103 protein-coding genes, 4 pseudogenes and 1 riboswitch (1 of these 108 running past the window's edge) are annotated in these 115,343 nt (G+C 45.3%); of the genes and pseudogenes, 47 read left to right on the forward strand and 60 right to left on the reverse strand.

Going from position 1 to position 115,343, the window contains the following annotated elements:
* Positions 1-394: 394 nt before the first annotated feature.
* Positions 395-919: a DUF3087 domain-containing protein gene (locus tag AK965_RS03790; protein WP_099078357.1), complete on the reverse strand. Its 525-nt coding sequence runs from the start codon at positions 917-919 to the stop codon at positions 395-397.
* A 158-nt stretch (positions 920-1,077) separates the two neighbouring features.
* Here AK965_RS03790 and trmY point away from each other — a divergent pair, with 158 nt between their 5' ends.
* Positions 1,078-1,677 carry a tRNA (pseudouridine(54)-N(1))-methyltransferase TrmY gene (gene trmY, locus AK965_RS03795; protein ID WP_099078358.1) on the forward strand — a complete coding sequence of 200 codons (600 nt, stop codon included), beginning with the start codon at positions 1,078-1,080 and terminating at the stop codon, positions 1,675-1,677.
* A 77-nt stretch (positions 1,678-1,754) separates the two neighbouring features.
* Here trmY and AK965_RS03800 read toward each other — a convergent pair whose 3' ends face one another.
* The gene (locus tag AK965_RS03800) at positions 1,755-3,098 is read right to left on the reverse strand and encodes a TldD/PmbA family protein (protein WP_099078359.1); all 1,344 of its coding nucleotides are present in this window, start codon (positions 3,096-3,098) and stop codon (positions 1,755-1,757) included.
* On the reverse strand, positions 3,098-4,483 hold the full coding sequence (locus tag AK965_RS03805) for a TldD/PmbA family protein (RefSeq protein WP_099078360.1): 1,386 nt from the start codon (positions 4,481-4,483) through the stop codon (positions 3,098-3,100). The genes AK965_RS03800 and AK965_RS03805 overlap by 1 nt, the downstream gene beginning before the upstream one ends.
* A 345-nt stretch (positions 4,484-4,828) precedes the next feature.
* A riboswitch (TPP riboswitch) is annotated at positions 4,829-4,939 on the forward strand.
* 110 nt (positions 4,940-5,049) lie between these two features.
* Here AK965_RS03805 and thiD point away from each other — a divergent pair.
* The 5 genes and pseudogenes from thiD (at position 5,050) to AK965_RS03830 (ending at position 8,199) form a co-directional block, all read left to right on the forward strand.
* Positions 5,050-5,922, forward strand: coding sequence for a bifunctional hydroxymethylpyrimidine kinase/phosphomethylpyrimidine kinase (thiD, locus tag AK965_RS03810; protein WP_172438062.1), 873 nt, complete (start codon positions 5,050-5,052; stop codon positions 5,920-5,922).
* Positions 5,922-6,062 carry a hypothetical protein gene (locus AK965_RS03815; protein ID WP_119464194.1) on the forward strand — a complete coding sequence of 47 codons (141 nt, stop codon included), beginning with the start codon at positions 5,922-5,924 and terminating at the stop codon, positions 6,060-6,062. Before thiD ends, AK965_RS03815 begins: the two co-directional genes overlap by 1 nt.
* Positions 6,063-6,251: 189 nt before the next feature.
* Positions 6,252-6,977 carry a phosphatase PAP2 family protein gene (locus tag AK965_RS03820; RefSeq protein WP_099078361.1) on the forward strand — a complete coding sequence of 242 codons (726 nt, stop codon included), beginning with the start codon at positions 6,252-6,254 and terminating at the stop codon, positions 6,975-6,977.
* Positions 6,978-7,131: 154 nt separating this feature from the next.
* Complete coding sequence (locus AK965_RS03825; RefSeq protein WP_099078508.1) at positions 7,132-7,650, forward strand: GNAT family N-acetyltransferase; 519 nt, start codon at positions 7,132-7,134, stop codon at positions 7,648-7,650.
* A gap of 41 nt (positions 7,651-7,691) precedes the next feature.
* Positions 7,692-8,199: pseudogene (locus AK965_RS03830) on the forward strand (HAD family hydrolase).
* Here the strand turns inward: AK965_RS03830 and AK965_RS03835 are convergent.
* Positions 8,102-8,389 (reverse strand): hypothetical protein, encoded by a 288-nt coding sequence (locus AK965_RS03835; RefSeq protein WP_099078362.1) that lies wholly within the window; start codon positions 8,387-8,389, stop codon positions 8,102-8,104. The pseudogene AK965_RS03830 and the gene AK965_RS03835 sit on opposite strands and share 98 nt — an antisense overlap.
* Before the next feature lie 486 nt (positions 8,390-8,875).
* Here AK965_RS03835 and AK965_RS03840 point away from each other — a divergent pair, with 486 nt between their 5' ends.
* From AK965_RS03840 to AK965_RS03855, 4 genes are all read left to right on the forward strand, one after another.
* Complete coding sequence (locus tag AK965_RS03840) at positions 8,876-9,049, forward strand: hypothetical protein (protein WP_099078363.1); 174 nt, start codon at positions 8,876-8,878, stop codon at positions 9,047-9,049.
* 219 nt (positions 9,050-9,268) lie between these two features.
* Positions 9,269-11,116, forward strand: a complete 1,848-nt coding sequence (locus tag AK965_RS03845; RefSeq protein WP_099078364.1) for a M3 family metallopeptidase — start codon at positions 9,269-9,271, stop codon at positions 11,114-11,116.
* Positions 11,117-11,151: 35 nt separating this feature from the next.
* The gene (locus AK965_RS03850) at positions 11,152-11,388 is read left to right on the forward strand and encodes a putative quinol monooxygenase (RefSeq protein ID WP_099078365.1); all 237 of its coding nucleotides are present in this window, start codon (positions 11,152-11,154) and stop codon (positions 11,386-11,388) included.
* A 211-nt stretch (positions 11,389-11,599) separates the two neighbouring features.
* A complete protein-coding gene (locus AK965_RS03855) occupies positions 11,600-12,085 on the forward strand; it encodes a VOC family protein (protein WP_099078366.1) in 486 nt (161 codons plus the stop codon).
* 115 nt (positions 12,086-12,200) lie between these two features.
* Here the strand turns inward: AK965_RS03855 and AK965_RS03860 are convergent, their stop codons facing one another.
* The gene (locus AK965_RS03860; RefSeq protein WP_099078367.1) at positions 12,201-12,461 is read right to left on the reverse strand and encodes a CZB domain-containing protein; all 261 of its coding nucleotides are present in this window, start codon (positions 12,459-12,461) and stop codon (positions 12,201-12,203) included.
* 13 nt (positions 12,462-12,474) lie between these two features.
* Between AK965_RS03860 and AK965_RS03865 the strand changes: the two genes are divergently transcribed.
* A complete protein-coding gene (locus tag AK965_RS03865) occupies positions 12,475-12,894 on the forward strand; it encodes a VOC family protein (protein ID WP_099078368.1) in 420 nt (139 codons plus the stop codon).
* An 87-nt stretch (positions 12,895-12,981) separates the two neighbouring features.
* Positions 12,982-13,500 carry a macro domain-containing protein gene (locus tag AK965_RS03870; RefSeq protein ID WP_099078509.1) on the forward strand — a complete coding sequence of 173 codons (519 nt, stop codon included), beginning with the start codon at positions 12,982-12,984 and terminating at the stop codon, positions 13,498-13,500.
* A 135-nt stretch (positions 13,501-13,635) separates the two neighbouring features.
* Here the strand turns inward: AK965_RS03870 and AK965_RS03875 are convergent, their stop codons facing one another.
* The 4 genes from AK965_RS03875 to AK965_RS03890 all read right to left on the reverse strand — a co-directional run bounded on the left by AK965_RS03875 (position 13,636) and on the right by AK965_RS03890 (position 17,963).
* Entirely contained in the window at positions 13,636-13,863 is a 228-nt protein-coding gene (locus tag AK965_RS03875; protein ID WP_099078369.1) for a hypothetical protein, read from the reverse strand.
* Positions 13,864-14,296: 433 nt separating this feature from the next.
* Positions 14,297-15,037 carry a gamma-glutamyl-gamma-aminobutyrate hydrolase family protein gene (locus AK965_RS03880; RefSeq protein ID WP_099078370.1) on the reverse strand — a complete coding sequence of 247 codons (741 nt, stop codon included), beginning with the start codon at positions 15,035-15,037 and terminating at the stop codon, positions 14,297-14,299.
* 7 nt (positions 15,038-15,044) lie between these two features.
* Entirely contained in the window at positions 15,045-16,541 is a 1,497-nt protein-coding gene (locus AK965_RS03885; RefSeq protein ID WP_099078371.1) for a CoA-acylating methylmalonate-semialdehyde dehydrogenase, read from the reverse strand.
* Between the two features lie 90 nt (positions 16,542-16,631).
* Positions 16,632-17,963, reverse strand: coding sequence for an aspartate aminotransferase family protein (locus tag AK965_RS03890; protein WP_099078372.1), 1,332 nt, complete (start codon positions 17,961-17,963; stop codon positions 16,632-16,634).
* 245 nt (positions 17,964-18,208) lie between these two features.
* Here AK965_RS03890 and AK965_RS03895 point away from each other — a divergent pair, with 245 nt between their 5' ends.
* Positions 18,209-18,751, forward strand: a complete 543-nt coding sequence (locus AK965_RS03895; RefSeq protein ID WP_301182221.1) for a cupin domain-containing protein — start codon at positions 18,209-18,211, stop codon at positions 18,749-18,751.
* 175 nt (positions 18,752-18,926) lie between these two features.
* Positions 18,927-20,414, forward strand: coding sequence for an aldehyde dehydrogenase (locus tag AK965_RS03900; protein WP_099078374.1), 1,488 nt, complete (start codon positions 18,927-18,929; stop codon positions 20,412-20,414).
* A 126-nt stretch (positions 20,415-20,540) separates the two neighbouring features.
* Here the strand turns inward: AK965_RS03900 and AK965_RS03905 are convergent, their stop codons facing one another.
* The 8 genes from AK965_RS03905 to AK965_RS03940 form a co-directional block, all read right to left on the reverse strand.
* Entirely contained in the window at positions 20,541-20,963 is a 423-nt protein-coding gene (locus tag AK965_RS03905; protein ID WP_099078375.1) for an Hsp20/alpha crystallin family protein, read from the reverse strand.
* 151 nt (positions 20,964-21,114) lie between these two features.
* Positions 21,115-21,657: a cupin domain-containing protein gene (locus tag AK965_RS03910; RefSeq protein ID WP_099078376.1), complete on the reverse strand. Its 543-nt coding sequence runs from the start codon at positions 21,655-21,657 to the stop codon at positions 21,115-21,117.
* A gap of 30 nt (positions 21,658-21,687) precedes the next feature.
* Positions 21,688-22,530: an ABC transporter permease subunit gene (locus tag AK965_RS03915; RefSeq protein ID WP_099078377.1), complete on the reverse strand. Its 843-nt coding sequence runs from the start codon at positions 22,528-22,530 to the stop codon at positions 21,688-21,690.
* Entirely contained in the window at positions 22,527-23,444 is a 918-nt protein-coding gene (gene potH / locus AK965_RS03920; RefSeq protein WP_099078378.1) for a putrescine ABC transporter permease PotH, read from the reverse strand. The genes AK965_RS03915 and potH overlap by 4 nt, the downstream gene beginning before the upstream one ends.
* On the reverse strand, positions 23,441-24,583 hold the full coding sequence (gene potA / locus AK965_RS03925; protein ID WP_099078379.1) for a polyamine ABC transporter ATP-binding protein: 1,143 nt from the start codon (positions 24,581-24,583) through the stop codon (positions 23,441-23,443). The genes potH and potA overlap by 4 nt, the downstream gene beginning before the upstream one ends.
* A 54-nt stretch (positions 24,584-24,637) precedes the next feature.
* Entirely contained in the window at positions 24,638-25,747 is a 1,110-nt protein-coding gene (locus AK965_RS03930) for an extracellular solute-binding protein (protein ID WP_099078380.1), read from the reverse strand.
* Positions 25,748-25,791: 44 nt separating this feature from the next.
* Positions 25,792-27,141, reverse strand: coding sequence for an aspartate aminotransferase family protein (locus tag AK965_RS03935; protein WP_099078381.1), 1,350 nt, complete (start codon positions 27,139-27,141; stop codon positions 25,792-25,794).
* A gap of 128 nt (positions 27,142-27,269) precedes the next feature.
* Positions 27,270-28,601: a glutamine synthetase family protein gene (locus AK965_RS03940; protein ID WP_099078510.1), complete on the reverse strand. Its 1,332-nt coding sequence runs from the start codon at positions 28,599-28,601 to the stop codon at positions 27,270-27,272.
* Between the two features lie 406 nt (positions 28,602-29,007).
* Between AK965_RS03940 and AK965_RS03945 the strand changes: the two genes are divergently transcribed.
* The 4 genes from AK965_RS03945 (at position 29,008) to AK965_RS03960 (ending at position 32,837) form a co-directional block, all read left to right on the forward strand.
* Positions 29,008-30,396 carry a glutamine synthetase family protein gene (locus AK965_RS03945; RefSeq protein WP_099078382.1) on the forward strand — a complete coding sequence of 463 codons (1,389 nt, stop codon included), beginning with the start codon at positions 29,008-29,010 and terminating at the stop codon, positions 30,394-30,396.
* A 34-nt stretch (positions 30,397-30,430) separates the two neighbouring features.
* Entirely contained in the window at positions 30,431-31,708 is a 1,278-nt protein-coding gene (locus tag AK965_RS03950) for an FAD-binding oxidoreductase (RefSeq protein ID WP_099078383.1), read from the forward strand.
* A 120-nt stretch (positions 31,709-31,828) separates the two neighbouring features.
* Positions 31,829-32,182 (forward strand): multidrug efflux SMR transporter, encoded by a 354-nt coding sequence (locus tag AK965_RS03955; RefSeq protein WP_099078384.1) that lies wholly within the window; start codon positions 31,829-31,831, stop codon positions 32,180-32,182.
* Positions 32,183-32,198: 16 nt separating this feature from the next.
* Positions 32,199-32,837: an HAD family hydrolase gene (locus AK965_RS03960; protein ID WP_099078385.1), complete on the forward strand. Its 639-nt coding sequence runs from the start codon at positions 32,199-32,201 to the stop codon at positions 32,835-32,837.
* A gap of 60 nt (positions 32,838-32,897) precedes the next feature.
* On the opposite strand, the gene AK965_RS03965 is transcribed toward AK965_RS03960, so the two are convergent.
* Together AK965_RS03965 and AK965_RS03970 are read right to left on the reverse strand one after the other, a co-directional pair.
* On the reverse strand, positions 32,898-34,076 hold the full coding sequence (locus AK965_RS03965; RefSeq protein WP_099078386.1) for a lytic polysaccharide monooxygenase: 1,179 nt from the start codon (positions 34,074-34,076) through the stop codon (positions 32,898-32,900).
* Between the two features lie 206 nt (positions 34,077-34,282).
* The gene (locus tag AK965_RS03970; protein WP_099078387.1) at positions 34,283-34,723 is read right to left on the reverse strand and encodes an Lrp/AsnC family transcriptional regulator; all 441 of its coding nucleotides are present in this window, start codon (positions 34,721-34,723) and stop codon (positions 34,283-34,285) included.
* A 147-nt stretch (positions 34,724-34,870) separates the two neighbouring features.
* Here AK965_RS03970 and AK965_RS03975 point away from each other — a divergent pair, with 147 nt between their 5' ends.
* Positions 34,871-35,455, forward strand: a complete 585-nt coding sequence (locus AK965_RS03975) for a LysE family translocator (protein ID WP_099078388.1) — start codon at positions 34,871-34,873, stop codon at positions 35,453-35,455.
* A 109-nt stretch (positions 35,456-35,564) separates the two neighbouring features.
* Positions 35,565-36,350 carry a siderophore-interacting protein gene (locus tag AK965_RS03980; RefSeq protein WP_099078389.1) on the forward strand — a complete coding sequence of 262 codons (786 nt, stop codon included), beginning with the start codon at positions 35,565-35,567 and terminating at the stop codon, positions 36,348-36,350.
* Between the two features lie 73 nt (positions 36,351-36,423).
* Here the strand turns inward: AK965_RS03980 and AK965_RS03985 are convergent, their stop codons facing one another.
* Both AK965_RS03985 and AK965_RS03990 read right to left on the reverse strand, forming a co-directional pair.
* Entirely contained in the window at positions 36,424-37,293 is an 870-nt protein-coding gene (locus AK965_RS03985; RefSeq protein ID WP_099078390.1) for a LysR family transcriptional regulator, read from the reverse strand.
* A gap of 51 nt (positions 37,294-37,344) precedes the next feature.
* On the reverse strand, positions 37,345-38,007 hold the full coding sequence (locus AK965_RS03990; protein ID WP_099078391.1) for a CatA-like O-acetyltransferase: 663 nt from the start codon (positions 38,005-38,007) through the stop codon (positions 37,345-37,347).
* 277 nt (positions 38,008-38,284) lie between these two features.
* Here AK965_RS03990 and AK965_RS03995 point away from each other — a divergent pair, with 277 nt between their 5' ends.
* Both AK965_RS03995 and fghA read left to right on the forward strand, forming a co-directional pair.
* Positions 38,285-39,433: an S-(hydroxymethyl)glutathione dehydrogenase/class III alcohol dehydrogenase gene (locus AK965_RS03995; protein WP_099078392.1), complete on the forward strand. Its 1,149-nt coding sequence runs from the start codon at positions 38,285-38,287 to the stop codon at positions 39,431-39,433.
* A 101-nt stretch (positions 39,434-39,534) separates the two neighbouring features.
* Entirely contained in the window at positions 39,535-40,374 is an 840-nt protein-coding gene (fghA, locus tag AK965_RS04000) for an S-formylglutathione hydrolase (protein ID WP_099078393.1), read from the forward strand.
* Between the two features lie 81 nt (positions 40,375-40,455).
* Here the strand turns inward: fghA and AK965_RS04005 are convergent, their stop codons facing one another.
* A complete protein-coding gene (locus tag AK965_RS04005) occupies positions 40,456-40,833 on the reverse strand; it encodes a DUF805 domain-containing protein (RefSeq protein WP_099078394.1) in 378 nt (125 codons plus the stop codon).
* A 240-nt stretch (positions 40,834-41,073) separates the two neighbouring features.
* Here AK965_RS04005 and AK965_RS04010 point away from each other — a divergent pair, with 240 nt between their 5' ends.
* On the forward strand, positions 41,074-41,475 hold the full coding sequence (locus tag AK965_RS04010) for a hypothetical protein (protein ID WP_172438064.1): 402 nt from the start codon (positions 41,074-41,076) through the stop codon (positions 41,473-41,475).
* A 131-nt stretch (positions 41,476-41,606) separates the two neighbouring features.
* On the opposite strand, the gene AK965_RS04015 is transcribed toward AK965_RS04010, so the two are convergent.
* Positions 41,607-42,404: an HAD family hydrolase gene (locus AK965_RS04015; protein ID WP_099078396.1), complete on the reverse strand. Its 798-nt coding sequence runs from the start codon at positions 42,402-42,404 to the stop codon at positions 41,607-41,609.
* Positions 42,405-42,593: 189 nt separating this feature from the next.
* Here AK965_RS04015 and AK965_RS04020 point away from each other — a divergent pair, with 189 nt between their 5' ends.
* Complete coding sequence (locus AK965_RS04020) at positions 42,594-44,273, forward strand: RluA family pseudouridine synthase (RefSeq protein ID WP_099078397.1); 1,680 nt, start codon at positions 42,594-42,596, stop codon at positions 44,271-44,273.
* Positions 44,274-44,446: 173 nt separating this feature from the next.
* Positions 44,447-45,388 (forward strand): Dyp-type peroxidase, encoded by a 942-nt coding sequence (locus AK965_RS04025; RefSeq protein WP_099078398.1) that lies wholly within the window; start codon positions 44,447-44,449, stop codon positions 45,386-45,388.
* Positions 45,389-45,507: 119 nt separating this feature from the next.
* Here AK965_RS04025 and AK965_RS04030 read toward each other — a convergent pair whose 3' ends face one another.
* Together AK965_RS04030 and AK965_RS04035 are read right to left on the reverse strand one after the other, a co-directional pair.
* The gene (locus AK965_RS04030; RefSeq protein ID WP_099078399.1) at positions 45,508-46,848 is read right to left on the reverse strand and encodes an MATE family efflux transporter; all 1,341 of its coding nucleotides are present in this window, start codon (positions 46,846-46,848) and stop codon (positions 45,508-45,510) included.
* A gap of 196 nt (positions 46,849-47,044) precedes the next feature.
* Positions 47,045-49,819, reverse strand: coding sequence for a glycoside hydrolase family 3 C-terminal domain-containing protein (locus tag AK965_RS04035; protein WP_099078400.1), 2,775 nt, complete (start codon positions 49,817-49,819; stop codon positions 47,045-47,047).
* Between the two features lie 261 nt (positions 49,820-50,080).
* Here AK965_RS04035 and AK965_RS04040 point away from each other — a divergent pair, with 261 nt between their 5' ends.
* Positions 50,081-50,986 carry a helix-turn-helix domain-containing protein gene (locus AK965_RS04040; protein ID WP_099078401.1) on the forward strand — a complete coding sequence of 302 codons (906 nt, stop codon included), beginning with the start codon at positions 50,081-50,083 and terminating at the stop codon, positions 50,984-50,986.
* A 162-nt stretch (positions 50,987-51,148) separates the two neighbouring features.
* Here the strand turns inward: AK965_RS04040 and AK965_RS04045 are convergent, their stop codons facing one another.
* The 3 genes from AK965_RS04045 to AK965_RS20530 form a co-directional block, all read right to left on the reverse strand.
* On the reverse strand, positions 51,149-52,477 hold the full coding sequence (locus tag AK965_RS04045; RefSeq protein ID WP_099078402.1) for a carbohydrate porin: 1,329 nt from the start codon (positions 52,475-52,477) through the stop codon (positions 51,149-51,151).
* 391 nt (positions 52,478-52,868) lie between these two features.
* Positions 52,869-54,455, reverse strand: a complete 1,587-nt coding sequence (locus AK965_RS04050; protein WP_099078403.1) for a glycoside hydrolase family 16 protein — start codon at positions 54,453-54,455, stop codon at positions 52,869-52,871.
* Positions 54,456-54,653: 198 nt separating this feature from the next.
* Entirely contained in the window at positions 54,654-57,065 is a 2,412-nt protein-coding gene (locus AK965_RS20530; protein ID WP_216360609.1) for a hypothetical protein, read from the reverse strand.
* 367 nt (positions 57,066-57,432) lie between these two features.
* Between AK965_RS20530 and AK965_RS04060 the strand changes: the two genes are divergently transcribed.
* A complete protein-coding gene (locus AK965_RS04060) occupies positions 57,433-58,437 on the forward strand; it encodes a LacI family DNA-binding transcriptional regulator (RefSeq protein WP_099078404.1) in 1,005 nt (334 codons plus the stop codon).
* A gap of 72 nt (positions 58,438-58,509) precedes the next feature.
* Here the strand turns inward: AK965_RS04060 and AK965_RS04065 are convergent, their stop codons facing one another.
* From AK965_RS04065 to AK965_RS04090, 6 genes are all read right to left on the reverse strand, one after another.
* Positions 58,510-61,959: a hypothetical protein gene (locus AK965_RS04065; protein ID WP_099078405.1), complete on the reverse strand. Its 3,450-nt coding sequence runs from the start codon at positions 61,957-61,959 to the stop codon at positions 58,510-58,512.
* Positions 61,960-62,024: 65 nt separating this feature from the next.
* A complete protein-coding gene (locus AK965_RS04070) occupies positions 62,025-63,008 on the reverse strand; it encodes an ABC transporter ATP-binding protein (RefSeq protein ID WP_099078406.1) in 984 nt (327 codons plus the stop codon).
* 13 nt (positions 63,009-63,021) lie between these two features.
* Entirely contained in the window at positions 63,022-63,975 is a 954-nt protein-coding gene (locus tag AK965_RS04075; RefSeq protein WP_099078407.1) for an ABC transporter ATP-binding protein, read from the reverse strand.
* Positions 63,972-64,964, reverse strand: coding sequence for an ABC transporter permease (locus tag AK965_RS04080; RefSeq protein WP_099078408.1), 993 nt, complete (start codon positions 64,962-64,964; stop codon positions 63,972-63,974). Before AK965_RS04080 ends, AK965_RS04075 begins: the two co-directional genes overlap by 4 nt.
* Before the next feature lie 8 nt (positions 64,965-64,972).
* Complete coding sequence (locus AK965_RS04085; protein ID WP_099078409.1) at positions 64,973-65,947, reverse strand: ABC transporter permease; 975 nt, start codon at positions 65,945-65,947, stop codon at positions 64,973-64,975.
* 103 nt (positions 65,948-66,050) lie between these two features.
* Positions 66,051-67,685, reverse strand: a complete 1,635-nt coding sequence (locus tag AK965_RS04090) for an ABC transporter substrate-binding protein (protein ID WP_099078410.1) — start codon at positions 67,683-67,685, stop codon at positions 66,051-66,053.
* A gap of 522 nt (positions 67,686-68,207) precedes the next feature.
* On the opposite strand from AK965_RS04090, the gene AK965_RS04095 reads away from it, so the two are divergent.
* Positions 68,208-68,987, forward strand: coding sequence for a transporter substrate-binding domain-containing protein (locus AK965_RS04095; RefSeq protein ID WP_099078411.1), 780 nt, complete (start codon positions 68,208-68,210; stop codon positions 68,985-68,987).
* Positions 68,988-68,989: 2 nt separating this feature from the next.
* Here AK965_RS04095 and AK965_RS04100 read toward each other — a convergent pair whose 3' ends face one another.
* The 10 genes from AK965_RS04100 to AK965_RS04145 all read right to left on the reverse strand — a co-directional run bounded on the left by AK965_RS04100 (position 68,990) and on the right by AK965_RS04145 (position 79,532).
* Positions 68,990-70,009, reverse strand: a complete 1,020-nt coding sequence (locus AK965_RS04100) for a LacI family DNA-binding transcriptional regulator (RefSeq protein ID WP_099078412.1) — start codon at positions 70,007-70,009, stop codon at positions 68,990-68,992.
* A gap of 142 nt (positions 70,010-70,151) precedes the next feature.
* Positions 70,152-71,246, reverse strand: a complete 1,095-nt coding sequence (locus tag AK965_RS04105; protein WP_099078413.1) for an ABC transporter ATP-binding protein — start codon at positions 71,244-71,246, stop codon at positions 70,152-70,154.
* Positions 71,246-72,595, reverse strand: coding sequence for a GH1 family beta-glucosidase (locus tag AK965_RS04110; RefSeq protein WP_099078414.1), 1,350 nt, complete (start codon positions 72,593-72,595; stop codon positions 71,246-71,248). Before AK965_RS04110 ends, AK965_RS04105 begins: the two co-directional genes overlap by 1 nt.
* Before the next feature lie 25 nt (positions 72,596-72,620).
* Positions 72,621-73,469 carry a carbohydrate ABC transporter permease gene (locus AK965_RS04115; RefSeq protein ID WP_172438065.1) on the reverse strand — a complete coding sequence of 283 codons (849 nt, stop codon included), beginning with the start codon at positions 73,467-73,469 and terminating at the stop codon, positions 72,621-72,623.
* Positions 73,470-73,515: 46 nt separating this feature from the next.
* Positions 73,516-74,481 carry a sugar ABC transporter permease gene (locus AK965_RS04120; protein WP_310648445.1) on the reverse strand — a complete coding sequence of 322 codons (966 nt, stop codon included), beginning with the start codon at positions 74,479-74,481 and terminating at the stop codon, positions 73,516-73,518.
* Between the two features lie 86 nt (positions 74,482-74,567).
* Positions 74,568-75,815 (reverse strand): ABC transporter substrate-binding protein, encoded by a 1,248-nt coding sequence (locus AK965_RS04125; protein ID WP_099078417.1) that lies wholly within the window; start codon positions 75,813-75,815, stop codon positions 74,568-74,570.
* A 22-nt stretch (positions 75,816-75,837) separates the two neighbouring features.
* The gene (locus tag AK965_RS04130) at positions 75,838-76,842 is read right to left on the reverse strand and encodes a LacI family DNA-binding transcriptional regulator (protein ID WP_099078418.1); all 1,005 of its coding nucleotides are present in this window, start codon (positions 76,840-76,842) and stop codon (positions 75,838-75,840) included.
* Positions 76,843-77,183: 341 nt separating this feature from the next.
* Positions 77,184-78,467 carry a carbohydrate porin gene (locus AK965_RS04135; protein WP_099078419.1) on the reverse strand — a complete coding sequence of 428 codons (1,284 nt, stop codon included), beginning with the start codon at positions 78,465-78,467 and terminating at the stop codon, positions 77,184-77,186.
* 356 nt (positions 78,468-78,823) lie between these two features.
* Complete coding sequence (locus AK965_RS04140) at positions 78,824-79,105, reverse strand: hypothetical protein (protein WP_099078420.1); 282 nt, start codon at positions 79,103-79,105, stop codon at positions 78,824-78,826.
* Between the two features lie 142 nt (positions 79,106-79,247).
* A complete protein-coding gene (locus tag AK965_RS04145; protein ID WP_099078421.1) occupies positions 79,248-79,532 on the reverse strand; it encodes a pyrimidine/purine nucleoside phosphorylase in 285 nt (94 codons plus the stop codon).
* 218 nt (positions 79,533-79,750) lie between these two features.
* On the opposite strand from AK965_RS04145, the gene AK965_RS04150 reads away from it, so the two are divergent.
* Both AK965_RS04150 and AK965_RS04155 read left to right on the forward strand, forming a co-directional pair.
* Positions 79,751-80,254 carry a DUF2850 domain-containing protein gene (locus AK965_RS04150; protein WP_099078422.1) on the forward strand — a complete coding sequence of 168 codons (504 nt, stop codon included), beginning with the start codon at positions 79,751-79,753 and terminating at the stop codon, positions 80,252-80,254.
* Positions 80,255-80,568: 314 nt separating this feature from the next.
* Positions 80,569-83,109: a glycosyl hydrolase family 18 protein gene (locus AK965_RS04155; RefSeq protein ID WP_099078423.1), complete on the forward strand. Its 2,541-nt coding sequence runs from the start codon at positions 80,569-80,571 to the stop codon at positions 83,107-83,109.
* 74 nt (positions 83,110-83,183) lie between these two features.
* On the opposite strand, the gene AK965_RS04160 is transcribed toward AK965_RS04155, so the two are convergent.
* Positions 83,184-84,041 carry an alpha/beta fold hydrolase gene (locus AK965_RS04160; protein WP_099078424.1) on the reverse strand — a complete coding sequence of 286 codons (858 nt, stop codon included), beginning with the start codon at positions 84,039-84,041 and terminating at the stop codon, positions 83,184-83,186.
* Positions 84,042-84,163: 122 nt separating this feature from the next.
* On the reverse strand, positions 84,164-84,754 hold the full coding sequence (locus AK965_RS04165; protein ID WP_099078425.1) for a TetR/AcrR family transcriptional regulator: 591 nt from the start codon (positions 84,752-84,754) through the stop codon (positions 84,164-84,166).
* Between the two features lie 210 nt (positions 84,755-84,964).
* Here AK965_RS04165 and AK965_RS04170 point away from each other — a divergent pair, with 210 nt between their 5' ends.
* The 3 genes from AK965_RS04170 to AK965_RS04180 all read left to right on the forward strand — a co-directional run bounded on the left by AK965_RS04170 (position 84,965) and on the right by AK965_RS04180 (position 88,721).
* Entirely contained in the window at positions 84,965-85,990 is a 1,026-nt protein-coding gene (locus AK965_RS04170; RefSeq protein ID WP_099078426.1) for an acyltransferase, read from the forward strand.
* 453 nt (positions 85,991-86,443) lie between these two features.
* A complete protein-coding gene (gene nhaD, locus AK965_RS04175) occupies positions 86,444-87,874 on the forward strand; it encodes a sodium:proton antiporter NhaD (protein ID WP_099078427.1) in 1,431 nt (476 codons plus the stop codon).
* Between the two features lie 238 nt (positions 87,875-88,112).
* Positions 88,113-88,721, forward strand: coding sequence for a YitT family protein (locus AK965_RS04180; protein WP_099078428.1), 609 nt, complete (start codon positions 88,113-88,115; stop codon positions 88,719-88,721).
* 57 nt (positions 88,722-88,778) lie between these two features.
* On the opposite strand, the gene AK965_RS04185 is transcribed toward AK965_RS04180, so the two are convergent.
* From AK965_RS04185 to AK965_RS04195, 3 genes are all read right to left on the reverse strand, one after another.
* Entirely contained in the window at positions 88,779-89,600 is an 822-nt protein-coding gene (locus AK965_RS04185; RefSeq protein ID WP_099078429.1) for a hypothetical protein, read from the reverse strand.
* A 114-nt stretch (positions 89,601-89,714) separates the two neighbouring features.
* Complete coding sequence (locus AK965_RS04190) at positions 89,715-90,197, reverse strand: methylated-DNA--[protein]-cysteine S-methyltransferase (protein ID WP_099078430.1); 483 nt, start codon at positions 90,195-90,197, stop codon at positions 89,715-89,717.
* The gene (locus AK965_RS04195) at positions 90,194-91,561 is read right to left on the reverse strand and encodes a DNA-3-methyladenine glycosylase 2 family protein (RefSeq protein WP_099078431.1); all 1,368 of its coding nucleotides are present in this window, start codon (positions 91,559-91,561) and stop codon (positions 90,194-90,196) included. Before AK965_RS04195 ends, AK965_RS04190 begins: the two co-directional genes overlap by 4 nt.
* Before the next feature lie 203 nt (positions 91,562-91,764).
* On the opposite strand from AK965_RS04195, the gene AK965_RS04200 reads away from it, so the two are divergent.
* Positions 91,765-91,968 carry a hypothetical protein gene (locus AK965_RS04200; RefSeq protein WP_099078432.1) on the forward strand — a complete coding sequence of 68 codons (204 nt, stop codon included), beginning with the start codon at positions 91,765-91,767 and terminating at the stop codon, positions 91,966-91,968.
* A 320-nt stretch (positions 91,969-92,288) separates the two neighbouring features.
* Positions 92,289-92,984 carry a pirin family protein gene (locus AK965_RS04205; RefSeq protein WP_099078433.1) on the forward strand — a complete coding sequence of 232 codons (696 nt, stop codon included), beginning with the start codon at positions 92,289-92,291 and terminating at the stop codon, positions 92,982-92,984.
* 142 nt (positions 92,985-93,126) lie between these two features.
* Here AK965_RS04205 and AK965_RS04210 read toward each other — a convergent pair whose 3' ends face one another.
* Positions 93,127-94,020: a LysR family transcriptional regulator gene (locus AK965_RS04210; protein WP_099078434.1), complete on the reverse strand. Its 894-nt coding sequence runs from the start codon at positions 94,018-94,020 to the stop codon at positions 93,127-93,129.
* Between the two features lie 148 nt (positions 94,021-94,168).
* On the opposite strand from AK965_RS04210, the gene AK965_RS04215 reads away from it, so the two are divergent.
* The gene (locus AK965_RS04215; RefSeq protein ID WP_099078435.1) at positions 94,169-94,522 is read left to right on the forward strand and encodes a DUF413 domain-containing protein; all 354 of its coding nucleotides are present in this window, start codon (positions 94,169-94,171) and stop codon (positions 94,520-94,522) included.
* A gap of 145 nt (positions 94,523-94,667) precedes the next feature.
* Here the strand turns inward: AK965_RS04215 and AK965_RS04220 are convergent, their stop codons facing one another.
* Complete coding sequence (locus tag AK965_RS04220; RefSeq protein WP_099078436.1) at positions 94,668-94,919, reverse strand: DUF3081 domain-containing protein; 252 nt, start codon at positions 94,917-94,919, stop codon at positions 94,668-94,670.
* A 467-nt stretch (positions 94,920-95,386) separates the two neighbouring features.
* Here AK965_RS04220 and nagB point away from each other — a divergent pair, with 467 nt between their 5' ends.
* Positions 95,387-96,187, forward strand: coding sequence for a glucosamine-6-phosphate deaminase (gene nagB, locus AK965_RS04225; protein ID WP_099078437.1), 801 nt, complete (start codon positions 95,387-95,389; stop codon positions 96,185-96,187).
* Between the two features lie 92 nt (positions 96,188-96,279).
* Here the strand turns inward: nagB and AK965_RS04230 are convergent, their stop codons facing one another.
* Positions 96,280-97,146 (reverse strand): glycerol kinase, encoded by an 867-nt coding sequence (locus AK965_RS04230; protein WP_099078438.1) that lies wholly within the window; start codon positions 97,144-97,146, stop codon positions 96,280-96,282.
* Between the two features lie 148 nt (positions 97,147-97,294).
* The gene (gene gltS, locus AK965_RS04235; protein WP_099078439.1) at positions 97,295-98,521 is read right to left on the reverse strand and encodes a sodium/glutamate symporter; all 1,227 of its coding nucleotides are present in this window, start codon (positions 98,519-98,521) and stop codon (positions 97,295-97,297) included.
* Positions 98,522-99,061: 540 nt separating this feature from the next.
* Between gltS (AK965_RS04235) and AK965_RS04240 the strand changes: the two genes are divergently transcribed.
* Positions 99,062-99,919, forward strand: coding sequence for an ABC transporter ATP-binding protein (locus AK965_RS04240; RefSeq protein WP_099078440.1), 858 nt, complete (start codon positions 99,062-99,064; stop codon positions 99,917-99,919).
* Positions 99,919-100,749: a hypothetical protein gene (locus tag AK965_RS04245; protein WP_099078511.1), complete on the forward strand. Its 831-nt coding sequence runs from the start codon at positions 99,919-99,921 to the stop codon at positions 100,747-100,749. Before AK965_RS04240 ends, AK965_RS04245 begins: the two co-directional genes overlap by 1 nt.
* A gap of 77 nt (positions 100,750-100,826) precedes the next feature.
* On the opposite strand, the gene gltS (AK965_RS04250) is transcribed toward AK965_RS04245, so the two are convergent.
* Complete coding sequence (gltS, locus tag AK965_RS04250; protein WP_099078441.1) at positions 100,827-102,053, reverse strand: sodium/glutamate symporter; 1,227 nt, start codon at positions 102,051-102,053, stop codon at positions 100,827-100,829.
* Positions 102,054-102,651: 598 nt separating this feature from the next.
* Positions 102,652-102,840: a hypothetical protein gene (locus AK965_RS20630; RefSeq protein ID WP_253252658.1), complete on the reverse strand. Its 189-nt coding sequence runs from the start codon at positions 102,838-102,840 to the stop codon at positions 102,652-102,654.
* Between the two features lie 74 nt (positions 102,841-102,914).
* On the opposite strand from AK965_RS20630, the gene AK965_RS04265 reads away from it, so the two are divergent.
* A complete protein-coding gene (locus AK965_RS04265; RefSeq protein WP_099078512.1) occupies positions 102,915-103,304 on the forward strand; it encodes a thiol-disulfide oxidoreductase DCC family protein in 390 nt (129 codons plus the stop codon).
* A gap of 120 nt (positions 103,305-103,424) precedes the next feature.
* Positions 103,425-103,919 (forward strand): peptidylprolyl isomerase, encoded by a 495-nt coding sequence (locus AK965_RS04270; protein WP_099078442.1) that lies wholly within the window; start codon positions 103,425-103,427, stop codon positions 103,917-103,919.
* A gap of 142 nt (positions 103,920-104,061) precedes the next feature.
* Here AK965_RS04270 and AK965_RS04275 read toward each other — a convergent pair.
* Positions 104,062-104,425: pseudogene (locus AK965_RS04275) on the reverse strand (LytR/AlgR family response regulator transcription factor); the annotation flags it as partial.
* Between AK965_RS04275 and AK965_RS04280 the strand changes: the two are divergent.
* Both AK965_RS04280 and rodA read left to right on the forward strand, forming a co-directional pair.
* Positions 104,357-105,011: pseudogene (locus AK965_RS04280) on the forward strand (DUF2955 domain-containing protein). The pseudogenes AK965_RS04275 and AK965_RS04280 overlap by 69 nt on opposite strands.
* Before the next feature lie 300 nt (positions 105,012-105,311).
* Positions 105,312-106,394, forward strand: a complete 1,083-nt coding sequence (gene rodA, locus AK965_RS04285; protein WP_099078443.1) for a rod shape-determining protein RodA — start codon at positions 105,312-105,314, stop codon at positions 106,392-106,394.
* Positions 106,395-106,477: 83 nt separating this feature from the next.
* On the opposite strand, the gene AK965_RS04290 is transcribed toward rodA, so the two are convergent.
* From AK965_RS04290 to AK965_RS04300, 3 genes are all read right to left on the reverse strand, one after another.
* A complete protein-coding gene (locus AK965_RS04290; RefSeq protein WP_099078444.1) occupies positions 106,478-107,194 on the reverse strand; it encodes a YebC/PmpR family DNA-binding transcriptional regulator in 717 nt (238 codons plus the stop codon).
* A 135-nt stretch (positions 107,195-107,329) separates the two neighbouring features.
* Positions 107,330-107,539 carry a DUF3283 family protein gene (locus AK965_RS04295; RefSeq protein WP_099078445.1) on the reverse strand — a complete coding sequence of 70 codons (210 nt, stop codon included), beginning with the start codon at positions 107,537-107,539 and terminating at the stop codon, positions 107,330-107,332.
* 296 nt (positions 107,540-107,835) lie between these two features.
* Complete coding sequence (locus tag AK965_RS04300; RefSeq protein ID WP_099078446.1) at positions 107,836-108,033, reverse strand: hypothetical protein; 198 nt, start codon at positions 108,031-108,033, stop codon at positions 107,836-107,838.
* A gap of 522 nt (positions 108,034-108,555) precedes the next feature.
* On the opposite strand from AK965_RS04300, the gene AK965_RS04305 reads away from it, so the two are divergent.
* On the forward strand, positions 108,556-109,023 hold the full coding sequence (locus tag AK965_RS04305; protein ID WP_099078447.1) for a transcriptional regulator: 468 nt from the start codon (positions 108,556-108,558) through the stop codon (positions 109,021-109,023).
* Positions 109,024-109,395: 372 nt separating this feature from the next.
* Here AK965_RS04305 and AK965_RS04310 read toward each other — a convergent pair whose 3' ends face one another.
* Positions 109,396-111,366, reverse strand: coding sequence for a replication initiator protein RctB domain-containing protein (locus AK965_RS04310; RefSeq protein ID WP_099078448.1), 1,971 nt, complete (start codon positions 111,364-111,366; stop codon positions 109,396-109,398).
* Positions 111,367-112,593: 1,227 nt separating this feature from the next.
* On the opposite strand from AK965_RS04310, the gene AK965_RS04315 reads away from it, so the two are divergent.
* The 3 genes and pseudogenes from AK965_RS04315 to AK965_RS04325 form a co-directional block, all read left to right on the forward strand.
* Positions 112,594-113,811, forward strand: a complete 1,218-nt coding sequence (locus AK965_RS04315) for an AAA family ATPase (protein ID WP_099078449.1) — start codon at positions 112,594-112,596, stop codon at positions 113,809-113,811.
* A gap of 7 nt (positions 113,812-113,818) precedes the next feature.
* Complete coding sequence (locus AK965_RS04320; protein ID WP_099078450.1) at positions 113,819-114,793, forward strand: ParB/RepB/Spo0J family partition protein; 975 nt, start codon at positions 113,819-113,821, stop codon at positions 114,791-114,793.
* A gap of 123 nt (positions 114,794-114,916) precedes the next feature.
* Positions 114,917-115,343, forward strand: a pseudogene (locus AK965_RS04325) (tRNA(Met) cytidine acetyltransferase TmcA); it runs 1,603 nt beyond the window's last position.

Below are 115,343 nucleotides of genomic sequence, written 5' to 3' on the forward strand. Positions count from 1 at the left end.
CTTGATTGGTCACTCAGTTCATTGAAACCTAATTTGATACCAAGGTATCTAATTGGATTATCATCAACGAGTGCCCACACAGATTGATAGGTCTATATTGTTAAAGAGCTTGCTTCGTAAGCTTTGCTAACGAAGCGGAGGCATATTCTAAGGAATTAATTCTTAGTGTCAAACACTTTTTAAAATTAATTTTTAGAAGCTTTTCTTTCGCCTCATTGCCAACTGCTTTCGCGTTTCCGCTTTGCCCTGACAACGGAGGCGCATTATAAGGAGATGATTTTTCTTGGCAACCCTTTTTTAGAAAAAAACTTAAAAAAAAGCGTCGAGTGATGAAATCTCACTCAAACGCTTATTTTTAGCACTCAAATGTTAGCATTAGGTAGCAAATCGGCAATCAATATGTGTCTAACCAAGACTCTTCAAAGCTGTTTATATCAAGATCCAGTGATTGCGACGCTTCGATTTGCTCAATTGCCTCTAATTCTTTATTCACACTGCTCATCGTTAATGTGTTGTTGTCTAGCTCAAACACCTGGCTTTGGGTCGTATAGTAGAATTTCAGTATCGTCAGCGCTTTTATGTCGTACTCAGCAGAAGCGGCTTTAATGCTTTTCAGTTTGCGAAAGATCTTGTTGTGCAGCTGCTTGAGTTTCCAGACATACAACACTTCTTCCATATAAGGGCGTGTTTTGAATTGGTTCAACAAAGACAGTGAAGTGGCTAAGGCGAGCACAACACCAATTAAGTTCCAATGAAAGTTCCCCGTCGACTGTTCAGGTACTACATCTGTATTACCAAACAAGACGATTAATAGCGTACTAAAAGCAAGAGAAGAGATAGCAAGCAAGGCAACAAAGCCACCAATCACCAGGTTAACCTTCTTTCTATAGACTTGTTTATTTATTTTTTTGATTTCCATATACCGCTCCTAACAGGTTGCCTCTATTCTAACTAGCATACTCCGTACGGCAATCGAAGCTTTGTAAGTAAGTTCACATTTGCTATTAAACTCGCATCCCTTCCCTGCTTGGGTATATACTTCCGCGCATTCACTCTTCCTATATAGAGGCTAAATTCATGCGCTCTTTTGTTTTACGAGCTCGCGCGGCACCAACCACCAGCAAAGCACTGTTAGAAGGTGTTGGTAATGAAGCGCATACAGAGATACTTGCTCATACCATGATGAACACCATGTTCGTTGCTCAATCTCATCGCGAAGATGTGGTTGTGTACTTGGTTCTAGAGAGCACCAAGGATTTTTCACGTACTATTACGATTCGCTCAAACGACATCACTAACATCGGCGGCTTTCATGAGTCAACGTTGATAGCAGCGGTCGCTCGTGCTTTAGATGCGTCTGTGGGTATGGGCAAAGAGCAGCTTCGTGAAGTAGAGCCTGGTATTACCGTTCGTACGGTAAGCTTCGAACGTCTGGTGCAAGAACTGGCAGAAGACCACCAGCTATATATGTTGGACAAAAAAGGCGAATTTGTCCGTGACGCAGAAATCGGGACAAACCCATGTTTCTTGCTAACTGACCATATTCCGATGCCGAAGAAGTCCTTTAACAGCTTAAAGCGCCTTGGCACAGGAAAGATCAGCTTAGGTCCTAAGATGCTTTTCGCTTCTCAGTGTGTGGTATTGATCCACAATGAATTGGACATCCGCGAATTTTAATTCTCGCGAGTTAATCATTCGATAAAAAAAAGAGGACTCCATTGAGTCCTCTTTTTGTTTCTATAGGAATGCTAGGTTTACTTACCACCGATACTCAAACGTGCAAAGCGTACGTCTGGCGAGAAGAAAGTACGACTATCGTTAATAAGCTGAGTATCACCTACTGCCTCAATCTCTTGCAGCATCTTGTAGAAGTTACCCGCGACCGTGATGCCACGCACTGGTTGAACGCGCTTTCCATCACGACACAAGAAGCCACTAGCACCAAATGAGAAATCACCACTCACTGCATCCGCGCCAGAGTGAACACCTTGAAGTTCGACGAGCTCTAAGTACTCACCCGCTTTTACTTCTGACGCACAGCTGTCACCTGTCGCAATCACTTTGTGATTTGCGGATACGTCTAGGCTCGATTTTGCCCCGCGAGCAGCACTTGCCGTCGAGACTGCACCCAAGTAACTTGCTGTTTGACTGTTGTGTAGCAAGGTTTTCAATTCACCATTGGCAATCATGACATTATCTTGAGTAGCAAAGCCTTCACTATCAAAACCCGCAATGGCCATACCATTTGGCATATAAGCCGCGTCGGTAAAGGTAATCAACTCACTCGCAACACGTTGACCAAGCTTATCACCCAGCGGCGTGATGCCTTTCATTGCACTGACACCAGAGAAAGCACTACCGAATGCGCCAAACAAACTTGCTAGCGCATTGATGTGGAAGATAGCTGGATAGTTACCCGTCGCAACTGGCTCGCCTTCGAGAAGATCACGAGCAAGGTTGTAACCGCCTTCGATACAGTAAGCTGGGTTCAACTCATCAAAACGACGTCCAAGTGACATTTGCCCCGCCATCGACTGTTTGCCGTCTTTTTCAAACAAGGTATACGCATAACAAGTAAACGCTCGTTCGAAATGTTGACACAACGTGCCTTGAGTATTGGCGATAATCAGTTGAGTCTCGCCATCGCTATAGCCATTGTAAGGTGAGCTAGAAGCGTGAGGTAGAGCCACGACGCCTTGCTCAAGCGCGAGAGAAAGTTCGATTTTTTCGTCAACTGAAGTCGCATCTTCTTGCGCAATCTCAGTTACATCGGTCGTGATTTGGCTATTCACGCAGCTAATGGTCTGATGTTCATCTTGCTTAGAAAAGCGAGCGCTTTGCAGTGCATTGGTCAGCATCAAATCTAAGCTTGGTTGCTCTAGTGATTCAGAGTAGCTTGTTGCAACGCGCGCATTTTTCACAACACGAACACCCAGAACTTGGCTTGAGCTTACTTTGTACTCATCCAACTGTCCTTGGTTCGCTTTCAGAGAAAAGCTGCTGTTGCGGTTTACAATCACGTCAGCTTCTGCACCTTGACGCTTTGCTTCTGATAGGACGTAATCAACCGCATTAAGAAGTTGTTTTTCTTGGCTCATTAGTTACCGCCTCCTACCAGAATATTATCTACTTTCAATGTTGGTTGACCGACTGTGGTTGGCACTGAGCCACTTACTGAACCACACATGCCCGGAGCAAGCGCCATGTCTTTGCCGACCATGCTGATTTCTTTTAACACTTTTGGCCCCGTGCTGATAAGCGTTGCTGTTTTCAGAGGTTTGGTGATTTTGCCATTTTCAATGAGATAAGCTTCACGAACGGCAAAGTTGAACTCCCCCGTGCCCGGCTGAACCGAGCCGCCGCCCATCTTCTTCGCATAGATACCACGTTCGATACCTGCCAGCATGTCATCAAGTGAATGCTCGCCTTGTTCAATAAAGGTGTTACGCATACGCGAAGTCGGTGCGAACTTGTAGTTTTGACGACGACCAGAACCTGTAGGCTCGTAACCTGTCTTCATGCCACCCATTTTGTCAACCATAAAGCTCGTTAGCTTACCGTCTTTGATCAACTGAGTACGCTGAGTCGGCATGCCTTCATCATCAATATGAATCGAGCCCCATTCGTTGGTCATGGTACCATCATCAACTGCATTCACGGCAGTGTGAGCTATCATTTCGCCCATCTTGTCGTGGAATACGGATGCTTTTTTAGCAACTGAAGTGGTTTCTAGCAAATGACCACACGCTTCGTGGAAGATAACGCCGCCAAAGCCGTTACCAATCACCACTGGCATTTCACCCGATGGGCACGCATCCGCGCCAAGTTTCACCAACGCTTGTTGCGCAATAGTTTGACCGAGTTCTTTCGCATCAAGTTGTTCACTGAACTCCCAACCAGCAAGTGCACCTGGCCCTTCCATACCAGAAGATTGCTCATTACCTTTTTGAGCTACGGTATTACCAACAACACGAATGTAATGGCGAGTATCGTCAACGTGTAGACCTTCTGAGTTGAAGATAGACACTTGTTGTTCGCGCTGAAGCACACTACCAATGAACTGGCTAATGTGTTCACTCTCTGCACGTGCTGCTTGGTCAACTTGCAATAGGAAAGCGATTTTAGAATCTAGGTTAGCGTCTTTGCCAAGTGGCATACGACAACCATGTTGAATTGGGTAGCGGTTCAGATTGAGAGAACCTGTTGAAACGATTTGCTCACGCTTGTCTTTTGCAGCAAGCAGTGAGGTTACGCGTTTCAGTTCGGCTTCATCGGTGCTGTTGGTGTAACCGTAAAGCACTTTATGACCGAAGAAGAGACGAATACCGATACCAAAATCAATACCCGAGTTAACCTTATCCACTTCACCAGATGCGATCTGGACCGTGTTGGTTTGATGGTGTTCAACGAATAACTCAGCGAAATCAGCCCCTAAAAACAGAGCGTGATCTATCACCGCTTTCGCCGTTACAGAATTAAGCATGAGATCTCCTTGCTCGTTGATCGTTCTCGCCTTCCTTGTCTTTGAGTTAGACTCTATCTAGTCGCTTTATAAGATAACTCAAAGACATATTGGCAACGCGTTAAATGTTAACACTTTATTAACCTTGTTTTATGCTAATCCTTGTTAAATTAAAGAACGATTCGTTACGTAATATGTCGATATCTCGATATTAGATGGTGTCTTTTGCTGCGACTTTCAATGCAGCACGTCATTTGCTCTGATGTCTATCCTCTATTACCTCTGCCACACCTCATATTTAATCGATAGATCCTCATAACAGGAAAAAGCACGTGCAGCTTCACTGGGGGAACTGCTATGCTCTTTGCGAAATAGTCGGGGAGCCAATGCAGTTCATGCGTTGGCTGAGATCGAAATTCGAGACCCGTTGAACCTGATTCAGTTAGCACTGACGTAGGGAACTATCACCACTTTGCCACTAGCTGATCTTGAACTCCATCAGTTCAGCTAGCCTCAACGGATCCGATCAACAATCTTCCTTTGCGATGGCCAAGTCTGTTCCTATATGTCTTGTAATAGGAGCAACCATGGCGCAGCAGTCAAGACAAGAAAAACCATCAACACTGCCACAAGCAACATCTTCATCCAACACACCGATTGTGTTGACGATTGCAGGTTCTGATAGCGGTGGAGGCGCAGGCATTCAAGCCGACATCAAAGCCTTGTCCGCAACCGGCAGTTTTGCTTGCTCAGTGATCACGGCGATTACTTCGCAAAATACCCAAGGCGTTTCTGCCATTTTCCCTATTCCTCTCGACCATGTAGAAAGCCAACTCGACGCAGTATTTACCGATCTCAACATTGTCGCCGTCAAAGTCGGCATGCTGACAGATTCCAACATCATTAAAGCCGTTGCCAACAAGATTAAGCAATACCGCCCTAAACACCTTGTGGTTGACCCTGTAATGGTGGCCACCAGCGGCGATTTACTCCTTGAACTGTCGGCGATCAACACATTAAAAGAAGTGCTGATTCCGCTAGCAGACATCATTACCCCTAACCTACCTGAAGGTGCAGCATTGACGGGCAAGCCGGTGCCTCAATCAGAGTCTGAAATGAACGATATGATTTCTGATTTACGTGCACTAGGTGCAAAAGCAGTGCTGTTAAAAGGCGGCCACTTAGAGAAAGACGAAAACAGCAACGATCTGTTGATCATGCCAGACAGTTCTGAATTGATTAGCGCCAAGCGCTTCTCAACCCAAAACACCCATGGCACAGGCTGTACCCTGTCTTCAGCTATCGCGTCTTACCTTGGTCAAGGCAACAATCTGCACAAATCCGTTCATCTGGGTAAGCAGTATATAAGCCAAGCCATAGCGCACGCAGATGAGCTTGAAGTCGGTAAAGGTCATGGTCCTGTGAACCACTTTTTTGCAGATTACACGCATGTGCGCTAATGCACTTTGGTGGTATTAACGAAAGTAACATTCCGCAGCTTGGCGCAACTGGCGTTCACGGCTTGGCTTTGGTTTCGGCCATTTGCCATGCGGAAGATCCAAAAGCCGCATCGGAGTACCTACTGCGTTTGATGAACTAGCTTACTTGTCCTTTAAACACAAAGCGCTTATGGATGAGCGCATTTGCATTTCAACACTTTCTAATACCGCGCTTCATCAATGAACGACATCGATGTCACTTTCACATTCGAATTGACACAGCGTTGATAAGTTTTTCACATCGATTGTCGTAAGATAGCTGCCTAATTTCGACTGCTGTATGACTTTTGATGAAAACTAAAAAATACGGTTTGATGATGCTCGCCTTGTTCATTCTTGGCATCATCCCGCTTTCGCTGTTTGCCTCGTATCACGATCTTACTTCTCACGTTTCTGATGGCACTGGCATTCTCTTTACTCTGCTGACGGATTCTGCGGGCAGCAAAGGCTTTTTGATTACCTTAACGCTGTTGGTGTTGTCCCTTTATCGCTTCAAACCAACCCAGTCTGACTGGATGCAAAAACTGTCTATGCTGGGATTGTTACTGGTGATTGGTTTTGCCAGCAAAACAGGCTTAAAGCTGATGACAGAAAGCCCACGTCCCTACACCGAATTGCTTGCCGCAGAGCAATTGATTGAGCGCCCAGAAGCGTTTTATCAACTAGCAACCCCACAGCAAGCGAATGTTATAGGACAGATTTCTGAGAAAGTCAGCGAATGGCGCACTCGTCACTGGCAAGGCGAAAAGGATTACTCTTTCCCATCTGGTCATACGATTTTCGTTTCTATCTGCTTAGCTTTCTTTGGTGGGTTACTTTTGCAGCATAAGTGCTATTTCTCTGCTGTAACTTTGTGGGTGTGGGCAATGGGCGTGGCTTACAGCCGTTTATGGCTCGGCATGCACAGAATTGAGGATTTGATTGGTTCGGTGGTGTTCGTTACGGTAGTGTTCAGTTTGATCCCTGTGTTTCAAATTACCAAAAAACTGCCTTTTATTTCTTTAACAGCAAAATAAAGCTCAGCAAGTCCAGATAAAAAGAAGCTAGCAAGTTGCTGGCTTCTTTTTTGATATAAACCTAATACACCAAACTTAGAATTAGATGTTGTTTATCAAAGTATTTTTGATATGTTTGAGAAATAACACTCAATCACAAGGCGGGGAACTGTGCGTGCTTTCGCTCAACATAACAACACATCGAACGACACTTAAACCGCTTACGATGGACAATTGGGCTTTGTACCAACGTCTGCACACCGATCCACACATTATCACCCTGTGTTTTGATCCACCTTCTGACTCCGATCTGATGCACAAGTTCGAGTCACGCCTACCTGCATGGACACCACAAAGTGATCATTGGTTATGTTTAGTGATTTACGAAAAGCAAACCTCGCAGCCTATTGGAATTACAGGCTTTGTTCTGCAAGAAGGCAAAGCCGAAGTGGGATACTTATTGTTGCCGGAGTTTTATGGCCAGCAATACGGTACGGAATCACTCGCAGCCGTCATCGAATGGGCAACAAACGAACATCAGATTTCGCACTTTTCCGCCAAGGTGACGGAGGGCAACATTGGCTCTGAACGGGTTCTGGAAAAGTGCGGATTCCAACTCACCGAAACCATCCCAGGTGCGTATAAAATAGGTGAACAAAAGTACGCCGATAAACTCTATTCACTGCAAAAATAAAGGCATATTTTGCAGAAAGTACGAATAAAGGAGATTCAAACATGATCTCTCTTTTCGATTGGGGAAACACCTTAATGGTCGATTTTCCCGAGGCACAAGGAAAATGTGCGATTGGGAATATGTAGAAGTTATTCCCCAAGCGAGAGAAACCTTAGCTAAGCTCTCGAGTAAGTACCCTATTTATATTGCCACCAGCGCGTCAGATTCCTCCCTGGAAGATGTACAATGCGCCTTTCAACGAGTCAAACTCGATCAATTCGTTACTGGTTACTTTGCTTTGCTAATCTTGGCATCCAGAAAAATCAACCAGCCTTCTATCACACCATTGCCGAGCAACTTGGTGTTCCTGTCAATCAACTCACGATGGTGGGAGACCTTCCCAAAAAAGACATTTACCCCGCATTGGAAGCCGGATTAAACGTCATTTGGTTCAATCCTCGAGAATTATTGATTAAGCATTCAACAATGGCACGTTATTACGAATCAAACCACGACGCACATTGGTACACATTTTTCCAAAACGACGCAGCTCATCAAACTGAGGCGTAATACCGCGCTCCATTGCCGACTCCCAATAACTCAGTTCAGAATCGACCATTTCTAACAATTTTTTCGGACAACCAATACACTTACCTTCAGGCCCACAAACAAACGTTTCTGGTTCGTAGATCGGCAGTTCTGCTTTCACTTGTGTAATGATATCGCGCATTGCGGTCATTCGATCTGGCTTAGCGGTCATAACTCTGCTCCCAATACAACTAAGGAGCAGGATTGTACTCTCTGGCACGGAAATATCCCCGCCTAATTTAGATAATTTTTACTTTTTCTTTTACGCACGCTAGCGAACATCACCACCGCCAACATGAACACAAAATTAACATTATAAATCAACGTGTTAATTAAGTAATAAAATTTAAAATCACTCTCATAACGCTCTCGGCAAGATTGGCGAAGATCACACTCGCTTGGGTATCACTTCGATAAGATTCATTATGCGTGGCGCAAACAAAACCACATCAGTGCCACATTCACAAACCACTTGAAAGTTATCACTATGATATTAAGACGTATTGTTATCTCAACTTAAAGCGCGTCTCCAATGTGTTGCAAAAATAAAGAGCTCTTCCCCATCATTAGGCGCAAAGAGATATATACTTATACCCAAGTAACCTCTCGATACTCGGTTACTTGGGTATAGACAGAGAACGGTACAGGAGGGAATCTTATGGAACTGCGCAATAAAGCGGGTGATACTGCGAAAATTGCAGATAATCTAACCCTTAAAGAAATCACTGAAATGGGTTACACCGTTGATCTTTGTGATGAAGCATTCGATCCAAACGAACATTGGAAAGCAGAAGGCCAAACTCAAGAGAGAGGCGAATACCCAGAAGAGTAATGAAACACCATTTCTGCCGAGTGAGTGATCGCTCGGCCTCATCCCTCAACACGTAGCATTGCTTCTTTTACCTCGTCATTCGTTATCTATACCTATACCTTCCGACGACAATTGCAAAATAACATTTTATCCACATTCAGCCATTCCTTTCCCCTACTTGTGCATGCCATAATCGACGACGATAAAAACCTCAATAAAGCAAACATTTGAAGGATCAAAATGACAGCAACGGAATACCTAAACGACCTCAACCAACGTTACCTCGCTATCCATCGCACCAAAGAAGACTTCTTTTGGGAAACGTACATGGGCATCAGCGACGACCACGATGGCTCGACAAAAGCACAAACAACTTGGACGAATTTTTTAAGCAACGCCGAACAAATCTCAGCCATCAAAGCACAACTTGAAGCGGCTGAAGCGATCGCTGATCCACAAGAGAAACAACAAACGCAAATTGGTCTGCAAGGCTGGTTAGCCACGTTTGAATCACACGCTATTGAAGGCGAGCAAGCTCAAGCGCAAAAAAATGCTCTGATTGCATTTGAAGCCGAGTTGTTCGAGAAAAAGCAAAACCACGTCCTGATGTTTACCAATGAAAACGGCGAGCAGATAGAAGGATCTTTGCCGGTATTGTCTTCGACGATTCGCGCCAACAATCACGAAGAAGTGCGTCAATCAGCACACCAAACGCTGCTCGACCTTGAGCAATGGTTGCTACAAAACGGCTTTATTGAGCTGATCAAACTGCGTAACCAATTTGCGCGTTCTTTAGGTTACGAAACCTTCTTTGATTACTCAGTGAAGAAAACAGAGAAGATGAGCTCAGAGCAACTGTTCAACATCTTGGATGACTTTGAACAACGCACGCGCGAAGCACATCTAAGCAGCTTAACAAACCTTGCTGAGCAAAAAGGTCAAAGCGCACTGACTGGCTACAACTTTGTGTACTCGTTCGCGGGTGACGTCATGCGTGACCTAGATCCGTACGTACCGTTCTCAAAATCGCTGCGTCGCTGGGTGGAGTCGTTCGGTCGTCTTAACATCGAATATTCAGGCGCAGAACTGACGCTAGACCTGCTTGATCGCAAAGGCAAATACCCGAACGGTTTCTGCCATGGACCTATCCCATCGTTCTACAACCAAGGCGAGTGGGTTGCAGCGCAAGTGAACTTCACCAGTAATGCTAAGCCAGACCAAGTTGGCAGCGGCTACGATGGCATCAACACCTTGTTCCACGAAGGTGGTCACGCTGCGCACTTCTCTAACGTGAAGATGAACGCGCCGTGTTTCTCTCAAGAGTTCGCCCCGACGTCCATGGCATACGCAGAAACACAATCCATGTTCTGTGACAGCCTGTTGACCGATGCCGATTGGCTAAAACAATACGCGTTGGACGCAGAAGGTAATCCAGTACCGGATGAGATCATCCAAGCGATGATCAACAGCCGTCAGCCATTCAAAGCGTACGAAGAGCGCAGCATTCTAGTTGTGCCGTATTTTGAACGTGCGCTTTACCAATTAAGCGATGAAGAACTGACGCCAGAGCGCATCACTAAACTGGCGCGCGATTGTGAAAAGCAGATCCTTGGTTTGGAATGCAGCCCACGCCCATTGATGGCCATTCCACACCTTCTGTCTGATGAAGCAGCGTGTGCCTACCACGGTTACTTGCTAGCACACATGGCGGTTTACCAGACTCGAGCTTACTTCCTCGACAAGTTTGGCTACCTGACTGACAACCCAGAGATTGGTCCGCTACTGGCGAAACATTACTGGCATGCAGGTAACCACCTATCGCACAACGAGACTATCGTTAGTCTCACGGGTGAAGGCTTTAACGCTAAGTATCTGGCAGATGTGTGTAACCTATCCCCAGAACAAGCATGGGAAGTGCAGCAGAAGAAGATTGCCTCGCTGCAAACTCGTGAACGTGCCCCAGTGGCGTCTTTAAATGCCAGCATTAAAGTGGTGGATGGCAGCAAAGAGCTTGCAAGCAATGCAGTCTCAGACGAGCAGATGTGCGAGCAGTTTGAGCGCTACATCCAAGAGACGTACGGTCGATAAGCGAAACCAAGAGCTAGGGGTATACCCAAGTAGAATTGGTAAAAGCCGAACTCCTTAAACTGATTGATGTCACTCGTGCCGAAGAAGGTTGTATCAACTACGACCTTCACCAAGATAACGAAAACCCAGCGAATTTCACTTTCTACGAAAACTGGGAATCACGCGAACTATGGCAACAACACATGGGTAACGAGCACCTAGTGGAATACATGAAAGCCACTGAGGGTGCTGTGGATGTCTTTACTCTGAATGAAATGTCGTACATCGGTTAAACCACAGCACAGCACAGCACAGCACACATTAAAAGCCAGCAACGGTTACCCTACTGGCTTTTTTCTCTTTTACTCCATGCATCTTCGACTCAGATATAACATAAATTTATCATAATAAGAATAATTGATAATTTCATGTAATTCACACCACCCCATATACTCTCTCCATCGAAACGAATTCCCAATCATCATCAGCGTTTGGAGCACAGTTATGAAAATGAATCACGTAGGTATCATGGTCGGTGAAATGGACAAAGCCGTTGAGTTTTACACTAAAGCTCTGGGTCTAAAAATCGTCATGAACAACACAAAAGTAATTGAAGAGCGCGAAACGGCAATCGGTCGTATGTGTATCGCGGTATTCGGTGAAGGTTTTAAAGGCTTCAACATCGCACACCTTGTGACGACAGATGGTATCGGCGTTGAACTGTTTGAAATGAAAGCGCGTCAGGAACGTCACGAAGTGGATTTCTCTCGCCTCGGCATCTTCCACTTCTGTCTGCAAACAGACGACTTCGAAGGTGCGATCAAACGCACAGAAGAATTTGGTGGTAAAGTACGTATGGATATCATGCGCTACCACCCAGAAGACGATAGCAAACCGGCGCAGATGGTTTACCTGGAAGACCCGTTTGGTAACCTATTCGAACTTTACTCGCATACTTACGAAGAAACTTACGCATCTGATTACGAATAATTCAACACGTAAGAGACAGAAAGGATTGGCATTGTGCCAATCCTTTTTTAGTTTGAATCACGCAGGTTAATCGCTACCCCATTGATTGAAAAGCAGATTCACCGCCACTTACGACTCAACAAAACTTGGCTGAGGTGATGTCATCCAATAAGCTATCAAGCTGGTAAACCACCTCATAGCTGGCTTTCTCCATGGCTTTGATGGCGTTGTTCATCGAATGAGTGTCCGCATTTTTGCCATACTTAAGTGCGTTAATTCCATGCTCGTGCACTAACTTATGTGGCTCTTCTAGCAGAGCAAAACTACGCCGTTCTTTATATTGCGTACCCGCACCTTTGTAGTCGCTTGGATATATACTCTTCTCAAGGAAGAACAAAGGACAGAATCCGATGGCAAATCACAGCAACCCAATTGAAATTAGAGCGATCGACCACGTGGTGCTGAGAACCTGTAAACTGAACGACATGCTACGCTTCTATCGAGATATATTGGGCTGCCACATTGAACGTGAATTACCCGACCTAGGGCTCACCCAGTTACGAGCAGGCTCTGCCATTATTGATTTGGTGACCGTCAACGGTGAACTAGGCAGGCTAGGAGGAAAACCGCCAAGCCAAGACGGGCGCAATCTGGATCACTTCTGCCTACAAATTGGAGTTTATGAAGAAGCAGCTCTTCTCGACTATCTGCACCAGCACAATGTAAATGTTGCTGAATTTTCTGAACGTTATGGCGCGCAAGGCTTTGGGCGCTCAGTGTATATTGAAGATCCTGAGGGCAATGTGGTGGAGCTCAAAGCTCAAAAATAAAATGTGCTTCTAGATGATCTATCGTATGGCAACTTGCGTTTGTAAGCTCTAGAATCAACCACAACATCATTCTCAATAATGGCAAAAATGAACACTATCTTTCTGGTTAATGGTGACATCACTGAGGCGAAAGTAGACGCTATCGTCAATGCCGCGAATACTCGCATGCTTGGTGGCGGTGGTGTGGACGGTGCAATTCATCGCGCCGCAGGGCCAGAGCTTTTACGGGCTTGCTACGCGATTGAAGAAGTGAATGGCACACGCTGCCCTTGGGGGGATGCACGAATGACCACTGCAGGTAACTTGAATGCTCGCTTTGTTATTCATGCTGTTGGGCCTATCTACGATAAATTTGCCGACCCTCGTGCAGTATTAGAATCTGCCTACCAACGTGCTTTGGACTTAGCGTTAGACAATGGTTGCCAGAGCCTTGCCTTGCCCGCCATCTCATGCGGTGCGTTTGGTTACCCCCCTCATGAAGCCGCAGAGGTCGCATTGGCAGTTTGCCAACGTGAGGAATACCAAAATCTGTCAATGCACTTCTATCTGTTCGGCGAAGATATGTTGGCAATTTGGCAACAAGTCCTGGATAACACCGCACAATAGAAACAAAAATATCGAACAATTTTCACCGTTCGGTTTGATCTTATTGTGCCTAAACAAAAACAGTTAAGCAGTTGCATATGCAAGGGGGCAGCCATCTCCACGCCTAATCATTAACGTCTTTAGGGCGAGTGAGCGTTACTTACCCACGAAGCCGTTGTACAACATGTATGGATGTGCAGCACTCCATGAGAAATGATTAGCACCTTGTACCGCCCCCGTCTCAGGATTGTAGTTTTCCTGAATTGGCGTTGTTTCATCAGACATGCAGCGGTTGATGTACTCTTTCGTATCCGCCGCTTTTTCTGCGAAGGCTACTGCTTCTTCCGTTTTACAACTGCGGTAAATCCAGATGATCAATTCCATACTCAACGGCACTTCGACTAAGTCTTAAAAAGTCCACAATCAAAGTCGAAACGCTGAAGCACGTGAATATCTATTTTTTCTTGATCTGCGCGCAATCTAGCATACAGAAATCTTACTAATTTAATGGAAATCAATTTTCACCAGAAGCTATATTTACACTATCGATATTGTGCGTAAACATCATCGTGAACATGAAATGATTGCAAACACACCATCATTTGAGCAACATGACATTAGCATTTCACCCTAATATTACTGCTTATAAAGATCATTCTAGCTTCCTATTTGGCTCCAACCTAAGACAGGGACTAGGACAAATATAAATACAATGCGCCTCTACGTGTTCCCAATGACTGGGTCATGTAGAGGCGCTTTGTCCGGTGTTATGGCGTTTATTGGCAACACGTCACACGTATTAAGATGCTGTTTGGGTCTACCCCACCTTTTGCAGCAGATCGGAACAGATTCTCTGCTGCTCACGAGTAAAAAAAGCATTCATCCAATGCAAAAAGAGCATCGAATCGTTCGGCTTCTTCAACTGAACAAACGCATCGTCGTACTGATGTTGAGAAAGTAGGTGCTGACGTTTCCTGACCAGTTTCTCAGTAAACTCTGGACTAAACTCAGGATGACCTTGCACGGTTAAAATATGATTGTCTTTCACCAGCATAAAGTTTGGGCAAAAATCATTACCCGCAATAACACGCATCCCTTTAGGTACTATCACCACCTGATCTTGGTGACTCACCAGCATGCGCGCACTATCAACGGCAAGATTCATCCATTTCTTTAGGGCCACTACTTTCACTTCGTAACAACCTAACCCCCAACCTTTGTGAGACTTTTCAACCATCCCACCCAAAGCTCTAGCAATGAGTTGGTGACCAAAACAAATTCCGACCAATGGTTTTCTTCTGGCTTCACAACTTCGAATCCAGTCAGCTAGCGCGAGAATCCATGGCAAATCATCATAAGCGTTATGTACGCTGCCAGTAATAATAAAACCATGGCACTCATCCAAACGAGGTAGCTCACCTTTCAGCGCATCATAGTTTTGAAATGTTATTGCAGCATTCACACCAGCAAAGGCGCGTTCTATCATATCGGCATACTGACCATGGCCATCCAATAAAGTCGGGTCGACATACCCACACGTGATTATTCCAATTCTCATCGTTCACCTATTTCATCGTTGGCATCACAAATTCACTCTCCCTTTGTCCTTTTGGCCAGCGAGCAGTAACGGTCTTCATACGAGTATAGAAACGCACACCATCATTGCCATGAACATTGAGAGGTCCAAATACAGAGCGCTTCCAACCACCAAAACTATGGAAAGCCATTGGAACCGGAATTGGCACATTCACACCCACCATGCCAATTTCGACTTTGTCAGTGAAGTCTCGTGCGGTATCTCCATCTCGAGTAAAGATGGCGGTCCCATTACCAAACTCATGTTCATTAATAAGTTTAAGCGCATGCTGATAGTCTTTCGCTCTTACCACAGACAGAACCGGACCAAAGATCTCTTCCTGATAGATTGTCATCTCTGGTGTCACGTTATCAAACAGGGTGCCACCAACAAAGTAACCAGGTTCGCTGGTTTCACAGCCTCGCCCGTCGACCACTAGTGTTGCGCCCTGATCAACCCCTGATTGAATGTAGTCACGCACTTTATTCCTATGTGGTTCACTAATCAGTGGTCCCATTTCATTTTCCGGTGATACGCCAAGCCCAGGGCCGACACGCAGTTCCTGCACTTTATGTTTCAATGTTTCCACCAGCTTGTCAGCGGTTTCATCACCGACGGCGACGGCAACCGAAATCGCCATACAACGTTCCCCTGCAGCGCCGTAAGCCGCGCCCATGATCGCATTAGCTGCACCATCTAGGTCGGCATCTGGCATCACCACCAAGTGATTTTTTGCTCCGCCAAGTGCTTGAACTCGTTTACCGTTTGTACTGCCTTTGCTATAAATCGCTTCTGCAATCGGTGTCGAGCCGACAAAGCTCACGGCAGCGACATCTGGCGCATCAAGTAATGCATCCACCACTTCTTTATCACCTTGGATGACATTAAATACCCCATCAGGCAATCCAGCTTCTTGCAGCAATTGTGCGAGCTTAAGAGACACGCTTGGATCTTTCTCTGAAGGTTTAAGAATAAAGCTGTTACCACAAGCTAAAGAGACAGGGATCATCCACAATGGAACCATCACCGGGAAGTTAAACGGCGTAATACCAACACAAACGCCAACTGGCTGCATCATTGAGTAGCTATCAACTTCACGTCCAACGTTGAGTGAATGCTCACCCTTTAAAAGGTGTGGAATACCACAGGCGAATTCGACCACTTCTAAGCCGCGTGTCAGCTCTCCCATCGCATCGCTATGAACCTTGCCATGCTCGGTTGAGATCAAGGTCGCTAGTTCATCCGCATGCTCTTCTAATAACGTCTTAAAACGAAACATCACTCGTGCACGTTGAAGTGGCGGTGTCGCTTGCCATTTTGCTTGCGCTTGTTTGGCAACTTGCACAACGGACAGCGCTTCACTCGCAGAAGAGAGCTGAACCTGGCCTCGAAGTTCACCATTTGCCGGATTAAACAAATCTGCGGTTCTTTGGCTGGTGCTTTTTTCCACTTGCCCATTAATAAAATTTGATACCAAAATCGACATTTCACTGTTCCTTGTTCTTTGTATTTATCCTGATCGTTCGTACTATATTTGGTGACTAACTCTCGTTAGCGGCTGGCGCGGTTTCGGTTATTACTCTTGGTAAGAAATCGTGCTTAAAACATCTGCAATTAAGTTAAACAAATCATCAATTTGTTGCTTCTCGATAATCAGTGGTGGAGACAATGCAATAATGTCACCCGTCACTCGAATCAAGGCGCCTTTCTCAAAACATTGCGTAAACACTTGGAAAGCACGCGAGCCCGGTTTATCCGCAATACCTTCTAATTCAATCGCAGCAACCAGACCGTAGTTGCGTAAATCTTTTACGTGAGGCAAGCCTTTTAGGCTGTGAAGGGCTTGTTCCCAATATCCAGAAAGCTCTGCCGCTCTGGTGTACAGGTTTTCATTACGATAGATATCGAGCGTCGCTAAACCCGCAGCGGCCGCCACTGGATGACCCGAATAGGTATATCCATGGAACAGCTCAATCGCTTGACTTTCCGGCGCAACCATCGCTTGATAGATCTCATCACTCACAAATACCGCGCCCATTGGGATCGCACCATTGGTCAACCCCTTCGCACTGGTGATCATGTCAGGTTTCACATCAAATTCTTGAGCAGCAAACGGGCTACCAAGTCGACCAAATCCGGTAATAACCTCATCGAAGATCAACAAAATTCCATGTTGGGTACAAATTTCACGCAGACGTTTTAAATAGCCTTTTGGTGGAAGGATGACCCCTGTAGAGCCCGCAATCGGTTCCACGATCACTGCGGCAATATTGCTCGCATCGTGGAGGTTAACGATATTTTGCAAACTCTCTGCCCAGCCCGGATCATAATCCGGCAACCCTTTGGTAAAGGCACTCTGTTCAATGCTTAATGTATGAGGAAGGTGATCAACGCCTGTCAATAGTGTGCCGAACGTCTTTCTGTTATTGACGATCCCCCCCACAGAGATCCCGCCAAAACCCACACCATGATAGCCCCGTTCACGACCAATCAAACGAGTTCGCGTTCCTTGGCCAATGGCTCTTTGATAAGCGAGGGCGATTTTCAATGCGGTATCAACCGATTCTGAGCCTGAGTTCGTGAAAAAGACTCGATTTAATCCTTCTGGAGCAATTTCAGCCAAAGATTCAGCAAATTGAAACGGTAATGGATGTCCCATCTGAAAAGTAGGCGCAAAATCCAAAGTATGAATTTGACTTGCCACTGCCTCACTGATCTCATGGCGACCGTGCCCGGCATTACAACACCATAACCCTGCGGTGCCATCTAAGATTTGTCTCTTATCTTCCGAGGTATAGTACATCCCCTCCGCGGACACTAGCATTCGTGGGGTCGATTTAAACTGCGCGTTCGCCGTAAACGGCATCCAAAATGATTCCAGACTTGATTGAGCATTGGTACTTTGCATCTTGCCACTCCTTAACAAGCTTGCTGGGTGTTTTTTTTTATAAACACCATGGACAATTGACTCGATAATTGTAAATGAGATGTTATTATATATTTAACAAAAATGACTATAGACGGATTTTTTTGCGCTCGCAATGATTAAATCATGAACACCTGCTGGCTTTTTCAAATACATCCGCTAAGTTATGTTTAGTTTATTAATCAATCAGTCCGTTAACGCAAACGGAAAGGAAAATCATGATGGATGTGGAAATTGGTTCAAGATTCAGAGTGTTACGTGAGCAAGCTGGGCTCTCTCAACGAGAACTAGCCAAGCGCGCTGGTGTCACGAACGGTTTTATCTCGCAAATTGAAAACAATGCCGTCAGCCCATCTGTCGCTTCATTGAGCAAGCTGTTAAGCAAGATCCCATCATCAATGGCAGAGTTTTTTGCTGTTGATGAACATCAGCCAGAACAATTTTTTACACGCAGAAACGAACAACCAGAAATCGGTCGTGGACTGATTAGCTATAAACAAGTTGGCCACTACCACCAGGAACGACATATTGGTATGTTGCGTGAAACGCTAAGCCCTGGTGCTGATACCGGTCAAGAAATGTTAACTCATGAAGGACAGGAATGTGGCGTAGTGGTCGATGGACAGTTAGAGCTCACCGTTGGGGAAACCGTCGCGATTTTAAATGAGGGCGACAGTTATTACTTTGACAGTACTCGTCCTCACCGCTTTAGAAATACAGGTAATAAAGTGTGCGTTATTGTTAGCGCCAATTCGCCGGCCAGTTTTTAGTATTTCGTTCATTTTGTTGTCGCCATCAAGCCGTTTAAACCACGAATTCGCTCTGATGCTTCATCAAATTTGAATCAGAAACTGCTTTAAACTGTCCGCCAATATTTAACCATCAGGCAGGTTTAGCCCTCCGTTAGGTTTTACTTAAACGAAACAAAGGAGTAGGGACAATAGAATGGATACTATAACATGGCACGATAAGGCCGAAACGTTGAGTTTTAGCACACAAGCCTTCATTAACGGTAAGCTAACCAGCTCTATCACTAATGATACATTCGAGATTATTAACCCAGCGACGGGGAAATTTCTCGCTCACGTTTCCCGCTGCCGCCGGGAAGATGTCGACATTGCCGTTAAAGCAGCACGAGATGCCTTTAACTCTCGCGTCTGGGCAGGACTGCCACCAGCAGAGCGCAAAACCGTGTTACTCAACTACGCCAAGCTCATTGAGGAGCAGCAAGAACAATTTGCGCTCTTAGAGTCTTTAGATATGGGGAAACCCATTTCTGACGCAATGGGATACGATGCGCCAGCCACTGCACGCTGCATACAGTGGAATGCCGAGGCCATCGACAAGATTTATGATGAAGTGGCTCCTGTAACTGACGGTGCCCTCGCCCTTGTAACGCGTGAGCCTTTAGGTGTAGTGGCCGCTATTGTCCCTTGGAACTTCCCTACGGTCATGGCGGCGTGGAAAATCGGTCCGGCATTAGCCACCGGAAACTCGGTCATTATTAAACCATCCGAGAAGTCCCCTCTTACGGCAATATTACTTGCCGAACTGGCCTCTCAAGCGGGGATCCCTGATGGGGTATTACAAGTCCTACCCGGTTTCGGTCACGAAGCTGGACAAGCATTAGCACTTCACAACGATGTCGACTGTATTGCCTTTACCGGTTCGACCGCAGTTGGTAAGAAGCTCTTAAGCTTTGCAGGCGAATCCAACCTCAAGCGCGCCTTCATGGAGTGTGGTGGCAAAAGCCCTCATATTATCCATTACGACGTAAAAGACATTGAGAAAGCAGCCGCAACTGCCGCAACTGCCATTTGCTACAACCAAGGAGAGGTGTGTACCGCTGGTTCTCGTCTCTTAGTCCACTCTTCCATCAAAGAGCAATTTATCGAGCTACTGGTGAAGTACATGGACAAATGGCAACCTAGCGATCCACTTAACGGCAGCTCTCGCGTTGGCGCGATTGTGGATAAAACCCAGTTTGATCGCATCCTTAATTATATTGAAATTGGTAAACAGGAAGGCGCAACACTTCGATTCGGTGGTCAACCTGTTCATGAGCAGACTGGCGGTTACTATATCCAACCTGCCGTCTTTACCGATGTGACGCCTGAAATGCGAATATTCAGAGAAGAAATATTTGGCTCAGTTCTCTGTGTAACGACATTCGATACTATCGAAGAAGCCATTGAGCTTGCCAATGATAGCGATTATGGCCTCGCTGCGGGCGTTTGGACAGCCGATATTTCAACGGCAGTAAAATGCTCTCGTGCGTTGAGGGCTGGTACTGTATTTGTGAATAACTGGGATGGCGGAGACATGACGATGCCGTTTGGTGGCTACAAGCAAAGTGGTAACGGCAGGGATAAGTCCTTACATGCACTGGATAAATACACCGAAATTAAATCAACGTGGATTGAGCTGGACTAGAGCTACATTGGTCTTGGATTTTGTTGATCAGTTATAAATACGAATGGCCTCTTGTTTGAGGCCATTCTGCTAGTGTCCCATTCAGTTGGAGTCCGTTGCTACGCTTATTCTTCAATACAATGTGCGTTAGCTAATCTCGACATTTCTCGCTTCAGAAACCGTCGCCTCTACTTTAGGAATGACGACAACCAACACCCCATCCGTAAATTCTGCATAGATGTCATTGGCATTGACATTGCTACTCAACGTAAAGCTTCGGGCCATCTTGCCTTGGTAACGCTCTTTGTGTATGAATTTTCCTTCTTGTACAGTTTCATCTTGCTGTATGGTGGATGCTTCTATTGTCAGCACTCCCTTATCACAAGTCACTGAAATGTCTTTCTTCTCCACACCAGGGAGATCCGCCATTATTTCAAACGCCGTTTCCTTTTCTATCACATCGACATTCGGAGAAAACTGCCCATGGCTCCAACGTGCATGCATACTCGGAAAAGCGTTATCCAACAAATGGCTAAAATCAGACCAAGAATCTCTAGGAATTAAGCTCATACTCGCCTCCTTACTCTTTATACCCTCGCATAAAGTTTAGGCTCTTACTGGTGAAGATAAAGGCGAAAATTTCGATACATTGATCCAAATCAAAAGGCCTGTACGATTTCCGTTCGTTTCTTCAGCCTAGCAGAAGCACGACTACGATTATCTAGAACGTTGGTGGCGTTGCAGCGCTAATCAGCTCACACTCTACTTTGCCCTTATTACGGAATCGATGTGGTTTACGCGTTTCAAAATAGTAAGAATCCCCAGCTTTCAGTACTTGTGTGTGGCTACCTACGGTGATTTCAATTTCACCACGAATCACAACACCTCCTTCTTCCCCTTCATGTTGCATGAAGTCGGTGCCTGTATCAGAACCAGGGGGATAGATCTCACGCAAAATCGCCAGTTGACGACCATCGCGTTTCGCACCCACTAATAGCATTCGAATATGGCCATCACCCAAATCCGCGAGCTGATCGGGGCTAAAAAAGATATCGTCTTTTGGCTCAACATCTAAGGTGAAAAATTCACCCATAGAGATCGGAATGGCTTCGAGGATTTTTTTTAATGATCCTACGGAAGGATTCACAAGGTTCTGCTCAATTTGAGAGATCATGGAGTTAGTTACGCCACTTCGCTTAGCCAATTCTCGTTGCGATAAACCACGCATGGTACGAATCGTTTTAAGTTGCTTGCCTACATCCATGTATCTCTCCTAGATTATCAAAAGATAGCCTTACTGTTCACTCATCTTAATCTCTTGTAACCGGCGCTTTTCTGCTTTGGCTAACACCCACCACGCGATAAAGGTCGCACATGCCACCGCCATAATAATCAACGTTGCGAGAGCATTGATTTTAGGACTAACCCCAAGCCTTACACTGGAAAACACCACCATTGGTAACGTTGTTGCGCTTGGACCCGACACAAAACTGGCAATCACCAAATCGTCAAGCGATAACGTAAAAGCCAATAACCAGCCTGCAAGAATCGCAGGGGCAATACTTGGCAACGTAATTTGAAAAAACACTTTCCAAGGTGGCGCACCAAGATCCATCGCCGCTTCTTCTATTGAGCGATCAACCTCTTGTAATCTGGAGCTCACCACCACTGTTACATAAGCCGTACAAAAAGTGACATGCGCAATCCAAATCGTCATCATTCCACGCTGATTAAACAAATCAAATACTTGCCCTATAGCAATAAAAAGGAGTAGCAAAGACAAACCAGTGATCACTTCTGGCATCACCAATGGCGCCGTTATCATAAAGGCAAAACCCGTCTCACCTTTAAAACTACCGAAACGATTCAATACAAAGGCGGCGATTGTACCCAGAACAACCGCAGCACTGGCAGAAAGGACACCGATCAATAGGCTGAGTTTAACCCCACCCATTAGCAAATCGTCATCAAACAATTCCGAGTACCATTTGAAAGAGAATCCTGACCAAACCGTAACTAAACGATTTTCGTTAAAAGAGTAAATAATCAAGATCAAAATTGGTAAGTAAAGAAAGGTAAAACCCATCCCCAGAATCAGCCACTTCCATCGATTGTTGTAAACTGGAATATCATTCATCCTTGCGCCTCCAATTCACGCTTTTGATAACGGTGGAACCAAAGAATTGGCACCATTAATACCAGCAGCATCACGATGGCCACTGCCGAGGCCACTGGCCAATCTCGGTTATTGAAAAACTCTTGCCATAATACTTTGCCGATGAGAATTGAATCCGGCCCACCGAGCAGTTCGGGAATAACAAACTCCCCTACCGCAGGAATAAAGACCAACATCGATCCAGCAATAATGCCCGCCCGGGTCAACGGCACCAAAACGCTAAACAGCGTTGTTGCTGGTTTGGCACCTAAATCACCAGCGGCTTCAATCAATGAATAATCCACTCGCATGAGCGCGGTATACAAGGGTAAGACCATGAAAGGTAAATAGGTATAAACGATACCGATATACACCGCGATATCGGTATGCAATATTTTGAGCGGCTCATCAATGGCCCCAACCGTTAATAACACATTATTGAGTAGCCCATTGTTTTTGAGGATCCCTATCCAAGCGTACACTCGAATCAAGAAACTCGTCCATGACGGCAAAATAATGAGCATCAGCAGTACGTTACGCATCGACGGTGTAGAGTGCACAATGGCCCACGCAATAGGAAAACCGATCAATAGACACAACAACGTCGAAATAAGCGCAATGCGTATCGACTCCATATAAGAAGAGACATAGAGATCGTCTTCAAGCAGGTATTGGTAGTTACCTATATTCAACAGTAGCTGTAGTTGTTGCTCGGCATAACTAAGTAATTCAGAGTATGGCGGTATTGAAATCTGCGCTTCCGCAAAACTGATTTTAAAAACAATCAAGAATGGAAGTAAGAAAAACAGTAATAACCACCCATACGGGACGGCAAGCAATAAGCATTTGGGCGTTGGGATCACACGCCAGATATTCAATTTGGCTGATTTCATCATATTTTTAGTACCACGCAACTTTCCGTGTCCCAACTGAGCGTAACCTTCTGCTCCCACGTTGGCATATCTTTCCGTAAACGGGTGGTATTTTGTAACGTTGCCGTCACCAACTTGCCTGATGCTAAACGAACATGATAAATCGACTGATTACCCATATAGGCAATGTCTTCAACAACCCCAGAGCAGCTGTTTGCCGAATGGTTTGCACGTGTGCTCAATGTCATTTTTTCAGGGCGAACCGCGATCATCACCGAAATTCCCGGCGCACCAGAAATGCCATGATTAATATAAATTGGTTGCTCCAGCTCATGGCTTCTCACCGTACAATTGTCGTTCTGATTTGTTTCTAGGAGCCCTTCAAATATATTCACTGAGCCGATAAAGGTCGCTGAGAATTTAGAGTTAGGGTGCTCATAAATGGCTTCCGGAGAATCAATTTGAACAAACTGTCCTTTATTCATGATGGCAATTCGGCTGGCCATCGTCATGGCTTCTTCTTGATCATGTGTCACCATCACACAAGTCACGCCCACACGCTCTAGGATATCCACCACTTCGAGTTGCATTTTCTCTCTTAGGTTTTTATCTAGCGCGCCCATTGGTTCATCAAGAAGCAGCAGTTTAGGTTTTTTGGCTAAACTACGAGCGAGTGCAACACGCTGTTTTTGCCCACCAGAGAGTTGATGTGGTTTTCGTTTGGCATAGTCAGACATGTGCACCAATTCCAGCATCTGTTTGACGGTCTCATCAATTTCTTGGCGTGACATGCCATCCTGCTTTAAACCAAATGCAATGTTGCCAGCGACGGTCATGTGAGGAAACAACGCATAGGATTGGAACATCATATTCACGGGACGTCGATACGGGGGAATATCGGCCAGATCTTCACCATCTAAGATGATCTGCCCTGCGGAAGGTTGCTCAAAACCGGCGAGCATCCTTAACAAGGTTGATTTTCCGCAACCCGATGCCCCAAGCAAAGCGAAAAGTTCGCCTTGGTTGATCGTTAAATCCACACCATCTACGGCCACATGGCCATCAAAGTTTTTCGTTAATCCTCTGATTTCAAGTAATGGTTTTGGCGGTGTTGAATCCACATGTAAATGAGGACGATCGGTATCAAGTGACATCACTGTCATGGCATTCTCCAAACAAAAGCGGCGACCCGTTTAAGGCCGCCATGTTCTATCTATCTAGTTTTTGACAAAATCAGTCCACGCACGTGTCATTGCACGAGCGGTTTTATGAGGTAACATTTTTGAACTGAACAGTTTCTTTTGTGTTTCCTCGTCTGGGTAGATGCCTGGATCTTCCAGAATTTCAGCATCAATAAACTCACGTGAAGCTGGGTTCGGGTTCGCATACCAAACGTAGTTACTGATTTCTGCGATGATTTCCGGTCTTAGCAAGAAGTTAATGAAAAGATGCGCATTTTCCGGATGCTTCGCGTCTTTAGGAATGGCCATCAAATCAAACCATGCTAATGCGCCTTCTTTCGGAATGGAGTAGGCAATTTCAACACCATTATCCGCCTCTGCCGCTCGGTCCGCCGCTTGCAGAACGTCCCCTGACCAACCAATTGCGACACAAATATCACCGTTTGCTAAGTCATTAATGTATTGCGAAGAGTGGAAGTAAGTGACATATGGGCGTACGGGTTTCAATACCTCAAGTGCATCTTTCTTATAGTCATTCGGATCGGTGCTGTTTGGGTTTTTACCAACATAATTAAGCGCCGCCATCATGATCTCTGTTGGCGCATTCAAGAACCCAACACCACATTTTGACAGTTTTTCCATATTCTCTGGTTTAAACACCAAATCCCAACTGTCCACTGGGGCATCCTCTCCCAATGCGGCTTTGACTTTTTCAACGTTATAGCCAATGCCGGTTGTACCCCAAAGGTAAGGCACTGAGTAGGCATTCTCTGGGTCAACTGTTTCTGCCAGAATGCCCATGAGTTTCGGGTCTAGGTTTTTATAGTTGCTCAGCTTTTCTCTATCCAGCTTTTGGAAAGCGCCAGCTTTTGCCTGCCTACCCAAGAAATCGTTACTCGGTACGACAATGTCAAAGCCGGTATTGCCTGACAGAATTTTTGCTTCCAAAACTTCGTTAGAATCAAAAACATCATAGACCACTTCAATGCCCGTTTCCTTTTCAAACTTAGCAATGGTGTCTTCGGCAATATAATCAGACCAGTTATAGATATTGAGTACTTTGTCTTCAGCAGCAAGTGATGTTAACGGGGTTAACCCAATCGTCATCCCCAACGCTACCCCAAAGTAAGCTTTTATTTTTTCCATTTGGATCTCCGTTCCCTGTTGCGCTTTGGTGTTATCCTCGTCGGCTACTGCTGAACGTCGGCGAGTGTGTTAGTTAAAGACTGTTTTGCAAATTCAACTAAGTCGTCAATTTCAGATTTACTGATAATCAGTGGTGGTGAGCAGATCATTGAGTCTCCGACGGCTCTCAACACGACGCCATTATTAAAACAATGTTCGCGACATCGAGTACCAACATCTAACTCTTTATCGAAGCGTTCTTTGGTCTCTTTGTCCTTAACTAACTCAATCGCGCCTACCAACCCAAGACTGCGCGCCTCTCCAACCATAGGGTGGTCGGCTAATTCTGCCCAACGCTTAGCAAAATACGGTCCCGTGTCTTCTCGTACCTGATTAACGATGTTGAGACGTTGCATTTCTTTGATATTGGCGATGGCAACAGCACAAGCTGCTGGGTGACCGGAATAAGTGAAACCGTGGGCAAACTCGGTATCAGCATCAGTCAATACCTTAGCAACATGATCACGAACCATAACACCACCTAAAGGTAAGTATCCTGATGTGATCCCCTTCGCCATACACATTAAATCTGGTTGAATGTTGAATGTTTGACTTGCGAACCACTCCCCCGTACGACCAAAACCACAAATCACTTCATCAACAATCAGTAGAATTTCATACTTGTCACAGATGCGTTGGATCTCTGGCCAATAACTCGCAGGCGGAATGATCACGCCACCCGCCCCCTGAATAGGTTCAGCAATAAAGGCAGCGACGTTTTCTTCACCCAGTTCTAAAATTTTCTCTTCAAGTTGTCTTGCCCGCTCTAAACCAAATTCCGCTTCATCTACACCATTACCTTCACCAAAATAGTAAGGCTGATCAATATGAACGATATTAGGTAAAGGAAGACCACCTTGAGCATGCATAAACGCCATACCGCCGAGGCTCGCCCCCGCCATCGTACTACCGTGGTAAGCATTTTTTCGACTGATAATGGTTTGCTTTTCTGGTTTACCAAGGCTTGCCCAGTAGTGGCGCACCATTCTCACCACGGTGTCATTACACTCAGAACCCGATCCAGTAAAGAATACGTGATTCATGCCTTCTGGTGTCACTTCAGCCAACAATGTAGATAACTCTACCGCGGGTGGATGCGTGGTTTGGAAGAACAAGTTGTAGTAAGGCAGTTCTTGCATCTGCTTGGTGGCGGCATCAATAAGAGGCTGACAGCTGTAGCCCATATTCACGCACCATAACCCGGCCATACCATCAAGGATCTTGTTATCATCCTCGTCATAGATATAAACACCTTCTGCGCGTTTAATAATGCGAGAGCCCTTATTATTTAGAGCCTTGAAGTTAGTAAAAGGGTGCAAACAATGTGCACTATCTTGTTCGATCCATTTAGACATAGTTTCTTTCCATTTTTAATATTAATAACGTGCAAGGACGACTTGCCCGCTATCTCCACAAACAAATGTTTTCCACTTAGAAGCCTCCTTTCATAGGAAATGACCTCCGTTGATACGTTAAGTTGGATTTATACGTTAAGAAGTAAGAACTCACGCTCCCAAGAACTGATCACTTGAAAGAATGTTTTGTACTCTTTGCGCTTAATCGCAACATAAGCTGAAACAAATCGATCACCGAGAATTTCTCTCAACTCATTACAATTTTCTAGCAACACCAAAGCCTCTTCCAACGTATGAGGAAGTGAATAAGGTTCGGTCGTCATATCACCGGTACTTTGTGGTGTCGGCGTGAGTTTCTCTTTCATTCCCAAGTAGCCACACGCTAGTGTTAATGCCATGGCTAAATATGGGTTCGCATCGGCACCGGCATAACGGTTTTCAATACGACGGGAATTTTTATCAGAGACGGGGACTCGAAGCCCAACCGTTCGGTTATCTTCTCCCCATGCCACATTGGTTGGTGCCGAGTCGCCAAAGACTAAACGACGATAGGAATTGATATTGGGAGCAAAAAAGGCAATCGCTGCAGGCGTATATTTTTGCATGCCAGCAATATAGTTGAGGAACAGTTCGCTGTTAGAACCATCGTCATTGGCGAACAAGTTTTTGCCATTCGCATCCACCAAGCTTTGGTGAATATGCATGGCGCTGCCTGGCTCATGCTCCATCGGTTTCGCCATAAAGGTGGCGTAAACATCATGGCGTAGCGCCGCTTCTCTGACTGTACGTTTAAATAGAAACACCTGATCAGCGCGATCCAAAGGCTCACCGTGATCGAAGTTTAATTCCATCTGTGCTGCGCCCGATTCATGAACTAACGTATCGACGTCTAAGCCCTGTATCTCACAGTAGTCATACATATCCTCAAAAATTGGATCGAATTCATTCACGGCATCGATACTGAACGACTGTCTTGCGGTTTCTGGTCTGCCATTTCGTCCAATAGGCGGCTCAAGTGGGTAGTCCCAATCGAGATTCTTTTGCACTAGGAAAAACTCAAGCTCAGGCGCGACAATCGGGCTCCAACCCTCTTTTTCATAGAGAGCCAAAACACGTCTTAATACTGCCCTTGGCGAGATTTCGACTGGATCACCATCTACCGTCTGACAGTCATGAATCACCTGAGCTGTTGGATCTTTTGTCCATGGAACAAATCTAATCGTGTTTGGATCAGGCTCTAGATTCATGTCTTTCTCAGTCAGATCGATCATACTTTCATCGTCTGGCCAATCACCGTTCACCGTTTGGAAAAAAACCACCTCGGGAAGACGCATCCCCCCTTCTCGAAGAAATTTTTTGGCGGGCATGATCTTGCCTCGTGCATTGCCTGTGATATCGGGGATAAGGCACTCAACCTCAGTAATACGATTCTCTTCAATCCATTTCTTGATTGTTTCCATAAATCCTTCTTTGCTACATTTTTCGTCCATTAAAATACGCTTCAGGCTTGCGCTAGCACGGTTAACCACTGACTGGCAACAAAATAACAATCGGATGTTTTCCTTAATCCCAATCCTCTTTCTGGCGTGCTAGGTAAAGAAAATCCCGGTTATTACTCCATCCAAAATTCATGGATGTCTCAAAAAGCTTTATTTAGCATTGGCCTGAATCTGCTCAAAAGTCAACCGGCTATGTTAAATATTTTATAATATACCAAGCATTCATTAACATTTGAGTTACATTTGTGTTGTAATTTACTGAACATTGCGTGTATGGTTAAAAAGCAAGCAATGTGGTCTGCGGGCATTTCTGAGCCTTTATAGAACAAGGAATTTTTACGTTTAACGTGGAGGAGTCACTGTGGGTATGAGTAGTCTTGCCGATCAACCAAATAACATTAATCGACTAAAAACCAAACAAGAGCAGTTAGAGATTGCTCAATTTATTGAACGCCACCCAAACATTACGACAATTGATCTGATCTTGTTCGATATGAACGGTGTTGTAAGAGGTAAGCGGATCAACACCACCCAGTTAAGCAAAGTACTCGAGCAAGGTATTTGCTTACCCGCTTCTGTTTTTGCGCTTGATATCTGCGGTGAAACCGTCGAAGAAACTGGGCTGGGATTTGAAAAAGGCGATGGTGACCGTATCTGCCATATGGTTCCGAACTCTTTGCAGATTGTACCTTGGCAAGAAAACAGTGCCCAAGCCATCGTTACTATGTACGAGCCGGATACCAACCAACCCTTCTTTGCTGATCCAAGGCACGTACTCGCTCAACAACTCGAGAAACTTCAGAGCAAAGGTTTTCACCCTTGTATCGCGATTGAGTTGGAGTTTTATTTACAAGATCTTGAACACGATGACGCAGGAAGCCCCCAACCACCGCTTATGCCAGTGAGTGGCGATCGCATGACACAAACACAGGTTTATTCACTCGAAGAACTCGATGAATTTAAAGCGTTCTTGGATGAAGTCGTCAGCGCCTGCCAAACGCAAGGCATTCCAGCAGAAAACATCACCGCCGAATATGCTCCTGGCCAATTTGAAGTCAACCTGAAGCATTCAACGGATATCTTGTTAGCCTGCGATCATGCCATGCTGCTAAAACGTGTCGTCCGCGCTGTCGCAAAAAAACACGGTTTTCATGCCAACTTCATGGCGAAGCCTTACACGGAATATGCTGGCAGTGGCTGTCATGTCCACATCAGCTTGCAGAATAAAGATGGCATTAACATGCTCGGGCATAATGAAGATTTACTGCTTAATGCCATTGCTGGTGTATTAGAACATATGGATGAATGTATGGCTGTATTTGCGCCCAACGCAAACTCTTACCGACGCTTGCAGCCCAATATGTTCGTACCATTACATGCGTCATGGGGCTGGGATAACCGAACCGTTGCCGTAAGGGTGCCCGCCAGCGGCGTTGAAGATAAACGAATCGAACACCGTCTATCCGGTGCGGACGTAAACCCGTATCTGACCGTGTCTGTTTTGTTCGCATCCATCATTGATGGTATTGAAAGCAATCTGACACCACCAGCACCTATCGAAGGTGACGCTAATTTACTAGAGTTACAACCTCTACCAAGCTCCTGGGACAGCTCACTACAAGCATTTGCGACAAGTGCATTTTTACAAGCTAGCTTTGGCGAAGAGTTTTGCAAGGTCTATCTGGCAAACAAAAAGCATGAACAGGAAAGATTCTCAGCTCAAGTATCCCCACTTGAATACCAATGGTACCGCTAAGTTTTAATCAATATCATAAGAAAAGGACGTCAAGATGAGCACCAAACACACTCACTCTTACTATGCTGCATCAAAAAACTTGGATTTACGTTTTCCAAAATTAAAGGGTGACCATGTTGCCGATGTGTGTGTCGTTGGATCTGGTATCACGGGTGCAACTGCGGCGCTTGAGCTAGCAAACCAAGGCTTTAGCGTGATTGTATTGGAAGCAAATCGTGTGGGTTGGGGAGCATCAGGACGAAGCGGTGGTCAGGCAATTTTTGGCTGGGCAGCAGAACAGCCCACGCTCGAAAAACTTGTCGGCCAGTCGGATGCGAAAAAACTTTGGGATATTTCCATTGAAGCCTTAGCTCTGACCAAAAACAATATCAAAAAATACAACATCGACTGTGACTGGCGTGATGGCATGGTGCATTTAGGCATGAAGCCGCGCCATGATAAAGAACTTCAACAGTGGCATGATGACCTGACTGAGCGCTATGGTTATGGCTCCCTTGAAATGTGGGGTCAAAACCAAGTCCGAGAAAATATTGCCAGCGACAAGTACACGTCGGGGATGTTTGACAGCAATAGCGGCCATTTACACCCATTGAATTACACTCTCGGCATAGTCAATGCAGCGAAAGCCGCCGGCGCTCAGTTTTTTGAAGAAAGTGCGGTGACTAAAATCGAACATGGCGATCCTGCCGTTCTCTTTACTAAACAAGGCACGGTGAAAGCCAATCACGTCATTCTTGCATGTAACGCCTACATGGATGGACTTGAAAGTTCTTTAGAAAATAAAGTCATGCCCGTTGGCACTTATGTATGCGCCACTGAGCCTCTTGATGAAACTTTAACCAATGAGCTAATGAAAAACCATATCTCCGCCTGTGATATTAACTTTGTACTCGACTACTTCCGTTGCTCTGGCGACCATCGAATGTTATTTGGCGGACGAGTCAGCTATTCAGGTGTGGCACCATTTAATTTAGAGAATGCGATGCGAAAAAGAATGGTAGACATATTTCCTCAACTGAACCATGCCAAAGTCGATTTCGCCTGGGGAGGAAATGTGGCAATTACCATGAATCGCGCCCCTCATTTCGGCCGACTCAAACCCAATGTTTACTTTGCTCAAGGCTTTTCTGGCCACGGTATTGCTGCAACGGGAATGGCGGGGACCTTAATGGCCGAGTGTGTCGCAACAACGGCAGAGCGCTTTGCCATTTTCGACAAGATCCCTCATATGTCATTCCCTGGTGGGCGACTATTTCGCACCCCTGCATTGGTGTTAGCCATGTCCTACTTCCGAGTCCGTGATTTACTTTAATCATCTCGAACACAATGCGTATCAAAAGGGTCGAAAGTTCGGCCCTTAACACCGCCATCATCTCTTAGATATACTCATGTAATCGCTCTTATGACTAAAATCGACGCCTAGAAGAATGCCATGTGTTACACATCGCGCCCCTACGCATACCAACTCATCAAGTTAGTTAGGCGTGGGCGTGAAGCCCTTTCACATGTGGCACTTAAAGCAACCGACTGTTTTAGTAGACACATCCCCGCGACACTGGTTCTCATTGGTCACTTGGCTGCATTCGTTTGTTTAATCCAAGCAATGAAAGATGGTATGCCCGTTGGTATTGTTCACGCACTTTGGGCAGGAGTCGCTATTGTGTCTGTCACCTTAATTTATCATTTGGTGCACCGCCAACATATGGATACCAACTTGTGGATTGGCATGGCACTTATCGCTGTGGGCGTGATGGTGATAAACTTCTCCCACGGACACGCACATTAAACCATAAGGCAACAGATTGTCAGACTCTCGAAAGCCCGCTTTAGCACTGTTTGATTTTGATGGCACCATCACTGACGAGGACATGTTTAGCGCATTCCTTCACTATGCAGTCTCTGGCCCGCGCAAGTGGTTCGGGAATGTGGTGATCATGCCATTTTACGCCCTTTTCAAGACTGGCATTATTCCGGCAAAACGAATGCGACCTATCGCCAGCTTTATTGCTTTTTCAGGGCGCAGTACCGAACAAGTCAGTACTTTGGGGGCGCAATTTGCACAAGAGGTGATCGCTCAACACATTCGCCCCGAAGCTCAAGCCCGTTTGGACTGGCATCAAACACAAGGTGATACCATTGTCGTGGTTTCGGCTTCACTTAACGCTTACCTAAGCCCTTGGTGTAAAGGTCTGGGTTATCAATTACTTTGTAGCGAATTGCTTGGCGACAGCAAACATATTAGTGGCTTCTATTTGAGCGGTGATTGCAGCTTGAGTAGAAAAGTGGAACGTGTCAAAGCCGCTTTTGATTTAAACAAGTATCAAGCGATATATGCGTATGGTGATACTCATGAAGATATCCCAATGCTCAAACTAGCAGACCATAGGATGATGAACTGGCAACCTTGGTCTCCCGATAGCCTGAAAAGCAAAAATGAATAATCAGAAGCAAGAAACCCTTCTCTATCCAGAAGGGTTTTGTCTATTTGGAATGGAAATAAATTAGCGCCAAACGCCCCATTCACCCGTGGTACCAGGCTCTTCGCCACGCGTCCACCATTGTGCTGTCCATTCACGACCGTTGTGCGTCACAACATCACCTTGGTTGTAAATCGCATCTTTGCTCCAAAGATTGGTCGGCTCAACTGGTGGTGTGGTATCACCTTTAATCAATGACAACGCATAACTAAAATTGGCATTCGGCGCCAGTACTTGGTTCGCGTAGATATTATTCGTATCGAACATGTAATGTTTCATTGCTTCATGCCAAATGCCAACGTACCAATCACCGGTTTGTTGTGAGTTAAATTGATCGGCCAACTCTGCAACCCACGTTGTGGTGTTGTTTGTACTGATGGCAAGCGAAAGATCAACGATCTCAGAGCCTGTTGCACTAAAGGTACGGAAACGCACGGTATCGCCCGATTCAACAGGACCAAAACCTTGCGCCACAAAATAGCCTAAAGAAGTCAGGTTGTTTGCCGGATCAGTTGGATCGACTGGGTCAGTCGGAGGTGTCGTCCCATTTCCGCTTAACGTAATATCACTACAGTTGTAGAAACCCTCACCCACGACATCAATACGCTGCCAACGGGTAAAAAGAATGGCATCACCTGAGCGATCGGCTGGGAAGGTCACTTGAATTCGATAACGTTTTTCAGCATCAACATACACATCACCAGCGGTATCCATCAGTTCTAAATCATTCCAAGTAAGAGGCTGTGTATCATCATAAGTTGGTTTGGAAAGATAAAACTCCCAATAAGACGGGTTATGTGGCGCTTTACCAAAGAACACCATCTCAATTTGGTTATTGGTATCTAGCGTTACATTGGTACGCTGCCAGTTTGGCGATGGGATATTCAAACCTTTCTTAGCAGCATCACCCGCCGAACAAAGCTCACCGTCACGTACGATAGCTTTTACATGGGCCATATCGCGGTAATTTGGCACATTCGCGGCAATTTCACTGCGCTGCACAAATGGGTATGCACCCGATTCGTCATAAGCCGCCTGACAAGCTTGGTTTGGAATTTCATTGGTCCAAAATCCGCCATCTAAATAACAGGTGTTTTGGCGTGCGCTTGGAAACTCGACCCAGCCATGGGCATTGACATTAAAAGAGCTCAAAGCCGCGACTGCGCCCAAGCTCACCAGAGGGAGGGTTACGTATGATTTCATCATTCATCCTTACATTTGCTGACTCACTACTCGCGAATCAAGTCGCGATGTAGCAAAGCTAGCAGGATGAGATTATTTAGACGGTGAGAATTAATGCTGGCTGTGTCAGATTGCTGGTTGCTTTCCAACATTCAATGTTAACCACCACCCTACTCGACGTAGTCTTTCGACGCACTTCAAATATACGTGCTACAACAATAGGTAGCCTAACGTTGGTCCTTCGGAGTATCCATCACGACCATAGTCGTGATCGCTTTAACATGTTCACACTCCCCTAGCACATCGGCATGAAAAGCTTTATAAGACGCCAAGTCTTGAGTTTCCACTCGTAGCAAGTATTCGTTCGCGCCAGTGATATTATGGCACTCCACCACTTCATCAACAAAGCGGACGTGATCTTCAAAACCAAGCTGAGCCTGCTTCGAGTGGGATGCTAAACCGATCGATACATAAGCGACAAAACCAACGCCCATTTGTTGGTTATCCAGCACCGCACGGTAGCCTTTGATCACGCCCTTACGCTCCAAATCTTGCACTCGACGTAAAGTCGCAGATGGTGATAATCCCACACGTTCAGACAGCTCCACGTTAGAGATTCTTCCGTCTAATTTCATTATTTGCAATATTCTTTCGTCAAACCTATCCATGGTGCTCTTTTATTGTTTAATGGGCGTATTTTCATCAAATATAAGCACAAAATTGATAGCACTTCTACCTATCATTGTTCTCGACCGGTCAGAAAATGTAACCCTTTGCCCCGATGAGTGGCAGCAACAAAAATTCAGGAACACACTATGGAATATCATCAACTTGGAGCGTTGGCGCTGTTTGCGTTTGTCTCGACCTTCACTCCAGGCCCGAACAACATCATGCTTATGACCTCGGGCGCTAACGTCGGCTTTAAACGCACAATCCCTCATATGTTAGGTATTACTTTGGGTTTTGCCGCAATGTTGATTTTAGTTGGCATTGGTTTGATGGGCTTATTCCACGCTTACCCAATCACACATAGCATTCTCAAAATCTTGAGCCTGACGTACTTGTTGTACCTCACGTACAAAATTGCCACCAGCAGCAAAACCGAAGTCAAACACAATTATCAGCCAATGAGCTTTTTAGGTGCGGTGGCCTTCCAGTGGGTGAACCCAAAAGGTTGGTCTATGGCACTTACCGCCATCACGGTTTATAGCAGTGGTGGCTCTTGGCTTGATCTGGCTTTCATTGCTGGCATTTTCTGCTTAGCAAACTTGCCTTCTGTGACATTTTGGACGGCAGCAGGCATGCAGCTTCAGCGTTGGTTAACCACCTCTAAACGAGTGAAAAGCTTCAACTATGGCATGGCGACGCTTTTGCTCTTGTCGACTATCCCAATGATATAAAGAGGCTAGAATTCAATTCACAGTGTAAATTTAGATAAAGACGCTACCTACTTTTCTGAAATGCAGATAACCTTAGATGGAAATACGAATAATTATCAGGTGAATTTGAATGCGAGATAACACCAAGAAAAAGCCACAGCCAAAAGCGGTTGTGGTAATTGCTAGTCAATCAATCACTCCAAATATGCAGCGTATTACGCTACAAGGTGAGTCGTTAGGCAATTTTCCGCTCGATTGCGAAGGCAGCTATATTAAGCTGTTGTTTAATGAAACAGGCGGCACTAAGATCCAAGGTTTTTCTGAGCAAAATCGCCCGGTAATGCGTACTTACACCATTCGCCGTTTTGATCAACAAGCCAGCACGATTGAAGTCGACTTCGTACGTCACATCACCAAAGACTTACAATGTGGCTTTGCTGCGCGCTGGGCAATAGCAGCGAAAAAAGGCGACATCATCAACATCGTAGGCCCTGGCAGCATCTCGAACCTGAACACAGAAGCAGATTGGTTCTTTATGGCGGCGGATATGACAGCATTACCTGCATTGTCAGCAAAGATCCGCACGCTACCAGAAGATGCAAAAGGCTATGCGGTGATCAGCGTAATTTCTGAGGCGGATATTCAACCTATCGAAGCGCCGGCTGGCATGGAGGTTCATTGGGTCACAGAGCAACCTCTTGCAGACAAAGTTCGTGAACTTGAATGGCAACAAGGTGAAGCCGCAGTGTGGTGTGCTTGTGAATTCGATTCAATGCGCGCACTGCGTCAGTACTTCCGCAACGAAAAGGATGTAGAACGCGAGAACATCTACATCAGCAGCTACTGGAAACAGGGTGTGTCGGAAGACGGCCATAAGGTCATCAAACGCGAAGATGCGGAACTGAACGAGCAGTAATTCCCGCTGACAATAAAAGTCAAAGCCAAGTTGCTCATGCAAACTTGGCTTTTTCACTCATTTAAGCTGTCTATCAGCTCATGTTTTCAGCTAAGAAATCAATCAACAACCTAACTTTTGGTGAGAGATTACGGTTTTGTGGATAAAGCGCCCAAATACCTTCACGATCATCCCGGTAATCGGTTAAGACTTCCACCAACTCACCATTATCTAACGCTTCTTGCACGTAGTAATCGGGCAGTTGTACCAAGCCTAAACCACGTTTCGCTGCATCAACCAGTGCGAAACCACTGTTGCACTTAATACGACCAGATACCCGCATAGACTTCTCGCGTTTTTTTTCCTTAAAGTGCCAGTACTCCGCCGTACCAACCAAGCATTGGTGATGACTCAATTCAGAGAGGGTGTGAGGCTCACCAGAACGATCCAAATACGCTGGACTCGCACACACATACAACTGACGAGACGATAAACGTTTAGCAACCAGACTTGAATCTTGTAAACGACCAAGACGGATCGCCACATCGACACCTTGCTCAATCAAATCGAGCTTTTGGTTGGTCAAATTGAGATCTAAGTTGACTTGTGGATATTTTTCTAAAAACTGGTGCAACAATGGAGACAAGTTCATTTCCCCGTACGTCACGGGGGCTGTCACCTTAAGCAAACCTTTGGGTTCTGCCTGCATTTGGGTGACAGCCAATTCAGCCAACTCCAAACCTTCGACTAGATGCTTACATTGCTGGTAGTAAAGTTGTCCGGCTTCGGAAAGCGACACTTTTCGTGTCGTACGGTGCAGCAATTTCACCGCCAATCGCTCTTCAAGCGCGGAGACTCGGCGGCTGATCTGCGCCACTGATGTGTTCATCTTTCTCGCCGCACCAGTAAAGCTATTGGTTTCAGCTACCGCAACAAACTCACTCACCCCTTCCCAATTCGCCATTCACACTTACTCTTAATACTCAAAACAGGAATTTTGTCATTATTGCACTATTTAAATGCTAACTTCCAACTGCCAAGGTTGATTGAACAGATCTTGCAACCTATTAATAAACGCTCCGACATGCAAACCATCCATCAATCCATGGTGCACTTCGATAGAAAGCGGCATTCGCCAACGCTCATTCTCTTGGGTGAGTTTACCCAACGCCATCTTAGGAATGCTATCTGGAAAGTTGATGTCTCGGGCGTGTGTCATACTGGTGAAGTCAACCCAAGGCAACACCGTCATATGAATGGTATCCTGACGCATTTCTTGCCCGATAAATTGCTCCAAAATAAATGGCGTATCTTTAACTTTCTTTTCCGTTTCTGTGGCACTTTGAGAAAACTGACGGAATACAGCCGCATAAGGGAGATTGCAAAACCTTACCGTATCATCTTCCGCCAGCAAAGCCACGCTCACGCACATTGGCGAGTAAACACGAACTTCCCCTTCAACAATACGATAAGCCATAGGTTCACATTGATTTAACGCTTGTTGGGTCAAATATAGATAAGCATGGAAAAATCGATGACCATGCTGTTTACAATACTCGTAAAGCTTAGTCACATCGATATTTGAACAGATATTATACCAAGGGTGGCTGAAGCCTTGATAAAACTTAAAATGTTCACCACGTGACCACTGTTCCGTGTCTAGCACTGTGTATGCCATAGTATTCCGATCTCAATAATAGGATTATAAAAATGCTCGCGATTCTATGATGATATCCACATAAGGCAAACTTCAAATTCATCCCACCACATCGTCGTTCACACGCCACTCCCCTTTATTATTACAAATACGTAAAAATCAATTTCAATTTAGCCAGATTATCATTTTTCTATAAATACCTAAAATGGGCACCAACAAAACGACGCAGCGCGGAGATAAAAGCTCTACTACGCTTATGGCGACACTCCCTATATTGAGAATATAAAGGAAACATCCGATGGCACTTGAAATCAAACCAGGTCAAACTCACATCAAATCTAAAGCAATGGTTGCATGGGCTGCCGGCGAACCTCTTAAAATGGAAGAAGTTGATGTACAGCTTCCGAAAGCGGGCGAAGTTCTTGTTCGCATCGTTGCGACTGGTGTTTGTCACACTGACGCATTCACGCTATCAGGTGACGATCCAGAAGGTATCTTCCCTTCTATCCTTGGCCACGAAGGCGGCGGTATCGTTGAAATGGTTGGCGAAGGCGTAACAAGTGTTGAAGTTGGCGACCACGTAATTCCGCTTTACACAGCAGAATGTGGTGAGTGTAAATTCTGCAAATCTGGCAAAACTAACCTATGTCAGGCAGTTCGTGAAACTCAAGGTAAAGGCCTAATGCCAGACGGCACAAGCCGCTTCTCTATCAACGGTGAGACAATCTTCCACTACATGGGTTGTTCTACTTTCTCTGAGTACACGGTTCTTCCAGAGATCTCACTAGCAAAAGTAAATAAAGAAGCACCACTTGAAGAAGTTTGTCTTCTAGGTTGTGGCGTAACCACTGGTATGGGTGCGGTACTGAATACAGCGAAAGTCGAAAAAGGCGACACCGTTGCTGTATTCGGTTTAGGCGGTATCGGTCTTTCTGCAATCATCGGTGCTCGCATGGTTGGTGCAAGCAAGATCATCGGCGTAGACATCAACGAGAGCAAGTTCGAGCTAGCAAAACAACTTGGCGCGACTGATTGCATCAACCCAATGAAGTTCGATAAGCCAATCCAAGACGTTATTGTTGAGATGACTGACGGTGGTGTTGACTACTCATTCGAATGTATCGGTAACGTAAACGTGATGCGTCAAGCACTTGAGTGTTGTCACAAAGGTTGGGGTGAGTCAGTCATCATTGGTGTTGCGGGTGCAGGTCAAGAGATCTCAACTCGTCCATTCCAACTAGTGACTGGCCGCGTATGGCGTGGTTCTGCTTTCGGTGGTGTTAAAGGCCGCTCAGAGCTTCCAGAAATCGTAAACCGTTACATGGCGGGTGAGTTCGGTCTACAAGAATTCATCACTCACACGATGGGTCTACAAGACGTGAACGAAGCATTCGAATTGATGCACAAAGGTGAATCTATCCGTACTGTTCTTCACATGGATAAGTAACCTTAAGCTTCGGCTCTCTTTTACATCGAAAGAGAGTCGCAAACTTTCACTTGCCGACTAACTAAGCCGCTCTAAGGCCCTTGTTTTATCGAGAGATGACCATGACCATTGAAAGCCTAAGCCAAGCCAAAGTATTCGGTGGTTGGCATAAACAGTACACTCACGAATCACGCGCTTTGAACTGCAACATGCGCTTCGCGATCTTCTTGCCGCCTAACGCAACCAAATCAAACCCAGTACCAGTGATTTACTGGTTGTCAGGCTTGACCTGCACCGATGAAAACTTCATGCAGAAAGCCGGAGCATTTCAAATGGCGTCTGAGTTAGGCATCGCCATTGTGGCACCGGATACCAGCCCACGTGGCGACGATGTTGCAGATGATGAGAACTACGATCTAGGTAACGGTGCAGGTTTCTACCTAAACGCAACTCAAGAGCCGTGGTCACGTCACTACCACATGTACGACTACATCACTCAAGAGCTACCTGCAATCATTGAAAGCAACTTCCCAGTCTCTGACGTGAAGTCGATTTCGGGCCACAGCATGGGTGGCCACGGTGCGATCACCATTGGTCTAAAAAATTCACAGCAGTACCGCTCAATTTCAGCATTTAGCCCAATCAGCAACCCAATGAAATGCCCTTGGGGTCAGAAAGCGTTTACCGCTTACCTAGGCACTGATATTGAAAGTTGGAAACAGTACGATGCGAGCGAGCTTCTCAAACAAAGCCAATCGCCACTGCCAATCTTGGTTGATCAAGGTGATGCAGATAACTTCCTCGCGGAACAATTAAAGCCTGAAGCGTTACTGGCAGCAGCCAAAACACACAATTCAGCGTTAAAGCTTCGTATGCAGCCAGGCTATGACCACAGCTACTTCTTTATCTCGAGCTTTATTGCTGAACACTTGAACTTCCACGCCAAGTATTTGTTTGCATAACAAGAGACTCGAACTTGAAAAACCACCAGAGGACACTCCGATCAATGGTGGTTCATCCAATATCCGAATCTCAGATTAAGATTACATGGATTGGACCGTCTTCGGGTTGTCGCCATATTGGTTTGTTCCCTCTTCGCTGTCTTGCACCAAGAAATACAGCATGACTAAAAAGCCGATGATTGGGATAATGGCGATGAATACCCACCAACCTGTACGATCCGTATCATGCAGGCGACGTACGGTCACAGCAAGCGAAGGAATAAGGATAAACAGCGCATAAAGCACGCCAAACAAGCCAAAGTTTTCGATTTGAAATACATTACCCATAATACGGTCAATGATGTTCATCACTAAATTGACCAAGATATTCACCAAAGTAAAATACCAATACTCTTGCCGCCTGGCTCGTCCACTAAATCCGGTGTAATTGCGGATCACCCCCAAATACCAATCAAACATATTCTCTCTCCTTCTGCCTACTCACCGTTTCACTACTGAGCATCAAATACGCTATTCACTGACTATATACCCTTTATAAAGGTATCGTATTGTTCCAATTTATTTTGATATTTCACCTATCGACCCTGGCTAATAGTGTTAATCACCATGATTTAAATATGGACCAAGTTTGACTTCCTGATCAATTTAGCTGATAAGCACATATATAAAATGAAATTCCAACGTTAAACGGAAAACATAATGAAAAAATTCATGCGAGCAATGCTGCTACTGCTAGTCATTGCCATAGGTGTATTGGCTTGGATGTTTATTCCATCTCATGAAACAATGGGGCAAAAGACCCTTGAAGAAGTACTCAACGATAACTATGTCCTGATCGGCCACCGCATTCATTCGACTGACCCGGATGCAGGTAATATGTTTGGCTACTTTGTGGTTAGCAAGGGCAACGGCATTGACGATGCCGAACCATTTTTGGTCACGTCAGATCAATTTATTCGCATGGAGCAGACTGGCGAAAATACTTTATCGCTAACGGTCAACGGACGCATCTATCGTTACCACAACGATCTGTGGGTAGCTAACACAGAGGGCAAACTGCAACACTGGCTTGTTAGTGCAACCGCTAACTACGTGCGCTAATTCGTTCCTCAACACCTAATAACATAAAAGCCCCGCGGAATACGCGAGGCTTTTGTTTGTCTAAGGCATACTTATAGCAATCGTAGTAAATAACTGTTCATTTACTTACTGTGATTAGTATTAAGCTAAGACTAAAGCACTTTCTCTCGGATCACTTTCATAACACCAGAGTCACGGTTACTTGGTGCAGAAAAACGGGCCACTTTCTTCACCGCTTCGTGGGCATTTTCCATCGCGTAGGAATGTTCACTCACTTTGAGCATCTCTATGTCATTGAAGTAATCACCAAACGCCATGGTTTCTTCTGGGCCAAAGTTCATCGTCTCTTGCAAATGCTTGATTGCCGCCCCCTTTGATGCTTGCGCATTCATGATATCTAGCCAAATTTTTGCACTCACTACGACTTGATGAGTGTCATCAAATTTTGCCTTCATCGTTGGATAAACCAACTCTTCTGTACCACCAAAATGACAAATCGCAACCTTGATAAAATCATCTTCAACCGCCAACAGATCGGGCACGTACTCGCAGCGATGGTAGTATTTTTGGAACTCTTCCAGTGCGTGGGGGGCTTTGGTCTCGATATAAGCTGAACGTTTACCGCACAATACGAGGTGCGTCCCTTCAACTGCGCGAGCCGCTTTTACAATCTCATCAATTTCTGCTTTTGGAATCGTGCAGCTATACAGCTCTTTATCTTGATACATCACCAAGGTGCCGTTTTCCGCCACATAAATCATACGATCTTGAATCGGTGAAAACGTATCGCGCAAACTGTAATACTGACGACCCGATGCAGCCGAAAACAAAATGCCCTTCTCTTCTAACTGCAAAAACAGATCAAAGAAATCAGGGTCTAAACGACCGTATTGGTCAAGCAAGGTGCCATCCATATCGGCGGCGATAAATTTAATACTAGCTTGTGACATCAACTTAAACTCTATAAATGGTGCAGCGCAAATCACTCAAAAAGTGAAGCAAGGCTGCTAAAAATTAGCTAGTAAGGTACAGGATCTTGGATGAATCTCAAGATGAAATCGCCTCAGAAATCAAGATAGCAATCCCTCTCAAAACAGGTACAATCCTCGCTCGATTTTTATTCGCGTGGACTCTCAATCATGCACTCGCCTGAACAATGCTTTACTCGATTTGCTGCAGACATTTCTGGCTACGATTTGCCAGCGCAGTTTACGTTTCCGTTCTACTACACGCCTCATCCATTGTGTGTGTTGGCTGCTGAGCAATTGCAACAGCACCTAATGACACAAACTGACTTCGAACATGATTTCGGGCTTGAGAATGAGCAAAGCGGACGCGGCAAGATGTTCGGAGTTTTGCTAGTACGTAACCCACAAGGTGAGCTTGGTTTTTTCAGCGCCTTTTCCGGCAAGATTGCTGATCAGAATTTACTACCCGGTTTTGTTCCGCCAGTGTTCGATATGCTGACAGAAGAAGGATTTTTCCGCAACGAAACCGACGCAATCAACGCGGCAAATGCACAGTACAAAGCCTTTGCTGCCAATCCAGAACTAGCACAACTGAAAGCTGAAATTAAAGCCGACCGCACGGCTTATGCGCAAGAAGAAAATGCCCACCGCCAAGTGATGATTGCAAGACGTGCAGAACGCAAACAGCAGCGTAAGCAAGGTGAGCAAACGCTAAGTTCAGAAGAGTTAAAAGCGCTGTTGGACGATTTGGGCAAACAGAGCGTGGCTGAAAAAAACGTCCTCAAGTACCTCAAGCAAGCTTGGGATGAAAAGTTAGCAATCAAAGAAGTGCGCCTATCAGAGTTAGAGCAGACATTGGCATCGCTAAAAGAGCAACGCAGAGTCTTGTCTAATGCCCTGCAACACAAACTGCATAAACAATACCAATTCTTAGATAATCGAAGTGCAAAACGCGACTTAGTTGACATTTTTGCCCATACCACTAACCCAGTGCCACCAGCAGGTTCAGGTGAGTGTGCGGCACCTAAATTACTTCAATTTGCATATAAACATGGCTACCAACCGCTTGCTTTAGCGGAGTTTTGGTGGGGCGCTTCACCTAAGTCGGAAGTGCGCCAACACAAGAAATTCTACCCATCGTGCAACAGTAAGTGTCAGCCAATTTTGGGCCATATGATGCAAGGCTTGGAGGTGGAAGCAAACCCATTAGCAGAGAACTGGGCAGAAGACAAAGAGCTAGAAATCCTATACCAAGACGAAGCAATGGTGATAGTGAACAAGCCTTCTGGCTTGCTTTCCGTTCCGGGTAAAACCATCAAAGATTCAGCCTATACGCGCCTACAAACTCTGTTCCCAGACGTAGAAGGCCCATTTGTGATTCATCGTTTGGATATGGCGACGTCGGGCATTTTGGTATTTGCTTTGACCAAACGGGCGAATAAGAGCCTGCAAAAACAGTTCATCAGCCGTGGTGTACAAAAGCGTTATATGGCGCTGCTAGAAGGTATATTAACCGAGTCTGAAGGTGAGATCTCACTGCCAATGCGTGGTGACCCTGACGACCGACCACGCCAGCTTGTGTGCTTTGAACATGGTAAGCCAGCCGAAACTTACTGGCAGTTAATTGAAGTGAAAGGCGAGCGTAGCAAGGTGTACATGTACCCAAAAACCGGACGTACTCACCAATTACGTGTGCACTGCGCGCACCATATGGGTTTGAACATGCCCATGGTCGGCGATGGCCTGTATGGCGAGAAAGCTAACCGCCTGCACTTGCATGCGGAGATGTTAGAGTTGAACCATCCTTACAGCAAAGAACGCATGCGATTTCAGGCTGATTGTGAATTCTAGTGCCTGCGAGTCGGGGAATACACCTCGACACCGCATCCGCATCCGCATCCGCATCCGCAAGGTAATGCTGTTCTAAATAGCTCTAAAACACCACCTGTTACTGCGTACTCTTATTTAAAGAAAGCTGTCCTATACTCATTCCAACCGTCCCGATATTTTTGATAAGGTTGAATATGAAGGAACTTGCCAAACTTGCCCAGCCAGGCGCACTCACAGACCCAACCACTCACGCTGAGTTTTTAACCTTTGCGCTTAAGGACCAATGGATGCACATCGATGAGATTACGTCCGCCCTTTCACAACTGCCGGGCATCGAGAAATCGATCCGACAAAAAGACCCTTCGGCCAATCTGAGTGTCACTTATGGCTTTTCAGCTAACGCTTGGCCTATGCTTTTTCCTGATGTTGCATTGCCATCAGAGTTACATCCATTTCCTCAAATGGAAAATGGTCCAAGACGCTTTCCCTCTACTGAGGGTGACATTTTCTTAATGATCAAATCAGAACGAAAAGACCTTAACTTCCAGGTAGCCAAGTACAGCGCAAAAGCACTCAAAACAATTACAAACTTAATCGAAGATGTTCAAGGCTTTAAGTACCTAGATAATCGAGACATGATTGACTTTGTTGATGGCACGGAAAACCCAATCGATCATGAGCGCATCGCCTCTGTTGTCGTCGCCAACGGGAATGAAAACGAAATCGGTGGCAGCTATTTAGTGGTTCAACGTTATGTCGATCGTGATAATGACTGGGATGCATTACCTACAGAGCAGCAAGAGATGGTAGTCGGTCGAACGAAAATGGATGACATTGAACTAGACGATGACACCAAACCCGTTTGGGCGCATAACGCGAAAAGCAAAGTAGAAATTGAGGGGGAAGAGATCAAAATGTTTCGTCAAAACCGTCCTTACGGCAATGCGTTAGAGCACGGAACCATGTTCGTCGGATTTTCCGCTTCGGTTTCGGTTATTGAAACCTCTCTCACTCAAATGATTCATGCTGACGATCAAGGCCATTACGATCGGCTGCTGGATTTCGTAGAAGCTAAAACGGGGAACAATTACTTTGTTCCGCCGACTTCCTTCCTTGAACAACGTTTTGAAGACTGAACGAAAACGCCCCTCTATTCGATAGCGTTGTAAAAACAAGAAGAGTGGTAAATCAATCCACTCTTCTTGTCACACCAATTTCACTAAATCCATCACCATCAATCAATCAATGAACGATGTTAACTCACCTTAAACTTCGTCCACACCTGCGAGCGCCAGCGTCTTGCCATGATGATACCTCGTACCCATTCATCCAGGGCAATCGCCATCCATGCGCCAATGACACCATAGCCAAGATGAATACCGAAGATATAGGAGAACACGACACCTAATCCCCACATACTCAGAATCCCCATTTGAACAGGGAACTTAATATCACCCGCTCCTTTCAGTGCCGAGATGAAAATTAAGTTAAATACGCGCCCGGCTTCTAGCAGGATCGACCCCATAATCAGAGTGCCGGTCAACGCCAAGATTTCGGGCTGATCGGTGAACACCGCTAAAATGTCATCACGGAAAAAATAAATCAAAGCCGTCACAACGGTTGAGGCTACAAAACCCACCAAGAAGTAGATTTGTACGCGCTTAAGAATACTGGTTACCCAACCTTTGCCAATGTAGTACCCCGTCTGGATTTGCGCGGCCTGACCGATTGCCAACGCAAACGCAAACGAGAAACGTGCAATATTTTGCGCATAAGTCAGAGCGGCAAGTGATGATGTGCCCATCTGTACCACAAAGTAGACAATACAGATTTGTGCCATATTGTAAGATAGCACCTCTCCAGCGTTCATACCGCCAATCTTGAGAATCTTTTTATAAACCTCACCCGGCACTTGCTTAAACTTAGACATTGGCACTTCAATGCGGCTACGGGTAAGAATCACGCCAAGCATCAATGTTCCAATCACTTGGCTAACCACAGTTGCCACTGCAACCCCCTCTACACCATACACCGGTAAACCGAACGGTTGATAAAGAGCAATATAGTTACCAATAATGTTAAACACGCCACTGATCAAGTTCACTACCATTGGCGAACGTGAATAGCCATGGCTACGCAAAATCGTTGTGAAAACAATACCCATGGTGACGTTAAACGTCATTGCACCGCTGATCAGCAGATATTCACGAGCATACTGTTCCACTTGAGCTTCAAGGCCGTAATACGGTAAGAAGAACACCGCACCAATGACAGCGAGCACACTAAGAAACACACCCACAATCACCGACAGTACAATACTCGCAACGCCGACGTTCACTGAATCATTCTCACGCCCTGCACCGTTATATTGCGCAATCAATATCCCTGTTCCGCTGCTAACGAAAGTCGAAACAATGATAAGGAAGAACGTAAGTTGAGTGATAACACCGACCGCAGATACCGCTTTATCTGAGTAACCACTTAGCATGAACACATCACTAGTGCCTAGTGCTGTCCTTAGCAGTATTTCAACAAGTATCGGCCAAGCCAATGCCACAATGGACATGCGCTGGTTGATGTTTTGGCTTTTCGGCATCTATCTGACCTTTCTTAAAACTAAAAACTGCTCCACAGAAAACTGTGAAGCAGTTGGTATTATTGACTGATTTTGTGCGCGGATTGTATAACTTTTGTACTCAAAGTCACGTTACTTTTAAGGTTATTTTTAAGAAAATGCCCCCTCGACCGCTCCATCCACACTGAAACCATAACGTCACGCTATCATTTAGTGCCTATTGTTTGATAATGGCGATTTTTTCTAGCTCTAAGCCTGGCTTAACAAAGTCAATATCTAAGGTGTAAAAACCCGGGGTCAACTTCACTTGTAAACCTTCGACCGTGATTAACTCACCGTCGGTGCCGTGCAATGGCAGCGTCATGCTAAAATCACCATTAAACGACAAACTGCACGATGATTGCGCCAACGAATCTCGCTCGTACTTCATCACACCATTAAACTGGTAAACCCCTGCCTCACGGACTTCGATAACCACCGAAGCATTCACTTTTGTATTCAGTACAATATCTTGACCAATAGGTTGAATTTGCGCCTCTGGCGCTTCGTTTTGCGCAACAAATGTTTTGATCGGCTCATACGCCTTCAACGGGCGATCCATAACTGGCGCAGCCATAATAAAGCGACAAATGTTCATCGCACTGCGTTGTAATTCGCCAATAGTGAGCGTGCCGTTTTCCAACGCTTCTAACGTGTCATCGCCCATAGCATTGCTTTCAGCGCCATCATTTTCCACCACCATATACAGGTCATTTTGTGCACGCACCATGAACGAGGTGAAGGTTTTACTCTCCGCTCCAGCTTCAACAGGATCGTTCATTTTCGCCCACCAATCCGTCATGACGATACCAGTGTAGCCCCATTCTTCACGCAAAATCGTGGTGTTAAGATCATAGTTTGATGCCGCCCAATGACCATTAACCGGGTTATACGACGTCATGATGGTCGATGCCTGCCCCTCTTTCACCGCCATCTCGAAAGGTTTAATATGCACTTCACGTAGCGCACGTTCCGACATAATGCTGTCGACATCAACACGCGCGGTTTCCTGATCGTTTGCCGCATAATGTTTGATGGTGCCCGACACCCCCGCCTTACTTAAGCCACGAGTTTGCGCCGCCGCCATGACACCCGTCATAAACGGGTCTTCAGAGAAATACTCAAAGTTACGGCCATTTAATGGATGACGATGAATATTAATGCCAGGACCAAGCAAGGTATCGATGTGATTCGCTCGTAGCTCTTGGCCGATCAAATAAAACAACTCTTCGTTCAACGCTGAGTTCCAAGTACAACCGAGCAACGTGCCGATCGGAACTTGGGTCGCTTTATGACCGCTGTCCATACGGATTCCAGAAGGGCCATCCGCTGCTGCTGCAACTGGAATCCCCAATTCAAACAGACTGTCACACACCCCTCCAAAGGCAGCAGCCGTCCCCGGCGTGACTTTTGGGCTGCACATGCCTTCACCGCGAACAATGGTTGCTAACTGCTCTGGTGTCATTTGAGCGACAAACGTGGCTAGGCTTGCTTTGCCCTGCTTAACGTCGATAAGTTTAATGCCTTGGTTACCGGTGATTTCATAACTGCGTGGCATGTTCGCTTGAATACGTTCCGCCAAATTTACTGTGCGCTGTGGTACTGCTTCACGGCTCAAATGGAACACACCATTATCATTCTTTTGTGCTGGCTTGATACGTTCAAACTCATGGATAGGCGCACAAGCTTCACTTAGCGCTTCAATCACCAACAGCGCTTCCAGCTCCAGCGTTGCTTCGATAGCTTGAGCATGACGCACACTGCCACCCAAGCAGAACTGATAAGTCCCCGCTTCTAAAACGTAGCAGCTACGATGACCCGTCACGCCGCTGTCATCGTAAGAAGCCAACGATGCAACCGGAACGGAAATGCGCACCACTTCACTTGCGCCTGGTTGAATTGTTTGCGTTTTGGCAAAGCCTGCCAGAACTCGCGAAGGCTTACCCAATTCACCCTGTGGCGCTTCAACATACAGTTGCACAACCTCTTTACTAGCAAACTCTTTGCCCAGGTTGGTTACCTTGATATCAAAGTGAATAACAGCGTCAGCCCCCGCACCTTCGTACTTGAACATCACTAATTCGCGCTGAAATTCGGTGTAAGATAAACCTGCACCAAATTCAAACTGCACCACTTCCGGATTGAAAGTTTCAAAATAACGGTAGCCAACGTAAATATCTTCCGCGTAGACGTTGCGATCTTTGCGTCCAAAGTTAGCAGACGATGGATAGTCAGCCAGTTGGTAAGCAATCGAATCCGTCAGGCGTCCACTTGGTGATTGTAAACCAGACACCACATCCGCCAGACCATGACCACCTTCCATACCAGCCGCCCAGCTATATAGTACCGCTTTGATTGACGAGTGATTTTCAACGGAATTAAGCCACGCCATGTCCATGATGTTGGTCACGTTCATTACAATAATCACATCGGTGAAATGACGATTCACTTTCGCGATCATGTCCAACTCTTTCTCAGTCAGGCGATAACTGCCCGCTTCATCCGCATTATCTTGGTCTTCACCAGCGGTACGGCCAATAAAGACCATCGCCTTGTTCGATTGTTCGGCCGCTTTCGCCACCAGATCGTCAGTCAATGGCATTTCTTGCTGGAACCAAGGCTCGGCAGCCCAACCACCACCGCCATCATCAAATGGGTGATCCGCAATCCAGTCTTGATAAATCGCAACTAACTCTTCATTCAAACGCACATGACTATTCGCACGCAGACCATCTAACGCACTGATTGCGTATGGAACGTTTACCGCGCCACCAGAGCCAGTACCACTGCGGTAAGTGTCGATTTGGCAACGACCAAACAGAGAAACGTTATCTTGCGCGTTCAATGGCAGCGCAGAGTCAGTATTTTTCAGCAGTACGATCCCTTCTGCCGCGGCTTGGCGGCTGACTGGGACCAGGTTATTTTGCGCTTGGCTAATTCGATTATTGTTCATATACAACCACACAACCGTTCACTTTTGTTTCTTGGAATGAGATCTGACTAAGTACGACTCTTGCGTCATGCGAAGTCACGTTATTAATTATTGAAATTAACAGGGGATGTGCTCGGAATTTTTCTTTAAAGAAAAACGTCACTAGCCCCGCAAAAACAGGCTAAAAACACCGGTTAAGATTCTTTTTACTGTGGAGAAATAGTATGCTGAGCAGGTGCGCCATTCTACCAAAATGGCGACAAAAAAAAGGAATATCGCGACATGAGCATTACCTATCAACTCAAAGCACATCAGAAACATCCCCACCTTAAGTTTGCTTACGTGGATGGGCATCATCATTGCGATTTTGCCGCGCATAAACATGACTTTTCTGAACTGTTTTTGGTGGTAAGCGGTAGCGGTAAGCACACGGTCGCCAACTACGAGTATCCGCTGCATAAAGGCGATGTGTTTGTCATCAACGGCGATATTGAACACGGCTTTCGAGACGTCAATAGACTCAAAATTATCAACTTAATGTTCGACTCACAAACCCCATTTTTTGAAATCCCTTCGATGCGTCAGTTGTCTGGTTATCAAGCCATGTTCAAAGTAGAGCCCATTGCACGCCAGACAACAGAATACAAGGCGAAGCTCACTCTCGACTGCCAGCAATTGCCAAAAATTGAACGCCTGCTCCACACGTTAAAAAATGAATACCAAGCGTCACAACCAGGGTTTGAGGTCATGCTCACGAGCTTAATGCAGCAGTTGGTTATCGCATTAGCGCGCATGTATCAAAATCAAAGCGAGGACTTGCCACAGACCACTTTGGCACTAAGCCGAGCATTGGTCTTTATTGAGCAACATTTTAACGATATCGGGGTGAATAGTGACGCGATAGCCAAAGCGGCCTTTATCAGTAAACGTCAATTAGAAAGGCTATTTCGCCAGTTCTTAAACACCTCTCCAAATCAATACCTGCGAGAAGTACAGCTCAATTACGCCACCAAACTGCTGTGTGATGAAAATGAACGCTCGGTGCTGAACATCGCCGAAGAATGTGGCTTTGCCGACAGTAATTATTTCTCGAAGTGCTTTAAGCAGAAATTTCAGCGCAGTCCGAGAAGTTACCGTAAAGAATATTTCTTACACGACATAAAAAAGCCGCTCTCTGAGCGGCTATGAATGGGCATCCATTCACTGCAATATAATCGAGCTCCCCCGTTAGTACTCAAACAACTTGGAACACATCAAGGCTCCTGTTTTGACTCTATTCTCTCGCATATTGCTAACTTAATGTGGTGCAGCCCCCAAGAACTGCACCCGAGTTATGAGCAAAAGCAGTGATTACCACCACATATCTGCTTGGAAACCAACAATAAAATCACCATCTTTACTGTTACCTTCTTGGTCTTCACCACCTAGGTAAGAAGCAAGCAAACGGATTTCCGGGTTCGGACCAAAGCCAGAACTTACCACCATCGTTGGTGCAACCGTCAGTTTGTAATCGTACGAACTCTTTGATTCACCGTTACGATCTTCATAGTTGTACATCATGCCGCCTTCTGTCGCGATAAAGAAGTTTTGCGCAACAGGGAAGGAAGGACGAACCATTGCTGACACCCACCCGTCTGAAGATTTATCTTCAAAATCATTATATTGCGTTTGGATTGAGTGGAAAACGCTCACGCCATTTTCAAAGAAGTAACCACCCCAAACCAAACCACGCACCGACATGTTGTCCTCATCAACCGCTTTAACACATGAGGTACCACAGCCTGTACCTGTGGTTAGCCAGCTTTGATAATCACTACCAGGTTTGTACGTGTTGTAAGTGGTGATAGTGCCACCTAACAGGTTACCTGAACCTAAACCTTTACCCGCTTGAACAATGTACTTAGTAAAGCCTTTATCAGACAAGCCAAACACAGAATCGCTGTTGTAAATACCGGTCATTTCAAAGCCGCTTTCAGCGAAAACCTCTTCTTTATCATCAGACAGTTTTACCACGTTATCTGGCATGAACTTCGCCATCGCCATCACTTCAAGTGAGCCAAAGTTTACCCCTGCATGCAACGCATGCATGATATTGTTACTATCACCCCAAAAATTTGTATCGCCTGAGTCATCACTAGCAATGTAAGCAAAATCCCATGCATTACCACCTAGTTGGACGCCTTCAATACCAAACCCCGTCCCTGACATATCGGTATAGAAGAAGTCGGTCATGAAAATATAATTTTCTTTACCGTAAAAACGCTTACCACCCCAGATAACACCTGTTTCAGAAACGTTTTCAAACTCAACGAACGTTTCAACTAAACCAACTTCACTGTTTGCTGCATCTGCGTTTGTACCAAGTTGGTTAGACGCTAGTTGTGCGTTGTTAGCGCCAAGGCGAGTTTTGATTCGGATTTTTTGATCTGCGTCATTAACAAAGTTTTTCTGTAGCGCAAGCTCAAAATGGTTGTCAGACTCCACACCCATGCGACCTAAACGCTCTTTCGATGCAGGGAATTTAGCGCGTTTAAAATCGTCATTTTCACTGAAAAGAGCGCCAGCACGGAAATAACCGTGGAACTCAAAACCATCGGATTTCTCAGCGTGAACAACCGGTGCTGCGGATAAACCTGCTGTCGCAACCAAGCAAGCAAGGGTAAGCTTAGAAAGTTTCATATTAACTCCATGTTCTATCAAATGCCTTCAAAGAAAGCGCTTTCTTTTTATTTTAAAAAAAACTGAACATCCATGACGATCACAATGAATATGCATGCGTACAATAGTACAAAGAAACCAATAATATATAGCCTCAAGTACTTTGTTCAGTATGTTGAAATTATAAATTGATCATTAAGCATAAACCGTGACCCCACCCATCAAAGAAAGCGCTTTCTTGGTTATTGATCACAAATCTATATACAAATTATCAATTTCTTGTCTAGTGACCTTTGAGTATGCCCATTTATGTATCAGAGAGTTATCTATAAACAGGCCCCAAAAGCATCCAAATTAAGAAAAGCAAAAAGCTCGCAAAATCACTTTTGCGAGCTTTGGTTACACATTTTGATTACGGTTTCGCAAAACGCACGTTATCTAAACTAAATGTCATCGCGGCTGTAGGCTCAAACACGAGTAAGTTAGTGATAGCCGCTGGGTCAGCTTGATTGCCAGCGACAAAACGGTTTGTTTGTGCAAGCAGGTCCGCGAGCTTAATTCGCACTTCACCCCATTGTCCCATTTCTGGCAATGTTACCGTCATGTCAGATGCTTTAGGCCACCCGCTGTCGGTTTTCACCATCAGTTCACTGCCATCGGTCATCTCATCCACTTTGATATCAAACACTAATTCACCCGTTTCCAACCAGTGTCTTATATCCGTTGTCGGTGAACGGAAGTAGATGTTACCTGCGCCATTTTGTTTTGTAATCTTAAGCACTTTACCGCGGCTAACCTCGTCAATTTCTTCATGCTCGATGAGATTCATTGGATCGTAACTGCCATATGCGAGGCTGCTGTTGAGCGCATCTTCAAAAATCGCCAACAGTGGACCATCTGCGTAACTGTCATCTTGTGCCAAAATGGCTGGTGCTTTAAGACCATCGAGTACGATCGCTTGTTCACCAACCGCTGCACAACCTTTGCCTTTCCATCGATCGACACCACATCGATAAACTTTGACGGAATCTACAAGCAAGGTTTTCGGATAATCGTTGTCATCCACACCTTTTTCATTCGCATTCGCCGACCAGGCACCACCGACCGCCAGATTGAGTAATAAGTGGAATCGCTCATCAAAAGGCGCTGGGGATTTTGCATTCACCAGTTGGCCATCAACTTCATATTGACTGTACCAACCATCAGCCGTTTGTGTCGCATAGTGAATATTGTCTACATACCAGCGGATTTCGCCCTCTTCCCACTCAATTGCATAGGTATGAAAACCATCGGCTGGATTAACCCCATCTGGTAAGGTAGCCGCTTGCCCTGTGTATACGTTATCAGGCCATTTTTTTCCATAATGTAAGCTGCCGTATATGCGATTTTCTTTATCACCCGGTTTCGCCCCTGGCGCATCAGATTGCGCTTTTAAGTTCACCGCTTCTAAAATATCGATTTCGCCTGATGCTGCCCAAGTGCCATATTTATTGTCAGTTGGTAACATCCAAAATGCAGGCCAAGTTCCCTGACCGGTTGGCAGCTTAGCGCGGATTTCAAAACGACCATATTTGTGGTCTCGTTTACCTTTAGTGCGAAGACGTGCCGAAGTAAACGGTAGCGTTTTGTTTGCCCCCGGTTTACCTTCTGCGTCATCCGGGCCAGTAAAACTTTCTTTATGAGCTACGATGTGCAATAAGCCATCTTGAACAAAGGCATTGCGTGCGCGTTTAGTATAGCACTGCTGTTCATTGTTTCCTCCGCCCCAACAGTTTTCTTCTAAAGACCAATTACGACTGCTGATTTTGTCACCTTCAAACTCATCTTCCCATACTAGCTGCCATTTATCGCTTGGTTCAACAGGAGTATTGGTTAATACAGTAGGCTTTTTAGTTAAGCTGAAATCCGTTCCACCATCGTGGTCACCAGTTGATTGACACCCTGCCAACAAACCCATGGTCACAGCGAGGCCAAGTGGTTTGAGTATGTTTTTTTGCATCCAAGTTCTCCAGCAGCATATGCGCTGCAAATGTTACTAATCAATCCATATCGCATACTGCTTTTGCCTGCACTGATCGCGCTGCACAAACACATATGCTGACAATTATTATTGTTAAAATTCGGCTATACCTTGTGATATAGCCGATTATGATTAAAGCGATATCAAATCCGATAACGCTTTAACTTGACGTTTTAGTTAGTTAAACCAAGAGATGTTTCTAAATTGAATATCTGCACCCGTCAGGCCATCCTTACCCTCGTTGTGAACCATGAATGGTGCAACCACCTTGGTTAAATCCGGTGCGCCTGAGAACTTAGAGATGTCAACTTCTATGACTTGCCATTCTTCAGTCAACGTATACTCACCCTCGTTAATACGAATTGAGTGATTAGAAGCCCATTGCCCCCCCGTATCCGATTGGAAGCCAACACCAAAACCAAACTCAGCCAGTGGCTTACCGTTTTCGGTGGTACCACGGATCTCAAACTTCAGTGTTTTAATATCGCTAAAGTCACGGACACTGTTATCACCAATATGGGCACCCCATCCCCAATCGAGCGCGCTAGCAGGGTCCGTCGCAATGGTCAAGATGCCGTTATCATCAATGCCAGCCCAAGCGGTGCCTTCCCACGCAAATGCATCTGCGCCTTCATAAACAGCCGAACCCAGCACTCGGAACTCTCCGTCAACAAGCGGCTCATCCGGTTGTACGATAGGTGCATTCGGTGGTGCCAACACATCAGCCATCAACGAAGACAAAACACCTCCATAGCTTGCCGTAAAATCACAATCTCGCGTCAAACCCAGTTGGTTTAACGTTTCAACTTTGTCCCAAGCAACGTATTTGACATTACAATCCATATCAATCAAGCCAAAGTGCTGCTCTGAATGCCCATCATTATTCGCATCCCCTTTCCATGGCTCATCAAATGCTTGGAAGAAGAAGAGTGACACATTTTCATTCGCTGAAAAATCACGCATATCATCGTGGAATCTTTTCTGCTTGTATTCATCCGCAGCTTGAGTACCACCCGCACCGTACGCTTCGGTAGAAAGAGAAGACCACCCCGTTTCGCCGATATGAATTGGCTTAGTTGGATCGACACTGTTGATAAATTGTTGAGCGAGGGCAAATTGCTCCAAGGAACGAACATAAGCTTTGTCCATTGACAGAGCTATCTGCTCTTCCTTAGTAAGGGATTGATCCTGCTCTGATATTTTCCAATCCGTTTTAAAATTCGGATCCCACTGAGTATCATGGAAAGCATAGGTATGTAGGGAAACGTAGTCCACCGCTTTAATAAGCGCTTTAAGTTCAGATTGTTCATTGTGGTTTGCATTGGTATCTTGTCCTGCCCACACAGCCCAGTTATCTGACGTGGTCACCCACAAGTCTTTCGTCGCGTCATTTTCTTGCTTCCAACTTTGAAGGTCATTGACGTGATTAAGAATGATAGATGGGTGAACTTTGTAACTCTCAGCCCAATTGACCATCGCCTCATTGCCCACAGCAATCACTTTAACGATATCAGGGTATTCAAGAGCCAGCTCCTTAGCTTTCGCTAATTCCAACTGGTTATTTGGCGAATCAACTGAAGAGTCAATTGCCTGGCCAGTCCATGAGTTCAGAGCATCAATCCAAACACCTAGCATCACATACATTTCAAAGTTTTCATCTTCTGCTTTGAGAAGACGAATCGCTTCAAGAAGATTTTCCGTGTTACTCTCACCATCAAGGCCTTTAAAGCCTTGTGTGTTGTACGTACGGATGACCTTAATCCCCATGGCAGAAAGAACTCGCATATCTTCCATCTGATCAGCCACAGAAGGAACCGTATCACCATCCATTCGTTCTTTCGTTCGCCACGCGCCATATGAAATGGCTTGGTACTCTGGATTACCTAATAACGGTTTGCCTGAGTCTGACGTCGGGTAAGTTTCAGGTTTCGGTTGAGCAAGTAAACCATAACCTTCATGACGAATGTTGTGCCAATAAAATACACGCTCAGTACCTTGGTTACCAAAATCAAAGAATAAGCTCTTCTTATCGTACACCGCCTCTGAATCCAATTTACCAGCAAAATCGAAGGTCAACATTTCCCACTCATTCGCTTTGGTCGTGTTCACTTGGACATCAACGAATTGGTCTTGATTATTGGCATTTTCAACTTTAAGCATGATAGGTAGATCGACGGCTGGGGCATAAACCCACATGGTTACCTGGCTGCGCTCATCGTTGAAGTCAAGAACCTTTGTATCAGGCAAAGTCGTTCCTGCCCACGTTTCAGCAGATGACGGTTTTGTCGTTTTAACCACCGAACCGAGTGGTTTTAACGAACGCAAAGCTACACTCGACACGCCATCAGGGTTATCAACATTGGCATCGGTTATGGTTCCACCGAAAGGGAGGTGCTGACCATCAAGATTTAATATATAGTCGGGTGCAACGGATACTGTTGGCGTAACAACCTCCCCCCCATTATCACCTCCGTCACTAGGTGGCGGAGCAGTTTTGACACTGTCGCCACCACACCCCAGTAGTGCAAGGCTAATCGCAGAACACAGTGCAGCTTTGGCAAATTGAGACCGCTGATTAATTATTCTCATTCTATCTTTCCTTGTTGTTTCATGTTGACCTTTCCCACAAAAGAAAGCGCTTTCTTTGGCGAGCGTTCAATTTTTCTTGATGTGTGGTATCTACGATGTATCTCGGTCACTTATTACAGTCTTCACAGACATAAAAGAGACAATACATATCTACATCATAATGTCATTAACAAACAAAAACGTGAGACACCCCATAAAGAAAGCGCTTTCTTTATGCATTGATCACATGACGTACAAAATATTAATAAAATTGGGTGCCGTGATAATTAGGCTGGAACAAATTGTGTAATTGTGATGTTTTCTCTTTAGCTATCATCACAATACAAGTAATATGGTGCCTATTATGTAGAGGATAAGGTACTTCCCGTTGATCACAATTAAAGAAGTCTCTGAGTTGGCTAATGTGTCTCAGTCGACCGTCTCTCGCGTACTAAATGGACACCCTACGGTTAAAGAAGTTAATCGAAAAAAAGTATTTGATGCCATTGAGAAGCTTGGCTACAAACCCAATGCATTTGCCCAAGCTCTCGCATCGAGTCGTTCAAACAGTATTGGTATGCTTGTCGGGTCGTTAGATGGCCCATTTTATGGACCATTAATGCACAATGCTGAAAACACTGTTCGTGATAGCAACAATCACCTGATCGTTACCAGCGGTTTAGAGTCACACGCAAGAGAAATTGATTCGATCAACTTCTTGCGCTCCAAACAAGTCGATGGACTGATTATCCATTCAGATATGTTATCTGACGATGAGTTGATTGATGTCATTGAGAAGAATCCCGCGACCATCGTACTCAACCGTTATATTCCAGAAGTTGCCAATAAATGCATTTTTATCGATAACGAACTGGGGGGCTATCTCGCCACAAAACACATGCTAGAGCGTGGGCATACTAAAGTGGCCTGCATCACAGGTCAGCTAAGTAAAATTGACAGTCGTGATCGTTTGCAAGGTTACCGCCATGCACTAACTGAATTTGGGATAGAATTTGACACGAACCTGATAGTCGAGGGCCGCTTTGACCATGAGGAGCGCGGATTAAACCACACGTGTGCCCGCCGTTTACTAGAACGAGACTCGAACATTACCGCCATTTTCTGCCATAACGACAACATTGCATTAGCGGTGTACGACGTCGCCTATGAGCGCGGCTTAGAAATCGGACGCGATATTTCCGTTGTCGGTTTTGATAACGACAGCCACAGCCAACACATGCGGCCAAAACTGACAACGGTAAACTTCCCGGTTCGAGAAATGGGGATTGAAGCGGCGAAAGGAGTGATTGCTTTGGTCAACAAGCAAGACTACTCACTCAAACATAAATTAACACCAGAGTTAATCGTACGCGAGTCTGTCAGAGATCGTTAAGCTTCTGATTTTAAACGTTGTCAATAAAAAGGCCCCGATATGATATCGGGGCCTTTTTTGTATCGGTTTTGTTTATGGGCGTAATAATGCTTCCGGAATGGACACCACCACTTTCTCAATCTCTCCTGAACGAGCAAAGATAGGGTTGCTCAGCTCTTTCGAGATAACGAGGCTATCCACCACAAGACACTCACCTGTTGATTTGGTGAGCATCACTCCCGCTTGTTTATCAGCCCCCACGACCTTATAAATAAATGGTACTTGACAGAGGGTAAATGCCAATTGATCTTTTTCAACCACATAACTTTGCGTATTGCCCGCCACGCTTTGACAAGAGAACGATGCTGGCTCAGTCAGGAATTCATTACGATTGAGCAATCGAGGATCGATACGAATTTCACCGTTTTCCACCATAATACCGAGCTCAGTAAAGCGCGTGATCACTTCTTCTTTCACTTGACCAGTCATGCCCGGTTGCTGCGCACCAGCATGCTTTGGCGTGTGCGAGTATGGGTCAGTTGGGAATGCGCCGTAATTTTCTGGTGTTTTATTAAAGCCAATACCAGCGCGTACGCGGTAGTAGTATTCCGCTAACTTTTGCGTTTCTTCGCTATTGGCATCAAGTTCACGCGCCACCAAGTAGTTTTCTTGCACAGCAAGCAATAGCTTGGAAACCATATGCCAGTAGATACTACCCAGTCCTTCGTAACCAAACATGGTGCCTGAGCGGCCAGTAAACGCTTTGTGATTGAATACTTCTTCGTAAAGCGCCTCTACCCCTTCCCAGTCTTCATCTGTCGCGTCGGCGTAATCACCACACAACTTGTGGATTTGCGCTTTCAAGTAGCCATTGTTTTCTAGGCTCGCATGAAAGTGGAATTGACCTTGCGCATCAGCCATCACCAAACGTTGATCGCCTTTGCCCAACATTTTGCTTAGCACTGGTATCGCGCTAATTTGCTCCTCGGTCAGGCAATTCTTATTCATGAATGCACTTAAGTCACGATCTGGATACAACATGAAGCTGTCTTGATCTTCGCGATACATCTCGCTAGCGAATAGGTTATCCAGTAAGGTCACCGCTTGTGCTGGTGTAAGTACACCTGCACTTAATACTGCAACTTGACCTTCCAACATTGGGTACAACTCTTCAACCTGCAGGCTTTCTGCTGAGTAAGTCAGAATGTTGTACGCATTGTACAACCCATCTTCGCGTAAGTTGCTAGCAATGCTGGCATCCAATACCGTTAAGCTCACCTCAAGCAGCTGCTGAATCGCTGATGCTTCTACTGTCGTCTTGCCAGAAAAGCCATTTACACGGTAAACACGTTGACGGAAATCTTCTGCGGCTTTTTCTAGCTGAGTCAGAATCGCTTTGCGGGTTTGGCGCGTCACCGTTTCTTGACGGATCTCTTTTGCTGCCTCAGACAGAATACGTGTGGTTGAAAGTAACCATTCGAACACCTCTTTCGACATGCTGACGGAAGCAGGCGCATCGGCAAGCAGTTGCTGCAAAAAGGCAATATAACGACGCATGTAATATAACGTGACCATCGACAAACCATTGCCGACAATAGCGTTGTTGGCATCGTTCCATTCCGGACGCTGGGTATTCAGCCAAATACCGCCATCCAGAACCAAGTTGCTGAGCTTCGCCAACAGTGGCACTAGCACTTTCTCGGTCAAGTTAACCATGTAAATGTCGTTGTCACGACCAAGAACCAATCGACCATCGCTGCCCATTGCATCAACGCGTTGTTCGATACTGTGTTGCAGCTCATCATTGAAGGTCACGGTGTCTTTCGGATTGTCGAACAGCTTCTCAACATCGCACAACTCGTAAGGCACGTTGGCGTAGCTGAAGATATCTGACTGCATCAGTGCAAGTAGGTCTTCACGCTGATATTTATCTGCGAGTTCTAAGAACTTGAGCAAGTAGATGATTTGGTGATCCCCCCAGTAACCGATGTTACTCCATGGGTCATCCGCCTCTAGCATTTCCCAGTCAATGCCGTCTTTGGTGATGCGATATGGGTTGTAGCCGTCCATTGTAGATGCGTTCACAAACTTCGCTAAGAAAGATGGAATGAAGCCAGGATAGCTAAGCGCAATCGCCTCCCAGTTTTGGAAGATATCACGCCAGTTGCCTTGATAAGAAAGCAAACGCTCACCATTGTCGTCTTTAAGTTTGATTTCATAGTGGTTCCAAGGGCGGCTTGGATCGCCATGACGACGACCGAATGTCAGCGGCAGATATTCGTAGCTTAAACGGATTAACTGCGCATCTTCACTTTGCTTGGCCAGGCTGACAAGCTCTGTATGGGTAAACTGATCCGGTAGGTCGGCGAACAACCCGACGTGACGCTCAAACACAATGCGGTTGGCGTTGCGAATCGTCGCTAGCACATCTTTCTTGTCTAACGTGTAGTTGTTTTCAAATACCCCACCGCGCATGTTATTAAACAGTACGTTGGCGTAGTGGTGTACGCTGGTTGCTTCTTCAGCCGTAATTTGCCACGCATCTGCGCCAGACATCAAACTGATCAATTCTTGCTGGTTGGCAGCAATGCTCTGCTCAACTACTTCCGTCATGTTGATTGGCTGGACAAGACGGTGGCGCATCGCCGTAACATCACTGTGATTCTTGTCGATATCCGCAATAATCAACCAAGACTTGTTCTGATTTGCGTCGAGCTTAATAGACTTGTGGATCAAGTAGCTACCACGCACCCCTTTAGTTAGGGTTTCGTTACTAATTTCACGACCTTGACGGAACGCGCTCACTTGTTCGCTGCTCAATAGACGCTGACCGTAATCATTGTCGATACTGAACACGGTGGTTGCGAGCAAGGATTCGGCAGGCTCGGCACGATCACTGAGTTTCGCGTACATGGTGAAGAGCGCAAGTGAGCTACCATCGAGCAACTCATTCCACTTGTAAGCATCCACTAATGCACTCCGTGTTTGCAATGCCGACAATGGCGCACCAGATGGCAATAGGTTTTGCAGACCATCAATTAGCTCCATCTCTCGAGCCTTACCTGATAGGTCCGTGATTTGTGAGCGACGAACAAAACCAAACTCTTCACTGGTGTTCCAGCTGTATTGGAACTTTAGTTGTAACGTATGGTTAAGCTCTTCAAAAACAATCTTGTCACCAATGGTGTTTTTGTACAGATGACGCTCAACTTGGTACAACCCATCGTGATGGCGATTGAACGGTTCCCACATGGCAACGCCTTGCTCACCTGCGACTTTGATGATGGTTTTCGAACCAGTGTTTTCCGCACTCTCATGGATGTGGTCGACGGATTTGTATGGAAACAGCGCGTTCTCTGGACGAATGCGTCCCGCAGATAAGCTACCAGTGGATGAGATGAATAACCAGTGATCGCTAGCAGAAACCACACTGATGAAAAACGGGTTCATTTGGTCGACGTGAGAAATCTTGTAGTAACGTTCACCGTCTAAATCAACGAAACTTCCCTCTACGGTTGGGCTAGAAAAATGTTCAAAATTCATAATGTTCTTCCAATATTTATGAAAGCGCTTTCGAAAAGCACTTTTTTTAGACTAATTCGAGTGCTTTATCCGAGGTGATGGCAACGAGCGTAATGGTCTTCGGCGACTTTGGTCGGTTCGGGCACAGATTGTGTGCACACTTCGGTCGCTTTAAGGCAGCGGGTGGCAAACGGGCACCCTACACTGCTTGGCTTCCACAATGGGATATCGCCTTTCTTCGCCGTAAGCTCACGTTTTCCTGAGTTACCCACCTCTGGTACGGCGGATAACAGCAGCTGTGAATATGGGTGCTGCGGATTTTGTGTCACGTTATCACTATTGCCCCACTCAACCATATGGCCAACGTACATCACGGCCGTTTTCTCAGCAAAGTAGCGCGCAGTAGCGATATCGTGAGTAATGTACATAAAGGAGATGCCGTGCTTATCTTTCAAATCTGACATCAAGTTTAAGATACCTAAGCGCACTGACACATCGAGCATTGAGATAGGCTCATCAGCCAGAATGACTTCTGGATCAACCGCAATCGCACGGGCAATCGCCACACGTTGACGCTGGCCACCACTGAGTTCGTGCGGGTACTTTTCTGCCGTCTCTTTCACCGGAGAAAGACCTACCAGCTCAAGCAACTCGTACACTAATTTTGGAATTGCGTGCTTCTCTGCGCGGTTATGAATCATCAACGGACGAGCAATGTGATGATAAATAGTATGCACTGGGTTTAACGAACCAAATGGGTCTTGGAAAATCATCTGAACCTGACGTGCGTATTCCAGTTCACCATGCTCTTTGATGTACTCACCGAGATCCTGACCTTTAAAAGTCACATTACCATCGGTTTTATCGTAGATACGAGTCAGTATGCGAGCACCGGTACTTTTTCCCGATCCTGATTCGCCCACGATAGCGAGCGCTTCGCCTTTACGCAGTTCAAATGATACATCGTTAACCGCACGCATCAGATTGCTTTTTGCAGACTGACCAAGTGGAAAGTCTTTCACCAGATTCTTTACTGAGAGAATCACTTCTGGGGTAGTTACATTGTCCATTCATCTCTCCCGATTACATCAAATGGCAGGACACTAGATTGCCATTGCTAACTGGCACCAGTGTTGGATCGCTCTTCTCGCACTGTGCAAAACATTCATTACAGCGTGCTTGGAAGTTACACCCTTGCGGGATCTTAAGTAGGTTCACAGGGTTGCCGGGAATGCCATAAAGGCGTTCTTTTGGCCCATGAATGGTTGGGAATGATGAGATCAAACCTTTGGTATACGGATGTTGTGGGTCGCCAAATACATTTTTCGCGTCACCCAACTCAATCAGATTACCGGCATACATCACACCAATACGATCAGCAATCTCTCCCATCAAGCTCAAATCGTGACTGATGAACAGAATCGAGAAGCCGAACTTACTCTTGAGTTCGTACAATTCATTGAGGATTTCACGCTCAACCACCACATCAAGAGCGGTGGTTGGCTCGTCCATAATGATCAGTTTTGGCTCTAGAGCCAATGCGATCGCGATGACAACGCGTTGGCGCATGCCACCACTCAATTGGTGTGGAAAACTTGCCATGCGATCGCCGTGAATACCGACGATGCCAAGTAGCTCAACCGCTCTACCATAGGCTTCTTTATAAGTGGTTTTACGGTGCGCCAAAATCACATCGGTGAGCTGTTCACCAATGGTGATCACTGGGTTGAGTGAATTCATTGCACTTTGGAATACTACTGACACGTCATTCCAACGGAATTTACGCAACTGTCTGTCGTTCATTTTCAGTACGTCCTGACCTTTGTAGAGAATTTCTCCTTCAGAGATCAGTGCAGGGGCTTTGTGCAAACGAGAGATGGCAAATGCCAACGTACTCTTGCCACAACCAGACTCACCCGCAATACCTAGCGTTTCACCCGGCGCAATGCTGATACTGACGTTGTTTACGGCACGAGCCACACCATTTGGTGACACGTAATCGACGCATAGGTTATTAATTTCTAATAAGTTGCTCATCTTAAACCTCGGCGCTTATCTGCTTCTTTTTTCAGTTTGTGCCACAGCTTGATGTGTGGACCAGTACGAAGTTTCGGGTTACTCACTTGGTCAATCGACATGTTGATCAGTGCCAGTGCACCACCTGTGATTGCGAGAGCCATCGCAGGGACTAACATCTCCCACCAAGCGCCGGTGTATAGAGACGAAGACGTTTGTGCCCAGTACAACATCGAGCCCCAGCTCACCTCTGTTGCGTCACCCAAACCTAGGATGCCAAGACCCGCCTCTGAGCCCATTGCGTAAATCACTGTGCCCAAGAAGCCACCAAATACGATCGAGACAAGGTTCGGTAGGATTTCGACTAGGATGATGCGGATTTTTGATTCACCCATTACTTCTGCCGAGATAATGAATTCTTTATTTCGAATCGCCATGGTCTGCGAACGAATTACACGAGCCCCCCAAGGCCAGGAGGTTATCCCGAGCAATATGGTGATCACGAGGGACCCCACCTGCCCTAAGAAAGCGGCGAGCACAATCAGCAAAGGTAGCTGAGGGAACACCAAGAAAACGTTGGTTAGAAAGTTAAGACGCTCATCGATCTTGCCGCCGAAATAACCCGCTGAGACACCAATAACCACGGCGATACTCATCGCAATTACACCGGCAGAAATCGCTACCGTGAGTGACTTTCTTGCGCCATGCAACACTTGGCTGTAGACATCGCGACCACTACGAGTGGTGCCAAGCACGTGCTCTGCATTCGGAGCTACATGTGGTCTTGCAACACGACGGTCAGGGTCATGCGTTGCCAATACTGGGGCAAAAATCGCACCGGCTAAAACAATAGAGAGTAACAAGCCACCAATAATGGCTGGTGGATTACCGTAAAAGAACGCGTAAACTTTGCCCAAGCTCTTTTTAATGCGCTTCCAAGAGAATTTCGATTCACGAATCATCAGTTCATCGTGCTCAGAAGGCGTTGGGGTATTGATTAATTTTTCCATGATGCACCTTAGTTCGAAATTCGCGGGTCAAGCCACACGTACAGCAGATCAGCAATGAAGTTGGCAGTCAGAACCGCCGTCACTAAGATCAATAAGATAGCTTGGATAAGTGGGTAATCACGCGCAACGATGCCCTTCAGCAGAATGTTGCCCAAACCCTGGTAGTTGAACACCACCTCAGTCATGATTGAACCTGCGAATGAAAAACCAATCGCCATCGCAATCGCTGTTGCAACAGGTAAAATCGCATTACGACCGGCGTAGCGGCCCATCACTTTATAGCTGCTTAAGCCTTTCGCTTCTGCCATGGTGACGTAGTCTTCACCCAGTACGTTGATCATCGCGTTACGCATGTTGAACACCCAAGTGGAGATACCCACTACCACCATTGAGCCCATTGGTAGTACCGCATGTTTCGCCACACTACTGATGAATTCCCAGTTGAAGCCCGGCTCCAATGAAGGGTCATAAGTGTATGCTAGCGGCAGCAGTTCCATCTTCAAACCGACGAAATAGAACAACAGCAATGCAGTTACGATGTATGGGAAATTACTGATGAAGGCCAACACTGGTGGCATAATTTGACCAAACAAGCCCTCGCGATGATAAGAAGCATAAGTACCGATACTCACGCCAATGATCAGTGCGACAATCAGAGAACCAAGCGCTAGAAACATGGTCCATGGGAGTGCCATCGCAATCACTTCAGATACGCTAACTGGGAACATCAGAACCGATGGACCAAGTTCAAGCGTAAATACACTTTTCATGTACGCGATGTATTGAACAAAAATGTTGCCGTCAACAAAGCCGTACATCTCACGTACAGCATCCATCTGAGCAGGATCCATTCGACCTTGTGCTGCTGCAAATAAAGCGTCAACTGGGTCACCTGGCATTAAGCGTGGCAACATAAAGTTGAACGAGATCGCAATCAGAAAGGCAGTAAAATAAAAGCCAAATCGGCGAGCAAGAAACGACATATCAAACCTTTAACTTACGAGCCACAACACGCACTTACTTTTGCAATTACGGTTGCGGCTCCGATGTTAATTAAAAAAACCTACCTACAATTGAAAGTGCTAGTTATTTCAGATGTAGGTTGTTCAGGATGATCACGCGCTTACCGCCGTCATACCAAACCGGTTGGATGTAAGGGTCTTTCTCGCTTGGCCAGCCAACGATTTTCTTAGTGCTGTACTGGAACCAAGTTGCATTAGAGAACAAAGGGATAAATGGCATATTTTCTGCGGTGAACTCTTGAAGCTCAGAAATGATCGCTTCTTGTTTCTTCGTATCACCAATTTTACCAAAGCTCTCAATTAGCTTATCGATTTCAGGTGAGTGAACACCATGACCTGCGTGGAAGCCTTTACCTATACGAGAGGTGTGGTAGTACTCTTGGAACGCCAGAATTGGGTTATCCGACACCATTGACCAGTTGATCGACATGGTGAACGCACTGTCTTTCAGGTTCTTATCGTAAACCGCCCAGTCAACCGTCTTCACGTTGGCTTTGATGCCCACATCGGCATAGTATTCCGTCACCATCTGAACCACTTGGATCCAGTCTGTCCAACCGTTAACCACTTCAATATCGAACTCAACCGTTGAGCCATCTTTGTTGTCACGGAAGCCATCACCATTACGGTCAACAATGCCCGCTTCATCAAGTAAGGCCTTCGCTTTGCCTGCATCGTATTGCGTCAAATGTCCGTATTTTTTGTTCACTTCAGCATCAATGTGACTCTTGTAAAGTTCGGCGATGCCGCCCACATTATAGTTCACAGTAGGGTAACCATAGGCCGCAATATCAACGATCGCTTCACGGTCTAGCGCCATTGAAAGTGCCTGACGTACACGTAGGTCATCAAATGGTGCTTTTTTGGTATTCACGTAAAGATGAATCGCATCATTTGCTGGGTACCAGAAATGGTTGTTCTCTTTGTCTTGATTAACAAACGTCGATTCAACATCAGCGATAAAGTTTGAACCCCAGTCGATCTCACCCTTAATCAAAGCGGGTTGAATTTGTGAGTTATCGTTGTATGAACGGTAGTTTACACAGTCAAGGTATGGGCGATTCTCTAAGTAGTAGTTTTCGTTACGGCACAACTCCATTTGCTGAGGTTTAACGTACTTCACGGTCGTCATCGGGCCACTACCGACTGGATTCGGGTTAGTAAAAGTAGGGTAATCCGTTACTTTTGACCAAGTATGTTTCGGAACAATGTGATACGCGCCGATACTCCAAAGGAAGGTCGAATCAGCTTCTGCAAGATCAAACACAACGGTATGTTTATCGGTCGCTTTAATGCTAGTCAGGTTACCTGTCGGCCAAATCGCTTTTACATCAAATGCTGGCGCTTTCTTCGTCAGCTCAAAACTGAATACCACATCTTCCGCTGTCAGCGGAGCGCCATCAGACCATTGCAGACCGTCACGTAATTTCAAGGTAATGGTTTTTAGATCGTCTGAGTACTGTACAGATTCCGCTAGGCGAAAGTGCGTTTCACCTGTCATGTTATTCAGGACGAACAACGGCTCATACATAATGCCATGTAGCAGATCGCCTGATGTGTAAGGGTTAAAATTTTTCACAAAACCGGTGTTAATGATTGGCACTGTCAGCGTACCACCTTGTTTAATGCTTTCCGCTTGAGCAGTAGTGGCAAGCATCATACTGGCAGCAAAGGCAGCAAGTAGGGTTTTCTTATGCATCACATTGTCCTTTTATAATATTGGATTCGAAAAGAAAGCGCTTTCTTTGTGAATCAAAAAATAAAGCGACTCAATTGAGTGGTCTCATTCGCTTGGCCATTACGACTCATCGCAAATTGGCTATAAACCACAATAGGAAATCGCTTTCTTCACATTACTATATTCGTAAATCTCGCAAAGTTCTTCAATGAAAGGGAGTAAAAACAATGCGTTGATCACAACAAATAAAAGTGTTTTATTTCAACAACTTAAAAGCAACAGAGATCTCACTTATATTTTTAATCCTTATAATTCAACAACTTAAATGCCTGCCGCTTAGCTCGGTTTTTGTGAACCAATCCAAGTTTATCTCTACTTACCATTGCCACTTAGACCAAACATGTCACCGCCCAATATTAAAGGTTCAATTGACTACAACTCGTGCTGATGCACACAAAATCAGCACAAACATTAAGAAAGCGCTTTCAAAACCTAATATTCAGTGAAATCATCCTTTCGTCTGAGCAAATTTGAGGAACAAACATGGTTCATTTTTGGAATGGCAACAAATCAGCGATTCGCCAAGAATTCGAATGGAAACTGCTACAGCTTGTGCTACAACAGCCGAAGTTAAACATTTTTATAAACAATGACTTGACTAATCACCCAAGCGCTAAAGATGAAGGACTTGTCTTTTCACATGGCACCGATGTATTGGTTACAGTGGCGGGCAATCGCAAGTTTACGCCAGGTACCTATGCTATGATTCCACAACCTCTATGCCGAGGACTGTTAGGCTGCCGTGTATTGATCATACACAAGAGTCGTTTAGCTGAATTTAGTAGGTTGACGCAGTTGCAGCTCAAGCAGTTAAGCGTTGGCATTCCAGCCACGTGGGCTGATGCCGATCTGTTTCGTTTCAATCAATATCACGTTGTCGAACAAGGGAGCTTGCAAGAGAGGCTGATCGCGGTACAGAACGGTGAGTGTGATTACGTCTCTCTTGGAGCCAATGAAGCCGAGGCAATTGTCACTCAATTTGCGCACCTCACGCCGGATTTGGTCGTGGAGCCGAGCATACTACTCTACTACCCATTCCCTTTGGTTTTTTATTGCCACCCAGAAAAAGCAGCATTGCAGAAAGCCATTGCCCGAGGGTTAGAGCGTTGCTTAGCCAACGGAGAGCTAGATATGCTATTTGAACAGACTTATGGCGCGGAAGTACAAGCTGTCAAACTCCACCAACGCCGTGTTTTTCAGTTAGTGAATCCAATCTTACCAAGCGAATTTACGGGTTATCAGTCAGAATTACTGCCCATTTAACATCAGCTCGGGCGAAATTTAGATACCGTCGACTCCCGCACAATTAAGTTTATCGGTGGGAGTCGGGGACTGCATTTTTCGCCAGTTAGCAGGCTCAAGATTAACTCTGCACACACCACACCGAGCTCCTCAATGGGCTGACGTAATGTGGTTAATCCAGGAGTAAAGTACTTCGACGCAGGCAAATCGTCAAAGCCAATGACAGAGACATCTTCTGGTACTCTCAAACCATGATCATGCAGAGCTTTAATAGCCCCATACGCCATCTGGTCATTAGAGGCAAACAACGCGGAAAAGTGCACCTTAGATTTGATCAACTCTACTGTACGCTCATAACCAACCTCGCTACTAAAATCGCCCTGCTTAATCAGATTATTGCGCACGATAATCCCAGCTTCGGTCAGCGCCTTTTTGTAACCAACAAAGCGTGACACTGCGTCTGGCTGATTAAGCGAACCTTTAATATGTGCAATGTTCACATGCCCTTGTTGCAACAAGTGCAGCGTCGCCATGTGACCGCCAAGCACATTATCAATATTCACCGATTGCAACTTGTTATCCATACAGCTGTAGCCCACGGCGACCACGGGGATCTTTTTGGAATAATCCACCAGTTCTTTCTCTGTCAAACTGCCCGCCACAACAATCACGCCATCGACATTACTCTTCTCTAAATAACTCAGCGCTTGTCGTTGTATGCTGTGTTGCCAATATCCAGAGGCAATCACAAGGGAATAGCCTTTCGATCCGAGAAACCGCTCCATGTCGTTAAAGATGCGACTGATAAAGGGGCTTCCTGGATTTTGTACCAACACGCCAATCGTCATCGAACGTGTGTTGGTGCCTTGATTCATGTGGTAATTGGGCTTGTAGTCTAGCGTTTTAATCGCATCTTCAATCGCGATAGTTTTGTCTTGGGAGATAAACGTTGTGCGATTAAGAAAACGCGATACGGTGCTAGGAGAGACACTGGCTAATTTAGCCACATCGTAAATCGAAGGAGAACGTTTTTTCTTTTTCATAGGTTATTCAGCAGATCCACGCAGGCAAATGATAAAAATATAAATGACGGAAAATTTTCACTCAATTCTATTTAGATATCGCATATGGATAAAAAAAGCCAGTGCACAAACACTGGCTCTTACACTTTTCCTACAACGCGATTTAGAAAGTCGCAAGCGAGTTTTCACTCAGCGCATCAAATAGGTGAATCGAATCCAAATCCAAGTACAGCGTGAGTGTATCTACATCCACTTCTGCGGCTTGAGTTTCCACCATCAGAGGCTGACCAGCAACTTCTGTTTTCAAGAGAATGCTTGCGCCTAATAGCTCTTTGTCTTTGATTTTCACTGGGAATGGCAACACGCGATCATGATCCACTTGCTCCGCTCGCAGATGAATGTCGGTTGGACGCACACCAAAATGCAGTGCAAGATTTTTCGATGCGTGCGCTTTAAAACGCTCCGGCAATGGAATACGAACATCGCCCAATTCTACTTCCCAATTGCCCTCTTCTCCCACCAACTTCGCATCCAGCATGTTCATTGATGGATTACCGATAAACTGCGCCACGAACTTGTTTGCAGGGCGCTGGAACACTTCCGTTGGCGTACCCACCTGAGCCACATAACCGTCTTTCAGAATCACGATGCGATCTGCCAATGTCATCGCTTCTATTTGATCGTGAGTCACATAAATCGTCGTGGTTTTTAACTCACGATGAAGGTGTTTGATTTCTTCACGCATCACACCACGTAGCTTGGCATCAAGGTTTGATAATGGCTCATCAAACAAGAATACTTTCGGTGTACGTACCATTGCTCGGCCCATCGCCACACGTTGACGCTGACCACCAGAAAGCTCTTTTGGCTTGCGCTCAAGAAGCGAATCCAGCTCCAACATCTGCGCCGCTTTACGCACTTCGATGTCGATTTGGTCTTTCGCCATACCTTTCAATTTAAGTGCAAAGGCAATATTCTCGTAAACCGTCATATGCGGGTATAGCGCGTAACTTTGGAACACCATCGCAAGGTCACGGTCTTTCGCGTCGATTTTGTTCATCAGCTTATCGCCAACGTAAATCTCACCAGCTGTGATGCTTTCTAAACCCGCCAACATACGCAGTGTGGTCGATTTACCACAACCAGACGGTCCAAGGAAAACCACGAACTCGCCATCTTGCACGGTAAAGTCGAAGTGCTTTACGACCTCCACATCATCGTAAGATTTTTTGATGTTTTTGAATTCTACTTTAGCCATTATTTGTTCTCCTCAGCTCGCTCTAGCAGCATGTTTCGGTACGCAATCGCACTCTGCTTTAAGGTGCGCTCTTGAGTTTGGTAGTCAACGTGTACGATGCCAAAACGTTGTTTGTAGCCATACGCCCATTCGAAGTTATCCATTAGGCTCCAAGCGAAGTAACCATTCACATTAACGCCTGCTTTGATCGCTTCATCCAGCGCTTCTAAATGCGATTGAAAGTAACGCACGCGTTGTTCATCATTCACTTGGCCTGCAACACGGTGGTCATCACCTGCCGCTCCATTTTCGGTAATGTACAAAGGCGGTAGATTTGAATAACGCGTTTTCAAACGTAGCAATAAATCCGTTAATGCTTGTGGGTAGATTTCCCATCCAATAAAGGTGTGCTCCGCTTCTGGCTGAGGAATGCTCTCTAGCATGCCATTTTCATCGAATCGCACCACACAACGGGTGTAGAAGTTGATGCCAATAAAGTCTAGGTCAGTACGAATGATATCGAGGTCACCCTCTAGAATCATCGGCATGTTGTGCGCTTGACGCTTAAGTACGGTTTCTGGATATGTCCCTTTCAACACAGGATCCATAAACCAGTGGTAGCCTTCCGCATCGCTGTACTCTGCCGCTTCTGCGTCTGCCTCTGTGTAAGGGTACGCAGGCGTCGCATTGAACACACAACCGTGCATCGCATTTGGTGCATTCTTGCGCATGTGTGGAATTGCCAAGCCATGACCCAACATCAGGTGATGTGCCGACAAAAAGCCTTCACGCTCGCCTTTTATACCTGGCGCATGCTCACCCCAACGGTAGCCTAGGTAAGCAGAGCAGAATGGTTCGTTCAGTGTTGCGTAAGAGTCAATCTTGTTACCGAAGTAAGCACTAACTACATCCGCATACTCTGCAAACTTGTAAGCCGTTTCACGGTTCAGCCAACCACCTTTATCTTCAAGGTATTGAGGTAAGTCCCAGTGGTAAAGCGTCACGAACACTTTCAAACCACGAGCATGGCACTCATCGATGATTTGCTCATAAAACTTAAGACCTTCTTCATTCACTTTGCCATCTTCTGGAAGAATGCGCGGCCATGCCATCGACAAACGATACGCACCGACGCCGAGACCTTGAATCATCTCAATATCTTGTTTCCATAGGTGGAAGTGATCACATGCCACATCACCGTTATCGGCATTGTCTACTGCACCTGGCTTGTTGCAAAATATATCCCAAATCGATGGTGTACGCCCACCAAGCTGTGCGCCCCCTTCAATTTGGTAAGAAGAGGTCGCGACACCAAATAGGAACTCAGGGTGGCGCATTTTAGAATCTTGGGGTAATTGGAGTTTATTCATTATATTTTTATGCCTTAAATTTCTCTTAACCTTTCACTGCGCCCGATGTCAGACCGCTAATCATCTGTTTAGAAGCAAATAAGTAAGTAATTACTAACGGAAGAATGGAGATAGTGGTGCCAAGCATCACCGCGCCCCATGGCGTATTTGGAATCCCTTGCACGCTTCGTAGTGCCTGAGTAATAACGTAGTTGTCTGGGGAGTTCAGTACCACCAATGGCTGCATAAACATGTTCCAGAAGAAGACAAATTGGACAATGGCCAGTGTCGCTAGAGCTGGTTTCATCAATGGTAATACTACGCTCCAGTAAGTTCTAAATTCACCAGCGCCATCGAGTTTTGCTGCTTCCAAAAGTTCTTTTGGAATTGACGCGATCACGTGCTGACGCATGAGAAAGATACCAAATGGCGTTGCTGTAAATGGTAACCAAACGGCAATATGGTTATCTAGTAAACCTAGGAACTTCACGATCATGAAATACGGGATCAGGCTCAAAACAGGCGGAATCGCCATTGAACCCACCAACATACCAAACAGTAGATTCTTACCTTTAAACTTGTACACTGCGAATGCGTAACCGCCCATGCTACAGAACAGCAATGAAATTGTCGTACCTAAAAAGGCAACATAAATCGAGTTAAACATCGCTTGCCAAAATGGCATGATTTCAAGCAGTTGAGCGTAGTTGTATGCCAAACTATCGCCTATCGCTAAGCTGATACCTGTACCGAAAATCTCCGAACGATCACGTGTCGATAACAGTGCAGACCATATAAATGGAAACACTGTGATAATTGCCGAGACAATCAATACAAAGGCTAGCAGCACCATCGCAACCTTCGTCAACAGGTGGGTGGTACGCTCGCTTGGCATAAGTCCGCTCAAGGGGGACGCTGTGGTTTTAATTGAGGTCGTCATGCTATTGCTCCCCTAAGCCTTTCTTACCAAAGAATAAGAATTGAATTGCCGTACACGTTGCGATTAGAGCAAACAGTAACCATGAGATTGCCGATGCAGTCCCCATCTCTAGCCACTCCCAACCTACTTTGTAGAGATACATAGAGATCGTTAGACCAGACTGACCGGTACCACCGCCACCACGAGTCAAAACAAACGGTTCTTCAAATAACTGCAGATTCCCGATAATCGTCATGGTGATAGCAAAGAAGATAAATGGACGAATCATTGGTAATGAAATGTGCCAGAAGCGGCGGAATGCATTAGCACCATCCATACGTGCTGCTTCAAGAATGTCTTTTGGAATTGTCATCAAGCCTGTCGTGTAAAGCACGATATTAAAGCCGGTGTACTTCCAAAAAATCACAATAGCAATCGATGGTTTGATCATCGTTGCATCATCGAGCCAGCGAATTGGCTGATAATCATATACCCAAGAAAAAGCCCAACCTAATAGCTGGCTATCCGCCAAGGCAATCAAAGTTTGGTTGATAATGCCCGAGTTTGGCGAATACATATTAAAGAAGATGAGAGATGCAGCAACCGTAGAAGTAATAAATGGTAGGAAATAAGCCGACGTCAACCAGTGACGCAAGCGATCGCCCATTGATACTAAAATATACGCTACAGGAATTGCCACTAAGTGCTGTGCAACACCTGAAGTGACAGCAAGCCATAAGGTATTTTTCAATGAGCGCCAAAGCCATGGGTCTGTGAGTGCAATGTGGTAATTTTCAAAACCAACAAACTGCATCGCATCCATGCCCTCTACAGGGTTCCACATTTGGAACGATAGAAAGACAGAAAACAGTAAAGGGAATATCCCAAAAACAGAAAAAATGATCAGAAACGGCAGAAGGAACCCATACGGTGTAAGCGCTTTCAAATTTAGATATGAAAAAAAGCTTTTACGACCCGTAGTTTCCATGACGTTGCTCGCTGCGTGATTCATAGTAACGACCTCTTACAAAGGAGGCGTTTGCACGCCTCCAAACTTTAAAACTAGCGAGTTGCTTACATATTACGTGTGCGGCGCTTAATTAGGCGCTCTGCTTCACTAAGTGCAACTTTAATATCTTTACCTTCATCAAGCACTTCCATCAGAGCATTTTCAAGAATGATTGAACGTGCTACGTGGTCGCCTTTCGCTGGTTGAACCGGCTTGATGTTTTTAGCAACTTCAGCAAAAACGAGACGTGCTTGCTGGCCACCAAGGAACGGTACTGGCTCTTGGAATAGCTCGTCATCGTACGTTGCTGTGTTCGCTGGGAATGCTGCAATCGTTTCAAAGTGCTTAAGCTGAACATCGCGATCTGCTGTCATGTATTCAATAAGTTTCCATGCTTCATCTGGGTTAGGTGATTGAGTTGGAATTGAAAGGAATGAACCACCCCAGCTACCATAAATGCCATCAGGAAGGTGCTCTACACCCCACTTACCAGCTGTATCTGGTGCAATCCAGTTATTTAGGTGGCCCAGTAGCCATGCACCTGAAAGCTGCGTCGCGAATGTACCGTTACGGAAACCTTCGTACCATTCATTAGACCAAGCAAGGATGCGGCCATCTAAGCCTTTATCTCGAATCTGTTTTGCCACTGTAAATGCATGAACGAAGCGCTCTGAGGTCACCACTGGGTTCCCGTCTTTGTCGAAGTACAAGCCTTCACCTTCAGGAACGGTGGTAAAGATGATCGCTTGCGCAACGTCTGCTGCCGAAGCAATAAGCTGTATGTTTTGTTTTTTAAGCGTTTCACCCGCAGCGATGTAAGAATCCCAATCTTTGATCGCTTCGTTGATATCAATGCCCGCTTTTTCAAAGAGGTCGGTGCGGTAGTACATGACGCCAGGGCCTAAGTCGACAGGCATGCCGTAGATATCACCATCTGCACCTTTGCCTTGTGCCCATGCGTAAGGCGCAAAACTGTCTGCGTACTTATCTGCACCGTAATTTTCAGACAGGTTAACCAAACCACCTGATGCCACAAATGGGCCAATTTTTTCTACATCAACAACAATCACATCACCCGCACCAGACCCCGTTGCCAAGTTGGTTGTCAGCTTGGTATGGTGGTCGCCATGATTGTTCATTAGGTAATCAACCTTAATACCGTTTTTTTTCTCGAAATCTGGCAGCAGTACTTTCAAGCTGCTATCGAAGTCAGGAAAGCCATCGAAGCGGATTTTGGTTTCGTCGGCAGCGTTTACCGTTGCAGCGACACCGAGTGCAGCAGTCATAGCAAGCGTCAAAGTTTTCAGTTTCATGTTGTCGTCCTTAATTATTGTTCTAGAGATTATTCAGTAACTTGACCGAACCTCTGGGTACTAGGGTTGGTGTGAGCTTGAAGTTCACATCACGTTTGTTCTTGTTCAGCGCTTGGATGACAAGTTGCACCGCCTCTGCGCTCATCTGTTCTATAGGGAAATTAACGGTGGTAAGGGCTGGCGTGAGATAGCGAGCAAACAAGATATCATCAAACCCCACTAGTGAAATTTGCTCTGGTACTTGCATGCCCTCTGCTTTCAACACTTCATAAGCGCCAAACGCCATGTGATCGTTACAGGCAAATACGGCAGTGAAAACACATTCACGTTTTAGCAACTTACGCATAGCACTGATGCCTGATTCTTCAGTAAAACCGGCCTCGGACACTAACGCTTCGTCATACGCGATTTCCGCTTCTTCAAGAGCCTTGCGGTAACCTTGTAGACGCCCCCGTGCGTCAGATTTGTCCAGAGGACCGGTAATACATGCAATGTTGCGATGCCCCATTCGCAACAAATATTCAGTCGCCATTCGGCCACCTAATTCGTTATCGATCTCGATACAACTGTGGGCCATTTCTGGGATATAACGGTTAACCAACACCACCGGAATCCCCTTGTTATCAAGATCAATCAAATAATCATCAGAAAGACTTTGCGTGTGCAAAATCATCGCATCGACACGGCGACCAAGCAGAAACTCTACCGATTCACGCTGGCTTTGCTCTGTATTCGATCCCGCCGTAACAATCACGTGATAGCCCATACGTCGCAAGCGTTCTTCAATGCTGTGTAAAATACCGGAGTAAAATGGGCCACCTAACTCAGGAACAATGATGCCAATACTGCCAGTACGACTGGATGCGAGCGCCTGCGCAATCGAGTTTGGACGATAGCCTAAATCCTTAATTGCTTTTTCGACTTTGAGTTTCTTATCATGGCTAACGCGGCATGTACCGTTAATCACTCTAGAAACGGTCGCTTGAGAAACGCCTGCGTATTCAGACACATCTTTAATCGTCGCCACATCAACCTCTTTATGGACACCACATCGCAAGTTTCAAACACCTTCGAAACCGCTTTCATCAATCGATTATTCAATATCTAGCTAAGAATTAGCGTGAGTGAGTTCACAACAAGTTTGGGGCTAAATAGAGTAATTTGATAAAGAATGAGGCAACTTACAGTTTTCTTTTCACTTGTGAAACTGTTTCATAACCAGAAGAATTTGCCTGCTTCAGGAGATAAAAAAGCCTCCACGAGGGAGGCAAAAATACAAGAATTAAGAGTAAATAGATGGTAAGTATTTGATCGTTCTGCCTTAAACACTCACCACCTTAGCATGGACAGTAATTAACTAGGTGTGGCTTACCACCAAGCTTCGAACATTGCACCAACCGTTAGGGTGTCAAGATCGGTTGCCACTTTGTCAAAACCTGTGTACTCGTTATCGGCATTACCCACTGTTGCATAAAAACGTAGCATCGGACGTGACCAAGTATGTGGACCAATCGCCATGTTCTGAGACAACGTCATCTTCCAAGAGCTGTTCGTCGCATCGATGTCATCGTAATCCACGACGTTGTAACCACCTTCTAACCACGTCGAGTGTATGTCATTCCACTGGTACGTCGGGCGAACAATTGCATTGTAGTTCACACGACTGTCATTTCCTTCAACGTCTAGTGCTTGATAAGCCGCTAGATATTGGATTCCCGCTTTGTCTGTCAGCATTGTGCTGCCATCAAAGCTGACTAACGTCGCCGTTTGCCCTTCGGTTAAATCAAACACACTGTCTTTCGCGTTATCAGAGTAACGAACAATCAATCGTTGACCTGCCATCGACAACTCACCCGCCACTTGGTAAGACGTCACGCCATCCACGGATGTACCTTTCAATTTGTCTGACGTAAAACCGTAGTTCGCGTAAAGGCTAAGGTTTGCCATTTCACCCAACTGAATGCCATGCAATTTACTGGTAATAGCGTAGCGACCGTTGTCACCCACCATGTCATCCTTTACTTGCCCTATGGCACCAAAGTCGAACTTAGCAGCGCCTAAGTCTAGGTTATAAAAACCCGCACCTTGACCATCGTGCATCATCCAGAAGTAGTCGTTCAAATCAGTTTGTGGACGTTGATGGAAGTCACGGCCTGCCCATACGTATAGGTCTGGTTGATCTTCAAATAGATTGGCCGCTCCTGCGTAAAACTTCTTAAGGTTAACACCACCATCCTCTGCCCATGAAGCATCTGCCCAATGCTCAAGCATTAACACGATATCCCAAATAGCACCACCGTCGCTCTCAAACGCGCGGGCAAACTGGTATTCACCACCGTTTTGTTCATTACCTAAACGACCTGTTGCGTTTCCGTTCAACGCCCCTGCCGTACCGACTGTCACTGCATCACTGCCCTGGTAAGCCGCGCCATAACGAGCATAACCAGAGAACACCACGCCTAGTGGCACTTCGGTTTCAGAAGTCAATACGGCTGGTTGCTGATCAAAAACGTAACCGGTTTGAATTTTGGTTTCTAGCTCTTGAATACGTTTTTCTAATGCCTCTACATCGGCATCAGCAGCAAAAGAAGGTAAAGAAGCAAGCGAAGCGGCCACCGCAATAGAGAGAGGTAAAACTTTAAAGCTTTTCATGTTATATCCCTAAAATTTGTATGTGTTGTTATCTCGTAAGGAATAGTAAGGAATGAAAGCATTGAAAAGTTGCTGCTGCTTCACATGTCAGGAGCCCCAGAATGACATGAAACAACGCATGAAACAAAAAACACAATTTATTATTTACAATCATAGGGATAGAAAGAAAGAAACATGGCAATCACATTTGAAATCGCTTTCATTTCACCAATTTGTTTAATTTTTATCACGTTAATTTGCTCAATCCGATGGTATTTTTCACTCTCCTCTATGAAAAATTTCATTATTCTGAAAATATTCACAAGCCGTAAGTTTCTTACAATGCTATATACCTTGAGTAGAGGAGCGGATACAACCTAAGCAAACATATACATCATCCACAACCCCATCAGGAGGAAAGTGACTAACCAAATCACTTGACCAGTTTTACTCGGTTTCACTCTTTTTGACGGAAGGCAAGGTGTTAACGCTTTCTCTTTCGCTTTGGCCAATCGACTTTTCTCCAAAGCTTGTCGATAAGAGATTCTACGTCTGTGTGCTTCATTGGCCACGGTGGTAAAACGATGCCTTTGGTCTGTGGTAAAGTCTGCTGCATCATAGCGAGGAGGAAGATCAGAATGTTTAGATTGAATTGCCATTGTGTCCTCCTTAATTGACCTATGTATCTATTCTAAGTATATACGCTGTTGGCACTTTATTTCTAAAGACTGTTACAACTGGATAACATGCACAAAAAAACCACCCGACGGTGGCTTTCTTAATTTTTTCTTTGCTAAGCGCTTATAAATACTCACACAAATAAGCAGTGGCATCTTTTACTTCCAGTTCAAACGACGCGTTACCTTCCACTTCGAAGAACTCACCACTGTTGTATGTTACCCAATCGGCCTCACCTGCTTTCTTTACAATGAGTGCGCCTTTTACAACGGTCATACGTTCTGGGGCTTGGGTTCCAAACGTGTATTCTCCTGGAAGCATCACACCGACACTAACGTCTTGTCCTTGTTGGTCAAAACCGAGTGACTTTACACCGCCAGCAAAATAACTGTTTTCCTTAATATTCATTGTTGGTTTCCTTATCAAAAATCCGCTCTTTTTTACCCTGTATTGTTCTGCTACTCAAGCTCGACATTACCTATATCAACGAAGATGAATGACTAGCAGCCTTGTGTCGAAATGTAAAAGTGGACATTAGATCATAGTTTCAATATCACATTCTAGAGATTGTTTGTTTTTACAACTGAATCTTTCCACCATAACCCAAAAAACAAGAAGCAGGGATCATGACGAGCACAACACGCCAAAAACGTAAACAAGACCAAACTCCGCCTCCCTCATTTTGGGCACACCATCAGTTCAAAATAATCAAAGGGGTATTTGTATTGTTCAGTTGTAGCTTACTAGGATTCATTAGCTATCAACTTTACGTATCCTATAACGACTACATTGATCCAAAAAAAGTCTATGGTGAGTGGATAGAGATTGGCGCACCGCCATACCAAACTGAGCATCTCAATTTCACTCCTGACGGTGTATTTCGAAATCATCGCCTTATTGCCACTCAATTTGAGTTCGATGGCAAGCAAATCACCTTAAACACAGGGCTAGGAAAAACAGCCTACCAAATATCTGGATCTCATCTCTCTCCTCAACTCCGTCGTGTCAAACCCGCCTTACCTGAGCAACGATTCGTCTCTAAAGAGTTCGAGCACACGGTGCAAGGCTCAGAAACCGGTGCTGCATCTAAGCGCCGCGCTGCGCTAAGCAATCACTTTGGTGGTGATTAGCGATATTAAATGCAAAAATCTTTATTTCGCTCGCAAAATAACGCACACAAACTGAGTAGAAGATAAATTAAGTAGATGCCAAGAATTTATAAATTATTGGCTCGATTTAGCATTTTTCCTGCAAAACAATGTTACCATAACGTTAAGGTTATGTAGCAAAGTCGATTCTTGGTTTATTTTTTCACGCAAATAAATAAGCGTCTGAAATGCTAAATGCGATGCTTTTGCACTGCACGTAAACTAATTGTCTTTTCTGTCGCAAGAGCAGCTTATGTTCATAAGTGAACGTAAATTCAAGGATTGAGAGAGAAGTTATGATTCGATTTAACCTATGTGCAGCTGGGGTTGCCCTAGCACTATCTGGCGCGGCAAACGCGGCGCCTACCGCACCAAGTATCGATATGTACGGTTCCAACAACCTGCAGTTTTCTAAAATTGAGTTGGCAATGGAAACCACATCTGGCTACAACGACATGGTTAAGTACCATGATCTAGCTAAGATCAACGTGAAATTTAATCAGTGGAGCGGTACTTCTGGCGACACTTACAACATCTACTTTGATGGCGTAAAAGTGGCGACAGGCCCTATCACTGGTAGCCAAACCACGGCATCATTTGAATACGGCCAAGGTGGCTTGTACCAAATGGAAATCGAAGCGTGTGACGCAACAGGTTGTGCTAAGAGCGCACCAGCAGAGATCACTATCGCGGATACCGACGGTTCTCACTTGCCGCCTCTCACCATGAATGTTGACCCAAACAACAAAACCTACAACACAGACCCAAGCGTTGTGATCGGTACTTACTTTGTTGAATGGGGTATTTACGGCCGTAATTACACGGTTGATAACATGCCTGTCGATAACTTGACTCACATCATCTACGGTTTTATTCCTATCTGTGGCCCGAATGAATCAGTAAAATCGGTTGGCGGGAACAGCTTTAATGCGCTACAAACTGCGTGTCGTGGTGTGAATGACTACGAAGTCGTGATCCATGATCCTTGGGCAGCATTCCAAAAAAGCTTCCCTCAAGCGGGACATGAATACAGCACACCTATCAAAGGTAACTATGCGATGTTGATGGCGCTAAAACAGCGCAATCCTGATCTGAAAATTCTTCCTTCTATTGGCGGTTGGACTCTGTCAGATCCGTTTTATGATTTCGTCGATAAAGCTAACCGTGACACCTTCGTTGCTTCGGTTGAAAAGTTCCTGAGAACATGGAAGTTCTATGACGGTGTCGACATCGACTGGGAATACCCAGGTGGTAGTGGTGCGGCTCCTGATAAAGGTGATCCTGACAACGATGGTGCTGCATACGTTGCGCTAATGCGTGAACTGCGCGCTATGCTCGACAATCTTGAAGCAGAAACAGGCCGTACTTTTGAGTTGACCTCTGCGATTGGTGTTGGCTACGACAAAATCGAAGACGTTGATTACGCAGATGCGGTTCAGTACATGGATTACATCTTTGCAATGACATACGACTTCTACGGCGGTTGGAACAACGTTCCTGGCCATCAAGCCGGACTTTACTGCGGAAGCTTCATGCGTCCTGGCCAGTGTGACGGAAGCGGTGTCGATGAAAACGGCGAAGCGTACAAAGGCCCAGCTTACACGGCTGACAACGGCATCCAACTACTACTTGCGCAAGGCGTTCCCGCGAACAAACTGGTTCTAGGTGCAGCAATGTACGGCCGTGGTTGGGAAGGCGTAACACCGGATACGCTAACGGATCCAAACGACCCAATGACAGGTACTGCAACGGGTAAGCTGAAAGGCAGCACGACTCAAGGCGTTTGGGAAGATGGCGTGATTGACTACAAAGGCATTAAATCATTCATGCTAGGTGCGAACAACACTGGCATCAACGGCTTTGAATACGGTTATGACGAGCTAGCAGAAGCACCTTGGGTGTGGAACCGCTCAACGGGTGAACTGATTACATTTGACGATCACCGCTCTGTATTGGCAAAAGGCAACTACGCAAAATCTCTAGGTCTAGCAGGTCTATTCTCTTGGGAAATTGATGCAGATAACGGCGACATCCTTAACGCAATGCACGAAGGCATGGCTGGTGGTGTGGTTGTTCCACCAAACCGCAAACCAACGGCAGCAGCTGGTGCAGACCAAGCAGTAACAGGTCCTGCAAGTATTGTTCTTGATGGCAGCAACTCAACTGACTCTGATGGCACAATCGCAAGCTACGCTTGGGAGCAAGTATCAGGTACTGCAGTGGCTCTATCTGGCGCGAACACTGCGACAGCAAGCTTTGATGTAGCACAAGTGACTGCAGAAGAGCAGCTAACGTTCAAACTAACAGTAACTGATAACGAAGGCGCAACCGCTTCTGATCTCGTTGCAGTAACGTTTAAGCCTGCTGGTGTGATTGATCCACCAAACGCAGCGCCAGTTGCAAAAGTTTCTGCACCTACAACAGCGAAAGCTGGCGACTTAGTCGTGATTGATGCTTCAGCTTCTAGCGACGCTGACAACGACACGCTAACGTTTGATTGGACGCTACCTCAAGGTCTAAACGCAACGGTTAACGGCGCTAAAGTGACATTCACAGCAGCAGAATACCCACAAGACACAAGCCTAAGCTTCACAGTAAGTGTAAGCGATGGTCAAGCAGCGTCTTCAGCAAGTGCAACGGTTGTTGTAGCCAAGCACAGCACGGGCGGCGATACTTGTACTAACGCATGGGATGCAGGCACAATTTACACCGGCGGTGACCAAGTGACTCACTCTGGCAAGACTTGGGAAGCGAAATGGTGGACTCGTGGTGAGGATCCAACCAAATCTGGTCGATGGGGCGTATGGAAAGAAGTTGGTCCAGCAAGCTGTAACTAAGTTCCGCTAGAAGCACTTATTCAACATAAACAAAAACGAAAAGGACAGCTTTGGCTGTCCTTTGTTGTTCAGTATCACTTGATCTCTTTTATCAAGCGGTCAAAACTGCAAAACACCTCTTCACACTTCATCACTCTACCATGACCTTGTCCCTGAGTGGTCACCAGTTCCACTCGTTCAATTTCATTCGCAGCCTGAGCCGATACACTGTGCTTAGTGAACTTGTCTTGCTCATCATGAACAATGATGGTTGGCGATTGGCGCTCTGAGAGGCGCTTAAATGGATCAATAGATTGTAAAGGGTAACTAAACTGATCTTCTATTTCTGATACTACCGCGTTAAACAGTTTCATCGAATACCCTGAGCGGGTAATGCTACCAAATAGGTTTTCAACATAGTTCAGCACTGGCGCAATCAGCAACAGTGGTTTGTTTTCAAGCTTACTATGACGACACTCCAACGCAGAAGCCGTCCCCATACTGTGCCCCACAAGGCCTTCGACGTCATCGACAGAATCCAATACTTCCTCAAGACCACGAACAAACGCCGGGATGTGTCCATACTGCCCTTCGCTTTCACCATGCGCAGGGTGATCGTAAGCCAAAGCCGTATAGCCTTTTTGTGCAATGTATTCCATCAAAGGGTAGAACTGACTGGCGGTTCCAGACCAACCGTGAGTGAGCACCCAAACCGGTCCAGTACCGAGTGAATAGGTTTTGATCACCCCTGTGTAACCTTGCAACTCACTTTTAATCAATCCTTTAGGCTCGGCATTCTTTGCCTGTGTCCTTACCGGAGTAAGCAGTAACTTTCGCGCCGTGTTTTTAGCATGTGTTGGGGCCAACGTATGGTGCAATCGTGTACTAATGTTGACCAAACTGCGTTTAATGCTGAAACGCTGCGAGGTGTTAAAGTAGATTTTCTCACTCATGATCTTTTCCTTAGCTATCAGCTTTGCACAAAATAGAACGGTCGTGCTTTTTGTGCTGATAAGAAAGAGCGCTCAGTGTCGCCCTTTGTTATAAAACGCTTACTATGCCCCTGACCGCAGGGCTAATGCTTCCATCGAGTAAACAAGTTATCGATACCCTGCCAGAACAGTCTCTGGCTTTCTTGTTCCCCTTTGATCGAATAAAACACATGCGCACTCAAGTACTGCCCGTACAGATCAAAGGTCGCTTGTTGCGTATCTAAATCCGCCCTAAACTCATGGTTTTCTTTGCCTTTTATCACTTGAATTTGCAAGTAATTCAACCAAGTATCAATCGACTGACGCAGTGCTAATTGCAGTGGGCAATCCTCTTCTGCCGCGTCATTCCATGCATCAAGAAACATGCAACTGCCTTGAAACGAATGATTCCACGTCATCCAGGCATCCAACAGACCACGAATCTTTCGCTCAATATTGCTATCCCCAAACTCTCTCGCAGGTGCGATAACTCGCTCAGCAAATACGTCATTTGCATAGACCAATACCGAGAGCTGTAAATTCAACTTGGCGTTAAAATGTGCGAATAAGCCACTTTTTGACATTCCACATTGTTTTGCGAGTTCGCCAATCGTGAGGCTTTCTAAGCCATTTTCACTCGCCAACTGAAATGCGCGCTGAAGAATGAGTTCTTTGGTCACTTTTCCTTTATTCATACCTATAGTTTTAGCACGGTCGTTCTTTTTTGTAACCTTAAATTTTCCGATATCAGGCTAGCGAAGAAAGACGGATAAGTTTGAGCTGGATCTAAATTTCGGAAACGGATTGCCATCAATTGATCATGACTTGATTTTTTACCTAAGCTAATCAGGTCTTTACCTGCTAAGTTTGCGCTGATTTTTTCATTTATTTTAGGTAAGCATACTATGGCAACCACCCAAAAAATTGCCAGTTTAGAATTTGCTCGCATCATTGCGATGTTTGCAATTGTTGGACTTCACTGCCAGATGGCCCTCACCTATTGGCAATGGGATGAAGTGCCTTGGGTAGGCTATATACTCAACCAGCTCGCTCGCTTCGCCGTCCCGCTGTTTTTCCTCATTTCCGGCTATTTGATTCAACCAAAGTTAAGCGAGCGCCCTCTCGAGACACTAAAAAGTTACGCCAAGCCACTAATGAAGATCTGGCTGATATGGAGCATGATATGTCTAGCTGTGCCATTTCGCTGGCACACCGTGGCTGAAGCGGGCTATTTAGCCGAGCGCCAAGGTTACTGGGGCTACTTAATGACCACCCCATTGAATTCCTTGTTAGAAGGTGGCTTGGTGCATCTATGGTTTATTCCTGCACTCGTGATTGCGGTTGCGTTGATCGCGTTATTAGTTCGTATTCGTATGGCTCAGTTGCTGCTACCAACGGCGGTACTGCTCTACATCTATGGCGTTTTCGCCGGCAGTTACATTACGCTCACCGAACTACCAACCCTATTCTTTACTCGTAACGGTCCGTTTTTCAGTACCCTGCTTGTCGTACTCGGCTATCTGGCAAGGCAACAGCAATGGCATTGGTCACGCAATAATACGATTCGTTTCATCTTGCTCGGTATGGCACTACATTTCGGTGAAGCGTATTACTTAATGAATGCCGACATTGCCTTCAACTCACATGATTTCCTCTTTGGTACGGTTATTTGGGCACTCGCAGTGTTCATGTGGTTATTGGCTCACCCGAATTTTGGCAACATGCCATGGGTGTTTAAATGGTCTCCGCGTATTCTCGGTATTTATGTCAGCCACTTATTGGTGATCATCATGATGAAGAATGTGGCCGGTATTTTGGGGTTACAAGGCTTAACAGGTGATCTGTTTCTTTATTCCGCCACCATCGTTATCACTGTGCTGTTAGTGACCGCGATTGAAGCCTCTCCATTTAAAAAGCTATTGCTGCGCTAAATTCATTCAGAACTTCATACCCAAGTAACCTCAAGATTCTTGGGTATATATCGCTTGCTCTTACACTTAAGGTTTAGAGCAAGCCTCATAAAAAATGAGAGCACTCTCTCACTCAGAAAAATTCTCATTTTTAAACCAACAGAATTTGCTTCCTCTCACAAAAAACATCGTTCATTTGTTTTAGATTACTCTTTATCAACAAAACGCTCATTAAACGGAGGCTGTATGTGGGCAGGTCAGGAACTCATTCCTTTTTTAGAAATTAGCCATTGGCTAACTTATGGTTTATACGCTGCAGCAGTCCTATTTGGCGCAGCGAGCATTGCGTCGCTCAGAAAGTAGTGACGCAAGCTACATTTATCAAAAACTCCTCCTGTTAAATTCGAGCTTTCTCACACTTAACCCTCTAATTTATGACTAAAATTTCTCCAGTATGACAAAGGAGAAATGTCTATGCCAATCTATCCAGTTGTCGCTTTTTGCTGCTTGCTATTCTCTAGCGTAAGCTTTGCCGCGACCACCAACGACCTCCATCTAATCCACACGAATGTCGGCTATGCGGCTCTGGCTTTCTTTACCATCGCTTATATTTTAGTCATGCTGGAAGAGTACTTGCAGATGCGGAAGTCAAAACCCGTACTGCTCGCAGCGGGATTGATCTGGATTCTGATCGGTTATACCTTCGCTAAAAACAACCAAGCCGATGTGGCAAAAGCCGCACTAGAGCACAACCTACTCGAATACGCCGAGCTATTGTTGTTCCTATTAGTTGCAATGACGTATATCAATGCGATGGAAGAGCGAAGGCTGTTTGATGCCCTACAGGCATGGATGATTGGCAAGGGTTTCGATTTTAAAAAATTATTCTGGATCACCGGTGGATTAGCTTTCGTTATTTCGCCAATCGCAGATAACCTCACCACCGCCTTATTGATGTGTGCAGTCGTCATCAAAGTCTCTGGTGATAACCCTCGCTTTGTTAACCTTGCCTGCATCAACATAGTCATTGCCGCCAACGCGGGCGGCGCATTCAGCCCCTTTGGCGATATCACCACACTCATGGTCTGGCAAGCCGGCCACGTAAACTTTATCGAGTTTCTTCCCCTATTCGTGCCCTCATTGGTTAACTACGTGATACCTGCGTTTATCATGTCAATGTTTGTACCAAATACTAAGCCAAGCACTGTACATGAGCACATCGAGCTCAAGCGTGGCGCACGACGCATCGTTGGCTTGTTCATCTTGACGATCTCAACGGCAGTGGCATTCCATGCCGTACTACACTTCCCTCCGGTAATAGGCATGATGATGGGCTTAGCATATCTGCAGTTCTTCGGTTATTTCTTGAGGAAAACCCTCAAGCAGTCTCTAACTAAAAAAGCCGCATTAGCGATTGCCAATGGTGATGACTATGCCTTAAGGCGTTTAGGGTCTGTCGTTCCATTTGATGTATTTCACCGTGTTGCCCGCGCCGAGTGGGACACCTTACTGTTCTTTTATGGCGTTGTAATGTGTGTTGGGGGATTGAGTTTACTTGGCTACCTCGAACTGGTTTCTAACGTGATGTACACCGAGTGGAATCCAATTTGGGCAAATGTGATGGTGGGTATTCTGTCCGCTATCGTGGATAACATTCCGGTGATGTTTGCCGTTTTGACCATGGAGCCAACCATGTCAATGGGTAACTGGCTATTAGTGACGTTAACTGCCGGTGTGGGTGGTAGTTTACTGTCCATCGGCTCAGCGGCCGGTGTCGCACTCATGGGGGCGGCGCGTGGACAATACACCTTCTTCGGCCACCTAAAGTGGGCTCCGGTCATCGCACTGGGTTATGCCGCCAGTATCGCAGTGCATTTGTGGATGAATGGCAACCTGTTCACCTAAACAATGCAACCTAACATCTGGTGGGTGGTTCGCGCCACCCATCGCCACCAGCCTTACTGTGTAAAGTATGTTAAACAGTTAACATCGATGCAATTTGGGCGAAATACTCGACATTGGTCACTTTTCACGACACTTTATTCAGCGATTTATCACTCTTTGGTTGGCCTTTTGCTAACCGCACCCGCTTTGGTTGCCTGTTTGCTTCCAATTCGGGTTTAAAACCAAGGAAAATATTTTTATGGATAAAGATCATAGCCTAAGAGAGAACCTCTTGGCCTTGACGCTCGGCAGCGCGTTGGTGTCATTGGGGGTTATCTTCTTCAGCAAAGTGGGGTTACTTACTGGCGGTACCGCTGGCTTGGCCATCTTTCTCACCAAAATAAGTGATTTTAGTTTTGGTCAGGTGTTCTTCGCTCTTAATCTACCTTTCTACATTTTGTCTGTGATGCGCATGGGATGGCGTTTTACCATCAACACGTTTATTGCGGTTTCAATCGTGTCGGTTGCGGTAGACCACCTGCATCATGTGATTGAGATTTCAAGAATCGAACCCATTTACGCCGCCTTATTGGGTGGAGGCTTAATAGGTATTGGAATGCTCGTTATTTTCCGCCACAAGATGAGCCTAGGAGGGTTCAACATCTTGGCGCTATACCTACAAGAGCACTTTAACATCCGGGCGGGTAAAGTTCAGATGGCGCTAGATTGTACTATCGTGGTGATTTCACTGTTCATTGTTGATGTCTACCTTATTGCACTTTCAATATTGGGCGCGATTGCGACTAACCTAATTCTGGCGATGAACCACAAGCCCGGACGTTATCAGCCAAAACCTCAAACAGCATAAACATTAAACGTAATAGCCCCGGACTTGAACCGGGGCTATTTTTATTCTGGCGCGGGTTTAAGCTAACGTTGAATTAACGCAGTATTGCTGCATATCAAGCCCCAATTGCTGCTTATTGATTTGACTAAGGTGATAATGCACTAACATCAGCAAGTCATTAGCACAAAAGAGTTCAAATGCATCTCCACCATTGTGTTGGCAAATCTCTTCACAACGCTCAGCATGGATTTTGGCTTTCTTAGGCTCGCCCGCCTTAAGTAAACTCATCGCGAGGCGATATTCTGCGCGTTCCTCTTGCATCCAACCACCGGCAACTTTCCAATACTCTAGCGCCAATGCTGCCGCTTCAAGCATGTGCTGAATTTGCGTCGCAGTGCGCTCAGAAAGCTCTTCATACTGACAGGCGAGGTTGTTTCCAGTAATCGCAATAGAACGCGCCAGTGGCTCTGCTACGCTGCCTGAATTAAGTCCAGATACCGCTTTTGTTAACCATTCGCTGGCTTGTTGCAGTTTGTTCATAGCCGATAGTTCGTTGGCGATTTGAGCAAACACGCGGCGCTGGTCGACCTCAGCCAATAACGCCATGCCAGTATCACTGCCATCAAAAAAATACTGCGCTACCGATTTCGCGCGCTGGCGAGCAAGACACTCAGTTGCGACGCCATTTTCTAGCTTATCGAGGCTGGTAATAAACTGCTTGGGGTCGTTTAAATGACCAACCGAAGTATGCAGCATCAATGGCAAAATACGCTCGGCGTGATTGGCGTCCTCCACCTCTCCTAACGCATGCTCCAGTTGGTTGTAGACCAGCTCTGGCTCGGCTTCATGCTGCTGCCAACTCTGGTTGATGAATGCATCAAAATCCGTTTTGAAAGACATGCTCTTGTTATCCCTATTGATTACTCTGGATTGCTGTGTTTATAGATGGCTCCCACCCTACATAAAATTTAGACAAATACGGTAAACCTTGCTGAATTCTGAGAATCGCTTCACTTAAAGCGGTGTGCCTTGCTCTAAAGCTAATAAACGTTGTTTGCGCTCAACCCCACCCGCATAACCAGTAAGCTTGCCACTTTTACCAATCACACGATGGCACGGCACCACAATCGAGATGGGATTCTTGCCATTGGCAAGCCCTACCGCACGCACCGCTTTCGAATTGCCGATCGCATTAGCTAAGTCCTGGTAACTCCACGTTTCACCATAAGGTATCGTCGTGAGCGCATGCCAAACTTGAGTCTGAAACTCTGTTCCTGTCGCGGCTAATGGCAAATCAAATTCATTACGCAGGCCAGAAAAATACTCATCCAACTGAGTCCTGGTTAGGCTTAATACTGGGCATTGATCGTCGCGCTCCCCTAGGCTGTCTGGCTTAGTGGTACAGGTTTCAAACCAGATCCCCAACAAACCTTGGCCATTCGCTTGAATGGTCACCGTGCCTAACGGGCTTGGCATTATCGTATAACGTGATTTCATGATTGATTCCATAAATGAAACGTGGCGTAACTTCCCCAAGGTGAAGCGGTGTGGGCGTTCAATGAGGGATAATACGGCATGGCTTTCTTGACCACTAAGTCTTTATCTAAAAAACAATCCGGCTGAGACTGGCCACGCAACTGCGCATAACTGACCGTCCAAGGTCCAATACCTTTCAACTCAAGCCACTGCTGCGGATCAGCGTCAGGGTGACTCTGAACAAAATGAGCAAAGCGTGTCAGCGTGTCCTTTCGACTTTGCGGCATACGTAAAAAACTCATATCCGCCTTTGCGATTGCGGTGGGTGTCGGGAAATAACGGAACGATTCGCCATCACTTAACGTTGCCACCAGCAAATTAAGTTGGCTTATGGCCGCTTTCACCGACACCTGCTGACCCAAAATCGCTCGCACGCCCGCTTCCCAAGCACTCCATACCCCCGGAATACGAAGACCTCGGGTGGTAACCAGACCTGGGGCTATGTAATCTAGGTGTTGCTCCACACTATATATGTCCACATCCAAATCGAACATTCGTCGTACACCAGACACGAGATTTTGCAGTTTAGATACCTCCTCGATTTCAAACACCATCTCAAGGTAACCTTCCCTTTGAGACATTTGCAACCATGCTTTCCCACCGCCGAGCTGCAAGGTTCTTTGATAACAATCACCCGTCACTAACTCCACGCCTTCTATGGCACGTAGGCGATAAAAATCCAGCATGTGCGGCCAGTTCAACTCACCTCGATACGGTAACGCGATCCGGTTCGTCCCTACCCCACCCAACTTTTTGCGCTTCACCTGAGAAGGTGTCAGTTTGAGGATCTTTTTAAAGGCATCATTAAAGCGGCGCGTACTATGAAACCCCGCAGCAAAACCAACATCTGCCACTGACATCGAACTCGAGTGCAACAGTTGCTTAGCAAACATCAATTGTTGGTATTGCGCGTATTGCTTCGGTGACAGGCCAAGATATTGCTCGAATAACATGCGTAAATATCGATCTGATATGCCAAGCCGACCCGCTAGGTTTGCCAGCGATTGTTGATGCAACTCACCGCTATCGATCATATTGATCGCCCGTTGAAAAGTGGTTTCAACCCCTTTCCACGCCCAAGATCCCGGCGCACTGTCTGGCCGACAACGCAAACACGGACGGTAACCAGCCTTAAGAGCCTGCGTTTTATCTGTGAAATACTCCACATTCTCTTCTTTAGGCAAATTGGCTGGACAAATTGGGCGACAGAAGATTCCCGTGGTTTTGACCGCAACGTAGAAGCAACCGTCAAAACGACGATCACGGGCCATACGCGCCTTTTGGCACTGTGCAAAGGTCAGCGATGTATGAGGATGAATAAACATAGTGCAACCCTAGCGAATGCATTCTGTTGTTGATGAACTTAGCCCTTCCATTGGCTGAGTAGACATGACTTGATTTTAGAACGTACCGTTAAAGCAAGTTAGCCATTTTCGGAAATCAATATTGAGAAATTTTTGCATTAGTGAATCTGTGCACTAAATTTAGAATCAGAATAACACAACAACGTCAGCTAAAAGGAATTGGCATGGACTTACACACTTGCGTCATTGTACTAAAAAATCAAAAGGTGATTACTAGCAAATCGGTAGAGCACTCGATAGGAATCATTGAGCGCGACTCTGATAAGGAAATTTCAGAGATTCAAATCAACACAACGGATGGTGAGAAGATCAGAACTTACCACTACAACTGCGTAGAGGCTTCGCTTGAAAGCTTAATGAACCTTTAAGCCTCCCAGTTCCATCAGTTGAATATCAACGGGCGCCGTTCGCGGCGTTCTTTTTCATCAAAACATGATGCCAAGTACTCACACCACCAAACGATCAATCTCTTCCAAACCATGGACTTATTGCACCGCATTCCTCTAGCGTGCCGGGCTAACCGAGCGCCGACATAAGTAACGTGTTCGAGTTTTTTGAATGAGAACATCGAATAGCGACGATGTTTTCTTACGTCAGCCCCTCCTACACTGATTAGAATAACAAGGGAGTCCTTACTCTCCGCTAACGGAACCATGAGATTGCGCCAAACTGAGGCGAGGAGACGATTATGATTACAGTAAGGCACGCCGATGACCGAGGTCGTGCGAGTTATGGCTGGCTAAACAGCAAACACACATTCTCTTTCGGCAACTATTACGATCCACAGCATATGGGTTTTTCTGCATTGCGAGTGATTAATGATGACATCGTACAACCTAACGCCGGGTTCGATACACACGGTCATCAGGATATGGAAATCATCAGCTATGTACTGGAAGGGGAGATTGCGCACAAAGACAGTGAGGGTAACGTTCAAACACTATCCGCAGGTGAATTCCAACTGATGTCGGCTGGCACAGGGATTTATCATAGCGAGTACAACGCGTCAAATACTAGCACGCTACGTTTTTTACAGATTTGGATTGAGCCAAACACATTTGGCAATAGGCCTAGCTATCAGCAAAAGAATTTTAGTCGTAAGTCAGGGCTCACCAGCATTGTGACGCCCACTGGAGAAGGCGATAGTCTGCGCATCAAACAAGATGCAAGTTTGCACCAATTAATTCTACCACCGCACTCGCAGCTCAGCGTTAGCATCCAATCCGGAAGAAATCTATATGTACATCAAGTCGAAGGAGAACTGGAAATCGACAATACCTCATTGTCGGGCGGAGATGGCGCTAAAGTTGAAAAGCAAGATATGGTGACGTTTCGCAATGATTCTGCTTGGCCTGCCACTGCACTGGTCTTTGACTTGCCGTAACTTTTGATTTAGTGGATATACCCAAGTAAACTCGAAATGCTTGGTTCAGCAAGAATGACTTGGGTATATAGCATCAATACGGAAAGCCCTCTCGCAAAACACTAAAGGGCTTTTATGATTTTTTTGCGCCACATAACCAGCACTATTCGTCTACTGGCAATTCTGCGATTTGCTGCAAGCTGTAAGCGGTCAACGGATCAATTTCTTTTACGATGTCTTCGACCTGTTTAATCGCCTCTACCGACGAGCTCGCTTTACGGTAGCTTAAATAGATAGGTCGACACCAGTTGTCAACACCCGTCACCTTATGAAGCTGACCGTTTATAATAAACGGCTCTACAAGTGATGCTGGTAGGTAAGCGCTACCGCCTTTCTCTAATACGAAATCGAGAGCAATACGAGCGGTCGAAGTGCGTAGGTAGGGCGCAGGGATCTTCGGATGGCGTTCTGCGTGCTCTGACGCAAAGCGTGTGCCCCAATCGACATAAACGTATTTCTTTTCAAATACCGTTTCAATCGAATCTGCCTGAGTGGACACTAAAACCAATACCACATCAGCAACTTTTTTACAGTTCAGCTCATCCGCTTTAATTTGGTCAAAAGCAAACGCCATATCGAGTGTACGCTCAAGCAAACTACGACTTAGCATCTCACGCCCCATCACCTCGGCCATAAAACCGTAACCGCCAAATGAATCCGTGACAACGCTTAGACAGTTTTGCAAATACGCATCCCAAATATTTGGCGTACCGCCCATGGTCAGCTGTAAGGCCTTACCGTCCTCTAGCGACAATTCAAGTTTGGCTTGCTGCAATGTGGTGACCATAACCTCCGCATAATTAATTAAACGCTCACCTGCAGAGGTCAATTTAATGTTATTTCGATCACGAATAAACAACTGTGTATCAAAATAACTTTCCAGTTGTTTGATTCGAGCGCTCACTGCCGCTTGCGTAATATATAAGTTTTCAGCAGCTCGTCCGAAGTGCCGAACCTTTGCCAACTCTAAAAATGTTCGAAAGACCTTTACATCCATAAACCATCTCCTGGTTAATATAAAACCAGATTAACAACTAATTAAAATCGTGACGACAAAAAAATTTTGTTTTTCTTTTTTTTACTTTGAGCCTAATTTTTGCCGTAATTCACCACATTCATCAATAACGGTTACAGAGGCTGTTGATATGTCTGACACTGAATTTCGTCATGGCAAAAAACGTTTTTACGACAACGTCAAATTCCCACGCGGCTTTGCAAAGTCTGGCGATTTTACTCTTTCAGAAGAGGAAATCCTAACAATTTATGGGGATACTATGCTCGGCTTGGAGTCTGGCGAGCTATCACCAGAGAATAACGAAGAGAAACACTTCGTTAAAGTTCTCGAAAACCCAGGCAAAGCAAAAACGAAAATAGAGCGTACTTGGTTGAAATACACCCAACTTGCTCGTGGTCGCAAGAGATTCCATACGCTTAATGGCCGTACCAAACCTGAAGCGACTGACGACTATGCAGAAGAGACATTGGCTGAAGACGATTAAAAGAATAAAACCCGCCTCAGCTAATTTAGCTTGACCGAAGAATCATTCACTATAAAGAATGACGTAAAAAACAGTTCTTCTCAAAAAGCCCGAAGGAGTCTCCCTTAAGGGCTTTTTCTATTTGTATCCCACAAAACTCTCGATGCTACTTAGTCAGCATCGCTACTTTTTTCAGAAAGCTCTCTTTCAAATGCTCTTGGTCGTATTCCAAACGGTAAGTATTATGAAACCCGATCTTCAATTCCACCCCATTACCTCGTAGAAACACGTTATAACCATCATAATCAGAAAACGCTTCGATTCCTTCGTAAATTTTGCCAAATTCAGTCGGACTACCGTTATTCATCACACATTCATAAGCCTGTAGCACTTTAGCCGGATCTATTTCATTTTTCATTGCAAGCCCCTCAACAGTCTACACAACCTAAGTATGGTTAAGGAAATAACGCCACGCCATGTTGTGCTATGCGCGAGATCATACTTTACAAACTCCCCTTTTAGATTCTGCACTTGTTGCGGTGTTCTCAGCAAAAAAATCAATTCTTCAAATACGATTTTTGATTTAGGGCTACGAGTTCTACAAGTCACTCCCGCAAGCGGCATCATTCGAGCTGAACTACACACCTTAAGGCGACTTGAAGAAACTTAATTCAAGGCCTAAATTTTACCTATTCGCCAACGACCTCATGGCGCAATCGCATAGAACATAAAACATAGGCAAACGTCAAAACTGCTGACAAAAACCGCACTGGTTAAAGAAAAAGCAAATTTTTGACCTAAAACAATAGCAGTTCCTTACCACTTATTTTATAATGCGAATTAATGTTTCAAAACATCTTAAATTCCAATAACTAGGGGCACAAAATGAGACTTATCCCGTTAGCTCAAGCAGCACAAGTTGGCAAGTGGGCAGCAGCACACATCGCTAAGCGCATCAACGATTTCAAACCAACAGCTGAGCGTCCGTTCGTTCTGGGTCTACCTACTGGTGGCACTCCTCTAGCAACATACAAAGCACTGATCGAACTTTACCAAGCTGGCGAAGTAAGCTTCGAGCACGTTGTGACTTTCAACATGGATGAGTACATCGGTATTCCTGCAGATCACCCAGAGTCATACCGCTCTTTCATGTACAACAACTTCTTCAACCATGTGAACATCCAAGAAGCAAACATCAACCTACTGGATGGTAATGCTGAAAATCACGAAGCGGAATGCCAACGCTACGAAGATAAAATCAAGTCATACGGCAAGATCAACCTATTCATGGGCGGCGTGGGTAACGACGGTCATATCGCATTCAACGAACCAGCATCTTCTCTGTCTTCACGCACTCGCATCAAGACACTAACGGAAGACACTCGTATCGCGAACTCTCGTTTCTTCGATGGCGACATCAACCAAGTTCCTAAATACGCACTAACTATCGGTGTTGGCACGCTACTAGACGCTGAAGAAGTGATGATCCTAGTAACTGGTCACAACAAAGCGCTTGCTCTAGAAGCAGCAGTAGAGGGTTGTGTAAACCACCTATGGACGGTTTCTGCACTTCAACTTCACCCTAAAGCGGTAATCGTTTGTGACGAGCCATCACAACAAGAGCTAAAAGTGAAAACTGTTAAGTACTTCTCTGAGCTAGAAGCGGAAAATATCAAAGGTTTCTAATCCCTAGGGTTACACTGAGATAAGCGCTAAAAATACAAAACCCGTGAACATTCACGGGTTTTTTCGTTTCTGGGCAGGGTTAAAATGAAAAGCTAATAAGCTTGAATACCAAACAAGCGTAAACGTTTCGGCAACACCTCATCCAACTTGTCTAATTCACTCGATTCAACCTCAATCAGGTTAAAATAGTGCTGCTCATAAACCACGCGGATCTTCTCTCGCTCAGCTTCGGACATCTCGCCCGTATCGCTGCCCCAAAACTGCAAGTAAACTTTGCCACTGGGCAAATAGAAGTCACTCGTCACATCTTGGTCAATCGGCAACTGACGTTCATAAGCGTGCACCACACCCGCCAGATACAACCAGTTGTCGATCAGTAACTCACCTTTGGAACGCACATAGTGACCATCCAAAGTGCGGTGCTTGGCTTCAAATTTTTGACGAAAGCTGGAATAGGACTTATCGGTAGCATGGGACTCCGCATCTTGACCTAAAAACTCCACCACAGACTGCTTCAATCGCTTGTTACGTAATACAACATCATGCCACACAACAAAGGTGTTCTGTGACGCTTTATCGGCTCTCTGTTGCCCTCCAGCGCGTATTCCAGCCTCTGTCAGAATCCATCCCTCTTCAGATTTGCTAATCCACCCTAATTCGCTCAGTAATTGATTCATTCGCTTCGCATTAAGATTTAGTTTGTCACCAAGTTGTGTCGCGCTGTAGGTTTTACCAGAGGAGATGGCAAGTTCTATGTGCAAGTTGATCGGCCAGACGATGAACTGTCCAAATTTAGGGTGATCGACATACTCGCCGCCGAACTTGGCGCCCTCTTCGGTCAAAGTCCATTTGTCACCTTGGCGAACAAGGTAACCAGCACGTTTCAGATCGGCAAACAACAGCTTCACTTCTATCTTACGCATTTTTGCTAATGCCGATGTCGATACTTTTTCAGACACGATTCATGCCTCCTGCAGCTGTTGATGGTGTCAATCTTGATATTAACGCATTGATTTCATTGTTTGAAGAAACAATAGAATAGATTGCCAAGAGGCCACAAAAAAAGCCAGTCGGTGACGACTGGCTTTTTATGTAAGTGCAGGATGTTTATTTGATGAAAGAGATACAACCTTGCAGAATCACTAGATTCACGATGTCGATAAAGAACGCCCCGACAATTGGCACCACCATGAATGCTTGTGGCGACGGGCCAAAACGGTTGACGATCGACCCCATGTTCATTACCGCCGTTGGCGTAGCACCCAAGCCAAAGCCACAGTGTCCACTCGCGATCACCGCTGCGTCATAGTTGCTACCCATCACACGGAATGTCACGTAATAAGCGAATACTGCGAGAATCACCGACTGAACCGCCAAGATGATCAAGAACGGAATCGCAAGGTCAAAGATATTCCACAACTTCAAGCTCATCAACGCCATCGCTAAGAACAGTGACAAAGAAACGGTACCCAGAATATCCACGGTCTCTACGTCCACTTTGCGCACTTTGGTCACTTCCATAGTATTGGTGATCACGACGCCAATAAACAATGCATAAACGAAATCGGGGATGGTCAGCCATTTAATACCTAGCGAGCCTACCCAATCGCCAACGTAACCAGCCCCCGTCACACACAACAAAATGATTGAGAGTCCCTCGACCACTTTTTTTGCAGTCACACGGTCTTCTTCGTGCTCGTTGTACGTCACCAACTCCGGGAAACGTTCATGCGTTTGGTTGGTGTGACCATATGCCGACTCAAGGTTGCGCTTTTCAATCAAACGCTGCGCTACTGGGCTACCAATAATACCGCCAACGACTAAACCAAACGTCGCAGATGCCATGGCGACTTCAAGCACGTTGTGTAAACCATACATGTCCTGAAAGGTTTGCGACCATGCCGCGCCCGTACCATGGCCACCAGAGAGCGTGATAGAACCAGCCATTAAACCCATTAGGGGATCTAACCCCAATGCGGTCGCCAAAGACACGCCTACCGCATTTTGGATAAGGATGTAAACTGAAGCGATCGCTAAGAAGATAAATACCTTCGCGCCGCCTTTGATTAACTGCGTATAGTTCGCAGCCAAACCAACCGTTGCAAAGAACATCAACATGAACGTATTTTGCAATGGCAGGTCAAAAACCAAATCGACACCATTAAAATGCATCATCGTGATCGCGCAAGCGACAATCAATCCACCAACGATGGGTTCGGGAATATTGAACTTTCTCAAAATTGGCAATTTGGTGTTGATAAACTGACCCAAGAACAACACACAGATTGCGACAAGAAACGACTCTTGTGGGCCGACAGAAATGACCTGATTCATAAAACCTCTTTGCTTCCTTTTTCTCATCCGATGAGTAACAACTCATCATTTGAGCGGCATTTAGGCAGGTCAGAGTGCCTATTGAATATTCTGTTGGCTACCGTAAAGAATCATTGAATTCTCAACATATAAGAAATGCACTAACATGACTTGATGCAAATTCTCACCCAGTGATAAATAAGCACAAAGCATCAATCTTCGATAATAAAATGATCAAGAAAGCATCGCTTCTCAACCGATGAGAAGAGGTGCGTCTTCATACAAGACACAGCGCCGCTAAAACCCGGAATTGACGTCACAACTTTCTTCTGTTTCGCCGAATACAAACGATTATCCCCAAGTAAGATCGAAAGCCTTTTTCCCTTAATCAAGAAGAGTACGTACAACAAAATGATCACGTAAGACAAAAAACTAAAGTGCCTTTAGGACGTAAAAGCTATGATCTACTTGTAGATAATAAACGAGTAGAGTAGAAACAGGGCCTGACGTACTCGTCACTCAACAAATTCATCCAACCACTCAACTATTTAAAGGTCTCTAATGAGTGCACTAGTCAGTGTAAAACATGTCTCCAAGCAATATCGGCAGCAAGGTGAAACGCTGCAAGATGTCAGTTTTGAATTGCGAGCAGGCCAGGTACTAGGGCTTCTTGGTCACAATGGTGCTGGTAAATCGACCTTAATCAATGCCCTGCTGGGAGCGCTCGAATATCAAGGTACCATTCGAATCAACGGGTATGAGCCTATTATGCAGCGCGATAAGGTAATGCAAAACTTATCGTACATATCAGATGTCAGTGTATTGCCAGATTGGATGACGGTCGCACAACTGTTCAGCTATACCGAAGGTGTCCACTCAGGTTTCAATCGCCATAAAGCCGATGCGCTTTTACGTGAAACCAATATCAAGTCACGGACTCGTATTAAAGCGCTGTCGAAAGGTATGAAGGTACAACTGCATCTCGCGTTAGTGATTGCCACCAACACACAAATTCTCATTCTGGATGAACCTACCCTAGGTTTGGACTTAGTCTATCGTGATACGTTTTATCGCCACTTATCGGAATGGATCCAAGGTGGCGAGCGCATATTGATCATCACCAGTCATGAAGTATCGGAGATTGAGCATCTGCTAACAGACGTGCTGATACTTAAGCAAGGACGTACGATCCTACAATCGTCGATGAATACGATAAGTGAAGATTACCTCATTGTGGAAGCGCGCGATGAACACCGCGCACAAATTGAAGCGATGCAGCCACTCTCTTCACAAAAATGCCTCGGTGCCACCAAATGGCTGTTATCTTCAAAGTATGCCGAACAAGCGGAAAGACTTGGCGAAATTCGTGACGTTAAGTTAGCGGATCTATTTTTAGCCTTACAGAAGGAAGTATCATGATGCGCTCTACTGTCGCCATGTTACGTAAAGAGTGGTTAGAAAACCCTCTCGTCTGGCGTGTACCTCTGTTTATGTTTGTCTGTAGCCTATTACTGTTTGTTGGCGTCATGAACAACACTCCCCTGCAGCACAACCTCGTTTTTCAAATGAGCTTTAGTGGTGACGCAGATGAGTTCAGCATAGCCCTCGGCGATGACATTAACCGACTCATCGCGGGCGTGGTGGGTCTGATATCCATCCTGCTTGGCACTCAATACTTCCCGAGAACCCTACATAAAGAGCGTTCAGAGGGCAGCATCATGTTCTGGCGTAGCATGCCAGTCAGCGATATTAAAACTCATCTAGTGAAGCTAACGTTTGGTTTACTGGTGATCCCGTTAGTCTGTTCCACCTTGGTCTTTACCGCTGATTTCATGCTGTGGTTATTGAAGTTCTCCACTGAGCACCAGTTAACATCACTATTCCATCAAGCATCGTTGAGTGATGTGTGGTTGAATTGGGTTGAATTTCTTCTGCGTATGACGCTGGCTGGCATTCTGCTGTTACCGTTTGCATTAACCGCAATGGCCATTTCTCAGAAAGTAAACTCGCCACTAGTGATCATGCTCATCGCAATTTACACCTTACGTTGGATGCCCATTGCTCTATTTGGTTACCATGGCTTAGATCAGTTCTTCTCTGAAATGTTCTATCTCCCTTTGTACGCGATTATTGCGCCGCATCCATTGGCGACCATCCAAGAGGCGGGATGGACGAATATCGGCATTTATGCTTTTTTGGGTATGTTAGCTTGGACCGCCAACCTCAAGTTTAGCCGGACCGTTCGGTGATTTAACCTAAGCTGGGGATAATCTAAAAAAAACGGCCACAACTTGTGTTGTAGCCGTTTTTTTAGGTTGGTCTCAGTCTACCCAAGGAATGAAATATAACCCTGTAGAATGATTAAGTTGACGATGTCGATAAAGAACGCTCCAACAATCGGCACCACCATAAACGCCTGTGGTGAAGGACCGAAGCGGTTAACGATAGAGCCCATATTCATGACCGCCGTTGGCGTCGCACCCAAACCAAAACCACAATGACCACCAGCGATCACCGCTGCGTCATAGTTGCTGCCCATCACCTTGAAGGTGACGTAGTAAGTGAAGATTGCCAGAATCACCGACTGTATGCCAAGAATCACCAAGAATGGGATCGCCAAGTCAAAGATGTTCCACAGTTTTAGACTCATCAATGCCATCGCTAGGAACAAAGACAGCGATACCGTACCTAACATATCAACGGTTTCTGCATCCAGACTACGAATCTTGGTGACTTCCAAGAAGTTTGTAATGATCACACCAATGAATAACGCATACACGAAATCAGGGATCATCAACCATTGGATCTCGAATGTGCTCACCCACTGCTCTACGTACTTAGCGCCAGTGACACAAATCAATAGGAAGAACAATTTCTCGACCACTTTTTTAGCGGTAACTTTATCTTCTTCGTACTCGTTGTACGTCACCAATTCTGGAAATTTCTCGTGAGTCTTAGAGCCGCGACCATATTCCGATTCAAGATTATTTTTTTCTACAAGACGCTGTGCCACCGGACTACCGATGATACCGCCCATGATCAAACCAAAGGTAGCCGATGCCATGGCGATTTCCAACACATTATGAAGTCCATACACATCTTGGAAAGTCTGTGACCACGCCGCCCCTGTACCGTGACCACCCGATAGCGTAATCGAACCCGCGATCAGCCCCATCAGAGGATCCAACCCCAGTGCCGCAGCCAATGACACACCGACACCGTTTTGAATAATAACGTAGAACGAGGCAACGGCTAAGAAAATGAAAACCTTCGCGCCACCTTTCATTAACTGAGTGTAATTTGCTGCCAAACCGACCGTCGAGAAGAACATCAGCATGAATGTATTTTGTAACGGCAAGTCGAACTGTAAGTCGATACCGTTGAAATGAAGAGCAGTAATGATACAGGCAACAAGCAAGCCACCTACAATCGGCTCAGGTATGTTGAACTTCTTTAAGATCGGTAGCTTGGCATTAATGAAATGCCCTAGGAAAAGCACACTGATTGCAACCAAAAAGGACTCCAGTGCGCCCACAGATATTAAATGATTCATATCGCCTCTTATTATTGTTCTCTTCATCCTCCGTAATGATTGAGTGTTAGTTTAACCTTAGTTCAATAGCAAATTTTCTCGCTATATTTCTACGAAAATACTCAAAAGGTTGTGTTAATGCGCCTTAGGCTAGTTCCAGGGACGGTCGTTAAGCGATGTTCTGATTTACGCGCTATCCGCAAGCCCTAAAATGTAAAAGGAGCCTATTCAGCTCCTTCTATGCCCTTATCATCGACAAAAATGATGGTACGTCGCGATGGGTATCGTGTTGTGAGTATGTCCGAGTGACACTTTTCTGAACCGCTATCGGGCTCCCTGACTTAAACAGAAAGTGATCATAATGACTATTGAGCAACGTTTCTTCCCGTCATAACGAATAGAGTGCCTAACATGGCGCTCTAGCATCTGGGTTTGCTTGTTCCCATCGTAGTGTAAATACTCTGACTCATGGTGATTAAAACGAGCCAAATTCAGGGAAATCATCAAGCTTGCAACAAGTGTTATCATTACAACGGAGCGAGATTATAACATATCGCTGAAAATTTCCCTCATTTCAGTGATATTCGCCACTTTCATAGTTTGCTCTAGCAATGATCAACTACCCAATATCATTGCTACAGATAAAAACGCGAAGCGACTCAAACTTGGCTTCATCCCAAGTGTAGATTTGTGGGAGGAACCGTTTATCAATGGTACCTTGCTCGATGAAATTGACAGGGGTTACTGGCGCAATAGCAAAGAACTCTTCCAATTCAATGATGGCAACATCCGCGATAATTGGCCGCATTACTTGCAAGACAATGAACTAAAAGAAAAATAATCGCGTAAAAAAGAAAAGAACAACCAACGATGAGCTCAACCATGACCAAACTGACTGTATTTTACGATGGCACTTGTCCCTTATGCGCCAAAGAGATGAAAGCGCTAAAACAACGTGATGCCAAGCAGCAAATCAAAACCGTCGACATCTACAGTGAAGCGTTCGCCGATTATCCGCAAATCGATCCCGAGCAAGCCAACAACATCTTGCATGCTCTCAACGAGAAAGGTGAACTGTTGTTTGGGCTGGATGTCACCTATCGCGCATGGCAATTGGTTGGTCGGGGTTGGTTATATGCCCCGCTACGTTGGCGAATTTTCAAACCTGCTGCAGACTGGCTTTACCTCAAGTTCGCCAATAACCGCTACCGAGTCTCATATTGGTTAACGGGCACCTCTCGTTGTAGCAATGGTGTTTGTTCTCGCAAATGATCGACATAACTTCGAAACCGTAAAAGACAGCGACGCCAAAACGTTGCTGTTTTTATTTCTGCTATCCTCAAACGACTTAGTTATAATGCCGCCAACTTAGCACCCATAAGGGCAAAAAAGATGATTATCATGACCACCAATTTCGGTGACATCGAGATTGAACTGAATCTAGAACGAGCGCCAGTTAGCTCAAAGAACTTCAAAAAATACTGTGAAGATGGCTTCTACGACGGCACCATTTTCCATCGCGTTATCGACGGCTTCATGATCCAAGGCGGCGGTCACACTGAAGATATGGCAGAAAAGCCAACGCGTGCGCCAATCGCGAATGAAGCAAACCGTGGTCTAAAGAACCTTGTTGGCACCATCGCAATGGCACGTACTGACGCACCGCACTCTGCAACGGCACAGTTCTTCATTAACCTAGAAGACAATGATTTCCTAGATCACACAGCAACCACCAATCTAGGCTGGGGTTACGCGGTGTTTGGTAAAGTGACCGCGGGTATGGATGTCGTAAAACGCATCGCGAAAGTGAAAACGACCTCTAAACTTGGTCACGATGATGTGCCATGCGATCCAATCATTATTGAGAAAGTGACGATCAGCGAATAAGCACATTCGCCTCTTCGGAGACATCGTCACTATAAATCGATAAAGCGCCTAACGTCTTATGACTTAAGCGCTTTTTGTTTTAGTTGCTGAAGCAAATGAGCTGCGAGTTTACAGTGTAAAGCGTGAGCAGCTCTAGTGATTGCATCCCTTTAAACAAACGTTGAGATGCACGACTCACAGAGAGCTTAGTTTCTCCAACGTGCACAAACATTCTTCCACTAAAGTCTTTGTTTACTTTTTACTTTTTTAATTTTATAAACTTACACCGCGCTTGAACGGTGCACTGGCCGGAACTGTTCGGGGTTAAGCCGCCCTATCAACTCTTTCAACGATGTGCGAATCAAATACTCCTGCACTTTGCCTTGTCCTTGTTGGGCATACACGAAAACGAATTTTTCTTCTGCTTTGAAGTACAACACGTCAGATGTGGCGATCAGATGAATGTCTTCCCCTTGCGTCGCTTTGATCCACTGAGGGTATTGCGGCGTTTGTGGAGCTTCGATTCTCCAGTTTATCTGACGCTGTATCCAACCATCATCATGACAAAGAACAAAGACGACTCTTGGTTTGGTCTGATTCGTACCTTGCTGCCAGCGTTACTGGCAGCGATCGCGGCGTTGGTGGTAACCGAAGTGTTTTACTGCATCCATTTGTGGTTTGGCCATTAGTCTGTACTTATTCGACTTTATGCGCTGCCGAGCAACCACCCCGGCTAAAAAAAGGCCAGATGCTAATGCCAACCTTTAACTGGATCCTGATTGTGGTATTTGCTCAGCACATCACCATGGTGACTTTGTTCCCTGTTGAACGTGAAGGCAAGCCACCAGTATTTAAGGAAGAACCAGTCACGTTTGAAAGCCGAGCGATCTCATTGACGTTGATTGGTCTTGGTGAGGCGTTCTTGATGATTGTGGACATCATCTCTGCAACGTTCTGTTTGGTGCCATGCTGCCTATTCAGATTGATATGACGAGTAGTGACCTTGGTTTAGAAAGTACCTTCCTGCGTGCTTGGGAGCTTTCTGTAACGCTGTTCATCTTGTATGCCTTACATCACCTCACACATAAACCTGTATTCAGCTCCACAAAATAATCCCCCAAGCCAAGAGTGCAGCGTTGTACTCTTGGTAATCCTCCTCTCTCTTAAGCCTTAAGAGAATAAAATACACATCCTTGTTATAAAAAGTGTGGCGAAAAACGTCAGGCTGGTGTATTTATCCGTCCACGACTTTCCTAGTCAGCTTATCCAAACAGACGGTGCCGCCCCCTCCCCTTTACACACCTTTGCGTCGTGTCTGTTACTTCCGAATTGGATTCTTAGCATTGGATTAGTTTGAACTCGCAGAGTTCTGTTATTTTCGCCTCGCACATGGGCGTTATTAGGTTATAGAAAATGAACAAGCGTTTCTTTCCTAGGATTGATTTGCCATTATTACTGGCGATCATTCCGCTCATGCTTCTCAGTTCACTCACTCTCTGGAGTGCCAGTGGTTTTAGCGAAGCAATGCTCTTTAAACATCTTGCACGTTGCGCACTCACACTCATGTGTATTTTAGTAATGTCATCGATTCCAGCGAGCACTTACCAGCGTTCTGCCCCGTATCTATACCTTGTGGCGGTGGCTTTATTGCTCGCCGTTGCGTTGTTTGGTGACAGCACCAATGGCTCTCAGCGCTGGCTTGATATCGGATTCTTCCGTTTCCAACCTTCAGAGCTGATCAAACTGTCCATCCCCATCATGATCGCGTGGATGCTACACATTGAAGGCGGGCGACCCGATGTTCGCAAAATCGCTCTGTGCTTATTGATCACCTTGATTCCTTCGGGCTTGATAGCCCTGCAACCCGACTTAGATGGTGCGATATTCACAGTAATCTATGCGCTGTTTGTTTTGTTCTTCGCAGGGATGAGCTGGAAGATCATTGGTGGCTTTGTAGTCACTATTCTGACTCTAGTACCTATTCTGTGGTTCTTTGTCATGGAGTCGTATCAAAAAAGCCGTGTTACTCAGTTCTTAAATCCAGAATCCGATCCCCTTGGTTCGGGCTACCAAATCATTCAGTCACTGATTGCGATTGGTTCTGGCGGACTGAAAGGCAAAGGCTGGATGAACGCCACCCAAGGCACATTAGGCTTTATTCCAGAAAGCCATACTGACTTCATTTTTTCAACCTATGCAGAAGAATGGGGCTTTATTGGCTGTACGGTGTTGTTAGCACTGTACTTGTTCATTACCGCGCGGGTGATGCTGCTGGCGTGCCAATCTGAGCACTTCTTTGGTCGCCTTGTGAGTGGCGCACTGGCGATGAGCTTCTTCCTGTACGCATTCATCAATACAGGCATGGTCAGCGGCTTACTACCGGTAATGGGTAGCCCACTGCCATTCTTCAGTTATGGTGGTACCGCCATGTTGACTCAAGGTATCTGTTTTGGCGTGATCATGTCGCTGTGTTACTCCAAATACCGCAACACCTAAACGCGAGTCACAACAGAGAAGACAAGTAACACGATCAAAAAAGGCTTCCCGAGGGAAGCCTTTTTTACAACTGGAGAATCAAATTATAGTTCGCCGTTGTGGTATACCTGTTGAACGTCGTCACAGTCATCTAGAAGGTCTAGGAACTTCTGGAATTTCTCAGCGTCTTCACCCGCCACTGGCGTATGAGTTTGAGGAACGAATGTAATTTCTTCAACATCGATCGTTAGATCTGGGAATGCCGCATTAAGTGCAGTTTTCGTTTTGAAGAACTCAGTGTGCGGTGCAAATACCGTGATCACGCCGTCTTCTAGTTCAACGTCTGTTACATCCACATCTTCCATCATTAGCGTTTCTAGGATGATTTCATCATCTTCGCCTTTGAACTGGAACACTGCTTGGTGGTCGAACATGTGAGAAACTGAACCTTCAACCCCAATTTTCGCACCTGTCTTAACAAAACATTGGCGAACGTCTTGGAAAGTACGGTTACCGTTGTCTGTTAGACAGTCAACAATCACACTTGTGCCACCAGGGCCAAAACCTTCGTAACGTGCAGGTGCGTAATCTTCACCGCCACCGCCGTTCGCTTTATCGATCGCTTTTTCGATAACGTGTGCAGGTACTTGGTCTTTTTTCGCTTTAGTGATCAGGTGCTTCAGAGCCAAGTTCATGTCTGGATCACCGCCACCGTTTTTCGCGCACATGTAAATTTCTTTACCGTATTTGGAATAAACTTTAATTTTTGCGCCTGCAGTTTTCGCCATAGAGGCTTTGCGCACTTCAAAACTTCTTCCCATCGGGATGTCTCTCTAAATTTAATTTTAATGCGAAGGATTTTAGCAAAAAGCGAAACTGTTTCCATTTCGCCCTGCAAAGGAATGGGGAGGCAACCTCATTCGCCGCTGTGGTTCACACCAGAGCCACGATCCGCTTTACGCGACACCCATTACTCGTTTGTACTTCTCGACTGACTGTTGAAAAAATGCTTTTTCATCAGCGTCGTAAATCTTAGACAACTGTTCTTCTATCGCCTCAGGGCCAGATTTGGCCTCTCTGAGCTTCCAAACCAGAAACGATGCTTGTTTATCAAGTTCGATTCTGTTCTTCTCGTCAGGCGGTAATAGGGAAAGGTTGAACGACATTTACAGCCTCAAGGTACTTTAAATACTAGTCGAGTACTATAACACACGGACTTAACTTTGCAGAAGTGAAACACACTTATATTGATCAAATTCCAGTCGCTTTCTTCTTGATGGGGAGATTTATTGGTGTTTGTAGGTGAATTTATCCAGTTTAGCGTTCACGCATCATTGCGAAAATCGGACTTGTCTCCCCCTTGCAGCATGAGCGTATTCCCACATGAATCGAGGGAGACGTCAGAAAATGAAAAGGGCAGTCCTATGACTACCCCATGGTTCTAAATACCCCTGTGTAAGAGTTAGTGGATCAGACCAAGTTCCCTTGCTTCTTCAATGCTCAACCCGCTTTCACGGATCTCACGTAGCGCTTCAATGCGTCTTCTCGCTTCAGCTGACTTCACTATTTTCTCTGGCTTCACATTGGTTTCTTCTTCCGGTAATTCCCATTTGTGAGCGATGTAGGTCATCTCGTCATGGTCGATAGAATTAATGGACATATTTCCTCCGAACACACCATGTTTTCGATGAGTAATCTATAGCAAACCCAAAATGCGGAGGTAAGCAAAATTGTGGGGAAATGTGACCACTCCCGACCTTTCATCAAGTCGTTAATAAATTCATCATTTAACTTTTGCCAAAAGCATTCTTAACGATTAAATTTGAAAGATTCCCCTATCAAAAGTGAGCCGATCTAGCTCTCATTTTGCTTATTATCAACAGCAAACAATGCCTTTTACAGCTGCTCACGTTCAACGCTTCTTGCCATTCTCTCACTCACATCAGTTAACCTTCCTAACAAGCTTACGCTTACCTACACGACAAACAGTAACTGAACTCACTTACTCATCAGTCAACTAAGCCAAACTCTACTTAGCGTCCACCGTCATAGCACTCATGCCAATGTTTCATAGCCCATTTGGAAACTTTGCTCAAAATGAGCCAAACTCTTTTAAAGACTCGCCTAAAAGCGGATCACATTGGATAAACCACTCGGTAAAACAAACGACTGAGGTAACACAATGGAATTGAAAAGCTGGCAAGATCTCATTTCAAGTTGGTACGAAAATAGGAAGCATGATCAAGTTGAAAGATTAGAAACGATCTTATCTCAAGCACCGGAGTCTGTATTTGGGCCAGATCTTACCGATCAACAGAGCAAAGCAATCGCATGTTGGTTAGATGGTTATCTCCGAGTGTTTCAACACGCTCGATATCAAGACCAGCAAAAAGCTTATCAAAGCCTGCTGTATGCGAGCGCTAAACTTGAACAAACCGCTTGCCAATCAATGACTGATCTACATATTAAAGATTGGTGCTTAAAGCGTTTGCAACACTTAACTGTATTAGCGCTAGAGTTTTGCAATCAACAAAATGATCAAACTAAGTGGCAGCAACATGCTAATAAGATGATCGAGTCACATGTGGCTTTGATGCGTGCAATGAACTGGAATGAAGCTTGGAAAAATGATCTAAGATTACGTCATTAGCCCGGAAAAATGATCAAGATAAAATATAACCTCGTAATACTGGCTTGATCGGCAATGATTTGGTTTGTCAACGTGGTGAAAATTTGTTGCTCTCGTGGCTCTAAGTGCCAAAATTCAGATAAAAAAAAGCGAGTTTCTTGAGGAGAAACTCGCGAAGTCTATTCAGAATGAATGTAACAATATGAGCCAATCTATCTAATCATCAGAAAGGACAAAAAGGTTGTCTATTCGGGATAAATATTAATCCGAGCCCCAACCCATAATGTCATTGATTTGTTAGAGTTAAGTCTGATTTCCATCAGTGCAATTCATTGTTACATTCTGAATCAATTCGTCACGTTTATTACTCAATAAACATCCAAAAAATTCATATTAAATGGCCATCTCATCAAGTGCTCTTAATACCATCTCGTCCATATGACCATCAAAAATCTGGCGACATACTTTCCGTCGAACGGCTAACCCTGCAATCAAACGTTCTATGGTCAAATGTTTCACGTCGTTTTGATTGTTAAACAGCTCCACCGTTTTACTCAATGTTTCGTATGGTAGTGGCTCTTCTCCAACTCTTAACCAATCAAGCTTCTCAATGAACTCAGAACACTCTTCTTTGATCGAGGCATAGGAATGCCCTGTCATTGCTGATAAAGCCATTACGCTGCGTTCTAGAGCCTCTGGAGAGGTGTATTTAGAGAGAGTAATCGTGATCTCATCAGCGTTGATCTCTACTAAATGTTTTTTCTGCTTCACACGACGACCCAAATTACCGCGTGGAGATGGTGCTTTGCGCTGAATAGGCTCAAATTCACCATCAATGATACCTGAGAGTTCTTCTAGTTGTTGTCTCGTTACCATCTCATTACGAAGTGGGTTTGGTAACGTAGGGGCCATGTTACGTTTACCAGCGTTCGTCGTGCGCGCGCGGGAGTAACGAAGTACCTCTTCGACATCACATTTGATGTCAATTTGGTAATCCACCACTTTTCCGTTCTCGATCATCGTTTCAATTGTGAGGTGGTAACCCCACAAATTCACCACAAAAAGATCTTCTGTCCCTTTACCATCGGACAAGCGTTTTAGTTCACGGATCAGATCCATTGAAAAACGACGCCATTCGATATTGCGCGCTAATTTCTGATTTAGCTCGCTCAGCAGCATACAATCCGTATGTCTGCGCACCATACGACTACGGAAAAATGAGTACATCTGGAACACTAAAGTATGCTGTTTCAGAATTTCAGGCGGGAACAAGAAGAAATAATCACGAGTCAGTAACTCTTCGTAAAACGATGGCTCCCAAACCAAGATATACAAATTTGGTTTAATACGTATCTCACCATCACTGCCTTCAACGGGGGCTTCTTCTGATGCTGTAATGGTTCGTGCGATAAAACGGAAACGATCACTTTTAAAGCCTTCTGGCATATTTTCACTTAGCCAGCGACCGGTAAGTTCATGCAATTGAAAATCGGTAAATTCAATACGATCAATACTGTCACGAATTGAATCACGCGCAGGTCCACTGTCTTTCTTGCCGCGGAGGGACAAAATATCGGTGATATATAACGGCGTTTTATTGGGGACGTGTGCAGCATCCATGTGGTACTGATCTTTATGATGATCATGATACTGCACTGTTAACGTGAACAGCGCAAATAGGGTCATTAGATCGTCAACCGTCATGATGTTTTTCGATGATCGAGTTTCAATCACCGCTTTGGTGCCAGAGATCGACACCATAGATTTCTGGTAGCTTTTGCGAGTGCGAGGAGGTGCGAGAGCTTGATCAATGATCCCTGCCCAATTGGTTGGTGAAACGATAAATTGATCGGCTTCATCCTTCATCATTGGGGGGGTATTTAAACCATGTTCATTCAACAATCGTTTATTGACTTGTGTTTGTGCTAACGCTTTAGAGCGCTTTTGCTTCTCGTTTTGCCGAACTTTTTCTGTCACTAAGCTGGTGGCTCCTAGGACTGAGATAAGCTGATTCGGATTCACAAACTTATGTAACATCGTTTTGCCAGCCAAACCTTCCTCAAAACGAACTGGCGTTTGCGTAAACAACCCAATATTAACAGCTGCTCGCAAACGTTGCTGAAGTGCCGCACGAGTCAATTGACCGTCTGTTGCTTCGACAATTTCAGTGGTAGACACTAATCCATCTTTGCTACTGAAGCCTCGAAGTGAAATCAGATTAAGCAACTCTAGGATACTTTTAGTTACCCCTTTGAAATATTGGTATTGCTCAACCCAATCTGTCGAAGATTCGTGAATTTCAAAAAGGTGCCCATCCTTATGGCTTCTAGGCGCTTTAATCAGAACTTTTTCATCAGAGCTCATTTTAGATCCAGATCTCACTAGCCGTAGTTTTGCTATGTTTCCGAAGGATAAAGAAAAATAGATCATAAATAAAGAAAAATTCTTTGTTTTTAATTAACTGATCTTTTTGATTAATCTGATCTTAATTGATTATATGATCTAATGATCTGGACGGATTTGTGTGTGCAATTCCTTGTTTATATACGATATTTTTTTATTAGCTTCGGAACTATGATCATACGCTTATCGAAACCATGATCAACACAATAAGGAAAGCATGATCATAAACTCTCGTAAGCATGATCATTGGAACTCTGAAAAGATGATCAAAATAGGTTCGAAACGATGATCATGACATTTATACAACTTATCCACAGAACTCCGTCATTGATTGGAATGAACCTACCCCGTTGCGTTGTGTGTAAGCGTGTTTTATACCGGGAACGATGATCAAGAGAATGCTATTTCATCTTTCGTTTGAACGAATCGAGTGGAAATTATCCAATTGTTGAAAAGTTTGCCGTTTTTCAGTTCTTTCATTGTTGATAACGCATTATGAGCAAATGAACGGAAGCATGATCATGATAGTTGTATTGCACATCATTGAGATCGCTTTTTCCATCGTTCCGTGTTTTCTCTCTTCATTATCTCTTTAGCCCCCGGTCTATCTGCATTCGACCGTAAGTTATCTTATAAATATCATGCTTCCGGCGTGTAAATTCACTTGATCATTTTTCCGAGAAATTGATCTCAACGAAATATAGCGTCTGGATGTAGGTTGGATGGTATGTCCCTTGATCATGCTTTCTTAATTAACCTAACTATCGGAAGCATGATCATGAATAATCCTTGATCATTCTTCCCTCGTAAATTGAGCTTTCTAACGTAAATCACATTGGACACATGATCAAGGTTCGATGCATGCGTCACTTTGCTTTCATTAAAGTTAGATTAGGTTCATTTCACATTATCCGTAATTTAGGTCACTGTTATAATCGTTCCGGGAATATGACCTATTTACATTGTAAATAAGTGACAGTGTGACATTTTTGTTTCATTCAAAGTTTCGATGTCTTACTCGAAGATTTTTGATTAAGATTCGTCATGCTTTTACATTTAAAACATAAAATAGAAGTTTGTAACTATTTTTTATGTGATTGTTGTTCAAAATGTTTGTGCACCTTTTTGTTGTTTTTTGATTGCTGTGCTGTACAATTGAGCCCAGATATCTTTCCAACGGAATTTGGCATGAAAAGAGAAAAAACGATTGAAAATCTTCTGGAGTTAGCGGAACTGACGCAACAAGTTCAAGCTGACCGTATTGAGATTGTTTTGGAAGAGCGAAGTGACAACTACTTCCCACCAATGTCTAAAGCAATGATGGAAACCCGCTCAGGTTTAACACGCCGTAAGCTGGATGAAGCTATCGGTAAAATGGAAGCAGAAGGCCATCAATTTACAAAGAATAATGCCAACCATTATTCCATTACTTTAGAAGAAGCTCACATGCTAATGGATGCGGCGGAAGTGCCAAAATTCCATGAGCGTAAAAAAAACTTGGATAACAAACCGTGGATCATTAACGTACAGAACCAAAAGGGCGGTACGGGAAAATCGATGACAGCGGTGCATTTGGCGGCATGTTTAGCGCTTAACTTAGATAATCGCTACCGTATTTGTTTGATTGACCTTGATCCTCAAGGTTCATTGCGTTTATTCCTAAACCCACAAATTAGTGTGGCTGAGCATGACAATATCTACTCAGCAGTTGATATTATGCTGGGTAACGTACCCGACGGTGTGGAAATCGATCGAGAATTCCTACACAAAAATGTATTGTTACCGACGCAATACCCGAACTTGAAGTCGATTTCTGCTTTTCCAGAAGACGCTATGTTTAACGCAGAAGCGTGGCAAACGTTGTCAGAAGACCCGTCGTTGGACATCGTGCGTCTGCTAAAAGAGCAGTTGATTGACAAGATTTCCAATGATTTTGATGTGATCATGATTGATACTGGTCCACACGTTGACCCATTGGTTTGGAATGCGATGTACGCGTCTAACGCGTTATTAATTCCATGTGCGGCAAAACGCCTTGACTGGGCTTCAACGGTAAACTTTTTCCAGCACTTGCCAACGGTTTACGAGATGTTCCCTGAAGATTGGAATGGTCTTGAATTCGTTCGATTGATGCCGACAATGTTTGAAGACGATAATAAGAAGCAAGTTTCGGTTTTAACTGAAATGAACTATCTTCTTGGTGACCAAGTTATGATGGCCACTATCCCACGTAGCCGTGCATTTGAAACTTGTGCTGACACTTACAGTACGGTTTTTGATTTGACGGTAAGTGATTTCGAAGGGGGTAAGAAAACGCTCGCGACAGCACAAGATGCGGTTCATAAGAGCGCGCTTGAACTTGAAAGGGTATTGCACTCTAACTGGCCGTCATTGAATCAAGGGTAATTAGTAAATGGCATTGAAAACGTCTGAATTAAACGCAAAATTATTTGGTAAAACCAATAAGCGTCGTGTCGCGACACCTCAAGAGGCGCAAACCGCGGCAAAAGACAAAGCGCAAGTGATTGAACTTGCTGTTGCAGGTGAGGGTACTGTTCAGTTTGAACTGGTCCGTATTCCTGCAGATAAAGTGGCAACGGATACGACGGTTTTTGCTGAGAATGCTCGTGAACAATCATTCTTGAATGAGCATGCTCTCTCGGATGTCCTGGCGACATTGAAAGAACGTGGTCAACAGTACCCTGCTGTTGGTCGTCGTACAGCGGATGGAAAAATAGAAGTTCTCGACGGTAGTCGTCGTCGTATGTCATGTATTTTGGCTGGAAAGGATTTCTTGGTTTATGTTGGTGAAGGTATCAATACAAGCCATGCCAAATTTCTTTCTGACGTGGCGAATGCACACAAACCACTCTCGCTTTATGAGAAAGGCAAAGAGATGCAAGCTAAGCTAGAAAGTGGCGAAGCGGAAGACCAAAAAGCACTGGCAAAGATGTTCCAGTGCAGTGAAGCTTTGGTCAGTGGTGCATTGAAAGCCGCATCTTTACCTCGTGAGTTGTTACAAGCTTACCCTAATGTGGGTGATCTTGGTCGTCCAACAATTGTAAAACTGCATAAACAATTCTCGATGCTCGCACCTGAACATCAACAAGATTTGCTTGATAAATGTCGTACTTCTGAAGGGTTCTTATGGCAACGCAGTAGCGCTCAAGGTGTGGCTCGTTTGACCAAAGAGGTGACCGAAAGCCTTGAAAGTTGGATTGCAGAATTATCACCAGCTAAAGCGAGCAAAAAGGCGGATAAGGTTGAGCTAGTTAAAGGCCGCGCAAGCTACAGTCGTAAAGGCAGCAATTTGGCATTGCACCTTAAGAAAGTCGACGACAGCTTGATCGAAGAAATCTTAGCGTTTGTACAAAGTAAAATGCAATAGATTGTTTTTATTAATAACCGCCCTAGGGCGGTTTTTTTATGTCTTTTAATTCCCCGCTTGTGATGAATCACGGCTTAACAAAGATGTGATAACATGGCGCCAGTTCAATATTGGATAGACGCTATGCACGCACAATCTGAATTCCTTTCTCAACTGCAGTTTCAATCTCGACTCGCTTTTCAGCGTACTGGTGTGGTTCTTCAAGGTGATGCAACTTGGCAAGATGAGTTGATTTCGTTTTTTTATCAAACTAAAAAACCAACACAGCAAGAACAATGGTTCTGTGTTGGGAATTGGCGGTTGGATGATGCCCTTTGCGTAAACTCGAAACAGGGCAATATGTTACTTGGGAGAGAGTGCGACGTATTGTTATTTGATGCGAGAGAAGAGTTTGATGCGAACAGCTTTACTGCATCTCTGGGTGCGTTAGTTGGTGGAGGTTTGCTGATTGTTGTTACTCGAGAGCAAGAGATAATGAATCAAGCGCAGCGGTGGATGCAAATTCAGTGGCAGAAGTTGGTCGTTATTGAACAAAATCATCCACTACCCA

Origin of the sequence: Vibrio sp. PID17_43 (assembly GCF_002608565.1) — a bacterium.
Classification (GTDB): domain Bacteria; phylum Pseudomonadota; class Gammaproteobacteria; order Enterobacterales; family Vibrionaceae; genus Vibrio.

Excerpts from the sequence above, each read along its gene's own strand:
- AK965_RS04210 (WP_099078434.1), bottom strand. The coding sequence starts at position 94,020 with ATGGATGTAAAGGTCTTTCGAACATTTTTAGAGTTGGCAAAGGTTCGG.
- AK965_RS03935 (WP_099078381.1), bottom strand. The coding sequence starts at position 27,141 with ATGTCTAAATGGATCGAACAAGATAGTGCACATTGTTTGCACCCTTTT.
- AK965_RS03900 (WP_099078374.1), top strand. The coding sequence starts at position 18,927 with ATGGATACTATAACATGGCACGATAAGGCCGAAACGTTGAGTTTTAGC.
- AK965_RS04265 (WP_099078512.1), top strand. The coding sequence starts at position 102,915 with ATGACCAAACTGACTGTATTTTACGATGGCACTTGTCCCTTATGCGCC.
- nhaD (WP_099078427.1), top strand. The coding sequence starts at position 86,444 with ATGCCAATCTATCCAGTTGTCGCTTTTTGCTGCTTGCTATTCTCTAGC.
- AK965_RS04105 (WP_099078413.1), bottom strand. The coding sequence starts at position 71,246 with ATGGCTAAAGTAGAATTCAAAAACATCAAAAAATCTTACGATGATGTG.
- nagB (WP_099078437.1), top strand. The coding sequence starts at position 95,387 with ATGAGACTTATCCCGTTAGCTCAAGCAGCACAAGTTGGCAAGTGGGCA.
- AK965_RS04115 (WP_172438065.1), bottom strand. The coding sequence starts at position 73,469 with ATGCCAAGCGAGCGTACCACCCACCTGTTGACGAAGGTTGCGATGGTG.
- AK965_RS04125 (WP_099078417.1), bottom strand. The coding sequence starts at position 75,815 with ATGAAACTGAAAACTTTGACGCTTGCTATGACTGCTGCACTCGGTGTC.
- AK965_RS03915 (WP_099078377.1), bottom strand. The coding sequence starts at position 22,530 with ATGAATGATATTCCAGTTTACAACAATCGATGGAAGTGGCTGATTCTG.
- AK965_RS04310 (WP_099078448.1), bottom strand. The coding sequence starts at position 111,366 with ATGAGCTCTGATGAAAAAGTTCTGATTAAAGCGCCTAGAAGCCATAAG.
- AK965_RS04160 (WP_099078424.1), bottom strand. The coding sequence starts at position 84,041 with ATGAGTGAGAAAATCTACTTTAACACCTCGCAGCGTTTCAGCATTAAA.
- AK965_RS03815 (WP_119464194.1), top strand. The coding sequence starts at position 5,922 with ATGCACTTTGGTGGTATTAACGAAAGTAACATTCCGCAGCTTGGCGCA.
- AK965_RS03990 (WP_099078391.1), bottom strand. The coding sequence starts at position 38,007 with ATGGCATACACAGTGCTAGACACGGAACAGTGGTCACGTGGTGAACAT.
- AK965_RS04070 (WP_099078406.1), bottom strand. The coding sequence starts at position 63,008 with ATGGACAATGTAACTACCCCAGAAGTGATTCTCTCAGTAAAGAATCTG.
- AK965_RS04240 (WP_099078440.1), top strand. The coding sequence starts at position 99,062 with ATGAGTGCACTAGTCAGTGTAAAACATGTCTCCAAGCAATATCGGCAG.
- AK965_RS04015 (WP_099078396.1), bottom strand. The coding sequence starts at position 42,404 with ATGTCACAAGCTAGTATTAAATTTATCGCCGCCGATATGGATGGCACC.
- AK965_RS04215 (WP_099078435.1), top strand. The coding sequence starts at position 94,169 with ATGTCTGACACTGAATTTCGTCATGGCAAAAAACGTTTTTACGACAAC.
- AK965_RS03805 (WP_099078360.1), bottom strand. The coding sequence starts at position 4,483 with ATGCTTAATTCTGTAACGGCGAAAGCGGTGATAGATCACGCTCTGTTT.
- AK965_RS04290 (WP_099078444.1), bottom strand. The coding sequence starts at position 107,194 with ATGGGAAGAAGTTTTGAAGTGCGCAAAGCCTCTATGGCGAAAACTGCA.
- AK965_RS03985 (WP_099078390.1), bottom strand. The coding sequence starts at position 37,293 with ATGGCGAATTGGGAAGGGGTGAGTGAGTTTGTTGCGGTAGCTGAAACC.
- AK965_RS04245 (WP_099078511.1), top strand. The coding sequence starts at position 99,919 with ATGCGCTCTACTGTCGCCATGTTACGTAAAGAGTGGTTAGAAAACCCT.
- AK965_RS04100 (WP_099078412.1), bottom strand. The coding sequence starts at position 70,009 with ATGAAAAAGAAAAAACGTTCTCCTTCGATTTACGATGTGGCTAAATTA.
- AK965_RS03940 (WP_099078510.1), bottom strand. The coding sequence starts at position 28,601 with ATGGAAACAATCAAGAAATGGATTGAAGAGAATCGTATTACTGAGGTT.
- AK965_RS04090 (WP_099078410.1), bottom strand. The coding sequence starts at position 67,685 with ATGCATAAGAAAACCCTACTTGCTGCCTTTGCTGCCAGTATGATGCTT.
- AK965_RS04065 (WP_099078405.1), bottom strand. The coding sequence starts at position 61,959 with ATGAATTTTGAACATTTTTCTAGCCCAACCGTAGAGGGAAGTTTCGTT.
- AK965_RS03865 (WP_099078368.1), top strand. The coding sequence starts at position 12,475 with ATGGCAAATCACAGCAACCCAATTGAAATTAGAGCGATCGACCACGTG.
- AK965_RS04020 (WP_099078397.1), top strand. The coding sequence starts at position 42,594 with ATGCACTCGCCTGAACAATGCTTTACTCGATTTGCTGCAGACATTTCT.
- AK965_RS04305 (WP_099078447.1), top strand. The coding sequence starts at position 108,556 with ATGGAATTGAAAAGCTGGCAAGATCTCATTTCAAGTTGGTACGAAAAT.
- AK965_RS04120 (WP_310648445.1), bottom strand. The coding sequence starts at position 74,481 with ATGGAAACTACGGGTCGTAAAAGCTTTTTTTCATATCTAAATTTGAAA.
- AK965_RS20630 (WP_253252658.1), bottom strand. The coding sequence starts at position 102,840 with ATGCGGCCAATTATCGCGGATGTTGCCATCATTGAATTGGAAGAGTTC.
- rodA (WP_099078443.1), top strand. The coding sequence starts at position 105,312 with ATGAACAAGCGTTTCTTTCCTAGGATTGATTTGCCATTATTACTGGCG.
- AK965_RS04220 (WP_099078436.1), bottom strand. The coding sequence starts at position 94,919 with ATGAAAAATGAAATAGATCCGGCTAAAGTGCTACAGGCTTATGAATGT.
- AK965_RS03875 (WP_099078369.1), bottom strand. The coding sequence starts at position 13,863 with ATGGAATTGATCATCTGGATTTACCGCAGTTGTAAAACGGAAGAAGCA.
- AK965_RS04190 (WP_099078430.1), bottom strand. The coding sequence starts at position 90,197 with ATGAAATCACGTTATACGATAATGCCAAGCCCGTTAGGCACGGTGACC.
- AK965_RS04300 (WP_099078446.1), bottom strand. The coding sequence starts at position 108,033 with ATGTCCATTAATTCTATCGACCATGACGAGATGACCTACATCGCTCAC.
- AK965_RS04270 (WP_099078442.1), top strand. The coding sequence starts at position 103,425 with ATGATTATCATGACCACCAATTTCGGTGACATCGAGATTGAACTGAAT.
- AK965_RS03945 (WP_099078382.1), top strand. The coding sequence starts at position 29,008 with ATGAGTAGTCTTGCCGATCAACCAAATAACATTAATCGACTAAAAACC.
- AK965_RS04150 (WP_099078422.1), top strand. The coding sequence starts at position 79,751 with ATGACGAGCACAACACGCCAAAAACGTAAACAAGACCAAACTCCGCCT.
- fghA (WP_099078393.1), top strand. The coding sequence starts at position 39,535 with ATGACCATTGAAAGCCTAAGCCAAGCCAAAGTATTCGGTGGTTGGCAT.
- potH (WP_099078378.1), bottom strand. The coding sequence starts at position 23,444 with ATGATGAAATCAGCCAAATTGAATATCTGGCGTGTGATCCCAACGCCC.
- AK965_RS04035 (WP_099078400.1), bottom strand. The coding sequence starts at position 49,819 with ATGAACAATAATCGAATTAGCCAAGCGCAAAATAACCTGGTCCCAGTC.
- AK965_RS03955 (WP_099078384.1), top strand. The coding sequence starts at position 31,829 with ATGTGTTACACATCGCGCCCCTACGCATACCAACTCATCAAGTTAGTT.
- AK965_RS04140 (WP_099078420.1), bottom strand. The coding sequence starts at position 79,105 with ATGGCAATTCAATCTAAACATTCTGATCTTCCTCCTCGCTATGATGCA.
- AK965_RS04165 (WP_099078425.1), bottom strand. The coding sequence starts at position 84,754 with ATGAATAAAGGAAAAGTGACCAAAGAACTCATTCTTCAGCGCGCATTT.
- AK965_RS04315 (WP_099078449.1), top strand. The coding sequence starts at position 112,594 with ATGAAAAGAGAAAAAACGATTGAAAATCTTCTGGAGTTAGCGGAACTG.
- AK965_RS03890 (WP_099078372.1), bottom strand. The coding sequence starts at position 17,963 with ATGCAAAGTACCAATGCTCAATCAAGTCTGGAATCATTTTGGATGCCG.
- AK965_RS04040 (WP_099078401.1), top strand. The coding sequence starts at position 50,081 with ATGAGCATTACCTATCAACTCAAAGCACATCAGAAACATCCCCACCTT.
- AK965_RS04145 (WP_099078421.1), bottom strand. The coding sequence starts at position 79,532 with ATGAATATTAAGGAAAACAGTTATTTTGCTGGCGGTGTAAAGTCACTC.
- AK965_RS03840 (WP_099078363.1), top strand. The coding sequence starts at position 8,876 with ATGGAACTGCGCAATAAAGCGGGTGATACTGCGAAAATTGCAGATAAT.
- AK965_RS03970 (WP_099078387.1), bottom strand. The coding sequence starts at position 34,723 with ATGGATAGGTTTGACGAAAGAATATTGCAAATAATGAAATTAGACGGA.
- AK965_RS03975 (WP_099078388.1), top strand. The coding sequence starts at position 34,871 with ATGGAATATCATCAACTTGGAGCGTTGGCGCTGTTTGCGTTTGTCTCG.
- AK965_RS03870 (WP_099078509.1), top strand. The coding sequence starts at position 12,982 with ATGAACACTATCTTTCTGGTTAATGGTGACATCACTGAGGCGAAAGTA.
- trmY (WP_099078358.1), top strand. The coding sequence starts at position 1,078 with ATGCGCTCTTTTGTTTTACGAGCTCGCGCGGCACCAACCACCAGCAAA.
- AK965_RS03995 (WP_099078392.1), top strand. The coding sequence starts at position 38,285 with ATGGCACTTGAAATCAAACCAGGTCAAACTCACATCAAATCTAAAGCA.
- AK965_RS04025 (WP_099078398.1), top strand. The coding sequence starts at position 44,447 with ATGAAGGAACTTGCCAAACTTGCCCAGCCAGGCGCACTCACAGACCCA.
- AK965_RS03820 (WP_099078361.1), top strand. The coding sequence starts at position 6,252 with ATGAAAACTAAAAAATACGGTTTGATGATGCTCGCCTTGTTCATTCTT.
- AK965_RS04030 (WP_099078399.1), bottom strand. The coding sequence starts at position 46,848 with ATGCCGAAAAGCCAAAACATCAACCAGCGCATGTCCATTGTGGCATTG.
- AK965_RS04005 (WP_099078394.1), bottom strand. The coding sequence starts at position 40,833 with ATGTTTGATTGGTATTTGGGGGTGATCCGCAATTACACCGGATTTAGT.
- AK965_RS03905 (WP_099078375.1), bottom strand. The coding sequence starts at position 20,963 with ATGAGCTTAATTCCTAGAGATTCTTGGTCTGATTTTAGCCATTTGTTG.
- AK965_RS03980 (WP_099078389.1), top strand. The coding sequence starts at position 35,565 with ATGCGAGATAACACCAAGAAAAAGCCACAGCCAAAAGCGGTTGTGGTA.
- AK965_RS03885 (WP_099078371.1), bottom strand. The coding sequence starts at position 16,541 with ATGTCGATTTTGGTATCAAATTTTATTAATGGGCAAGTGGAAAAAAGC.
- AK965_RS03965 (WP_099078386.1), bottom strand. The coding sequence starts at position 34,076 with ATGAAATCATACGTAACCCTCCCTCTGGTGAGCTTGGGCGCAGTCGCG.
- AK965_RS04205 (WP_099078433.1), top strand. The coding sequence starts at position 92,289 with ATGATTACAGTAAGGCACGCCGATGACCGAGGTCGTGCGAGTTATGGC.
- AK965_RS04200 (WP_099078432.1), top strand. The coding sequence starts at position 91,765 with ATGGACTTACACACTTGCGTCATTGTACTAAAAAATCAAAAGGTGATT.
- AK965_RS04135 (WP_099078419.1), bottom strand. The coding sequence starts at position 78,467 with ATGAAAAGCTTTAAAGTTTTACCTCTCTCTATTGCGGTGGCCGCTTCG.
- AK965_RS03930 (WP_099078380.1), bottom strand. The coding sequence starts at position 25,747 with ATGGAAAAAATAAAAGCTTACTTTGGGGTAGCGTTGGGGATGACGATT.
- AK965_RS04110 (WP_099078414.1), bottom strand. The coding sequence starts at position 72,595 with ATGAATAAACTCCAATTACCCCAAGATTCTAAAATGCGCCACCCTGAG.
- thiD (WP_172438062.1), top strand. The coding sequence starts at position 5,050 with ATGGCGCAGCAGTCAAGACAAGAAAAACCATCAACACTGCCACAAGCA.
- AK965_RS04170 (WP_099078426.1), top strand. The coding sequence starts at position 84,965 with ATGGCAACCACCCAAAAAATTGCCAGTTTAGAATTTGCTCGCATCATT.
- AK965_RS04195 (WP_099078431.1), bottom strand. The coding sequence starts at position 91,561 with ATGTTTATTCATCCTCATACATCGCTGACCTTTGCACAGTGCCAAAAG.
- AK965_RS04185 (WP_099078429.1), bottom strand. The coding sequence starts at position 89,600 with ATGTCTTTCAAAACGGATTTTGATGCATTCATCAACCAGAGTTGGCAG.
- AK965_RS04080 (WP_099078408.1), bottom strand. The coding sequence starts at position 64,964 with ATGGAAAAATTAATCAATACCCCAACGCCTTCTGAGCACGATGAACTG.
- AK965_RS03950 (WP_099078383.1), top strand. The coding sequence starts at position 30,431 with ATGAGCACCAAACACACTCACTCTTACTATGCTGCATCAAAAAACTTG.
- AK965_RS04085 (WP_099078409.1), bottom strand. The coding sequence starts at position 65,947 with ATGTCGTTTCTTGCTCGCCGATTTGGCTTTTATTTTACTGCCTTTCTG.
- AK965_RS03790 (WP_099078357.1), bottom strand. The coding sequence starts at position 919 with ATGGAAATCAAAAAAATAAATAAACAAGTCTATAGAAAGAAGGTTAAC.
- AK965_RS03800 (WP_099078359.1), bottom strand. The coding sequence starts at position 3,098 with ATGAGCCAAGAAAAACAACTTCTTAATGCGGTTGATTACGTCCTATCA.
- AK965_RS04295 (WP_099078445.1), bottom strand. The coding sequence starts at position 107,539 with ATGTCGTTCAACCTTTCCCTATTACCGCCTGACGAGAAGAACAGAATC.
- AK965_RS03855 (WP_099078366.1), top strand. The coding sequence starts at position 11,600 with ATGAAAATGAATCACGTAGGTATCATGGTCGGTGAAATGGACAAAGCC.
- AK965_RS03835 (WP_099078362.1), bottom strand. The coding sequence starts at position 8,389 with ATGACCGCTAAGCCAGATCGAATGACCGCAATGCGCGATATCATTACA.
- AK965_RS04045 (WP_099078402.1), bottom strand. The coding sequence starts at position 52,477 with ATGAAACTTTCTAAGCTTACCCTTGCTTGCTTGGTTGCGACAGCAGGT.
- AK965_RS04075 (WP_099078407.1), bottom strand. The coding sequence starts at position 63,975 with ATGAGCAACTTATTAGAAATTAATAACCTATGCGTCGATTACGTGTCA.
- AK965_RS04095 (WP_099078411.1), top strand. The coding sequence starts at position 68,208 with ATGGTTCATTTTTGGAATGGCAACAAATCAGCGATTCGCCAAGAATTC.
- AK965_RS04050 (WP_099078403.1), bottom strand. The coding sequence starts at position 54,455 with ATGCAAAAAAACATACTCAAACCACTTGGCCTCGCTGTGACCATGGGT.
- potA (WP_099078379.1), bottom strand. The coding sequence starts at position 24,583 with ATGACAGTGATGTCACTTGATACCGATCGTCCTCATTTACATGTGGAT.
- AK965_RS03845 (WP_099078364.1), top strand. The coding sequence starts at position 9,269 with ATGACAGCAACGGAATACCTAAACGACCTCAACCAACGTTACCTCGCT.
- AK965_RS20530 (WP_216360609.1), bottom strand. The coding sequence starts at position 57,065 with ATGAGAATAATTAATCAGCGGTCTCAATTTGCCAAAGCTGCACTGTGT.
- AK965_RS04320 (WP_099078450.1), top strand. The coding sequence starts at position 113,819 with ATGGCATTGAAAACGTCTGAATTAAACGCAAAATTATTTGGTAAAACC.
- gltS (WP_099078439.1), bottom strand. The coding sequence starts at position 98,521 with ATGAATCAGGTCATTTCTGTCGGCCCACAAGAGTCGTTTCTTGTCGCA.
- AK965_RS03910 (WP_099078376.1), bottom strand. The coding sequence starts at position 21,657 with ATGGATGTAGGCAAGCAACTTAAAACGATTCGTACCATGCGTGGTTTA.
- AK965_RS03880 (WP_099078370.1), bottom strand. The coding sequence starts at position 15,037 with ATGAGAATTGGAATAATCACGTGTGGGTATGTCGACCCGACTTTATTG.
- AK965_RS04155 (WP_099078423.1), top strand. The coding sequence starts at position 80,569 with ATGATTCGATTTAACCTATGTGCAGCTGGGGTTGCCCTAGCACTATCT.
- AK965_RS04010 (WP_172438064.1), top strand. The coding sequence starts at position 41,074 with ATGAAAAAATTCATGCGAGCAATGCTGCTACTGCTAGTCATTGCCATA.
- AK965_RS04180 (WP_099078428.1), top strand. The coding sequence starts at position 88,113 with ATGGATAAAGATCATAGCCTAAGAGAGAACCTCTTGGCCTTGACGCTC.
- gltS (WP_099078441.1), bottom strand. The coding sequence starts at position 102,053 with ATGAATCATTTAATATCTGTGGGCGCACTGGAGTCCTTTTTGGTTGCA.